Source organism: Clostridioides sp. ES-W-0016-02 (assembly GCF_020641035.1).
Taxonomy (GTDB): Bacteria; Bacillota; Clostridia; order Peptostreptococcales; family Peptostreptococcaceae; genus Clostridioides.
In genome coordinates this window covers 2151113-2266455 of sequence record NZ_CP061361.1, presented here as the reverse complement: position 1 = coordinate 2266455, position 115343 = coordinate 2151113, and the positions used below count along the sequence as shown (strand labels likewise).

The 115343-nt window shown below is 27.0% G+C and carries 109 protein-coding genes, 5 riboswitches and 2 other annotated features (2 of these 116 running past the window's edge); of the genes, 83 read left to right on the top strand and 26 right to left on the bottom strand.

Translation table 11 applies throughout. From position 1 onward, the window contains the following. The 20 genes from IC758_RS11020 to IC758_RS10925 form a co-directional block, all read left to right on the top strand. A protein-coding gene (locus IC758_RS11020) for a xanthine dehydrogenase family protein molybdopterin-binding subunit (protein ID WP_227434736.1) crosses the window boundary here: on the top strand, positions 1-1304 show its 3' portion. It extends 913 nt beyond the left edge of the window; the window shows 1304 of its 2217 coding nt (coding positions 914-2217); its start codon lies beyond the left edge, outside the window; the stop codon is at positions 1302-1304. Between the two features lie 81 nt (positions 1305-1385). Continuing rightward, the gene (locus IC758_RS11015; RefSeq protein WP_227434735.1) at positions 1386-2057 is read left to right on the top strand and encodes a flavodoxin family protein; all 672 of its coding nucleotides are present in this window, start codon (positions 1386-1388) and stop codon (positions 2055-2057) included. 595 nt (positions 2058-2652) lie between these two features. Further along, positions 2653-3867 (top strand): diaminopropionate ammonia-lyase, encoded by a 1215-nt coding sequence (gene dpaL / locus IC758_RS11010; RefSeq protein WP_227434734.1) that lies wholly within the window; start codon positions 2653-2655, stop codon positions 3865-3867. A 146-nt stretch (positions 3868-4013) separates the two neighbouring features. Continuing rightward, complete coding sequence (locus tag IC758_RS11005) at positions 4014-5201, top strand: YgeY family selenium metabolism-linked hydrolase (RefSeq protein WP_227482575.1); 1188 nt, start codon at positions 4014-4016, stop codon at positions 5199-5201. 125 nt (positions 5202-5326) lie between these two features. Continuing rightward, positions 5327-6697, top strand: coding sequence for a dihydropyrimidinase (gene hydA, locus IC758_RS11000; RefSeq protein ID WP_227482576.1), 1371 nt, complete (start codon positions 5327-5329; stop codon positions 6695-6697). 17 nt (positions 6698-6714) lie between these two features. Next, on the top strand, positions 6715-8121 hold the full coding sequence (locus tag IC758_RS10995) for an amidohydrolase family protein (protein ID WP_227434961.1): 1407 nt from the start codon (positions 6715-6717) through the stop codon (positions 8119-8121). 78 nt (positions 8122-8199) lie between these two features. Continuing rightward, positions 8200-8646 (top strand): (2Fe-2S)-binding protein, encoded by a 447-nt coding sequence (locus IC758_RS10990; RefSeq protein ID WP_227434963.1) that lies wholly within the window; start codon positions 8200-8202, stop codon positions 8644-8646. A gap of 40 nt (positions 8647-8686) precedes the next feature. Then, positions 8687-9481 carry an FAD binding domain-containing protein gene (locus IC758_RS10985; RefSeq protein ID WP_227434965.1) on the top strand — a complete coding sequence of 265 codons (795 nt, stop codon included), beginning with the start codon at positions 8687-8689 and terminating at the stop codon, positions 9479-9481. Continuing rightward, on the top strand, positions 9471-11762 hold the full coding sequence (locus IC758_RS10980) for a xanthine dehydrogenase family protein molybdopterin-binding subunit (protein WP_227823991.1): 2292 nt from the start codon (positions 9471-9473) through the stop codon (positions 11760-11762). Before IC758_RS10985 ends, IC758_RS10980 begins: the two co-directional genes overlap by 11 nt. After that, positions 11763-13076, top strand: a complete 1314-nt coding sequence (locus tag IC758_RS10975; protein ID WP_227860410.1) for an amidohydrolase family protein — start codon at positions 11763-11765, stop codon at positions 13074-13076. It abuts the gene before it with no gap. Positions 13077-13111: 35 nt separating this feature from the next. After that, positions 13112-14197: a dihydroorotate dehydrogenase gene (locus tag IC758_RS10970; RefSeq protein WP_227860409.1), complete on the top strand. Its 1086-nt coding sequence runs from the start codon at positions 13112-13114 to the stop codon at positions 14195-14197. 249 nt (positions 14198-14446) lie between these two features. Beyond that, a complete protein-coding gene (locus IC758_RS10965) occupies positions 14447-15337 on the top strand; it encodes a hypothetical protein (RefSeq protein ID WP_227482578.1) in 891 nt (296 codons plus the stop codon). Between the two features lie 1358 nt (positions 15338-16695). Next, positions 16696-18048: a uracil-xanthine permease family protein gene (locus IC758_RS10960; protein WP_227823988.1), complete on the top strand. Its 1353-nt coding sequence runs from the start codon at positions 16696-16698 to the stop codon at positions 18046-18048. A gap of 107 nt (positions 18049-18155) precedes the next feature. Continuing rightward, on the top strand, positions 18156-18944 hold the full coding sequence (locus tag IC758_RS10955) for an FAD binding domain-containing protein (protein ID WP_227860408.1): 789 nt from the start codon (positions 18156-18158) through the stop codon (positions 18942-18944). Beyond that, positions 18944-21244 (top strand): xanthine dehydrogenase family protein molybdopterin-binding subunit, encoded by a 2301-nt coding sequence (locus tag IC758_RS10950; protein ID WP_227482580.1) that lies wholly within the window; start codon positions 18944-18946, stop codon positions 21242-21244. The genes IC758_RS10955 and IC758_RS10950 overlap by 1 nt, the downstream gene beginning before the upstream one ends. Positions 21245-21384: 140 nt before the next feature. Next, positions 21385-22662, top strand: coding sequence for an RNA-guided endonuclease InsQ/TnpB family protein (locus IC758_RS10945; protein ID WP_227830592.1), 1278 nt, complete (start codon positions 21385-21387; stop codon positions 22660-22662). 201 nt (positions 22663-22863) lie between these two features. Then, a complete protein-coding gene (gene yqeC, locus IC758_RS10940) occupies positions 22864-23592 on the top strand; it encodes a selenium cofactor biosynthesis protein YqeC (RefSeq protein WP_227860407.1) in 729 nt (242 codons plus the stop codon). A 106-nt stretch (positions 23593-23698) separates the two neighbouring features. Continuing rightward, positions 23699-24268: a molybdenum cofactor cytidylyltransferase gene (gene mocA, locus IC758_RS10935; protein ID WP_227860406.1), complete on the top strand. Its 570-nt coding sequence runs from the start codon at positions 23699-23701 to the stop codon at positions 24266-24268. Next, positions 24265-25284 (top strand): molybdopterin-binding protein, encoded by a 1020-nt coding sequence (locus IC758_RS10930; RefSeq protein WP_227860405.1) that lies wholly within the window; start codon positions 24265-24267, stop codon positions 25282-25284. The genes mocA and IC758_RS10930 overlap by 4 nt, the downstream gene beginning before the upstream one ends. Positions 25285-25614: 330 nt before the next feature. After that, entirely contained in the window at positions 25615-27240 is a 1626-nt protein-coding gene (locus IC758_RS10925; protein ID WP_227434992.1) for an ABC-F family ATP-binding cassette domain-containing protein, read from the top strand. Positions 27241-27547: 307 nt separating this feature from the next. On the opposite strand, the gene IC758_RS10920 is transcribed toward IC758_RS10925, so the two are convergent. Beyond that, complete coding sequence (locus IC758_RS10920; RefSeq protein WP_227482586.1) at positions 27548-27688, bottom strand: hypothetical protein; 141 nt, start codon at positions 27686-27688, stop codon at positions 27548-27550. Between the two features lie 190 nt (positions 27689-27878). After that, positions 27879-28991, bottom strand: a complete 1113-nt coding sequence (locus tag IC758_RS10915) for a tyrosine-type recombinase/integrase (RefSeq protein WP_227482587.1) — start codon at positions 28989-28991, stop codon at positions 27879-27881. A gap of 347 nt (positions 28992-29338) precedes the next feature. On the opposite strand from IC758_RS10915, the gene IC758_RS10910 reads away from it, so the two are divergent. Continuing rightward, on the top strand, positions 29339-29716 hold the full coding sequence (locus tag IC758_RS10910) for a BlaI/MecI/CopY family transcriptional regulator (RefSeq protein ID WP_227434997.1): 378 nt from the start codon (positions 29339-29341) through the stop codon (positions 29714-29716). 581 nt (positions 29717-30297) lie between these two features. Here IC758_RS10910 and IC758_RS10905 read toward each other — a convergent pair. Continuing rightward, on the bottom strand, positions 30298-30561 hold the full coding sequence (locus tag IC758_RS10905) for a hypothetical protein (protein ID WP_227434999.1): 264 nt from the start codon (positions 30559-30561) through the stop codon (positions 30298-30300). Between the two features lie 321 nt (positions 30562-30882). Between IC758_RS10905 and IC758_RS10900 the strand changes: the two genes are divergently transcribed. The 4 genes from IC758_RS10900 (at position 30883) to IC758_RS10885 (ending at position 34471) form a co-directional block, all read left to right on the top strand. Continuing rightward, positions 30883-31455, top strand: coding sequence for a hypothetical protein (locus tag IC758_RS10900; RefSeq protein WP_227435000.1), 573 nt, complete (start codon positions 30883-30885; stop codon positions 31453-31455). Between the two features lie 101 nt (positions 31456-31556). Further along, positions 31557-32555: a DUF4003 domain-containing protein gene (locus tag IC758_RS10895; RefSeq protein WP_227435001.1), complete on the top strand. Its 999-nt coding sequence runs from the start codon at positions 31557-31559 to the stop codon at positions 32553-32555. Between the two features lie 351 nt (positions 32556-32906). Beyond that, positions 32907-33545 (top strand): lactate utilization protein, encoded by a 639-nt coding sequence (locus IC758_RS10890; RefSeq protein ID WP_227435003.1) that lies wholly within the window; start codon positions 32907-32909, stop codon positions 33543-33545. A 26-nt stretch (positions 33546-33571) separates the two neighbouring features. Then, positions 33572-34471, top strand: a complete 900-nt coding sequence (locus tag IC758_RS10885; RefSeq protein ID WP_227435009.1) for a YegS/Rv2252/BmrU family lipid kinase — start codon at positions 33572-33574, stop codon at positions 34469-34471. 107 nt (positions 34472-34578) lie between these two features. Here IC758_RS10885 and IC758_RS10880 read toward each other — a convergent pair whose 3' ends face one another. Further along, a complete protein-coding gene (locus tag IC758_RS10880; protein WP_227435015.1) occupies positions 34579-36243 on the bottom strand; it encodes a glutamine--tRNA ligase/YqeY domain fusion protein in 1665 nt (554 codons plus the stop codon). Positions 36244-36537: 294 nt separating this feature from the next. Here IC758_RS10880 and IC758_RS10875 point away from each other — a divergent pair, with 294 nt between their 5' ends. The 7 genes from IC758_RS10875 (at position 36538) to IC758_RS10845 (ending at position 44497) form a co-directional block, all read left to right on the top strand. Further along, complete coding sequence (locus tag IC758_RS10875) at positions 36538-37251, top strand: DUF2140 domain-containing protein (protein ID WP_227435017.1); 714 nt, start codon at positions 36538-36540, stop codon at positions 37249-37251. A gap of 160 nt (positions 37252-37411) precedes the next feature. Continuing rightward, the gene (locus IC758_RS10870) at positions 37412-37975 is read left to right on the top strand and encodes a hypothetical protein (protein ID WP_227435019.1); all 564 of its coding nucleotides are present in this window, start codon (positions 37412-37414) and stop codon (positions 37973-37975) included. Between the two features lie 301 nt (positions 37976-38276). Continuing rightward, the gene (locus IC758_RS10865; RefSeq protein ID WP_227435021.1) at positions 38277-39977 is read left to right on the top strand and encodes a hypothetical protein; all 1701 of its coding nucleotides are present in this window, start codon (positions 38277-38279) and stop codon (positions 39975-39977) included. 168 nt (positions 39978-40145) lie between these two features. Then, complete coding sequence (locus tag IC758_RS10860; protein ID WP_227435022.1) at positions 40146-40763, top strand: hypothetical protein; 618 nt, start codon at positions 40146-40148, stop codon at positions 40761-40763. Positions 40764-40873: 110 nt separating this feature from the next. Further along, positions 40874-41042: riboswitch (Lysine riboswitch) on the top strand. 81 nt (positions 41043-41123) lie between these two features. Then, positions 41124-42317, top strand: a complete 1194-nt coding sequence (locus IC758_RS10855) for an aspartate kinase (RefSeq protein ID WP_227435024.1) — start codon at positions 41124-41126, stop codon at positions 42315-42317. 17 nt (positions 42318-42334) lie between these two features. Then, positions 42335-43627, top strand: a complete 1293-nt coding sequence (gene lysA, locus IC758_RS10850; RefSeq protein ID WP_227860404.1) for a diaminopimelate decarboxylase — start codon at positions 42335-42337, stop codon at positions 43625-43627. A gap of 204 nt (positions 43628-43831) precedes the next feature. Beyond that, positions 43832-44497: a hypothetical protein gene (locus IC758_RS10845; RefSeq protein ID WP_227435027.1), complete on the top strand. Its 666-nt coding sequence runs from the start codon at positions 43832-43834 to the stop codon at positions 44495-44497. 148 nt (positions 44498-44645) lie between these two features. On the opposite strand, the gene IC758_RS10840 is transcribed toward IC758_RS10845, so the two are convergent. Continuing rightward, complete coding sequence (locus IC758_RS10840) at positions 44646-45731, bottom strand: AI-2E family transporter (protein WP_227435029.1); 1086 nt, start codon at positions 45729-45731, stop codon at positions 44646-44648. Positions 45732-45922: 191 nt separating this feature from the next. On the opposite strand from IC758_RS10840, the gene IC758_RS10835 reads away from it, so the two are divergent. From IC758_RS10835 to IC758_RS10825, 3 genes are all read left to right on the top strand, one after another. After that, the gene (locus tag IC758_RS10835; RefSeq protein ID WP_227435031.1) at positions 45923-46639 is read left to right on the top strand and encodes a pseudouridine synthase; all 717 of its coding nucleotides are present in this window, start codon (positions 45923-45925) and stop codon (positions 46637-46639) included. Between the two features lie 42 nt (positions 46640-46681). Continuing rightward, positions 46682-47263: a tRNA (mnm(5)s(2)U34)-methyltransferase gene (locus IC758_RS10830; RefSeq protein ID WP_227435032.1), complete on the top strand. Its 582-nt coding sequence runs from the start codon at positions 46682-46684 to the stop codon at positions 47261-47263. Positions 47264-47641: 378 nt separating this feature from the next. Then, entirely contained in the window at positions 47642-48514 is an 873-nt protein-coding gene (locus tag IC758_RS10825) for a MurR/RpiR family transcriptional regulator (RefSeq protein WP_227435034.1), read from the top strand. Positions 48515-48699: 185 nt separating this feature from the next. On the opposite strand, the gene IC758_RS10820 is transcribed toward IC758_RS10825, so the two are convergent. After that, positions 48700-48900: a cold-shock protein gene (locus tag IC758_RS10820; RefSeq protein WP_021384215.1), complete on the bottom strand. Its 201-nt coding sequence runs from the start codon at positions 48898-48900 to the stop codon at positions 48700-48702. A 149-nt stretch (positions 48901-49049) separates the two neighbouring features. After that, a riboswitch (cyclic di-GMP riboswitch) is annotated at positions 49050-49146 on the bottom strand. A 264-nt stretch (positions 49147-49410) separates the two neighbouring features. Here IC758_RS10820 and hcp point away from each other — a divergent pair. Then, a complete protein-coding gene (gene hcp / locus IC758_RS10815; protein ID WP_227435036.1) occupies positions 49411-51069 on the top strand; it encodes a hydroxylamine reductase in 1659 nt (552 codons plus the stop codon). Between the two features lie 48 nt (positions 51070-51117). Here hcp and IC758_RS10810 read toward each other — a convergent pair whose 3' ends face one another. The 3 genes from IC758_RS10810 to IC758_RS10800 all read right to left on the bottom strand — a co-directional run bounded on the left by IC758_RS10810 (position 51118) and on the right by IC758_RS10800 (position 52794). Then, the gene (locus IC758_RS10810) at positions 51118-51327 is read right to left on the bottom strand and encodes a helix-turn-helix domain-containing protein (protein ID WP_227435037.1); all 210 of its coding nucleotides are present in this window, start codon (positions 51325-51327) and stop codon (positions 51118-51120) included. A gap of 10 nt (positions 51328-51337) precedes the next feature. Then, positions 51338-51805, bottom strand: a complete 468-nt coding sequence (locus IC758_RS10805; RefSeq protein ID WP_227435040.1) for a DUF2975 domain-containing protein — start codon at positions 51803-51805, stop codon at positions 51338-51340. 290 nt (positions 51806-52095) lie between these two features. Then, positions 52096-52794 (bottom strand): alpha/beta hydrolase, encoded by a 699-nt coding sequence (locus IC758_RS10800; protein WP_227435042.1) that lies wholly within the window; start codon positions 52792-52794, stop codon positions 52096-52098. Positions 52795-53058: 264 nt separating this feature from the next. On the opposite strand from IC758_RS10800, the gene IC758_RS10795 reads away from it, so the two are divergent. After that, on the top strand, positions 53059-53616 hold the full coding sequence (locus IC758_RS10795) for a TetR/AcrR family transcriptional regulator (protein WP_227435043.1): 558 nt from the start codon (positions 53059-53061) through the stop codon (positions 53614-53616). Between the two features lie 269 nt (positions 53617-53885). Here IC758_RS10795 and IC758_RS10790 read toward each other — a convergent pair whose 3' ends face one another. Beyond that, a complete protein-coding gene (locus IC758_RS10790) occupies positions 53886-54365 on the bottom strand; it encodes a GNAT family N-acetyltransferase (RefSeq protein WP_227435044.1) in 480 nt (159 codons plus the stop codon). 304 nt (positions 54366-54669) lie between these two features. On the opposite strand from IC758_RS10790, the gene IC758_RS10785 reads away from it, so the two are divergent. The 9 genes from IC758_RS10785 (at position 54670) to IC758_RS10745 (ending at position 64221) form a co-directional block, all read left to right on the top strand. Beyond that, on the top strand, positions 54670-55428 hold the full coding sequence (locus IC758_RS10785; protein ID WP_227435049.1) for an N-acetyltransferase: 759 nt from the start codon (positions 54670-54672) through the stop codon (positions 55426-55428). A 639-nt stretch (positions 55429-56067) separates the two neighbouring features. Beyond that, complete coding sequence (locus tag IC758_RS10780) at positions 56068-56469, top strand: hypothetical protein (RefSeq protein WP_227435051.1); 402 nt, start codon at positions 56068-56070, stop codon at positions 56467-56469. A 420-nt stretch (positions 56470-56889) separates the two neighbouring features. Then, entirely contained in the window at positions 56890-57390 is a 501-nt protein-coding gene (locus tag IC758_RS10775; protein WP_227435052.1) for a GNAT family N-acetyltransferase, read from the top strand. Between the two features lie 80 nt (positions 57391-57470). Then, positions 57471-57684, top strand: a binding site (T-box leader). A 262-nt stretch (positions 57685-57946) separates the two neighbouring features. After that, positions 57947-58981 (top strand): N-acetyl-gamma-glutamyl-phosphate reductase, encoded by a 1035-nt coding sequence (gene argC / locus IC758_RS10770; RefSeq protein ID WP_227435054.1) that lies wholly within the window; start codon positions 57947-57949, stop codon positions 58979-58981. Between the two features lie 41 nt (positions 58982-59022). Beyond that, positions 59023-60240, top strand: coding sequence for a bifunctional glutamate N-acetyltransferase/amino-acid acetyltransferase ArgJ (gene argJ / locus IC758_RS10765; RefSeq protein ID WP_227435055.1), 1218 nt, complete (start codon positions 59023-59025; stop codon positions 60238-60240). Positions 60241-60253: 13 nt separating this feature from the next. Beyond that, positions 60254-61114, top strand: a complete 861-nt coding sequence (gene argB, locus IC758_RS10760) for an acetylglutamate kinase (protein ID WP_227435056.1) — start codon at positions 60254-60256, stop codon at positions 61112-61114. Between the two features lie 51 nt (positions 61115-61165). Next, on the top strand, positions 61166-62359 hold the full coding sequence (locus IC758_RS10755; RefSeq protein WP_255613184.1) for an aspartate aminotransferase family protein: 1194 nt from the start codon (positions 61166-61168) through the stop codon (positions 62357-62359). Positions 62360-62465: 106 nt separating this feature from the next. Beyond that, the gene (gene argF / locus IC758_RS10750) at positions 62466-63488 is read left to right on the top strand and encodes an ornithine carbamoyltransferase (protein WP_227435057.1); all 1023 of its coding nucleotides are present in this window, start codon (positions 62466-62468) and stop codon (positions 63486-63488) included. Between the two features lie 124 nt (positions 63489-63612). Then, complete coding sequence (locus IC758_RS10745) at positions 63613-64221, top strand: DUF4878 domain-containing protein (RefSeq protein ID WP_227435058.1); 609 nt, start codon at positions 63613-63615, stop codon at positions 64219-64221. Between the two features lie 377 nt (positions 64222-64598). Here the strand turns inward: IC758_RS10745 and IC758_RS10740 are convergent, their stop codons facing one another. The 4 genes from IC758_RS10740 to IC758_RS10725 form a co-directional block, all read right to left on the bottom strand. Continuing rightward, a complete protein-coding gene (locus IC758_RS10740) occupies positions 64599-65816 on the bottom strand; it encodes a M20 family metallo-hydrolase (protein WP_227435060.1) in 1218 nt (405 codons plus the stop codon). Positions 65817-66046: 230 nt separating this feature from the next. After that, positions 66047-66685 carry an ABC-2 transporter permease gene (locus IC758_RS10735; RefSeq protein ID WP_227435062.1) on the bottom strand — a complete coding sequence of 213 codons (639 nt, stop codon included), beginning with the start codon at positions 66683-66685 and terminating at the stop codon, positions 66047-66049. After that, positions 66685-67548 carry an ABC transporter ATP-binding protein gene (locus IC758_RS10730; RefSeq protein WP_227435063.1) on the bottom strand — a complete coding sequence of 288 codons (864 nt, stop codon included), beginning with the start codon at positions 67546-67548 and terminating at the stop codon, positions 66685-66687. Before IC758_RS10730 ends, IC758_RS10735 begins: the two co-directional genes overlap by 1 nt. Beyond that, complete coding sequence (locus IC758_RS10725) at positions 67545-67919, bottom strand: GntR family transcriptional regulator (RefSeq protein WP_227435065.1); 375 nt, start codon at positions 67917-67919, stop codon at positions 67545-67547. The genes IC758_RS10730 and IC758_RS10725 overlap by 4 nt, the downstream gene beginning before the upstream one ends. A gap of 423 nt (positions 67920-68342) precedes the next feature. Between IC758_RS10725 and IC758_RS10720 the strand changes: the two genes are divergently transcribed. The 5 genes from IC758_RS10720 to IC758_RS10700 all read left to right on the top strand — a co-directional run bounded on the left by IC758_RS10720 (position 68343) and on the right by IC758_RS10700 (position 73486). Continuing rightward, positions 68343-68687, top strand: coding sequence for a replication/maintenance protein RepL (locus IC758_RS10720; RefSeq protein WP_227435067.1), 345 nt, complete (start codon positions 68343-68345; stop codon positions 68685-68687). A gap of 16 nt (positions 68688-68703) precedes the next feature. Then, complete coding sequence (locus IC758_RS10715; protein WP_227435068.1) at positions 68704-69300, top strand: hypothetical protein; 597 nt, start codon at positions 68704-68706, stop codon at positions 69298-69300. Positions 69301-69336: 36 nt separating this feature from the next. After that, positions 69337-71931, top strand: a complete 2595-nt coding sequence (clpB, locus tag IC758_RS10710; protein WP_227435070.1) for an ATP-dependent chaperone ClpB — start codon at positions 69337-69339, stop codon at positions 71929-71931. A 283-nt stretch (positions 71932-72214) separates the two neighbouring features. Further along, a complete protein-coding gene (locus IC758_RS10705; protein WP_227435071.1) occupies positions 72215-72685 on the top strand; it encodes a methylated-DNA--[protein]-cysteine S-methyltransferase in 471 nt (156 codons plus the stop codon). Positions 72686-73345: 660 nt separating this feature from the next. Further along, on the top strand, positions 73346-73486 hold the full coding sequence (locus IC758_RS10700) for a hypothetical protein (RefSeq protein ID WP_227435245.1): 141 nt from the start codon (positions 73346-73348) through the stop codon (positions 73484-73486). Here the strand turns inward: IC758_RS10700 and IC758_RS10695 are convergent. Then, positions 73483-73854 carry a helix-turn-helix domain-containing protein gene (locus tag IC758_RS10695; protein ID WP_227435072.1) on the bottom strand — a complete coding sequence of 124 codons (372 nt, stop codon included), beginning with the start codon at positions 73852-73854 and terminating at the stop codon, positions 73483-73485. The genes IC758_RS10700 and IC758_RS10695 overlap by 4 nt on opposite strands. A 638-nt stretch (positions 73855-74492) precedes the next feature. Here IC758_RS10695 and IC758_RS10690 point away from each other — a divergent pair. Further along, positions 74493-74750: a hypothetical protein gene (locus IC758_RS10690; protein ID WP_227435074.1), complete on the top strand. Its 258-nt coding sequence runs from the start codon at positions 74493-74495 to the stop codon at positions 74748-74750. 260 nt (positions 74751-75010) lie between these two features. On the opposite strand, the gene IC758_RS10685 is transcribed toward IC758_RS10690, so the two are convergent. Then, positions 75011-75685, bottom strand: coding sequence for a VanZ family protein (locus tag IC758_RS10685; protein WP_227435075.1), 675 nt, complete (start codon positions 75683-75685; stop codon positions 75011-75013). A gap of 263 nt (positions 75686-75948) precedes the next feature. On the opposite strand from IC758_RS10685, the gene IC758_RS10680 reads away from it, so the two are divergent. The 7 genes from IC758_RS10680 (at position 75949) to IC758_RS10655 (ending at position 81955) form a co-directional block, all read left to right on the top strand. Next, positions 75949-76248 carry a hypothetical protein gene (locus IC758_RS10680; RefSeq protein WP_227435077.1) on the top strand — a complete coding sequence of 100 codons (300 nt, stop codon included), beginning with the start codon at positions 75949-75951 and terminating at the stop codon, positions 76246-76248. A gap of 145 nt (positions 76249-76393) precedes the next feature. Further along, positions 76394-76594 carry a DUF5071 domain-containing protein gene (locus IC758_RS21025; protein WP_255613183.1) on the top strand — a complete coding sequence of 67 codons (201 nt, stop codon included), beginning with the start codon at positions 76394-76396 and terminating at the stop codon, positions 76592-76594. Beyond that, positions 76507-76776 (top strand): DUF5071 domain-containing protein, encoded by a 270-nt coding sequence (locus IC758_RS10675; protein ID WP_255613182.1) that lies wholly within the window; start codon positions 76507-76509, stop codon positions 76774-76776. Before IC758_RS21025 ends, IC758_RS10675 begins: the two co-directional genes overlap by 88 nt. 763 nt (positions 76777-77539) lie before the next feature. Beyond that, a complete protein-coding gene (locus tag IC758_RS10670; protein ID WP_227435078.1) occupies positions 77540-78193 on the top strand; it encodes a TVP38/TMEM64 family protein in 654 nt (217 codons plus the stop codon). Positions 78194-78349: 156 nt separating this feature from the next. Continuing rightward, the gene (gene ilvD / locus IC758_RS10665; protein WP_227860403.1) at positions 78350-80005 is read left to right on the top strand and encodes a dihydroxy-acid dehydratase; all 1656 of its coding nucleotides are present in this window, start codon (positions 78350-78352) and stop codon (positions 80003-80005) included. Between the two features lie 358 nt (positions 80006-80363). Next, complete coding sequence (locus IC758_RS10660; protein ID WP_227834315.1) at positions 80364-81302, top strand: S8 family peptidase; 939 nt, start codon at positions 80364-80366, stop codon at positions 81300-81302. A gap of 224 nt (positions 81303-81526) precedes the next feature. Then, positions 81527-81955, top strand: coding sequence for a flavodoxin (locus tag IC758_RS10655; RefSeq protein WP_227834316.1), 429 nt, complete (start codon positions 81527-81529; stop codon positions 81953-81955). A gap of 192 nt (positions 81956-82147) precedes the next feature. Here the strand turns inward: IC758_RS10655 and IC758_RS10650 are convergent, their stop codons facing one another. Continuing rightward, positions 82148-82768 carry an HpcH/HpaI aldolase family protein gene (locus IC758_RS10650; protein WP_227834317.1) on the bottom strand — a complete coding sequence of 207 codons (621 nt, stop codon included), beginning with the start codon at positions 82766-82768 and terminating at the stop codon, positions 82148-82150. Between the two features lie 159 nt (positions 82769-82927). Between IC758_RS10650 and IC758_RS10645 the strand changes: the two genes are divergently transcribed. The 8 genes from IC758_RS10645 to IC758_RS10615 all read left to right on the top strand — a co-directional run bounded on the left by IC758_RS10645 (position 82928) and on the right by IC758_RS10615 (position 88896). Then, positions 82928-83296, top strand: a complete 369-nt coding sequence (locus IC758_RS10645) for a MerR family transcriptional regulator (RefSeq protein ID WP_227435089.1) — start codon at positions 82928-82930, stop codon at positions 83294-83296. Between the two features lie 464 nt (positions 83297-83760). Next, positions 83761-84123 carry a metal-dependent transcriptional regulator gene (locus tag IC758_RS10640; protein ID WP_227435091.1) on the top strand — a complete coding sequence of 121 codons (363 nt, stop codon included), beginning with the start codon at positions 83761-83763 and terminating at the stop codon, positions 84121-84123. Positions 84124-84134: 11 nt separating this feature from the next. Then, the gene (locus IC758_RS10635) at positions 84135-85799 is read left to right on the top strand and encodes a PocR ligand-binding domain-containing protein (RefSeq protein WP_227834318.1); all 1665 of its coding nucleotides are present in this window, start codon (positions 84135-84137) and stop codon (positions 85797-85799) included. A 62-nt stretch (positions 85800-85861) separates the two neighbouring features. Next, positions 85862-86614, top strand: coding sequence for a sulfite exporter TauE/SafE family protein (locus IC758_RS10630; protein ID WP_227435094.1), 753 nt, complete (start codon positions 85862-85864; stop codon positions 86612-86614). A 368-nt stretch (positions 86615-86982) separates the two neighbouring features. Next, a complete protein-coding gene (locus IC758_RS21020) occupies positions 86983-87117 on the top strand; it encodes a hypothetical protein (protein WP_255287792.1) in 135 nt (44 codons plus the stop codon). Positions 87118-87382: 265 nt separating this feature from the next. Beyond that, positions 87383-87676, top strand: coding sequence for an autorepressor SdpR family transcription factor (locus tag IC758_RS10625; RefSeq protein WP_227435096.1), 294 nt, complete (start codon positions 87383-87385; stop codon positions 87674-87676). Then, positions 87657-88298 carry an SdpI family protein gene (locus IC758_RS10620; protein ID WP_227823968.1) on the top strand — a complete coding sequence of 214 codons (642 nt, stop codon included), beginning with the start codon at positions 87657-87659 and terminating at the stop codon, positions 88296-88298. Before IC758_RS10625 ends, IC758_RS10620 begins: the two co-directional genes overlap by 20 nt. A 265-nt stretch (positions 88299-88563) precedes the next feature. Further along, positions 88564-88896 carry a carboxymuconolactone decarboxylase family protein gene (locus tag IC758_RS10615; protein ID WP_227435101.1) on the top strand — a complete coding sequence of 111 codons (333 nt, stop codon included), beginning with the start codon at positions 88564-88566 and terminating at the stop codon, positions 88894-88896. A gap of 421 nt (positions 88897-89317) precedes the next feature. Here IC758_RS10615 and IC758_RS10610 read toward each other — a convergent pair whose 3' ends face one another. Then, the gene (locus tag IC758_RS10610; RefSeq protein ID WP_227834319.1) at positions 89318-90298 is read right to left on the bottom strand and encodes a MerR family transcriptional regulator; all 981 of its coding nucleotides are present in this window, start codon (positions 90296-90298) and stop codon (positions 89318-89320) included. Positions 90299-90945: 647 nt separating this feature from the next. Between IC758_RS10610 and IC758_RS10605 the strand changes: the two genes are divergently transcribed. The 4 genes from IC758_RS10605 (at position 90946) to IC758_RS10590 (ending at position 94084) form a co-directional block, all read left to right on the top strand. Beyond that, positions 90946-91110, top strand: coding sequence for a hypothetical protein (locus tag IC758_RS10605; protein ID WP_227435106.1), 165 nt, complete (start codon positions 90946-90948; stop codon positions 91108-91110). A gap of 290 nt (positions 91111-91400) precedes the next feature. Continuing rightward, positions 91401-92783, top strand: a complete 1383-nt coding sequence (locus IC758_RS10600) for a PLP-dependent aminotransferase family protein (RefSeq protein WP_227482619.1) — start codon at positions 91401-91403, stop codon at positions 92781-92783. 280 nt (positions 92784-93063) lie between these two features. Then, positions 93064-93765, top strand: coding sequence for an AzlC family ABC transporter permease (locus tag IC758_RS10595; protein WP_227435109.1), 702 nt, complete (start codon positions 93064-93066; stop codon positions 93763-93765). After that, the gene (locus IC758_RS10590) at positions 93758-94084 is read left to right on the top strand and encodes an AzlD domain-containing protein (protein WP_227435111.1); all 327 of its coding nucleotides are present in this window, start codon (positions 93758-93760) and stop codon (positions 94082-94084) included. The genes IC758_RS10595 and IC758_RS10590 overlap by 8 nt, the downstream gene beginning before the upstream one ends. 522 nt (positions 94085-94606) lie before the next feature. Here the strand turns inward: IC758_RS10590 and IC758_RS10585 are convergent. The 3 genes from IC758_RS10585 to IC758_RS10575 all read right to left on the bottom strand — a co-directional run bounded on the left by IC758_RS10585 (position 94607) and on the right by IC758_RS10575 (position 98843). Then, a complete protein-coding gene (locus IC758_RS10585; RefSeq protein ID WP_227823965.1) occupies positions 94607-95452 on the bottom strand; it encodes a tetratricopeptide repeat protein in 846 nt (281 codons plus the stop codon). Between the two features lie 279 nt (positions 95453-95731). Further along, positions 95732-96499, bottom strand: coding sequence for an ABC transporter ATP-binding protein (locus tag IC758_RS10580; protein WP_227482621.1), 768 nt, complete (start codon positions 96497-96499; stop codon positions 95732-95734). A 10-nt stretch (positions 96500-96509) separates the two neighbouring features. Then, the gene (locus IC758_RS10575; RefSeq protein WP_227834321.1) at positions 96510-98843 is read right to left on the bottom strand and encodes an FtsX-like permease family protein; all 2334 of its coding nucleotides are present in this window, start codon (positions 98841-98843) and stop codon (positions 96510-96512) included. A gap of 682 nt (positions 98844-99525) precedes the next feature. Beyond that, a riboswitch (cyclic di-GMP riboswitch) is annotated at positions 99526-99619 on the top strand. An 85-nt stretch (positions 99620-99704) separates the two neighbouring features. Here IC758_RS10575 and IC758_RS10570 point away from each other — a divergent pair. Further along, complete coding sequence (locus tag IC758_RS10570) at positions 99705-100187, top strand: SH3 domain-containing protein (protein WP_227834322.1); 483 nt, start codon at positions 99705-99707, stop codon at positions 100185-100187. A 249-nt stretch (positions 100188-100436) separates the two neighbouring features. On the opposite strand, the gene IC758_RS10565 is transcribed toward IC758_RS10570, so the two are convergent. Further along, complete coding sequence (locus IC758_RS10565) at positions 100437-100964, bottom strand: PadR family transcriptional regulator (RefSeq protein ID WP_227823962.1); 528 nt, start codon at positions 100962-100964, stop codon at positions 100437-100439. Between the two features lie 376 nt (positions 100965-101340). Between IC758_RS10565 and IC758_RS10560 the strand changes: the two genes are divergently transcribed. The 4 genes from IC758_RS10560 to miaB all read left to right on the top strand — a co-directional run bounded on the left by IC758_RS10560 (position 101341) and on the right by miaB (position 105566). After that, on the top strand, positions 101341-101835 hold the full coding sequence (locus IC758_RS10560) for an AAA family ATPase (RefSeq protein ID WP_227482625.1): 495 nt from the start codon (positions 101341-101343) through the stop codon (positions 101833-101835). Positions 101836-102124: 289 nt separating this feature from the next. Beyond that, complete coding sequence (locus tag IC758_RS10555) at positions 102125-102523, top strand: hypothetical protein (protein ID WP_227435119.1); 399 nt, start codon at positions 102125-102127, stop codon at positions 102521-102523. Between the two features lie 281 nt (positions 102524-102804). Beyond that, positions 102805-103069 (top strand) — a binding site (T-box leader). Between the two features lie 150 nt (positions 103070-103219). Then, positions 103220-103771 carry a tryptophan transporter gene (locus IC758_RS10550; protein WP_227435120.1) on the top strand — a complete coding sequence of 184 codons (552 nt, stop codon included), beginning with the start codon at positions 103220-103222 and terminating at the stop codon, positions 103769-103771. A gap of 358 nt (positions 103772-104129) precedes the next feature. Next, the gene (gene miaB, locus IC758_RS10545) at positions 104130-105566 is read left to right on the top strand and encodes a tRNA (N6-isopentenyl adenosine(37)-C2)-methylthiotransferase MiaB (protein ID WP_227823960.1); all 1437 of its coding nucleotides are present in this window, start codon (positions 104130-104132) and stop codon (positions 105564-105566) included. A 292-nt stretch (positions 105567-105858) separates the two neighbouring features. Here the strand turns inward: miaB and IC758_RS10540 are convergent, their stop codons facing one another. From IC758_RS10540 to IC758_RS10530, 3 genes are all read right to left on the bottom strand, one after another. After that, positions 105859-106197 (bottom strand): DUF3784 domain-containing protein, encoded by a 339-nt coding sequence (locus IC758_RS10540; RefSeq protein WP_227435122.1) that lies wholly within the window; start codon positions 106195-106197, stop codon positions 105859-105861. Between the two features lie 320 nt (positions 106198-106517). Next, entirely contained in the window at positions 106518-107129 is a 612-nt protein-coding gene (locus tag IC758_RS10535; RefSeq protein WP_227435123.1) for an NUDIX hydrolase, read from the bottom strand. A gap of 421 nt (positions 107130-107550) precedes the next feature. Further along, complete coding sequence (locus IC758_RS10530; RefSeq protein WP_227834324.1) at positions 107551-108249, bottom strand: aspartate/glutamate racemase family protein; 699 nt, start codon at positions 108247-108249, stop codon at positions 107551-107553. A gap of 580 nt (positions 108250-108829) precedes the next feature. Between IC758_RS10530 and IC758_RS10525 the strand changes: the two genes are divergently transcribed. The 3 genes from IC758_RS10525 (at position 108830) to IC758_RS10515 (ending at position 111393) form a co-directional block, all read left to right on the top strand. Next, complete coding sequence (locus tag IC758_RS10525; protein ID WP_227834325.1) at positions 108830-109837, top strand: M56 family metallopeptidase; 1008 nt, start codon at positions 108830-108832, stop codon at positions 109835-109837. 140 nt (positions 109838-109977) lie between these two features. Further along, positions 109978-110544 carry a metallophosphoesterase gene (locus tag IC758_RS10520; protein ID WP_227834326.1) on the top strand — a complete coding sequence of 189 codons (567 nt, stop codon included), beginning with the start codon at positions 109978-109980 and terminating at the stop codon, positions 110542-110544. An 84-nt stretch (positions 110545-110628) separates the two neighbouring features. Continuing rightward, the gene (locus IC758_RS10515; RefSeq protein WP_227834327.1) at positions 110629-111393 is read left to right on the top strand and encodes a hypothetical protein; all 765 of its coding nucleotides are present in this window, start codon (positions 110629-110631) and stop codon (positions 111391-111393) included. A 413-nt stretch (positions 111394-111806) separates the two neighbouring features. Here IC758_RS10515 and IC758_RS10510 read toward each other — a convergent pair whose 3' ends face one another. Next, complete coding sequence (locus IC758_RS10510) at positions 111807-111983, bottom strand: hypothetical protein (RefSeq protein ID WP_227435127.1); 177 nt, start codon at positions 111981-111983, stop codon at positions 111807-111809. A gap of 53 nt (positions 111984-112036) precedes the next feature. Beyond that, positions 112037-112126, bottom strand: a riboswitch (cyclic di-GMP riboswitch). A 470-nt stretch (positions 112127-112596) separates the two neighbouring features. Then, a riboswitch (TPP riboswitch) is annotated at positions 112597-112696 on the top strand. 130 nt (positions 112697-112826) lie between these two features. Here IC758_RS10510 and IC758_RS10505 point away from each other — a divergent pair. The 4 genes in view from IC758_RS10505 to IC758_RS10490 are tightly spaced (at most 21 nt apart) and all read left to right on the top strand, a layout consistent with a single transcriptional unit that may run on beyond the window. Then, positions 112827-113117 (top strand): MTH1187 family thiamine-binding protein, encoded by a 291-nt coding sequence (locus IC758_RS10505; RefSeq protein WP_227435128.1) that lies wholly within the window; start codon positions 112827-112829, stop codon positions 113115-113117. Beyond that, positions 113092-113862 (top strand): ABC transporter permease, encoded by a 771-nt coding sequence (locus IC758_RS10500; protein ID WP_227435129.1) that lies wholly within the window; start codon positions 113092-113094, stop codon positions 113860-113862. The genes IC758_RS10505 and IC758_RS10500 overlap by 26 nt, the downstream gene beginning before the upstream one ends. A gap of 21 nt (positions 113863-113883) precedes the next feature. Beyond that, the gene (locus IC758_RS10495) at positions 113884-114903 is read left to right on the top strand and encodes an ABC transporter substrate-binding protein (RefSeq protein WP_227482632.1); all 1020 of its coding nucleotides are present in this window, start codon (positions 113884-113886) and stop codon (positions 114901-114903) included. Next, positions 114872-115343: the 5' portion of an ABC transporter ATP-binding protein gene (locus IC758_RS10490; RefSeq protein WP_227823955.1), read on the top strand. 263 nt of this gene lie beyond the right edge of the window; only the first 472 of its 735 coding nucleotides appear in the window; it begins with the start codon at positions 114872-114874; its stop codon lies off the right edge, out of view. Before IC758_RS10495 ends, IC758_RS10490 begins: the two co-directional genes overlap by 32 nt.

The window sequence follows — 115343 nt, the reverse complement described above, 5'->3', positions numbered from 1 at the left end:
TATACACAAATACAGGTGCATATGCATCAAGTGCTTTAAATGTTATAGGAGCACTTAGCCATAAAGTGTTTAAAGTCTATAAAATACCAAATATAAAATTTACTGGAATACCAGTATATACAAATACACCAATAGCAGGTGCCATGAGAGGTTATGGTTCACCTCAAATATTTATGGCTCAACAAGCTCAATTTGCAAAAATAGCTAAGAAAATAGGTATGGATTTAGTAGATTTTCAAAATAAGAATGCTGTAGAGCCAGATGATGTTGATATAATCTTCCACGGTTCTCTTGGCAATCCTAGAGTTCTTGATTGTATTGAACAAGGTAAAAAAATGTTTAAATGGGATGAGAAGAAAGCTCTTCCAAAAGAAGAAGGAAATTATTTAAGAGGTATAGGTATGGCAATAGGTGCACATGGTAATGGAGTTTTTGGTGCACATAGAGATGTTGTCACATTGACTCTTAAATTAAACGAAGATGGTACACTAACACTACTTACAGGAGCACATGATATGGGTAATGGTGTTGTAACTATGCAAACAATGATGGTAGCTGAAGTTTTGGGAATAACTCCTGATAAAGTTGATACTTTTGAAACTGATACTGATGCATGTACATTTAATCTTGGAGATTATGCAAGTAGAGGTGTATTTGTAGAAGGTGGAGGAGCTAAAAAGACAGCAGAAAAATTAAAGACTTTAATACTGGAAGAAGCAGAAAAGTTACTCGAAATTTCAAAAGAAGAGCTATATCTAGACAATGGATATGTAATCAGTAAACTTGATGAAAATATTAAAGCATCATTATCTGATGTTGCAGTATATAGTCAAAGTAAGTCTTTGAGAGAATTGACAGTTGTTGAAGATTACTCTTCTCCAGCAGGTATTACTTCTTATGGTGTACATTTTGCTGAAGTTTTAGTAGATAAAGAAACTAAAGATGTAAAAGTAGTTGATTTTGTAGCTGTACATGATGTTGGTAGAGTTATAAATCCTCTAAATTTAGAAGGTCAATTAGAAGGCGGAATTCATATGGGGTTAGGTTATGCGTTAAGTGAAGAGCTAGCCTTTGATGAGCAAGGAAGACCTAAAGCTACTGATTTTAAAAATTATAAATTATTTAGAACTGTCGATATGCCAAAGTGTCAAGTTGCATTTGTAAATAGTTATGAAAAAGCTGGACCTTTTGGTGGCAAGAGTATTGGTGAATGTGCAGTTGTACCAGTTGCACCTGCTGTAGCAAATGCAGTATATGATGCAACTAATGTAGAGATACATTCATTGCCAATAAAATTAAAATAATAATACTTAAACTTAAAATGAAACTTTATTAAAGTTATAGAAAGTAATAAAAATAGATTTATTTGATGAGGAGATATTGTTATGGCAAAGATATTAGGTATTTGTGGAAGTCCACGTAAAGGAGCAACAGAATATGCAGTATTAGAAGCTTTGAAAGAAGCTGAAACTATACCTGGTATAGAGACTGAGTATTGGTCAGTTAGAGGGAAAAAAATAAGTCCTTGTGTGCATTGTGATGCATGTATAAGAAAAGAGACTATGTGTATCATAAAAGATGACATACAAGAATTAGAGCAAAAAATATTAGAAGCAGATGGAATCATAGTGGGTTCTCCAGTGTATGATATGAATATAACTGCTCAACTTACAGCAGTATTTAATAGACTTCGTCCTATGTATTTAGTTCATCCAGGAAAACTTCAAAATAAAGTTGGAGCAGCTATAACTACTGGTGGAACTAGATATGGTGGTCAAGAATTAACAAAACTTCCTATAATAAATTTCTTCTTAATGCATGAAATGTTAGTATCTGGAGGATTAGGAGGATGCTACATAGGCGGTACAATATGGAGTAAAGATGGAAAAGCAAAAGGGGCTCAAGAAGACGAAACAGGTATGGACACAGTAAAAAGACTTGGAAAAGGTGCTGCAGAAGCAGTTATGGTTTCTAAGTTTGGTCTTGAAAAATGGAATCTTGTAAAAGAAGAATTAGATGTTAAAAAAGATGAAAAATCACCTCTTAGAGACCATTAAAAAGCAATTACTTCTTCAAAAAAAATAAAGACATATGGACATGTGAGATATAAAGTTGACACTCTAAGGGAAAAGGAAATATAGCATTTTACTTTAATCTGACAGATGATAATTACAAATCTGCAATTATTTATGTGAATGCCAAAAGTAGTATTGTTTGTTTCACTTTATCACAAAATTCCATAACTGAAAACTAAGTTGATACAGTTACAAACTTATATACATACGAGTTGAATTTTTACTATTCGCTCAATAAAAAATAGTGATGTAATAAAATATTACATCACTATTTTATGTATTTTATTAAATATTTTATAGATTTATATGTCAAAAAATACATAAGGAATACGTTTTAAGTATTAATTTTTAAATTTTAAAAATGAGAATTAAAAAGTGAGAAGATGAAAAAGGTTTTTTTATTATCAAATTCTATATACATTAGATAACCTAATAGATAAAAGTAAAAAAAGTTGAAAGTATTGCAAATTCTATGCTAAATAGCCACAGAAAAATATTTGATATATATTAAGTGTTGGCATGTTAATTGCTAATATATAGAGTATAAAAATTTAACAATAATTTGGAGGTATTTTAGATGCTAAAAGAAATTAAATGGAAAGTAAACAATCTGCCAAAGGGCGATAAAGAAAATTGTATCAAATTTTTAAATGAAGAAGAAATAACTAAGGTTAGAAACTTCCATAAAAGCTTTCCTCAATATAAAGAAACTCCATTAGCAAACCTAGAAGGTTTAGCAAAAAAATTAGGTGTTGCAGGAGTATATGTTAAGGATGAATCTTATAGATTTGGATTAAATGCATTTAAAGTTTTGGGTGGTTCTTACTCTATGGGTAAATACTTAGCTCAAAGATTAGATACAGATATATCAGAGTTAGGATATGAAAAATTAACTTCAGATGAAATAAAAGAAAAATTAGGAGAAATAACTTTCTTTACAGCTACAGATGGAAATCATGGTAGAGGAGTTGCTTGGACAGCTAATAAATTAGGTCAAAAATCTGTTGTATTAATGCCAAAAGGTTCTTCTGAATTTAGATTAAATAAAATCAAGGGAGAAGGTGCAGATGCTAGTATAACAGACTTAAATTATGATGACGCAGTAAGATTAGCTAATGATTATGCAGAAGCTGATGACCATGGAGTAATGGTTCAAGATACAGCATGGGATGGATATGAAGAAATACCAGCATGGATAATGCAAGGATATGGAACTATGGCTCAAGAAGCTATAGAACAATTAAAAGAATATGGAGTAGATAGACCAACACATGTATTTGTGCAAGCAGGAGTTGGTTCGCTTGCTGGTGCAGTTCAAGGATATGTTGCTTCAATATATGATGAATGCCCAATAACAGTAGTAGTAGAAGCTGATGAGGCAGATTGTTACTATAAATCAGCAGAAGCAGGAGATGGAAAACCAAGATTTGTAGGTGGAGATATGCCAACTATAATGGCAGGTCTTGCTTGTGGAGAACCAAATACTATAGGATTTGAAGTATTAAAAAATCATGCAGCAGCATTCGTTTCAGCACCAGACTGGGTTTCTGCTAAAGGTATGAGAACATTGGGGAATCCTTTAAATGGTGATGAAAAAGTAATCTCTGGAGAGTCTGGAGCGGTTACAACTGGTCTTTTAATAGCAGCTATGGAAAGAGAAGATTTAGCTGACTTAAGAAGAGATTTAAAGTTAGATGAAAATTCAAGAGTACTTTTAATAAGTACAGAAGGAGATACTGACCCTGATAAATACAGAAGTATAGTTTGGGATGGAGAGTATCCAAGCATATAGATAATTATTAAAATATTATCTTTATCAAATAATCATTTACATATTAAAAAGATTATAAGTTCTAAAATTTAGAAATTATATAAATTATATAAATTATAAAGGCTTAAATTAAAATATACATTTATAAAATCTAGGGGGATAACGAAATGCTAAACGAACAAAGAAAACAAGAAGTAACTGAGATATGTCAAAAACTAATCCAAAATCCTAGTTCTTCTGGAAATGAAGAAGGGGTTGTAAAAGCAATAGAAGAATCTTTTGAAAAATTGGGCTTTGATAGCTGGTCAAGAGATAGATATGGAAATATAGTAGGATGCATAAAGGGAAATAGACCAGGTAAAAAAATATTATTTGATGGTCATATAGATACAGTTCCAGTTCCAGATGCAAGTAAATGGAGTGTTCCTCCTTTTGAAGGAAAAATAGTAGATGGAAAGATATATGGTAGAGGAACTTCTGATATGAAAGGTCAGTATACTGCAATGATGTCTGCTGTAGCGTATTTTGCTAAAGATACTAATAAAGACTTTGCTGGTGAATTATATGTAGCAGGAGTTGTTCATGAAGAAATATTTGAAGGAGTTTCAGCTAGAGAAATAAGTAAAGCTGTTAAACCTGATTATGTTGTAATCGGAGAATCTTCAGAACTAAACTTAAAGATTGGTCAAAGAGGTAGAGGAGAAATAGTTGTAGAAACTTTTGGTAAACCAGCTCACTCTGCTAACCCAGAAAAAGGTGTAAATGCAGTTTATAAAATGGCTAATGTAATTCAAAGAATACAACAATTAGTACCTCCAACTCATCCAGTTTTAGGTGATGGAATATTAGTTTTAACAGATATAAAATCTTCTCCATATCCAGGTGCATCAGTGGTGCCAGATTATTGTAAAGCTACTTTTGATAGAAGATTATTAGTTGGAGAAACAAGAGAAGGAGTATTAGCTCCAATACAAGCATTATTAGATGAAATGATGAAAGAAGACTCAGAATTAAATGCAAAAGTTTCTTATGCATCTGAAAAAGCTGACTGTTATACAGGAAATACTATAGAAAGTGAAAGATTCTTCCCAGGTTGGTTATATGATGAAGATGATGAATTTGTTCAAGCAGCATATAAGGGATTAAAAGAAGCTGGAATAGATTCAGAAATAACTCAATATTCATTCTGTACAAATGGAAGTCACTATGCAGGTGAAGCTGGAATAAAAACAATAGGATTTGGTCCTTCTAAAGAAAATCTTGCTCATACAATAGATGAGTACATAGAACAAGAACAATTATTTATAGGAACAGAAGGTTACTATGGAATATTAAAATCTGTATATGGAAAATAATATTTAGTTCACAATAAATTATTTAAATATAGTCTAGAGGTGCTAAATTTAGCACCTTTGGCAAACATAAATTTATGTAAACATTCTAAAAGAATCTACTAGAGCTTAAAAGTTAGGAGGTATATATGGGAACAATACTAAGAGGTGGAACTATAATTACCTCTGATAAAACTTATATAAGTGATTTAAGAATAGAAGATGAAAAGATAACTGAAATAGGAAATGATTTAGAAATAAATAATGATAAAGTAATTGATGCTACAGGGAGACTTATAATTCCTGGAGGTATAGATACACATACTCACTTTGATATGAATGCAGGCTCTATAACTACTGCTGATAATTTTAAAACAGGAACAAGAGCGGCTATAGCTGGAGGAACTACCACTATACTAGACTTTGCAGAATCAAGTGAAGGAGAAAATCTAATACAAGGTGTAGAAACATATCATAAAAAAGCAAGTGGAAATTGTTATTGTGATTATGGATTTCACATGACAATCACATGCTTAGATAAAGATACATTTACGCACATGGAAAAGCTTATTTCAGATGGAATAGTATCCTTTAAAATGTATATGGCATATGAAGGTATGAAAGTAGATGATGGAACAATATACAAAGTACTAAAGGAAGCTAAAAGCCTAGGTTGTATAGTTGAATTTCATTGTGAGAATGGAGATTTATTGGATGCATTAATAGAAGAACGTTTACAAAATGGAGATTTAGAACCTAAATATCATCCACTTACAAGACCAAACATAGTTGAGAAAGAGGCTGTTTCAAGACTTGCTGATATAACTGAATTGTCAAACTCAAAATCATATGTAGTTCACCTAAGTTGTAAAGAGTCACTAGAAAGTATAAAGATAGCTAGACAAAAAAATGTAGATATGATAGTAGAAACATGTCCGCAATATCTATTATTAGAAGATAGTTTATATAATAAGGATGAATTTGAGGCAGCTAAATATGTAATGTCTCCTCCACTTAGAAAAAAAGAAGATATAGATTTTCTTTGGAAAGGTTTGTCTGAGGGCGATATTCAGACCGTAGGTACAGACCATTGTTCATTTAATTTTAAAGGTCAAAAAGATTTAGGAATTGATAATTTTAGTAAAATACCAAATGGAGCACCAGGTGTTGAACATAGATTATCTCTTTTATATACATATGGGGTTTTGGAAAATAGAATAAGTGTAAATAAATTTGTAGAAGTTACTTCCACAAATGCTGCTAAAATATTTGGGATGTATCCTAAAAAAGGTGAAATAGCTGTAGGAAGTGATGCAGATATAGTGATTTTAAATACAGATAAAGAAGAAATAATCAGTTATAAGAATCAAAAACAAAATGTAGATTATACTCCATATGAAGGAGTTAAAGTCAGATGTAAAGTTGAAGATGTTTTTTTAAGAGGAAAGCATGTAGTACAAAGTTGTAATATCATGGAGCAACCAGCAGGTCAATATATTAAAAGAAAAATTACTAAATAATGCAGGGGGAAATAAGAATGATGGATATACTTATTAAGAATGCCATAATAGTAACTGTAAACAAAGAGAGAGAAGTTATTTTTGATGGGGCATTAGTAGTAAAAGATAACAAGATTGCAGATATTGGGAATTCTAAAGAAATAGAAAGTAAGTACACTGATGTTAAAAAGGTAATAAATGCTAAGGGCAAAGTCCTATTCCCAGGTTTTATAAATACACATAATCATTTATTCCAAACTTTATTAAAAGGATTAGGAGATGATATGGTACTTAAAGATTGGCTAGAAACTATGACATTTCCAGCAGCCAATTATTTAGAGCCAAAGGACACTTATGATGCTGCAATGCTTGGCTGTGTGGAAGGTCTTAGAAGTGGTATAACAACAATGGTTGACTATATGTACCCTCACAGTAAACAAGGTCTTTGTGATGGAATAATAGATGCTTATAAAGAATTAGGAATAAGAGGAATACTTGGAAGAGGTTGTATGAACACAGGTGCTCAATTTGGAGTTCATCCTGGAATAATGCAAGATGTAGAAACGGTTGAAAAAGATGTAAGAAGATTGTTTGAAAAACACCACAATACAGAGAATGGAAGAATCAAAATAGGAGTAGCTCCAGCAGCAATATGGTCAAATTCTCAAGAAATGCTTGAGATGCTTTGGAGAGTAGTAAAAGAATATGATGATGCTTTATTTACAGTACATATATCAGAAACTCCTTTTGATAGAGAAGCAGCAAAAGAATTGCATGGGCAATATGACATAGATGTTTTAAAGAAATTGGGAATACTTGGACCAAATGTACTTATGGTACATTGTGTATATTTAACTGAAGAGGATATGGAACTTACTAAAAAATATGACATGAAGGTGTCTCATAACACAGCAAGTAATATGTATTTATCTTCAGGAGTTGCACCAGTACCAGAAATGCTTAAAAAAGGAATAACAGTTAGTTTAGGCGTAGATGGAGCTGCTAGCAATAACTCTCAAGATATGCTTGAACTTATGAAATTAACAGCACTTCAACATAAAGTTAATAAATGTGACCCATTAGCAATGTCAGCAGAAAAAGTTCTTGAACTAGCGACTATAGATGGAGCAAGAGCTATTGGAATGGAAGATGAGATAGGTTCACTAGAAATTGGTAAAAAAGCAGATTTACTAATATTTAATCCAATGCTTTCACCAAAAGCAATACCTATGCATAATCCAGTGTCTACATTAGTATATTCTTCTAGCATGAAAAATATAGAGAGTGTTATAGTGGATGGAAATATAATAATGGAAGATTCAAAAATATTAACAACTGATGAAGAAAAAGTATTAAAAGATGCTCAAGATACAGCTGAGAGACTTTGTGTAAGAGGGACTATAAAGAATAGAATGGAAGGCCATAAGTGGAATAGTCTTTATTAATAAATACAATATTATTCTTAAATAAATTAAATATAGTATAGACTTTGGCTTAAAAATATGAGTTTTGAGGTGATTTATTTGATTATCAAATGTACCATAAATAATAAAGAAAAAGAATTGAATGTAAGACCAGATGATTTTTTAGCAGATACATTAAGGGAAAATGGATATGTAAGTGTTAAAAAAGGTTGTGATACTGGCTCATGTGGTCTATGTACAGTAATGGTAAATAACAAAGCTGTGCTGTCTTGTAATTATCTTACTGCTAGAGTAGAGGGACAACACATTACAACACTTGAAGGCGTAGTAGATGAAGCTAAGAAATTTGGGGATTTTCTTGCGGATGAAGGCGCTGACCAATGTGGATTTTGTGCTCCTGGATTTATAATGATGGTTTTAGCAATGAAAAGAGAACTTCAAAATCCAACAGAAGAAGAAGTTATAGATTATGTAAATGGAAATCTTTGTAGATGTACAGGATATAAAGGTCAACTAAGAGCAATACATAAATATTTGAACACTTAAATTTTTTTAAGTGAAAATTAAATTGATATGGGGAGAGAATATGATAACTATAAAGGAATATGTAGTTCCAAAAAGTTTAGATGAAGCTTATGAACTGCTAATATCAAGAAAAAACAACATAATACTTGGAGGCTGCGGATTTTTAAAACTAGGTAGCAAAAATATTGGTTCAGCAATAGATTTAAAAGACCTAGGTTTAGATTATATAAATGAAACTGAGAATAGTATATTAATTGGAGCAGATACAAGTTTAAGAACTTTAGAATTAAATAAGGTTATTAAAAATTACTGTAGTGGAGTAATTTCAAACGCTGTTTCTAATATAGTAGGAGTTCAATTTAGAAGTGGAGCTAGAGTGGGAGCTAGCGTATTTGCTAAGTATGGATTTTCAGATTTAATACCTTCATTACTAGTAGTAGATGCAAAGGTTAAGTTATATAAAAAAGGGGTTATGAATTTAGCTGATTTTTTAGAAAGTGAGCTTGAAAAAGATATATTAATGGAAATTATATTACCTAAAAAAGATGCTATAGGTGTATTTGATTCAATAAGAAAATGTACAGGTGATTTTGCGGTATTAAATGGGGCAATGTTAAAAGAAGGAAATTCTTATAAAATTGCAATAGGAGCTAGACCAAGAAGAGCAAAGATTGCATACAAAGCAAGTGAAGTGCTAAGCTTAGAAAATGATGCAAACAAAGCTGGAGAGGTATCAAGTGAAGAACTTTCATTTGGAAGTAACATAAGAGGAAGTAAAGAGTATAGAAAAGATATGGCAAAAGCATTAGTTGTTAGAATGTATAATAGTATTGGGGGTGAGTTTAATGGTAAATAAAGAAGTAAGAAAAATAGATAGTGAAGCCATTGTTACTGGTAAACCAATATATACTGAAGATTTAATTTTTCATAGGGATGTTTTGACTATTAAACTTCTTAGAAGCCCACATGCTTTTGCAAAAATAAAAAATATTGATATAAAAAATGCATTAAAAGTAAAAGGTGTAGTAGATATATTTACTTACAAGGATGTACCAAATTATAGATATTCAATGGTTGGAGAATCATATCCAGAAGCATCACCTCATGACCAATTAATACTTGAAGATATAGTGAGATATGTAGGAGATGAAGTTGCTATAATAGCGGCTGAAGATGAAAGAGCAGCTATTAAAGCAATGAAACTTATAAAAGTTGAATATGAAGTAATGACACCAATATTAGATGCAAGAGAATCAGAAGGTAATAAAATTTTAATACATGAAGAAGATGATTTGTTTTGTCCGTTTGATTTTGGATTAGATGCTACAAAAAATATAGTATCAAGAGAAAAAATGGGTAAAGGTGATGTAGAAAAAGAGTTTAAAGAGTGTGATGTGATAGTAGAAGAATCTTATATGACTCAATCACAAGCACATTGTATGATGGAAACTCATAGAGCTTACACATATATAGATACTAATGGTAGACTAGTAGTAACTTCTGCAAATCAATCAGCTTATCATATGAGAAGACAGGTTTCAAGAGCATTGGGAATACCTCTTTCAAAGGTGAGAGTAATAAAGCCAAGGATAGGTGGAGGTTTTGGTGGAAAAAATATAGCTGTAACAGAGATATATGCGTCATTTGTAACTTGGATGACGAAAAGACCAGCAAAACTTATATATACTAGAGAAGAAACTTTTGCAATGACTAATACTAGACATCAGATGTTTTTTGACATAAAAGTTGGAGCAGATAAAGAAGGAAATATAAAAGCTATAGATATGAAAGCATTAAACAATACAGGTGCTTATGGTGACAATGGACCTTCAGTTTGTTCCGAGTCAGGGCATAATGTGCTTCCAACCTATAATAATGTACCTGCAATAAAGTTTGATGGAAGGACTGTATATACTAACTTAGTTCCAGGGGGAGCATTGAGAGGGTACGGAGCAACTCAAGGTACATTTGCACTTGATTGTGCAATAGACGAATTAGCACATAAACTTAATATGGACCCAACAGAAATAAAATTAAAAAACATTATAAAAAAGCAAACTGAAGGCGGAATAATGAATTTTCCAATAAGAAGTTGTGCACTTGATGAATGTATAATTAGAGGCAAAAAGCTAATTGGATGGGATGAAAAATATCCTGTTATAGATATTGGGAATAATAAAGTAAGAGCTGTTGGAATGTCAGTTGGAACTCATGGTTCTGGTATAGCTAACATAGATATGGCAATAGTAAATATGAGAATGGATGAGGATGGAACTTATAAGTTATTTTCTGGGTCTTCAGATTTAGGAACTGGTTCTGATACAATACTTGCACAAATTGCTGCCAAGACACTAAATACATCTATTGATAGAATTTCTGTTTATACAGGAGATACAGATATGTGTCCATATGATACTGGAGCATATGCTTCTTGTACTACTTATGTAACTGGAAATGCTACAATAAAGTCAGCTGAAAGTTTAAAACAAAAGATATTAAAAGTAGCACAGAAGAAATTAGACCTACCAATCGATGATTTAATGCTATATGAAGACAGAGTTTGTTATAGTGAGGATGTAGAAAAGTTTGTTTTATTAAGTGAATTAGGAAGAGAATCTGTTGGTGGTGGAAATCAAGATGTCTTATACTCATCTGAATCTTATGGGATAAAAGAGAGTGCAAAACCATTTTTAGCAGGTTTTGCAGAGATTGAACTAGATAAAACAACAGGTGAGTTTAAGGTGATAAACTATGCTTGTTCAACTGATTGTGGTACAGTTATGAATCCTGCACTTGCAAGAATACAAGTTGAAGGAGGAGTAACTCAAGGTATAGGGCTTGCAATGTATGAAGATCCTAGACATGGTTCTGATGGTAAACTTCAGACTTCTAATTTGTTACAGTATAAAGTTCCAACAAAAAAGGATATAGGAAATATATTAGTAGATTTTGTAGATAATTATGACCCAACAGGACCATATGGAGCAAAATCTTTAGGAGAGATAGTTATTCATACGCCAGCACCAGCAATAGCAAATGCAATTTTTAATGCAGTAGGTGTGAATATAAGAGAACTTCCTATAACTTCTGAAAAGGTTTATATGGCTATGAAAAAACTAAATCAGGGAGGTAAATAAATGGTTGCTATAAAAAGTAAATACTTAATATCTTCTGCTGATGAAATATATACAAATTATGCTGTTGTAATAGAAAATGACATTATAAAAGATATATTGCCAAATGAAGAAGTTGAATTAAAATATAAAGATATTTCAGAGATAATAAATAAATCAGATGCCATAGTAATGCCAGGCTTTATCAATGGGCATATGCATCAATATGGAGTGCTTTCTAGAGGAATACCAGCAAATGTACATTTTACTGATTTCGAAGGATTTTTAAATGACTATTGGTGGCCGTTTATAGAAAATAGAATAGGACTAAAGGAAGTAAAAGCCACAACTAAAGCATCTGCAATAGAACTTATAGAATCTGGTGTAGTAGCATTTTGTGACACATTAGAAGCTCCAAATACAGAAAAAGGAACTTTAATTGAGCAAGGGGAGATACTAGAAGAAATAGGAATGAAAGCAGTTTTATCTCTAGAAAGTTGTGAAAGAATAAGTTATGAAAATGGGTTAAGATGTTTAGATGAAAATTCTAATTTAATAAAATGGAGTAGAGAAAACAGTAAATTAATAAATGGAATAATGTGTACACATACTAGTTTCACATGTTCAGATAAATTTATCAAAAAAGCTAAAGAAGATGCAAGAAAATTAGAGGCACCAATGCAATTTCATTTATGTGAGAGTATATATGAACCAAACTACTCTAAAAAACACTTTAATAAAAAAGCAGTTGATTACTACAATGATTTAGATATATTAGATGAGACTGTATTAGCGTCTCAATGTGTAAAAGTAGATGATGAAGAGATAGACATATTAAAGGAGAAAGGTGTAAAGGTAGTTCACATGCCTCTTAGTAATTGTGAAGTAGGTGGCGGTTTTTCTCCAGTTCCACGAATGATTAAAAAAGGCATAAAAGTAGCATTAGGCACAGATGGATATATAAATGATTTTTTTGAAGTTATGAGAGGTGCATTTTTAATGCATAAATCAGTTGAAGAAGATGCATCTGTAATGCCCGCAAGTTTAGTATTTAAGATGGCAACAGAACATGGTGCTTATGCATTGGGACTTCAAAAATCAGGAAAAATAACAGTTGGTAATAAAGCAGATATAATAGTTATGGAAGATGAATTTAAAACTCCTGTAACACTTGATAATATATTTGACCAGATAGTAGTGCAAGGTAAAAAAGAATTTATATCAAATGTATACATAGATGGTAAACATATTTTAAAAGAAAAACAATTGGTTAACTTAGATAAAAAAGCTATTGTTAAAGAAATGAAAGATGTTGCCTGTGAATTCTGGAAGTTTTAATAAATGTAAATAAATATGAAAAGGGGAAGTAAATAATGTATAATTTTTTAGGGAAAGAATTAAAATCACCTTTTATAATAGGTTCAGGTCCGTTGACATATAGTGCAGCTGGATGTAAGATACTAAGTGATGCAGGAGCAGGAGCAGTTGTTACTAAGACAATAAGAAAAGAAAGAGCTATAAATCCAGCACCTCATATGGTGAGAAATACAGCTAATGCTCTTTTAAATAATGAGAAATGGACAGATTTTGAACCAGAGCAATGGATAGATTTTGAAATACCACAAATGAAAAAAGATGGAACTGTATGTATAGCTTCAGTAGGTCATACAATAGAAGAAAGTAGTGAACTAGTAGAAAAGATTGCAAATGCAGGAGCTGATTTTATAGAGCTGGTATCTTATGACTATAGAGATTTAATACCAATGCTTAAGGATGCGAAAGAAAGAGTGAATATACCAGTAATAGTTAAACTTCCTCCTATGATAGATGAAATAGGGGCTTTTGCTAAAAAATTAGAAGAAGCAGGAGCAGATGCAATAACTGCTTGTGATTCTGTAGGACCAGCACTTAGAATAGATATAGAAACTGGCCAACCTTTATTAGGTGGAAATGGAATTGGATATTTAAGTGGAGAAACTATTAAACCAATAACTCTACAAAGAATATATGAAATAAAAAAAGAGGTAAATATACCTATAATTGGATTAGGTGGATGTGTAAGTGGAGATGATGCTTTAGAGATGATTATGGCAGGTGCTGACTTCGTTGGTATATGTTCAGTAGTAATATTAAAAGGAGCTCAAGTAATAGCTAAAACACACAATGACCTAAATTCTAATCTTGACAGACTAGGATATAAAACTATAGAAAATGCTTGTGGGGTAGTACATAAGCATATGGGAGAGGTAAATGAAAGACTTAGTTTTGAATTTACTTATGATGAAGAAAAGTGTACTAAATGTAAGATGTGCGAGAGAGTGTGTGCATATCAAGCTAGAAAATTAAATGACAAGATGGAATTAAATGAAGGTGAATGTAGATATTGTGGTCTTTGTATATCAGTATGTAAACCAAAGGCACTTGGAAGAAAGATTTCATGTCCAGAATTAAATGCATAAGATGTTTTATAAAAAATATAACTTCAAAAGATAAAAATTTATATACAGATAAAGGATACCATATTAAAATGGTATCCTTTTGTTTGTAATTATTATTTTTAGATTTATATCTATATTAATTATTTTTTGTAGTAATTATACATAATAATTTTAATAATTAAATTTATAACAACTATTTTAGAGATATATGTTAACATTGTATAGCATTTGTATAAGATGTTATAATAATTAATAGGGATGGTGATGTAAGTGGAAGATAAAATTTTAGAATTATTACATATTATAAATAAAGATGTGGTTAGCATGAAAAATGACATGTCAGAAGTAAAACAAGAAATAAGTGTAATGAAAGAAGAAATAAGCGAAGTGAAACAAGAAATATGCATAATAAAAAATGACATGTCAGAAGTAAGACAAGAAGTAAGTGTGATGAAAAAAGAAATGAATGAAGTAAAACAAGAAGTAAGTGTAATGAAGAAGGAAATGAGTGAAGTAAAGCAAGAAGTAAGTGTAATGAAGAAGGAAATGAGTGAAGTAAAGCAAGAAGTAAGTGTAATGAAAAAAGAAATGAATGAAGTAAAACAAGAAGTAAGTGTAATGAAAGAAGAAATGAATGAAGTAAAACAAGAAGTAAGTATAATGAAGAAAGAAATGAGCGAAGTAAAACAAAAAATAAGTGTAATGAAAGAAGAAATGAATGAAGTAAAACAAGAAGTAAGTATGATGAAGAAAGAAATAAATGTAGTGAAAGAGAATTTACATGAAGTTAAATTAGAAATGAACTCTATGCAAAATCAAATAAGTAGTGCAAGTAAAGATATAAGTGAAATTAAAGCAGAAAGTATTGTAGTTAATGAAAAACTATATGAAATAGATGTTAAAGTAGATGCCTTAGAATCTGAAGGAAAATCAATTAAAGAACAACAAATTGAACAAAATAGTATTTTAGGAAGTTTATTACATAACTCTGAAATAAATAAAGCTACTCATGATAATATGGAACATAGTATAGCACATATAAAAGGTGATACAAACTCCATAAAAGAAGATGTTTCAGAAATAAGAAGAGATTTAAATTTAGTAGAATTAGCTACAAGCAAAAATTGGAGCGATATTGTAAAATTAAAATCAGCTAGATAATCTTTTAATTACATTAACTTATCATCCATAAAAGTATAAACTTTCATATAAAAATAGATGCTTATAATAGTCTTACTATTTATTATAAATTTTAGAAATTAAAATAAAAATTTGAGAAAAGATCATTTGAAAAATACTTTTGGTCTTTTTTTTTATGTAATTATAAAAATATCATAAAAATAAAATTTAAAATTTGCTTAATAAAAAATTACAGAACAGTTGGAATAAGTAAATTTTTATCAAGGAAAGTATAAAAAAATTATTCTATGCAAATGTATGCAAATATTGGCATTAAAATTGCTGTATAGAAATAATAAATAGTAATGTACATAAAGATTGTATTATACAATAGTATTACTATTTTTAATTATAGATATTGGTTTATATCTATATGCTAGATAGAAACTTGTATGTTTTATGTTGCAGATACAAATATAGTAAAGGAGAGTACATGGGTACAACTGAGATACATAGCTTATTAAGTTTTTCTGTCTTATGATAATTATATTATAAAATATTCATAAATATTTTGATTTTCAATTTGAAAATTATTTTATGCTTAAATTAATTATTATGTAATTAATTTAATAACAAAAACAGTGAAAGAGTAAATAATATTATTTACAGGGGGTAATAAAAAAGTATATTAAATAAGTTGTACTTTTAGCCCCGTACATAAAGAAATTTATGTAGGACACAACTTTAAAACCAGTAAATCCTAAAGCCTTGCAACTACAATAAAAGATAGAAAGAAACTTTTATGAATGTGGTGAAAACCAGAAATAATAGCAAGGATGGTATATGGTGAGAGCCTAAGTACTTTACAATGGACATTTGGTCGCCAAGCCTAGAAATAGGAAGGTCAAACGACTATCTCGAAAGAGAGTACACTATAAGCTATTGATAGTGGAAACGGGTTGCTCTTAACAGGTAATGCTGAAGATGAAGAAATAGTCTACGCTCATATGAAAGTATGAGGTCACTTAAGATTAAAGTGGCATCTATAAAGTAGCGTTTATAGGTAAATGTTTAAAACTTACAAGATATAAATACTTATGAAAACTTATAACTTATAATGATTAAGATTGAAAGATTTAGATTGGATTAGAATTGTTGTAAAAAATTTTAAAGTCCATAGCTACAATACTCTTATATTTGTAAAGCACTATAGAACATATACAAAATAATAGAATAAATTTAATTGTTAATAATTAAATTTGTTGTACGTGATTTTTAAGTATAAAAACTTAAATGTATTACTGAGTATAGTAAGATTTATAAAAGTCATTTAATTTAATATATTAAATTTTTAAGTATTTATATAATTCAATAAGTTTTATGTAACGGGAGTTTTTATTATGAAAGCAAAAAGTACATCAAAATTTGAATTAGACGGAATACCACCACTAAAGGAAGCAATACCTTTGGGGTTACAACACTTAATGGCAATGGTAATAGGTAGCTGTTTACCAGCGATACTAGTTGCAAATGCGGCTGGACTTAATCATAAAATGTCTACACTATTAATTCAAGCTGCTTTAATTTTTGCAGGATTATCAACTTTGTTACAATTATATCCAATACCACTATTTAAAGGTTTTAAATTGGGAGGAGGAATACCAGTTATAATGGGAGCTACAGCAATGTTTATAGGAGCTGGAGTTTCTGTTGCAGGCAAGTATGGATTACCTGTCTTATTTGGCTCTCAAATAGTCGCTGGTATAGTGATAATCATAATTGGTTTTGGTCTTAAAAAAATAAGGTTTATATTTACCCCAGTCGTATCTGGTACTATAGTTGCATGTATGGGTCTTGGACTTTTTCCAATAGCTATAAAAAACTTAGCTGGAGGTATGGGTAATGAGACATTTGGACAACCAATTAATTTTATAGTTGGAATAGCTGTATCACTTATGATATTAGGATTAAATAAATATGGAAAAGGATTGTTTAAAGATGCATCAATATTAGTTAGCATAGTTTTTGGATATATTTTATCACTAATTTTGGGAATAGTAAATTTTTCTTCAATTCAAGAGTTTACTTTGGTTGCACTTCCAAAACCACTTGCTTTTGGATTGGATATAAAGCTTGAGGTTGTAGTAATGTTTTCAATAATATATTTGGTTGAAATAGCTGATATTATGGGAGCATGTACACTTTCTACAGTAGGAGGACTTAATAGACAAGTTACAGATGAAGAACTTTCTTCTGCTGTTTTAGGAAATGGAGTATTATCTACAATAGGAGCATTATTTTCTGCTACTCCAATGGGAATGTTTGGTCAGAATTCTGCAATCGTTTCTAATACAAAAATTATAAGTAAATTTGTACTAGCTATTGGAGGCATTGGATTATTTCTGGCGGGAGTATCACCTTTATTAGCTAATTTAATCAGAACAATACCTCCTTGTGTGGTTGGAGGAGCAACACTCGTAATATTTTCAACTCTTACAACATCTGGATTAAGACTTGTTAGTATGGATGGTTTTAATCAAGAAAATAGTATGATATTAGGTCTTTCTATGGCAACTGGGATAGGATTTATGGTAGTTCCTCAGGTTCTTGAAAAATCTCCAAAATTTATAGAAACACTACTTGCAGATTCAAGTGTAGTTTCAGGAGCTATGGTTGCTATAATAGTTCAAGGTTTATATATGATAAAATTTTCAAAAGGTAAGGACAATAAAAATAAAAAGGAAAATATATAGAGTAAAAAACTAATAGAATTAAATTAAGTTTACTATATATTTATAAAAATAAAGCAAAGTACTTAGTAGGTTTCAAGTTTTAATAAATATAATATAAGGGGGATAAGATGGTTACTATAAAAGAATATTCTGTTCCACAAAGCCTAGAAGAAGCATATAAAATTTTGATTTCTAAAAAAAATAATGTTATTTTAGGTGGTTGCGGATTTATAAAATTAAGCAATAAAAACATAGGAACAGCCATAGATTTAAAGGATGTAAATCTAGACTATATAAAAGAGGATGAAAAAAATATACTAATAGGAGCAGATACATCTTTGAGAAGTTTAGAAATAAACAAAACTATTAAAAATTATTGTAGTGGAATAGTCTCAAGTGCTGTTTCTAATATAGTTGGTGTTCAATTTAGACAAGGTGCAAGAATTGGAGCTAGTGTATTTTCAAAGTATGGTTTTTCTGACTTGATTACAGCACTTTTAGTTGTTGGTGCGAAGGTAAGGTTATACAATAGTGGAATATTAGAGTTAAATGAGTTTTTGGATAGTGAATTAAATAAAGATATATTAATTGAGGTAATACTTCCTAAGAAAGATGCAGTAGCTGTATTTGATTCAATAAGAAAGTGTACAGGAGATTTTGCTATATTAAATTCAGCTATGTTAAAAGAAAATGATACTTATAAAATAGCAATTGGAGCAAGGCCTCAAAGAGCTAAATTAGCACTTGAAGCAAGTCAAATATTGAGCAAAAAAAAGGATATAGATAAAGCATCTATTATTGTAGGTAAAGAATTAATTTATGGAAGTAATATGAGGGCAAGTAAAGAATATAGAATAGATATGGCAAGTGCACTGCTTAAGAGGATGTATAGTGCTATTGAGGGAGGTAATAAATAATGATTAATAAGGGGATAAGAAAGATAGATAGTACAGCAATTGTGACAGGAAAGCCACTATATACTGAAGACCTTATTATGCATAAAGATGTTTTGACTCTTAAACTTCTTAGAAGTCCACATGCACATGCCAAAATAAAGAATATAGACACGTCAAAAGCTGAAAAAATTCCAGGAGTTGTAGGAATTTATACCTATAAAGATGTACCACAAGTTAGATATTGTGTTCCAGGTCAAACAGAACCAGAAGCATCTCCTTATGATAGAGTTTTACTTGAGGATACAGTTAGATTTGTTGGAGATGAGGTAGCATTAGTAGCAGCAGAAGATGAAAAAACTGCACTTAAAGCTTTAAAAATGATAAAAGTAGAGTATGAGATTTTAAAGCCTGTATTTAATGCAAAAGAAGCAGAAGGAAATGAAGTTATTATACATCCAGAACAAGATATAGTAGAACCGTATCCTTTTGGATTAGATGCAAAAAATAATATAGTATCAAAAGAGTTTTTCGAGTTTGGTGATGTTGAGGCTAAGCTTAAAGAAAGTGAATTTGTGGTAGAAGCATCATATAAGACTCAAAGTCAATCACATTGTATGATGGAAACTCATAGGTCATATGCATATAAAGATATAAATGATAGGATTGTTGTTGTGTCATCATTACAATCACCACACAATGTAAAGAGAATACTTAGAAAAGTATTGGGGATTCCTTCTTCTAAAATAAGGGTGATAAAGCCTAGAATAGGTGGTGGATTTGGAGGAAAGAATATAGCAGCAACCGATATATTTACTGCATTTGTGACTATGAAAACTGGAAGACCAGCAAAATTTGTCTTTACAAGAAGTGAAACCTTTGTAGGTTCTAATAGTAGGCATGAAATGTTTTTTGATGTTAGAGTAGGTGCAGACAAAGAAGGAAATTTAAAGGCGATAGAATTAAAGTCACTAAATAATACAGGTGCCTATGGTGGTAATGGAGTTTCTGTTTCTTCAGAATCAGGTCATAATACATTACCAATATATAATGATATTGATGCTGTTAGATTTGATGCTAGAACAGTATATACTAATAGATTACCAGCAGGTGCACTTAGAGGTTATGGAGCTACACAAGGCATATTTGCAATAGATAGTGCTATTGATGAATTAGCCAATAAGATTGGTATAGATCCTCTTGAATTTAGAGTTAAAAACATAATAGATAGGTACACTAATGGAAAAGCAGCAGAAGAAGAAATTCTAAGCTGTGAATTAAAACAGTGTATAGAAAAAGGGAAAAAATTAATTAATTGGGATGATAAATACCCATGTAAAGATATAGGTAATAACAAGGTAAGAGCAGTAGGAATGGCAGTGGCAAATCATGGTTCTGGTATACCACGTGTAGATATGGCAACAGTGACTATACGAATGGACGAAGATGGGACATATAAGTTATTATCTGGTCTTGCTGATTTAGGTCAAGGTGCTGATACAATTCAAGCACAAATTGCTGCAGAGACTTTAAATACGACTGTAGATAGAATATCTGTTTATACAGGTGATTCAGACCTATGTCCATATGATACAGGTGCGTTTGCTTCTTGTACTACAACAGTTACAGGAAATGCAACAATAAAAACAGCAAATAAATTAAAAGAAATAATACTTTCAGTAGCAGAATCAAAACTAGAGTCTAAAAAAGAGGATTTAGAGTTAAGTAAAGATAGAGTTTTTGTTAAGAATGATGAGAGTAAATTTGTGTTATTAGAGGAATTAGGAAGAGAGTCAGTTGGAGGTATAGGGTTTTCAAGTGACGATGTACCAGTTGTTTTAGAAGCAACAGAATCATTTGGTATGTTAAAAAGAATAAAACCATTTATAGCAGGATTTGCTGAAATAGAACTAGATAAAAATACAGGAGAATATAAGGTAATAAATTTTGCATGTGTACCTGACTGTGGTACGGTTATAAATCCAACATTAGCGAGAATACAAGTAGAAGGTGGAGTAATGATGGGGATAGGGTTTGCAATGTATGAAGACCCTAAATTTGATAAAGATGGAAAGTTATTGACAGACAGTTTCTTGCAGTATAAGGTTCCTACAAAAAAAGAAGTAGGAAATATATTAGTAGATTTTGCTGATAATTTTGACCCAGGAGGGCCTTATGGAGCTAAATCTTTAGGAGAAATAGTTATACATACGCCAGCACCAGCAATTGCAAATGCAATTTTTAATGCTACTGGAGTTCGTATAAGAGAGCTTCCTATAACTTTTGAAAAAGTGTACATGGGGATGAAAAACAACAACAAATAAATTTAATAAATGATATACTATAAAAGTATAAATTTAAGTTATTTTGCAAAATAAAGTAATTTAATAGACATTATATATGGTGCTTTATAAAAATACCATATATAATGTCTAATAGAGTAGGAGTTAAAGGAGGTGAGTTTATGCCAAATAGAACAAAAAACATACATTATGGGACTCAGAGACAACAATTAAAAAATTTAACTAAGAAAGAATATCAGGCTTTGCGAGAGATGTGCTTTTTAGCAAAGAACTTGTATAATGTTGGTACATATAATGTCAGACAACACTACTTTAATCAAGGGGAGCATCTTAATTATGAAGCCAATTATCACGTATGTAAAGAAAATGAAAACTATAAACTACTCAATAGTAATGTAGCACAACAAATACTAAAAGAAGTTGATAGTTCATTTAGGTCATTTTTTGGTTTAATTAAATTAGCTAAAGAAGGCAAGTATGATTTTAGAGGAATAAAATCACCTAAGTATTTAGATAAAGAAGGATTTTTTAGTATAATAATAGGACAAATAAGAATTAAAGAGGATGGAATTTTAAATGTGCCTATGTCTCCCGTATTTAAAAAAATGTATGGAAAGGTGAGTATAAAAGTTCCAAATAATATATTAGACAAAAAAGTTAAGGAAATAAGAATAATACCTAAACATAAGGCTAGGTTCTTTGAAATTCAGTATTGTTATGAAATACCGAAATCAGAGGAAGTTTCAAATAAAAAAAATGCACTGGCAATAGATTTAGGTTTAGAAAACTTATGTACTTGTACTACCAACTTAGGTGATAGTTTTATTATAGATGGAAGAAGGCTTAAGTCTGTGAACCAATGGGCAAATAAGCAAAATGATAAAATAGAGGCTTTAAAATTAAAAAAGAATATAAGTTTAATTACAAGAAAACAATTTAAAGTATGGAATAAAAGAAATAATCAGGTTAAAGACTATGTAAATAAAACTTGCTTTTACATAATTGACTACTGTGTAAAAAATAATATTGGCAATTTGATTGTAGGATATAATGCTAAGTTAGAAAAAAGTGATAATATGGAAAAGAAAATATATAGAAATTTTATAAGAATTCCTTTTGGAGAGATAAAAGGAAAACTAGAGTATCTATGTAAAATAAAAAATATTAATTTCATTAGACAAGAAGAAAGTTATACTAGTAAATCAGATTTTTTTGCCAATGATTACCTTCCTGATATTAATTTGGATGATGTACAGAAACACAAATTTAAGGGAGAAAGAATAACACGTGGTCAATATAAATCTAGTGTGGGTATGATTATAAATGCGGATGTAAATGCAAGTCTTAATATATTAAAAAAATCACAAATAGTTGATTTATCTTACTTGCAGAATAATCCTCAGATGTTAAAGCAACCACAAAGAATAAGAATATCTTAATAATAATTAAAAGATAAACTGATAGCGTATAAGCTTACAGCTTAGCGGCGAATTGGATCCGCCTTGTTGTTTACAACAGAATCTATTTACTTTTTAGTTTATAGAATTTCAAAAATCACTTTTACTAAAACAGTTAAATTATAAATTTCAAATAAATCAAATTTAGGATATTTAAAAGAAATATTTATGAGAGGTGAAAGTGTGAAATTATCAGATATGATAGGAGCAAATGAAATAATAACTGTAGTTGGAGCAGGAGGAAAAACTTCATTTATAAAATACTTTGCGAATTTTTATAGAGATAAGCTAAAAGTTTTACTTACAACAACTACTAAAATATATTTACCTGATGAAAAAGACTATGACAATATATTTATGACAATAGATGGAACTTCTATTCCATCTATTTGTCATGGAGTAACAGTATGTGGAAGCTGTATAAATAATGAAAATAAAATAGTAGGAATCAAGTTATCTGATTTAGAAAAAATGATAGACAAATTTGATTTGGTATTGATAGAAGGTGATGGTTCAAAGAGAAAAAAACTTAAAGGTTGGAATGATGGAGAACCAGTAGTATATTGTAAAACTACAAAAACTATAGGTATATTAGATATAACTTCACTTGGAATGGATATTAATGAAGAAAATATACATAGGTTAGATGAATTTAAAAAAATAACTAATTTAAATATGCGTAGTATAAATGATAATTCTACAGTAAATCTTGATAATTTAAAAAATGTAGTATTAAATCCAAAAGGATTGTTTAAAAATTATCATGGTAAAAAAATATTATTTATTAATAAAGTCGAAAATGAAATGTATGAAAGTTTAGCTATAAATTTAATTAAAATTATTAAAGAGCATGAAAGTGAAATAGACATATTTTATGGAAGTATAAAACAAAATTTTTGTATAAGATATTGAAGTATTAAAATAATTTATGTGATATTATATATATAGATAATATAAATAAAGATACTATAAAATCATAACAATATCAATACATTATAAATGTTAAGGAATGATATATATGATAAATGCAGTAATAATGGCGTCAGGATTTGCCAGAAGAATGGGAGAAAATAAACTTTTACTGGAATATGATGGATGTTCCATAATAGAACATGTACTTAAAGCAGTTAGTAAAATTAATTTTCATCAAGTTGTAGTTGTAAGTCAATATAAAGAAGTTTTAGCATTGTGCAATAAATATGGCTTTAAATATGTAGATAATAAAGATGCAAATATAGGTCAGAGTGAATCCATAAAATTGGGCATTTTAAATAGCTCAAAATGTGATGGATATATGTTTTTTGTGGGAGACCAACCATTTATTGATGATTTATATATAGATAAAATTATAAATACTTTTAAATTAGATAGAGATTTTATAGTAATTCCAAGATGCAAAGATGTATGTGGAAATCCAGTTGTATTTCCATTTAGCAAAAAAAAGGAATTGTTGGCACTTAAAGAAGATGAAAAAGGGAAAACTATTTTAAAAAATTCATCAAAAATAAAATACGTAGAAGTTCCCGAAAAAATGTTATTAGATATTGATACAAAAGTGGATTATGAAAGAATAGGGGGCAAATTATGAAATTAATAAAAACTATAGATGCTGTTGGACAAGTTTTATGTCATGACATTACTCAAATAATACCAGGAGAATTTAAAGGAAGAAAATTTAAAAAGGGACATGTAGTAAAAGAAGAAGACATTCCAGTTTTATTATCTCTTGGTAAAGACAACTTATATGTATGGGAAAAATCAGAGGGAATGATTCATGAAAATGAAGGAGCTTTATTTTTAAAAGAATTAACTGCTGGAGAAAATTTAGATTTCAGTGAAATAAAAGAAGGAAAGATAGATTTTATAGCAGCATGTGATGGGCTTTTAAAAATAGATGTCGATGCACTTTTTGATTTAAATTGTGTTGGCGAAATAATGATGGCAACTCTTCATAATAATTTTGTAGTAAATAAAGGGTTGAAAGTAGCTGGAACAAGAGTCATACCTTTAATTATAGATGAGAAAAAACTAGAAGAGGCAAAAAAAGTAGTTGATAACAGAAAGATAGTCAATGTGATACCTTTTAAACCTAAAAAAGTAGGAATTGTTACCACTGGTAATGAAGTGTTTTACAGTAGAATTGTTGATAAATTTGGACCAGTAATAGAAGAAAAAGTAAAGGGGTTTGGATGTGAAGTTATAGGTCAAACTATATGTCCAGATGATAAGGATATCATAAAAAATGCAATAAAAGAATTTATAAGTCAAGGAGCAGAACTTATCTGTTGTACTGGTGGAATGAGTGTAGACCCAGATGATGTCACACCAACAGCTATAAAAGAGACTGGAGCTGATTTAGTTACATATGGGTCACCAATATTACCAGGAGCAATGTTTTTACTTGCTTACTATGGAGAAGTTCCAATTATGGGTATACCAGGGTGTGCAATGTATCATAAAACTACAGTGTTTGATATAGTTCTATCTAGGATTTTAATAGATGAAAAACTTGACAAATATGATATAGCTAAATATGGTCATGGTGGTCTTTGTATGAACTGTGATGTATGTACTTACCCTGCATGTAATTTTGCTAAAATATAAAACCATAAAAATAGAGTACTTACAAACTTAGGTACTCTTTTTAAGTATTAATTATACAGAAAATATATTTTTACTAATAGCTAAAACAGTTTAAAGATTCAAATAAAGTATTTAGAGTGTGTAAAAGAATTAATAAAGTTGCAATTTGATTTTTTTATAAGTATAATATAATAGATTGTTAATTTTTATGAAACTTACAATCTTTAGTACAATTTTAATAAATATTTCACGAATTTGGTATAAAAAATATGCTGTTTACGTGATAATAAAAATGTTATCAAAATTTTATGATAAAATAAATTATGAACAAAAAGAAAGGAAAATACATTAATGTTACAAGTTACAGGTGTTGGACTTAGATTTGGTGATAAGGAACTATTTAAAGATGTTAACTTAAAATTCACTAAAGGAAATTGCTATGGAATAATAGGAGCTAATGGTGCGGGAAAATCTACTTTTTTAAAAATATTATCAGGAGAAATAGAACCAAATACAGGGAATGTGTCTATAACTGATAAAGAAAGAATGTCAGTTTTAAAACAGGACCACTTCGAATATGAGGAAGAAACTGTTTTAAATGTTGTTATAAGAGGTCATGAAAGACTTTGGAGTATAATGCATGAAAAAGATGCTTTATATATGAAAGAAGATTTTAGCGAAGAAGATGGAATAAAAGCTGCTGAACTTGAAGGTGAGTTTGCAGAACTTGATGGATGGGATGCAGAAACTAACGCTGAAAAAATACTTATGGGTCTTGGTATAACTAAGGATATGCATTACAAACAAATGAAAGAATTAGTTGGTGGAGAGAAGGTTAAAGTGTTATTAGCACAATCACTTTTTGGAAAACCTGAAATACTATTAATGGATGAGCCTACAAACCACTTGGATTTTAAATCAATAAATTGGTTAAATAATTTTATAATGGATTTAGAAGAGTCTATAGTTATAATAGTATCACATGATAGACATTTCTTAAATCAAATATGTACTAATATAGTTGATGTTGACTTTGGTAAAATACAGATGTATGTTGGAAACTACGACTTCTGGTATGAATCAAGTCAATTAGCATTACAACTTGCTAAAGACCAAAACAAAAAGACTGAGGAAAAGATAGCTCAATTAAAGGAATTCATAGCTAGATTTAGTTCTAATGCTTCAAAAGCTAAACAAGCTACATCTAGAAAGAAACAATTAGACAAATTAGAAATTGAAGATATACAACCATCAAGAAGAAGATATCCATATGTAGGATTTACACCTGCTAGGGAAATTGGTAATGAAGTTTTAGAAGTACACAATTTAACTAAAACTATAGATGGAGTTAAAGTACTTGATAATGTTTCATTTAGATTGGATAGAGATGACAAAGTAGTATTTATGGGTGATGAAATAGCTACTACTGCACTTTTAAATATAGTTATGGGAGAACTTGAACCAGATAGTGGAGAATATAAATGGGGAGTAACTACTTCTCAAGATTATCTTCCAAAAAACCATAATAAGTTTTTTGATGGAGTAGAGTATTCTCTAGTTGACTGGCTTAGACAGTTTTCTGAAGAAAAAAGTGAGAGTTTTATAAGAGGATTTTTAGGTAGAATGTTATTCTCTGGAGAAGAAGCTTTAAAAGAAGCTCAAGTTATATCTGGAGGAGAAAAAGTTAGATGTATGCTTAGTAAGCTAATGCTTTCAAATGCAAATGTACTTGTGCTAGATGACCCTACTAACCACTTAGACTTAGAAAGTATAACTTCTGTTAACAAAGGACTTGAAAAATTCCCTGGGGTGCTTTTATTTACTTCTCATGACCATGAGTTTATATCTACTATAGCAAATAGAATTATAGAGATAACTCCAAATGGAATAATGGATAGAAAGATGGATTTTGATGAGTATTTAGAAAGTAAAGAGATACAAGACCAATTAGCTAAAATGTATGGGAAAGATAAATAATTGTTAGTTTAAATATTATTTTTAATAATTATAATTATTAGAATAAAAACCTTTTAATGTTTGAGAATACGCCATAGAAGTATGTAGGTATTTAATCAAGTATTAGGAGGTTTTTTATTTAGTATATATATTGTAGTAAATAGGGTTGTAGAGATAACTCAAACAGAACTACGGATAGAAAGATGTATGGATTTTTATTATAAAAAGTACATGTCTCCAAATCAAAATTGATTGTTTACATTGTGTCAAATTACAATAATGTTTGGAGACATAATAAGAAGAAGTTATATAATATAATTTCATAAGTCTATAGACATTCTCTTTTATGATAATGTATTTTTTGTAAGGTTATAGGCGTTACTTTTTCATCATAAAAATCTTCTGCTTTACTAGTAACAATACCACCTAAGCTACAAATGATTTTAACTGTTGTGTTACGTGCTTCCATAAAAATTTCATCAACATCTTGAGAAAATAAATTAAGTTTATAACGCTAAAACTATTTTGTAATAAATATATTTTAACTCTTCTATTATAAAATTAAATTTGAATATTAATTTAACTTTAATTTTATTAGTAGTAAAAATTAATTTTATAGATGATAAAGGCTAGAGTAGTTATAATTAAAAAATGTAATATTAGTTGGCATTAAATAAGTTCTCAGAAATTTTGTCAGATGCTTCTTTATCCATTTCTTTTAGAACATGGGAATAAACATTTAAGGTTGTATTTATATTTGAATGACCAACTCTTTCTGAGATAACTTTTATAGGTACCTTAGAATTTATAAGTAAAGTAACATGTGAATGTCTTAAATCATGAAATCTAATGTGTGGCAAGTCATTCTTTTCTAAAAATCTTTTGAATTTTTTACTCATAACATCTTCAGCAATAGGTTCACATTTTTTATTGAAAAATAACAAGTCATGACTATTTCTAATAGAAGACTTTAATAAGTTTTTATTTTGTTTTATCTTATATTCCTTTAGTAAAAAGATTAATTCCTTTGGAGCAGATATTTTTCTAATAGAGCTTTCAGTCTTTGGTTCTTTAAGAATTACAGAGCCATTAATTCGAGCTGTTATCTTATTTACAGTTATTGTATTCTCTTCAAAATCAATATTATCCCAAGTCAAACCTAAAACTTCTGAAATTCTAAGACCTAAACCAACTGCTAAATTAATAGGTAATTCCATATATGTATTTTTTGACAATTTCAACAATTTTATCATTTGTTCTTTGTCATAAATTTCATTTTTAAATTTTTTATATCTTGGAGCTTCTATATTATCCATAATATTTTCTTTTACTAATTTGAGTCTATATGCTCTTTTTATTGCAAGTTTCAATATATTTATATGAATCTTAATTGATTGAGGATTCAATTTATGAGATAGTTTATCAATGTAGTTCTGTATATGAATTGGATGTAAATCCTGTATTTTATATTTACCAATAGAGGGATTAATATAATTCTTACAAATACTAACATAATTGTTGTATGTAGCTAATGATATATTTTCACTGTACTTTTTTAAAAAATCTAATAGAAATTCTGAGACAGTGATTTCGTTTGGAATTAAAAAGCCATCTTTATACAGACTTTCCTTTACTTCATTTAACCTTTTGCTCGCATCTCTTTTTTTATCAAAAATACCCATGTTCTTTTGTTTTCTTTTTCCAGTATCTTCATCTGTAAATTCAAGATAAACTACATAATTCTTGTTTCGTTTTCTAATAAATGCATTCATATATAACCCACCAATCAAAATTTTATACATTTATTATAACATATGGATAAACTCAAAAATAGTTTTTGAAATAAATTTATGGCTATTTCAAATATTGATATTTATTGATTATAAAATGAGTATATTATCTTAAATATTAGAATTTTAATTTAATAATCTGTTATACTTATATATATAAATAAAATTTATTATTTACTTTTGGGTTTTTTATGTTTGATTGGTACTGAAAATATAAGTTTTTTATATTAATAAATTTGAATTGTATATTTTGAATAAAACCTTTGACTGGGAAAGTTTATTAATATAGTATTTAATTATGTATAAGTTTGAGAGGAGTGTAAAATCATATGACTATTACTAAAATACCACCAGCGGAATTAAAGGTCATGAAATTTATTTGGGGATCAGATTTTACAGTAACATCAAAAGATGTCATTGAAGCTATGGAAAAACTATATGATTGGAAGCAAACTACAACACTAACACTTTTATCAAGATTAGTAAATAAGAAGTTCTTGGATGCTAAAAAGATAGATAGACATACACATTATACAGTTATTATTGGAGAAGCTGAATATTTACATTTTGAAACAAAAACTTTTCTAGATAATATGCATGGAAGTTCTATTGAAAGCTTTATGAAAGCATTGTTCAAAAAGGGGGTAAATGAGGAGGAATTAAATTCTGTTGAAAAATGGGTAAAAGACATTAAGAAAGATGAATAGTTTGTTTGAGATCAATAGCAAGAATAACTTTAAACATATATTTTTTGTAGTAATTGTATGTTTAAATGTATGAACATTTAAGCATTTAATAGTATATAAAAACTAAGGCTTATTAGTTATTTTTAAGATGAATTTAATTATCATAAAATAAATAGTTTTTACAATAATTAGTAAAATGAATTAAAAGTGAAGTAAACTGTAAAATACATAGATTTATTTATTAAGTATCCCTAGTTTTCTAATGCATTTTAATACTATAAGTCTAATATAAAATCAAATTTATTGATATTTAATTTTATATTAGACTTATAGCTAATCGGAGCTTAGCTAAATATCGATTATTAAAATAGAAAACTAAAATTTTTTTATTATTTATACAAATTGATTATTTTTTAGGTATATTAAAAGTTGTAATTTTATTTTTATATTGATTATTTATAGTATATTAAATGACAATGTATTAGATTGTCTTGTTGTTTAAATGAGTATTTATAAGTATAAAATAAATATTACTAAAATAGATATTAATAGCCATTAAAATAAAAAGAAAAGTTCCTAATTTTTAGGAACTTTTTATTTGTTTAGTATAATGTATGAGTTTTTGCTTCAGCAATAGCTCTTGCTGCACTTTTAGGATTTTCTATATTCTCTTTTTTATAGAAATTAATTACTTCTTCTAAATCTTTATTTTCAATGTCATCTTTTCTATTTTCAAGAATATAATTTATGATTGATTCGTTTATAAAGTTTGATAAATCTGTATTTTCATTATTAGTCATTTTGTATACTTCTTGTAATAAAATTTCATTAACTTCAACTGTAATTTGTTTTGTATTTTTTATCATATTAATCACCTCTTAAAAAAATTATAGCATTTCAAAAAAATAAAATCAATATGTTTTAAAATTATAGAATTTTAATTCTTAAATTCTTAAAAATAGAAAAATTAAATAGAAGTAGTTTTGAGCTATTAAAAAGATTAATAAAAAAAATATTTAGTCATAAAAGCCTTATACTATATGATTCTAAGATGAAGGATTTATAAAGGTTTAGGGTGAATTAAGTATAAGACAACTTCTTAAAGCAAATGAGTATGGCATTTAAATCTAAATGTAGACATATAATATTAAATATGCTAATATATCAAAATAATAAGGGGGGAATTTATGAAGCTTAAAGAAGCATTGATTACATGTGTTGTATGTAGTGTATGTTTAACTCCATTATTGGTAAATGGAGAAACAAAAATAGATGCAGAGCATTGTAAAGAATCTATAGTAAATATAGATACTATAGTAACTTCAGGTAAAAACTTTAATTCTAAATATAATCAAGGTATGGAAGACTATAAAAGCAGTGATGAGTATAAATTGAAAGTGCAAAAAGAGAGACTAGAAAACCAGCTAGGAATCAAAATAAAGGATTTAATTCCTATAACATTTGAAGTGAGTTATTATACCAGCCTTAACCAAGAAAATGGATATGGAGCTATAACTGCTACAGGAGATGATTTAGAAGATGGTTTTGTGGCAAACAATCACTTAAGTTTTGGAACTAAGATTATTGTAGATGGTAAAGTAAAAACCGTTATGGATAGGGGGTCTAGTAAGTATTTTAGTAATTCTAATGCGATAGATGTATTTGTACCCAAATGGAGTAACGAAAGTGAATCAGAGTATTATGACAGGGTTAATAATATGGGAAGGCACTATAAAAAAGGATACATCATTATGGAATAATAGTTCTTCTTCAAGTAATATGTATTGATTGCAATATTTATTACATATATAATAGATATTAAGTTAATTAATACAACAATGTATATTACTGGGAGGGCAATATGGAACAAACTTTTATAAATGGGAAAATAAACTTATTAATGGAAAATTATAAAGCATTAAATGAAGTTAAAGGTTCTTGGCAAATGGGATTAATTCAACATAGTTGTGCACTTGCATTTACGCTTAAGAACAAGAGGATAAGCCCTAGATTAGTAGAAGAGCGAATAGAGCTTATTAAAAAAAATACTGGATTATTCTCTAACTTTAGAGGATATAACATATTTTATATTGCAACACTACTTTCATTTGAATCAAATCCAGAAAGTAGTTTTAAGATGATTTTAGAGATATATAAAAATCTTAAAAATGAAAAGTTTTGGGGAGATACATATTTACCACTTACAGCATCAATAGTCTATGAAAATAGAGATAAAATGGATTATATTACATGTATATCAAAAATGAAAACAGTATACGAATATATGAGGAAAAAACATCCATTTTTAACATCTAGTGATGACTATTGTAATATAGCACTTATTGCAATTCATTCAAAAAATTTAGAAGAAGATTTAGAATACATAGAAAAATGCTATGAATTTCTAAATAAAAATGGTTTTTATAAAGGAAATGACTTACAAGCACTATCTCAAATTCTTTTATTTAGCGAAGATAGAACAATGGGTAAATGCAAAAAAACTATTGAACTTAAAAAAGCATTTAAAGAGAATGATTGTAAGTTAAATTATTATGGGTATCCAATAATAGGAGCAATTTCGTTATTAGATTATAAAGAAAATGAAATAATAGAAAATATAAAAAATGTTTCAAATAGACTTAAAGAAGAAAAAGGTTTTGGGAATTGGTCTTTAGGAAAAAGCAATAGAGTAATGATTAGTTCTGCTGTTGTGGCTTCTATTTATGCAGATTCAATACAAAAAGAAAATAATATAGATTCTATAGCTAATAATATATTTTTAAATATTATTATTGCTATTCAAGTTGCTTGTGTAATGGCAGCTACAAGTGCAGCTATAGCATCTTCTTCATCAAATTAGTGACATTATTTATTAAAATTGGATATAATAAACTTAATAATACAATTTATATGTTTAAAAAAGAATATGATATTACACTTAAATTAATTGTGATATTTAATAAAATAAAGCATATAATTAATATATAGATTTCAGAAAATATATAATACTACATACAATATAGGGAAAGTAGAAAAATACATCTACTTTCCTTTTTAATTATAAATTATGAGTTAGTCTTATAAAAAAATTTATGGAAAATTTATTTAAAGTTTTATATTGTATTTTTTCTTAGATGTACTAAAATAAAACTATAAAGAAAATAAAATTTATAACAAACTAATACATATTGAAAATAAGGGGGAAGTTGAGATGGATCAAAATCTAAATTGGCTTAAAGAAAAAAGAATAGAAAAAACAATAAAATCTCTAGAAAGTAATAACATGAAAGGGTATCTAGTAAATAATAAAGAAGAGCTTCTTAAAAAAATTGAAGAAATAGTAGAAGTAGGTTCTTTAGTAGGTTGTGGTGGCTCTATGACTTTATTTGAGACAGGAGTTATTGACTTTATAAGAGAAAAATATGATTTTCTTGATAGATATGCAAAAGATATTAAACCAGAAGAAATGAAAGAAATATACAGAAAATCATTTTGTGCAGATGCTTATTTTACAAGTACTAATGCAATAACAGAAAATGGAGAGCTCTATAATTTAGATGGAAATGGAAATAGAGTAGCTGCTATGATATATGGACCAGACAAAGTAATAGTTGTAGCAGGTGTAAATAAAATAGTTAAAGATGTAGATGAAGCTATAAAAAGAACTAAAACAATAGCCGCTCCAGCAAATTGCAAGAGACTGAATACAAATACTGGATGTAAGACTACTGGCATATGTATAGATTGTTCAAGTCCAGGAAGAATTTGCTGTAGCTATACACTTATAAAAAGACAATTAGCACCAGAAAGAATACATGTAATTTTCTTAAACGAGGACTTTGGATATTAAAAGAATAAAATAAGTAAGGAGAAATAATGAAAAAAGTAAAACTTATATACAATCCTAATTCAGGTGAAAAAAAAATATTATCAAATTTAGATACTATTATAGAATTATATCAAAAACAAAATTATTTATTGATACCCTATAGATTGAATATTAAAGAGCCTGTAAATAATGCATTTAAAGAAGTAGATAGTTCCTATGACCATATACTAATAGCAGGTGGCGATGGAACTATAGATTTAGTTGTAAATTCAATGAAAGAGTTAGATATAAAGATTCCAATCGGAATTTTACCTACAGGAACTGCAAATGATTTTTCAAATGCTCTTCAAATTCCATTTGATATAAAAGAAGCTATAAAGGAAATCATAAATTCAAAGCCAAAGAAAATAGACATAGGGAAGGTAAATAATAAATACTTTATAAATGTCGCAAGTGCAGGTATGTTTACTGATGTATCACAAAGAATAAGCACAGACTTAAAGAATTCGTTTGGAAGAATTTCTTATTATATAAAGGGAATAGAAGAAGCATTGTATATGAGGAAGTTTAAGATAAAAGTATATTCCAAAGAGATGAATTATGATGGAGATATGTATCTTATGCTGATTTTTAATGGAAAAACAGCAGGAAATATAAATTTAGCATATAAAGCTGAAATAGATGATGGATATTTAGATGTAATTATTTTTAAAGGAATGCCAATTCCAAAATCAATACCAGTTTTGATAAGTGTGCTTAGAGGTGATTACTTAGATCAATATAATGGAAATGAAATATTGTATTTTAAAACTAAAAAAGTAGATATAGAATGTAAAGATTCTCTTATAACAGACATTGATGGGGAAAAAGGTCCAGATTTTCCTCTCAATATAGAATGTATAAAAGATGGAATAGAGGTTATGGGAATCTGTAGTGGAAAAAGTTAATTATTTAAAATAAATGATGAAGACTAAAATAAAAAATTACTTCTAACTAAATTTATTTATAGTAGAAGTAATTTATATCTTAAGTCTTCATTTTTTAGTTATAACAATTATTTAGCAGGTTTAAAAGAACTTTTTAAAGGAACTATTCTATTGAACACAAGTTTTTCCTTAGTTGTATATTTATTATCTATACTAAAGAACCCATTTCTAACAAATTGGAATTTATCAAAAGGTTTAGCATCTTTTACTTGTGTAGGCTCAACAAAACCTTGTAATATTTCTAATGAATTAGGATTTATCTGTTCTAAGAAATGCTTTCCTTCATTTTCAGGTAAATCATCAAGAATCAATGGCTCAAACAATCTAAATTCACATGGTATAGCTGATTTAGCATCAACCCAATGTATTGTAGATTTTACTTTACGACCTGTAAATCCAGAACCACTCTTAGTTTCAGGGTCATAAGTACCATGTATTTCGACTACATTTCCATTTTCATCCTTAATTACATCCGTACATTTTACGAAATAAGCTCCTTTTAAACGAACTTCATTTCCTGGGAAAAATCTGAAATATTTTTTAATAGGTTCTTCCATAAAATCATCTTGTTCTATATATAATTCTCTAGAAAAAGGAACTAATCTTTTACCTTGAGATTCATCTTTAGCATTGTTTTCTATTTCAAGCATTTCAACCTTATCTTCTGGGTAGTTGGTTATAACTAGCTTTAAAGGTCTTAAAACTCCCATAGCAAGTGGAGCCTTTGGCTGTAAGTTTTCTCTTAGGAAATAATCAAGCATTTGACTGTCTACTGTAGAGTTAACTTTCGATACTCCTATTTCACTACAAAAATTACGTAAAGCTTCAGCAGTATATCCCTTACGTCTAATTCCAGATATAGTAGGAACACGAGGGTCATCCCAACCATCAACAATTCCTTCGTCTACAAGTTGTTTTAATTTTCTTTTACTCATAACAGTATTGTTTATGTTAAGTCTAGCAAATTCTATTTGTCTAGGTACATTTTCCATTTCACATTCTCTGACAAACCAATCATAAAGAGGTCTTTGGTCTTCAAACTCCAAAGTACATATAGAGTGAGTTATTCCTTCAATTGCATCTTCAATTGGATGGGCAAAAGCATACATAGGATATATACACCATTTATCTCCTGTATTATGATGTGTTGAATGAGCTATTCTGTATATAATTGGGTCTCTAAGGTTTATATTTGGAGAAGACATATCTATTTTAGCTCTTAATGTTTTTTCTCCATCTTTAAATTCACCATTTTTCATTCTTTCAAATAAATCTAGGTTTTCTTCAATAGTTCTATTTCTATAAGGGCTTTCTTTACCAGGTTCAGTAAGAGTGCCACGATACTCCCTCATTTCATCTTGTGTTAATTCACACACATAAGCTTTACCTTTTTTTATTAGGATTAAAGCTCTTTTGTACATTTCATCAAAGTAGTTAGATGCAAAATTTAATTCATTCCAATCAAATCCTAACCACTTAACATCTTCTTTTATGGATTCTACATATTCAACATCTTCTTTTAATGGATTTGTATCATCAAATCTTAAATTAGCCTTTCCATTAAATTCTTTAGCTAGTCCAAAGTTAAGACATATACTTTTTGCATGACCAATATGTAAATATCCGTTTGGTTCAGGTGGAAAACGAGTTATTATACTGTCATGTTTTCCTGTTTCTAGGTCATTTATAATAATATTTTTTATAAAGTTAGATGAGTTCGTTTCATTTGACATATTTTCATACCTCCTATTTAATTTGCTTATAATACAGAACACTACACTGTATTGCATAATATTAATTTTAATCCAAGATTAGAAAAAAATAAAGGTGTAATTAAGAGTATTATGCAAAATATTAACTTTTATACTAAAAACATGTTTTTTTACAGTTTATTTACAAAAAAGCATATTAGTTGAATTAATCTTTAAAAGACTGTATTATAATATGTATATTGTTAAGAATATTATGTGAAGTTAGTTATCTAAATTTATTTTAAATCTGTTGACAGATTTGTAAAGGAGACGATTATGGGAAGGATTGCAAAGATTATATTAAGCTTAATTGTTATTATTTTAGTGTTAACAGGTATTGTTGTATACACATTAACACCAAAAGAGAGATATGATGTTAGTTCACAAAATAATAAAATCATAGACGAAGAGTATTTATCAAAAGGTTCATATATAAATTCTATGGAAATAGTAAAAAATCCACTTAGAATGGTTGGAAAAGTATCTGTTTCCGAAGAAGAGTTTAGAAATCTAATATATACATTAATGAATAAACATGGAATTAAAGAATTTGAAAATAATTTTGTTGAGATGAAGGATGGAAAAATAAAAGTGGCAGGTCCATATAAGGTCTTTGGTCTAATCAATAGCCAATATGAGCTTGAACTAAAACCCACTTTAAAAAATGAAGATTTGGTTGTAAGTCTTGAAAATGTAAAGATTGGAAAATTTAAAATAAGTGATAAAATGCTAGAAAAAATACTAAGTAATTACAATAAAAAGGTTCCATTTGAGGTTAATGGAAATAAAATTACTTTAGAAAAAAGTTATCTTTATCCAGTAACACTTAAAAATATATCTATAAAAAAAGGAAATGTTGATTTGGATATGGAAGTAGAAATAGATTTAAAATCACAAATAAATGGAGCATTAGGTTATCTAAAGGATTCTGGAAAAGCTCAGTATATACTAAATCATTTGATTAATTTAAAGAAAACATCTGTTGGTTAAAAATATAGAAAATTTATATTTATATTTTTATTATATTTTATATAATATTAAAGCACTTTAAAATCAAAATTTGTAAAATAGCCTTTATTATGTTAGAATATTTTATGACATTAAGTTGTAAGTGTATAATATTATTTAATTACTAGATTGGGGGGAAATGATGAATAAAATTTATATTGTAACAACATATACAGGAACTGTATTATCTTATTTAATAAGAAATATAAGTAAAAAACTGTATACACATGTGTCAATATCATTAAATGAAAATTTAAAGCCAATGTATTCTTTTGGGAGATTAAATCCAAGAAATCCATTTATTGGAGGCTTTGTTGAAGAAAATATAAATCAAGGCTTATATGCTATAAGAAAAAATACTGTATGTAGAGTATATTCATTAGAAGTAGATAATTCACAATATGAAAATCTATTTAAAAATATAAAATTAATTAGTGATTATAGAGAAGATTACTATTATGATATAATGGCATTGATATATTTGTCTATGAATATTCACAGAAAAGTTGAATATAAATACGTATGTTCAAACTTTGTTGCTGATATGTTAGAAAAAAGTGAAATAGATATTTTGAATAAAGAAGCATTTGAAGTAACACCAAATGATTTCTATAATTTAAATGGTTTAACTTTAGAGTATGAAGGTTTATTGTCAGAATATAATTCTAAACAGCATTCTTATGTATCCAAAATGGCAAACATATAAAAAATTTATTTTAAAATTTATCATATAAAAATATTGCTAAATAATTAGGCTGAAGATGGTAGTTTAACTTCGAGAGGATTAAGAATTCGTAAATCTTAGTTAGAACACTTTCTTCAGTTTTTGATTTTCTGTAGTTATTTACATGATTATAATATTTTTTTGAGATATAAATCAAATATAAATAAATAGTGGTACAAAAGTATAAAGATATCTTAATACATAATAAATATGATAAATATTTATTTTTTGTAAATATATGGATATAATAGTAATAATAATATTTTATAGAGAGGAGTATTAAATGAAACGATATCTTAAAACATATGGAGTTTCACTCATAATTGTAGCAATTTATGCATTTATTAAATTACCTGTACTTAGACTGGACTTCACATCTTTATTTTCAGTAGGAATAATATTTTTTGTTGTAGCAGGAATATTAGATATGATGCTAGATAGAAATGAAAGAACATCTAAACTTGCTAAATATAATTTCTCAATAGCAATAGCTTTACTTGTATATGTTGTAGTTGTACCTTTTATAGCCTCTACACCTGTACTTCATGCAAAAGCCTATAAAGACTTATTAGGAAAGGTGACTGAGAGTAAATTTACTGATGATATGAGTCCTGTCAGTGTAAATGACATTCGTCTTGTAGATGAAGACATGGCAATGAAATTAGGTGATAAAAAACTTGGAGAAGTTCCAGCTATAGGTAGTGTATCAAAATTAGGAAAGTTTCATATACAAAATGTAGATGGAGAGTTGTACTGGGTAGCACCTCTTGTGCATAGAGATATAATTAAATGGGTTACATCTTTAAGTGGTACAAGTGGATATGTAAAGGTATCAGCAAGTAATCCTCAAGATGTTCAACTAGTTCAAGAAATAGATGGAAAACCAATAAAGATAGTATATCAACCAGAAGCTTATTTACATCAAGATTTACAAAGACATTTATACATACATGGTATTGTAAATGTTGGTATGACAGATTTTACTCTTGAAATAAATGATGAAGGAAGACCTTATTGGGTTGTAAGTTTATATGAACATAAAATTGGTTACGGAGGAGCAAATGCTACAGGCATAGCTACCGTTGATGCAGAAACTGGAAAAATAAATGTCTATAATGTTAAAAATACACCTAAATGGGTAGATAGAATACAACCACAAAAATTTGTAACAGACCAAATTCAAGACTGGGGTGTTTATGTCAATGGATTTTTAAATTCTGTTATATCAGAAAAGGGAGTACTAGTGCCAACAGAAGGGACATCGCTAGTCTATGGAAATGACAATAGGTCATATTGGTATACAGGTATAACATCGTCTGGTGGAGATGAATCTACAATTGGATTTATGCTTGTTGACTCTAGAACTAAAGAAGCTAAACTGTATAAGCAGCCAGGAGCAACTGAGACAGCTGCGATGAAATCAGCTGAAGGTAATGTTCAAGAAAAGAATTATGAAGCTACATTCCCTGTTATGTACAATATATTAGGTCAGCCAACATATGTATCATCTTTAAAAGATAAAGCTGGTCTTGTAAAGAGAGTAGCCTTTGTATCTGTTGAAGATTATAATGTACTTGGTCTAGGGGAAGATAAAAATGAAGCTTTAAGAAATTATAAAGATTCATTAGAATCTAAAGGCAATGACTTAAAGCTTGATAATGATATGAAAGATGAAGTTATAGAAGGTGTAGTAACTAGAATAAGTCCTGATGTGCGAGGAGGAAATACTAATTACTATGTAACTTTAGATTCTAATAAAGAGATAATATTTAAAGCTACCTCAAAAGTATCTAGCGAATTACCATTGACTCAAGTTGGAGACAAAGTTAAAATATCATATTCAAAAGAAGATTCTGGTGTAATTGAAATGTCAGAATTTGATAACTTAAATATTGCAAATTTTGATGATAAAAAAGCAAAACAAGAGACAGGAACTAATGAAGATACAAATTCACAAGATTCTGAAAGTCAAAGCAATGTGTAACTTAGTAAAAAAACTGTAGATAGTGTTTAGTGCATTAATAGCTAGTTTTTATAGAAATAAATTCTATAAAAACTAGCTATTTTATTTTAATTCTTTGTAAATTTAATGTCATAAATTTAATATAATATTAGTACAACTTTGCAAATAATACTTCAAGGAGAATGTACTATGACGAATATGGAAAAAGAGATATTGCTTTTAATTAGCAGGGTTAGATGTGTTACAGAAGCTCAATTTAGAAAGATTTATGGAGACCAAAAAAGATACAATAAAAAAAATTTCAAAAAAACATTGAGAAAAATGTGTAGTGAGTATACACTAAAAAAATATCCATGTGATGTGGATTATCGTAACTATAAGGACCTCTCATATGTTTACTATTTGAATGGTAGTAAGCTTTTTAAGGGAGATGATTTAATAAAGGCTCTAGTAGGGTCAGAACTAGTTGTTAGAATTAATACTGCAGGTTGTGATGTAAAAAGATTTTATCGAAATGTTAGTGTAGATGATGTTAAATATGATTTATTTATTGAATATACAGATCAATTTGGCAATATAAAGCAGGTTTTAGTAGATGTTGATTTAAATAATGAAATAGATGTTTCTAAATATGAGAATCTCTCTAGAAAAATAGATAAATCTACAATTCCATTTTTTAGAGTACCAAATATTTTGGTGGTTACACCAGATAATTTATCTGAATTAAATGACTTAGAGAAAGAAGATAATGAATATAGTATAAATTTTATAGATTTAGGATTAAATAAACTATTTAATTGTATATAAGATATTTTTAGAAAATAAAGTTTTTGATTTGCCACATTTTGTAAAAAAATTGTTGCAATATTATATAGAATATGATAAAACTATATTAATAAATTAATTAATAATAATGAGCCTAGGGTAGAGGTAGCTATATTCAAGAGTAATCAATAGTAGCTGGTAAGTGTTGATGATTGATGAAAGGGTCTATAGCCGAAGAAAAGTTGTTGACAAACAGATTTTCTGGACTTATGCAGAATATGCATAAGGCTGTCACTTTTAAAGTGGTGAGCTACAAGGTTACTTGGTCTATGAAGTTCACACGTCCAAAGTATACCTTTGGGCGTTTTTATTTATCAAAATTTAGCTTGAGGGGGAAAAAGCATGAGTATAATTGTCCAAAAATATGGAGGAAGTTCAGTTGCAGATACTGACAAAATAAAGTCAATTGCAGAAAATATAATAGAAAGAAGAAAAGAAAATCCACAAATGGTAATAGTTGTATCTGCTATGGGAAAATCAACAGATGAATATATAAACTTGGCAAAAGAATTGAGTAATGAACCTAGTAAAAGAGAGCTAGATGCTTTAATGTCTACTGGAGAAATGATTTCAGCATCTTTATTATCAATAGCATTAAATGCACTTGGTTGTAAAGCCATAAGCTATAATGCTTATCAATTAAATATAAAAACAAGCGGACTTCATGGAAAATCTCAAATTGACGATATAAATGTAAATAGAATAAAGAATAGTTTAGATGAAGGGAATGTTGTAATAGTAACTGGATTTCAAGGAATCAATGAAGATGGTGATGTAACTACTCTTGGAAGAGGTGGTTCAGACACATCTGCTGTAGCTCTTGCAGTTAAATTAAATGGCAAATGTGAGATATATACAGATGTTGATGGAATTTATTTTACAGACCCAAGAAAATATGCAAAGGCAAATAAACTTGATGAGATTGAATATGAAGAGATGCTTGAATTAGCAAGTTTAGGAGCACAAGTAATGCATTCAAGAAGTATAGAACTTGCACAAAAATATGGTGTTGAAATTTATGTTGGACGTACATGTAGTACAGTAAAAGGAACATATATAAGAGGGGGAAAAGACATGAAATTAGAGGATAAAGTAATAACAGGATTAGCTACTAGTGATGATGATAGTTCTATAACAATAAAAGATTTTAAAGTAGAAAATATATCTAGTTTATTTGAAGATATAGCAACTATGGGAATAAGTGTGGATATGATAAGTCAAACTGCACCTATTTTAGATAAAATAAGTGTGTCATTTACAGTTCCAAAAGAAGAATTAGGAGAGTGCAAAAAGATAGTGTCTAAATATACAAATGAAGAACATGTAGTAATTGATAATAACATCACTAAATTCTCTTTAGTAGGTCTTGGTATGAAAAATACTTCTGGAGTTGCTGCTAAAGTATTTAAGATATTTAATGAAAATGGTATAATGGTAAAACTTATAACTACATCAGAAATTCGTATAACTTGTGCCATAAATTCTGATGATAAACAAGTAGCTATTGAGAAAATAGCAGAAGTATTTAATATATAAAACTTAGGGAGGATATTATGAAACTTCATGGAACTATGACTGTAAAAGACAATGAATTATATATTGGAGGTGTAAGCTGTCTAGAGCTTAGTAAAAAATATCAAACTCCATTATATGTATTTGACGAAGACTTAGTAAGACAAAACTGTAGAGAATATATAAAATATTTTAAGGCTAAAGATGGAAAAAATAAAGTTGCTTATGCAGGTAAGGCATTTTTACCTCTTTATATGTGTAATCTTATAAATGAAGAAGAGATGTGTTTGGATGTAGTTTCAGGAGGGGAACTATATACAGCTTATAAATCAAATTTTCCTATGGAAAAAGTTTTCTTTCATGGAAACAATAAAACTGAAGAAGAAATAAATATGGGATTAGATTTGGGAGTAGGTAAGTTTGTAGTAGATAATTTCTATGAGTTAGATTTAATTGAAAAATTATGTGAAGAGAAGAAGAAAACTCAAGAAATATATTTTAGAATAACACCTGGTATAGAAGCTCACACACACGATTATATAAAAACAGGTCAAATAGATTCTAAATTTGGTTTTGCTTTAGTAAATGGAGATTTGTTTAGAGCAATAGAAAAATTGAATGATTATACAAATATTAAATTGGTAGGTCTTCATGCTCATATCGGTTCACAAATATTTGATGTAGAACCATACATAGATACAGTAGATATAATGATGAACTTAGTAAAAGAAATAAAAGAAAAATTTAATATACAGCTGACAGAAATTGACTTAGGCGGAGGTGTAGGTGTTTATTATAGTAAAGGTGATAAACCTAAAACTATAAGAGAATTCTGTGAAACTATAATCACTAAAGCAGAAAATTCTTGTAAAGAACTTGGAATAGAAGTACCTACATTGGTAATAGAACCAGGAAGGTCAATAGTTGCAAATGCAGGAAGTACATTGTATACAGTAGGTTCAATAAAAGATATAAAAGATGTTAGAGTTTATGTAAGTGTAGATGGAGGTATGACAGACAATGTAAGACCTTCACTATATCAAGCTAATTATGAATGCAGTATTGTAAATAAGATTAACCATGAAACCATGAACCATGTAACAATAGCTGGTAAATGTTGTGAAAGTGGAGATATATTAATTGGAGATATAGATATAATGGATATAAAAAGTGGAGATGTACTTATAACAACATCAACAGGTGCATATGGATATTCAATGTCTTCAAATTATAATAAAATACCAAGAGCAGCAGTAGTGTCAGTATTTGATGGAGATGACAAGATAATTTGTAAAAGACAAAGTTATGAAGACTTATTATCTTTAGAAGTATAGAAGAAGAATTAAATATTAAATTTTAAAATAAGTAGATTAGACGATATATCTATAGATTTAAACTAATTTTTAGTTTGTTATAGTTATTCAAGTCATATCTACTTATTTTCTGTTTTATTAACAATTTTCCTGTAATAAATATAAAATATTTTAAAAACTTCCTGATTATGATAAAATTTAAAGTATATGACAAGGAGGGATTTAATGAGAGGAAGAGTAATTTTATTGATATCGATATTATCTATATTTCTTGTAGGATGTTCATTTAATAAAAAAGATGAAATAAGTTCAACTGAGCAAGGAAAAATATATTTAGAGAAACATGACTATAAAAAAGCTATGGAAGCATTATCCTCTGCATTAGAAGAAGATAGCGCTAATGAAAATGCAAGAGCTATGTATATGCAATCTATGAGAATGCTAAATGTGGATGAATTTGAAAAAGCTACAAATTATACGGATGCAATTAAAGAGCTTAAGCTTATAGAGAAAATTAAAAACGGCTCATCTGTTATTAAAAATGAAGCATCTAAAAAGAAAGAGGAATTGACTAAATTAGAAAAAGAACAGAATGAAGCAGAGGAAGAACGAAAGAAAAAGGCAAAAGACACAGCTGGAGAAGATAGGTATAGAGTGGAATCAGAAGCAAAGAAATCTTCCTATAGTGAAAAGAGTAAAAATAATAAATCTAATTCCAAAAACAAAAATACAACTTCAAACAATAACAAAGATGTAACTAACAATGATTCTTCTCAAAATCAAGAAAAACCAAATACGAGCAATCCAACACCGACACCAACTCCACCTTCATCAGAAAATAGTGGAGGGTCAGATAGTAGTGGAAATTCTCAGAACTCAAATAATCAGTAAATGTAAAGTATTACATATAAACAATTAAGACTTTGTATCAGAAAATGAAATTAACTTTTAGCATATATTCTTTGCCAAGAGTTAATTTCATTTTTTTATAGTAATGTAATAGATAATAATTAATTTTTAAAATTATAAAAGATAAAGCTTATTGCAATCTCTTGTCAATATATTTGTCAATAGAAGTTTTTACAACAGCAGCTACAGGTACTGAAAGAAAAACACCTATAAAGCCAAAAAGAGACTGTCCTATTAAAATCGCAGAAATTATCCATATAGCTCCTATTCCAACTTGCTTGCCCATAACCTTTGGCTCTATGAAATTTCCATCTAGTTGTTGTAATATAAATATAAATACGATAACCCATATGGTTTTTTGTGGGCTGTATAAAATTGTCATAGCTACTGGAGGTATAGCTCCAATAAATGGCCCTAGATAAGGTATTATGTTTGCTAAAAATATTATTGAAGCTAAAAATAAAGCATTTTCTATTCGAATGATAAATTGAAATCCTATAAATGCAATTATACCAATAATGAGAGAGTCTAAAATTCTACCAATTAAATAATCATAAAAAATATCATGGGTAGTTCTAAAAAATTCTATAATGTCATCAGCTTTGTTTCTAGCAGTAGAAGAATATAGCAATCTTTTAAATCCTAATGCAATTTTTTCCTTATCATATATAATATATATAGATAATATAAAGCCCATTACCATACTAAATAGCATAGATGATATGCTAAGTGTATAGATTAAAAAGTTTTTAGGAATTCTACTAATAAAATTACTAGCTTCTTTTAATGCATTATCTAAGCTGTGTTGTATATGAGGAATTAGAGCTTTTAAAAAATCTATGTTTGACATATTTTTTTCTATAAAATTATCTATATAATCACTGTAGATAGGCATTTCATTTATTAATCTATTTAATGTATTGGCTATTGAAGGAATTAGTAATCTAATACCAAAAGCTAAAATAATACCTATCAATATATAAGATAAAAAAATGGATAAAAGCCTATGTGTTTTAAATTTTATTTCAAAAAGCATTACAAGAGGATTTAAAAGCAAAGCGAGTAAAATAGCTAGTAAAAATGGACTAAAAAAACTTAATAATCCTTCAATGCTAGATATAAAATCTGCTGGAGTATTAATAAATTTAAAAAATAAAATTCCAATAAACACGACTATTAAATAATATTTTACATTTTCTTTTGAAATAATAATCACTTCCTTAAAATAGTGTTTAATCAGCTATTACATATTAATAGTATGTGAAAAGAAATTACAATTATTTAGGAAAATTAAATAATTTTTTGGCTTGTTTTTAATTAAGGTCTAGTATAGTATAATAATGTAACAAAATTAATGTTGATAAAAATATTAAATAACATATAATTTAAGATAAGAAAGGATTATGTATGAGAATTAATAAATATATAGCTTCTTGTGGAATTGCATCTAGAAGAAAAGCAGAAGAAATCATTCTTGAAGGAAGAATAAAGGTAAATGGAAATATAATAAAAGAGCTATCTTTTAATATTGATGAAGAAAAAGATATAGTAGAATTTGATAATAAAGCAGTAAAGCCAAGCGAAAATTATGTCTATATAGTATTGAATAAGCCAGAAGGTTATATAACTACTGTAAAAGATCAGTTTAATAGAGCAAGTGTAATAGATATATTAAAAGATGTAAAGGAAAGAGTATATCCAATAGGGAGGTTAGATTATGAAACAAGTGGGCTTTTGATACTTACTAATGATGGAGATTTAACATATAAACTTACTCATCCAAAACATGAAATTAATAAAACTTATGTGGCAAGTGTAAAAGGAATTATAAATAAGGATGAAATAAAAAATTTTGAAAAAGGACTAAAAATAGAAGATTATACAACAGCACCTGCTAAAATCAGAGTAACTAAGGAAAATAAAGAAAAGAATTATTCAGTATGCGAAATAACTATACATGAAGGAAGAAATAGACAAGTAAGAAAAATGTGTAAGGCTATAAATCATCCAGTTTTAAACTTAAGAAGAATTTCTGTAGGGAAAATAGTATTAAAAGATATAAAAGTTGGTGAATATAGATACTTAACAGAAGATGAAATAAAATATTTAAAATCAATAAAATAACATGAAAATGAAATGAAGTTAATAGTAGGGAGAAATAATATTATGGCATATGCAAAACATTTAACTAAAATTACAGATATAAATAAATTTTATTTAGAAAATATTATTAATAAAGGTGATGTAACAATAGATGCTACCATGGGAAATGGTTATGATACAAAGTATTTGGCTGAAAAGGTTGGAGAAAAAGGCTTTGTATATGCTTTTGATATACAAGAAGAAGCTCTAAAATCTACAAGAAAAAAATTAGAAAAAGAAGGATATATAGATAGAGTAAAATTAATACTTGATGGTCATGAAAATATCGATAAATATGTAAAAGAAGAAGTTTCATGTGTTTTATTTAATTTAGGATATCTTCCAAGAGCAAAACATCTAATTATAACTAAACCAGATACAACTTTAAAAGCTATAAAGTCTAGCTTAGAAATATTAAAAGAAAATGGAATAATAAGTATTGCTATATATACAGGACATGATGGAGGGCAAGAAGAAAAAGATAGTATATATAATTTTGTAAATAATTTAAATCAAGATGAATTTAATGTTTTAGAATCTAAATTTTTAAATCAAGTCAATAACCCACCACAATTGATTTTAATTGAAAAGAAAAAATCACAATAAACACTAAAAAAAACTTGACAAGATTCTATTAAGAGTTAATATATATATTGTAACCTTTTAAAAACACTTTAAATAATAAGTATATGATAATTTACTTTTGAAGTAAGTAATGTACTTAAATATGCAAAATAAAATATTTAACTTTTAAATGAGTAAAAATTGAAAATTTTAAAAGAAATATTGAATAAATCTTAAAAAATGCAAGGAAAGATGGTATAATAAATTTAATCGAAAATACTATGTGAAGTATAAGGTACAGAAAAGTTAGAATTTTATGAGTTTAAGAAGCTGAGATAAAAACTAAAATAATAAAATTTTTAGAAAAAATATTAGTAGTGATAAAAAGAAAATAGTTTATATAACTAAAAGGAGAAAAAAATGGAAGAAACAAATGAAATGAAAGATAGTAAACATTTGATATCAAATATACAATCTCAATACACGAGGTTAAGTAAGGGGCAAAAACTTATAGCACAATATATTTTGAATAATTATGATAAAGTTGCATTCATGACTGCATGCAAATTAGGTGAAACTGTAGGAGTGAGTGAATCTACTGTTGTAAGGTTTGCAAATGCTCTAGGCTATAGTGGGTATCCAAAATTACAAGCTGCACTTCAAGAACTCATAAAAAATAAATTAACTACAGTACAAAGAGTTGAAATGGCACATGATTATTCTGATGATTTTGCAATATTGAACAAAGTTTTAAAGAGTGATATAGATAATATAAGATCAACATTAGAAGAAATTGATGAAAAAGCATTTAAGGAAGCTTCTAATAAACTTTTAAAGGCAAGAAAAATATATATACTTGGTATGAGAAGTTCTTTTGTAGTAGCTCAATACCTAGGTTTTTACTTAGATATAATACTTGATAATGTCCATATAATTAGAATGGATATGGGAGATGCATTTGAACAGATTGTAAGAATAAACGAAGAAGATGTTATAGTTGCAATTAGTTTCCCACGTTATTCAAAAAAATCTTATCAAATTGTCAATTATGCTAAGGAAAAAGGAGCACATGTAATTTCATTAACAGATAGTTTATTTGCACCAGTAGCAGCACTTGCAGACAATACTCTTTTGGTTAAGAGTAATATGGCTTCATTTGTAGATTCACTAGTTCCAGCACTTAGTATTTCAAATGCTCTTGCAATCTCTGTTGGTATGAAAGAAAAAGAAGATATTAAACAGCACTTCGATGACTTAGAGCAAATCTGGAAGAGATATTCTGTATACGAGTAAAGTTTATATATTAATAAGTATGATTAATTATTAAAAATCTCAAATCCATCAGTTTTTGAGTAAAAATACTATAAAAAACTGACTGACATTTAACTGACAGTCAGTTTTTTTATTTAAATAAGATTTTGCTTAAATTATCAATAAAAAAAGACCCTCAAAAGAGTCTTTCCCGAAAAATCTATATATTATAATATAGTTATATTTTCTGCTTGAGGACCTCTAGCGCCTTTAACTATATCAAAGCTTACTTGTTGACCTTCTTCTAATGATTTAAATCCTGAAGTTTGTATAGCTGAGAAATGAGCAAATACATCATCTCCACCTTCTATTGATATAAACCCAAATCCTTTTTCATTATTAAACCATTTCACTATTCCATTATTCATTAAAAATACTCCTATTAACCTATATCAAGATATACTTGATTTAATTGTGTATTACCACAAATATTATTATATCATAGATTAATAGGAATGTCTATTCAATTATATTTTTTAGTTAACATTTTTGGTTATTATTAGTCTTAAAAATATATTTTTAAGACTGTCTGACATAACTCATAAATTAATTTATAAGTCTTAGTCCCTATAGCTTTGCGTCACTAAATTTCTCTAGTTTTGCCGATTTAGTTTTATTCTACAACTACAATAATACATTAGAATGAGTTATTATTCAACATTCTTGTTTTAAAATCAAATAAATTTAAAAATAGTTTACTTAAATTTTTAAATCATATCTAAAATAATTTAGGAGTACCTTTAAATTTACTTACTTGCATTATAGAGAATACTTATCATAGTATGTACATTTGAAGATGCAATTTTAATTTACTATTTTTATAATATATAACATATATGGGTAAACTATGTAACAAGGTAAAGAGGAGGTATAAATATATGGAAAATTCAATGTTCTGTTATCAATGCGAGCAAACTGTTGGTGGAAAAGGATGTACAAAAATAGGGGTTTGTGGTAAAACGCCAGAAATAGCAGCACTTCAAGACTTATTAATCTATCAATTAAAAGGTATAAGTTGTTATGCTAAAGTTTTGTTAGATAATGGAGAAAAAATAGATAAAGATATAGTTTCTTTTGTAGAAAATAGTTTATTTACGACTTTAACAAATGTAAATTTTGATGGTGATGTACATGAAAATATGCTAAGAAAATCACAAGAAATAAAGCAGAGATTAAGAAAAAAAATTAAAGAACCTATTGTAAACAATGAGTATGCTGAATATAATTTAAGTGAAACAAGAAGTCAAATGATAGAAGATGCTAAAAGAGCTGGAATAATGTTTGATGAAAGTTTAAACCCTGATATACGTTCACTAAGAATGACAATACTTTATGGATTAAAAGGAATAAGTGCTTATGGGCATCAGGCTAGAGAGCTTGGATATTATAATAATCAGGTAGATGAATTTTATTTTAGAGCATTATCAGCAATTACAGATGATGATATTTCTTTAGAAAACTTAATAACATTAACTCTTAAGACGGGTGATATGAGTGTTGCTGTAATGCAAAAACTAGATGAAGCTAATACTACCATTTATAAAAATCCAGAACCTCATAAGGTAAATGTAAAAATAAAAAAAGGACCTTTTATAATAGTTTCAGGACATGATTTAAAAGATTTGGAAATGTTACTTAAACAAACAGAAGGAAAAGGGATAAATATATATACTCATGGAGAAATGATTCCTTGTCATGGATATCCAGAATTAAATAAATATACTCATTTAGTAGGGAACTTTGGAGGAGCATGGCAAGATCAACAGAAGGAATTTGATTCTATACCAGGATGTATACTGATGACAACAAATTGCTTAATGAAACCAAGAGATTCTTATAAAGATAGAATTTTTACAACTAGTGTCGTCGGATGGGATGGTGTAAAATATATAGGTAAAAGTGAAAATGGAGAAAAAGATTTTAGTGAAATAATAAATAAAGCACTAGAACTTGGTGGGTTTGAAGAAAGTGAAGAACCATATGAAATATTAGTAGGATTTGGACATAATGCTACATTAAGTAATGCACCAGCAATAGTAGATGCAGTTAAATCTGGAAATATAAGACATTTCTTCCTTATTGGAGGATGCGATGGTGCAAGACCTGGAAGAAACTATTATACTGAGTTTGCTAAACAAGTTCCTAAAGATTGTATAATTCTTACACTTGCATGTGGAAAGTATAGATTTAATAAATTAAACTTTGGTGAAGTAGCGGGGTTTCCTAGGTTGTTAGATGTTGGTCAATGTAATGATGCTTATTCAGCAGTAAGAATAGCCTTAGCTTTAGCTGATGCATTTGATACAGATGTGAATAGTCTTCCTCTCTCAATAATATTATCATGGTATGAGCAAAAAGCTGTGGCAGATTTATTAGCATTATTATCACTAGATATAAAAAATATTTATTTAGGGCCAAGTTTACCAGCCTTTATAAGTCCAAATGTACTACAATACTTAGTTGATACATTTAATTTAATACCTATTAGTACACCTGAAAAAGATTTGGCAACATGTCTAAATGTTCCACTAAAATAATAAAAGCTATAGGTGATAATCAAAAAGAGTGTTTTAGACACTCTTTTCTTAATCATCTTCTACATATTCAAGTATATCACCTGGTTGGCAGTCTAAAGCTTTACAAATTTCATTTAGAGTGGTGAATCTAATAGCTTTTGCTTTGCCAGTCTTTAAAATTGATAAATTAGCATTTGTAATATCTATTTTTTCAGCCAAATCTTTAAGTGATATTTTTCTTTTTGCCATCATTACATCTAGATTAACTATAATTGCCATAATATCACCTCTATATCGTTAAATCGTTATCTTCTTTTATTTTTATAGCTTTATTAAATGTTTCAGCAATTACAAAACACATTAGTGAAAAGATAAAAGAGATGACCATAAGTGGTGAAATTCCTCCATTATCAGTTCCAAATATTTTTATAGGACCAGCATTTACACTATAACCATTGATACATTCAATTATAGTATTTATCAATAAGCAATATCCCATTATTTTAAATCTCTTAACATTTTCAAGTATAAAAGGTGAGTATTTAGTGCTATTAATTATAAAAGTTAGGAATAAAATAACTATATAATAGTCAGAAAAATAAACAATTCTAACAATTGTAATAATCAATTTTTCAAAGCTAAAATTATACAAAGATATGGGTATCATACATAAGAATATTATACCTGTTGCAGCCATACTTACTAACATAATGTACAAAAACACTGTTAGAATATTTCTAAAAAATTTTGTACTCATAAATACCATCTCCTTAATATAGGTTATATTATTGATTATAATATATAATTTATTGTTTTTCAATAAAAAAATATTGATTAAAATATAAAAATATTATTGTATATATAAATAAGAATATTAAGGTGGTAAGTTTATATGAAAAAGAATATAAGTTCTAAAATGTTGAATAATATTGTGCTAGTTGGAATAATTTTAACTTTATTATCGCTTATTTTAATGATATTAAGATAAAGTGAATTGATAGAATAATTATTCTAATTTATAGATAAATAGTAATAATGAAATTATCTTCACTCAAATAAAGTATTTGTCCATTTATTTAATACTTTTAATTGCTCTGGTGTATTAAACCAATGCTCCCCGTTTGCTATAACTGTTAAATTACAATTAAAATGGCGTGTAAATTTCTCTACCACACTTAGTTCTGTAAGTTCGTCATGTTTACCATATAGTATTCTTGTTGTAGTGTTCCATTTAGTAATAGGATGTTTTTTGACATATTGCAGATATTCCCATGAAAGTGTATGACCAAATGAAGTTGGAATAATTAGTTCATGTTTAAGTTGTTCTTCTGATACATTTGCCCAAAGCATCATATTAGAAATAAGTTGTTGCATATCGAGAATTGGAGATACAAAAACACACTCTTCCAGATTCTCATTTTCAAAACTTAACATACTAAACCATGCACCAATACTATTTGCATATAATGCAATTTGATTCCAATTAGATTTTGCATATTTCATTATAGCTAATAACTCTGGAACAACATTCCATGGGTCAAACGAAATGTTTTCTTCTTTACGTTCTCCATGTTTAGGTAAATCAATGCTTAAAACCTGCCATCCATGATTAACAGCGATATTAGCAAAAATTTCGGCTTCTTCTTTATAACCACATTGTCCGTGTATATAAATATACAATTTGTTTGAAGGATTTCCCCAAAGAATTGAAGGAATTCCATGAATTTGAAAATATTTCTTTTCCATAAAAATCTCCCTTCAGTTTAATATATAGTATCTATTGATATATCTATTAAACTATAAAATTATACTGTAATATTCTAATTTAATTATCTATAATACTAATTTAATTAGTTATAATACTAATATAGTTAGTATTATATTAAACTAAAATTAAATTGTCAACATTGCACTCAATATAAAGTTTTTTATAAGTCTTAATTGTTGACGAAGCTAATTAGATTAGTTAAACTAATAAAGTAATTAATTTTAGTTGAGAGAGGTATAATCATGCGTGTTAGTAGAGATATAGTAATACAGGTAGCATCTGATATAGCTGATAAAGATGGGCTTAACAAGCTTTCTTTAAAAGTTGTTGCAGAAAAACTAAGTATACGTACACCTTCTTTATATAATCATATAGAAAGCTTAGATGATTTGTTGAGAGAGGTTGCTCATAATGGTATGAGGAAAATGAATAAACAGATGGAGAAAGTTGCTATTGGTGATTCTGGAGATACAGCTATAAAGTCTGTAAGTATTGCATATTTTAATTTTATAATTGCTCATCCTGGGGTTTATGAAACAATTCAATGGGCTATTTGGCATGGGAACAAAGAAACATCAGAGATATTTGAAGAATATAAATCGCTATTAGAAAAACTTATTCTTTCTTGTAATTTAAGAACAAAGAATATAGATGAAGTATTAAATTTGTTGATGAGTGTGATTCATGGATATTCAACTTTGCAACTTGGAAAAGCTCTTTTAGATTCAGAAGAAGCCATAAAAAGTCTATCTGACACTGTTGATACTGTACTATTAGGTATTCATAAAAAGTATGACTAAATATATCGCTAAATATTAATGTAAATGATAGAATTAATAATCAACATTACATATATATCAATAAATTATAATATAGTTGATTTAATTAATAGATTGGATTAGAAAATAAGAAGTAAAAAAATAAATATTAATGTCTTTGCTAGAAGATTCTTTCAAAGTATATTACTTAAAACTTAAAGAAAAATAGTGTACTTTAAAAATTTAATCTAAAAGCAAATCAACTTTAAAAACTTTAAGTGGATTTGCTTTTGATATATTTCTTTGTTAAATTAATTTGATATTGATAGTTTCATTGGAGTAAAACGTATACCATTGACAATCTGTTCAGCATTAGTATTTTTAAATCCTAATTTATGGTAAACTTCAACAGCATAAGGGGATGAATTTACAGTTACTTCAGTTAAATCATCTCTGTTTTCAGTACAATACTTTACACCTATAGCCATTAATTTTTTTGCAACACCACATTTGTGATAATTTTTATCTACAAATAACATACATATATGATTTAGGTCTCTGATAGCTAAAACCCCAATTAACTTTTCACAATCAAAACAGCCCCAAAAGAAAATAGATTTTTCTTTGACTTTTTCAATAATAGAGTTATATTCTATAAATTCATGGAATGACTTAATTCCTTCAGCACAATAATCTGGAGACTCAAATTCTTCAAATACATTCCAAATTAAATTCAATGCACTTCTAATATCAGGTTCTTTTAATTCTCTTATTAGGTACTTTTCACACATTATAAACAACACCTCTATTATTAAAAATTTTTCTTATAATTATATACCTTAAATATATTTATTTCAATATAAATTGTTTTATTAAATTTGAATTTAAAGGTGATTAATAAAACAATCCATATATAATATAGTTAGAACATAAAAATTTATTTAATTTTACATATAATTTAATAATGATAAATTTGAAATAATTTAATATAAAATGAAAATATATATGACATATAAGTGTCATATATATAATAGTACAATTAAAGATATAGTATATATATGAAAACTATTTTGTAAAGAGAGAAGGAGAGGTAATATGCAGATTATAGATATAAATTCAAATAATATTGATAATGAACATGTATGTTGTGCAATTACTGAAAAAAAGGGAGAAAACTGTGTTTCTTCTAAAAAATATTGGATGAAAAGTAATTTTGACAAAGGTCTTGTATTTAAAAGATTAGATGAAAGAGGTAAAGTTTTTATAGAATATATACCAGCAGAAAATGCATGGTGTCCTATTACTGCAGATAATTATATGTATATTAATTGTTTCTGGGTATCTGGAAAATTTAAAGGACAAGGATACTCTAATTTATTACTACAAAAATGCATTGATGATGCAAAGTCAAAAGGAAAATATGGGTTAGTTGTACTTTCATCTGAAAAAAAGCTACCATTTTTATCTGATTCTAAGTATTTAAAATATAAAGGATTTTATCTGGCAGATACATCAGAACCAAGTTATGAGTTATTGTATTTTCCATTTACTGATAATGCACCTATTCCATGCTTTAAAGATTGTGTAAAACAAAGTAAATCAAAGGAGAATGGGATAGTTTTATATTACAGTAATCAGTGTCCATATACTGCAAAATATACTCCTATTTTAAAAAAAATTGCGAATGCTAGAGGTGTTGAAGTAAATCTTATAAAATTTGAAACAGCAAAAGAAGCACAAAATGCTCCTGCACCATTTACTACATATAGTCTTTTTTTCAATGGAGAATTTATAACTAATGAGATACTTTCTGAAAAAAAAATTGAAAAATTTTTAGATAGTAAAGGTTTTTAAAACTTAATTAAAATAAGATATAAATTTAAATCTTCTAGTTTTTGTGCAATTTTTAGGTGTTTGTTTGGACATAAATGAGAATATACATTCCATGTTGTTTCAATTTTTTCATGTCATAAATGTTCTGCTATTGTTAGTATATTTATTCACTAGTCAAATTATAATATTTTACAGAATAACTAAACATTGCAACAAGATGGTTGTGTATTGTTTTTAGATATGTTTGACTGTAATTAACTTTTAATAATTAGTTTTGTCACTTTCTTACATGGGAAGGAATAATTTCATTTATTTGAAAATTTCAAAAGAAAGGAAGTAATTTTAAATCTATTGTAAGCTTTTCATTAATAGTAGTATCCTTTGCTGTTGTTTGAGTTCTTCTATATTTATTCTCCATATACTTATATTAACATTATATGTGTATGTATCAATGTTTTTTATATACTATTTGTGCTATCCATTCAACCTAAATGAGTGTGATTTCCACTCTAAATTGTAAAAGCTTCATATAAATCCTATGATATATTTAAGATATTTTTATAATAATTATAAATTTATATTAATAAACAACTGTAAAGGTGAACTTGCTTATAGTATAATAAATTAATATATTATGCAAAGAGTTAAGGAGAGATACTTATGCAGACTTTAGATGTATACATGAAAAAATTATGTCCACAATATCTAATAAAACATAGTGAAATCGTTGATGAAGTAACTGTTGATGTACGTACATCGATAGAATATGGTAGTATAGCCAAATTAGAACATAATATCTCTGTTATTAATGAAAAAGAATATGACTTCCTGCACAGGAATAAACCCATCGCAGGAATTGTTGTCTTATATGGTTTAATAAAAAATCGTAAAAAAATAAAAGATAGGCTTCTATCTATTAGCGATAACAATAGTAAAAAGATAATAATTGTTTGCTCTAGAGGTAGGCTTCGTAGTCCAATTGTTTGGATGTATTCTAGATATTTAAAAATAGATTCTAAAGTATTAATAAATGGAATACACTCTCTAAAAAATAATTCTTAAACTTATAAAAATATAGATCATTCTCGATATTATGCAACTAATTATCACATATATAGTATCAAGCTAGAATGTATATATATTTACACAAATCTATATGTATTCTCACTTGTTGTTCAACTGTGTTGAATTAATAATGATACTTTTATCAGTTAATTTCCATCAATTTTATTTTCAATAATTACAATTGTAAAATTGAGGATGTTGTAGAAATAAAAAAAGATATTGAGTAGTAAAATTTATGATACTAATATACTTTATAGCCTGTTAGAAAATATAGAACTAATAGTACTAATAAATGAAATTTCATGTGATAGATGAGCTTTTATCAGATTAAAAAGAAAATCAGCAGAAAGACGATTGTTGTGTATGATTAAGAATTCTTTGATAACAATTTTAGTCTTTCTCTTAAAAGGAGAAAAAATGATATTAAAAACAGAAAGATTAACTCTAATTCCACTATCACTTCGTCAACTTGAACTTTGGACTTCCAATAATTCAGAATTAGAAAAGGAATTAGAATGCATTTATTGTGCAGAACCAATGACTGGTTTTTTTTATGATATTGTAAAAGGACAATTAAATATTGCTAAAAAAGATGAAAAAAATATATTGTTTTATACATTTTGGTTTATTATGTTAAATGAAAACCGTACAATTATAGGATTAGCCGATTTTAAAGATGTGCCAAATTCTTATGGTGAAATTGAGATTGGTTATGGATTAGGTGAGGATTATAAAAAACAAGGATATATGACAGAAGCTATTAAAAAGATATGTAGCTGGGGATTAAGTCAACCAAATGTTTCTTCTGTGATAGCTGAAACTGATGCTTACAATACAGATTCACAAAATGTTTTATTAAGATGTGGTTTTAAGTTATATCGTAACTCGGATACAAAATGGTGGAAATTAACAACCTAGAAAAAATTTCCAAAAATTTATAAATAATATTGACAAACTACTAAAAATAAATTATTATATAAAACAACAAGAAAAGAAATTGAAATCCTATGAAAAAGAAAGTAGCATAAAAGGATTTGATAGAGAGCTAGGGATGGTGGAAGCCTAGTAATGAATTTTATTGTGAATAGAGCTTTGGAGGAAGTTACCAGAATTAGTAGTATGGTAATTGGTGAGTCTCGCCTTAAGAGATTAGAGTGGGTAAGATTATCTTATCAATTAGAGTGGTAACGCGGGTGTATATTCGTCTCTTGGTCTTTGACCAAGAGGCTTTTTTAATTTTAAATATACATTTGCAAATACTTTTTAATTCATAAGAATTATTATAATTGTAATTTTACCAATAAGAGTGGTACCGCGGAAATTCGCCTCTTAGCATTATAATGCTAAGGGGCTTTTTATTGTTAGTTAGATAGTTTTAAACTTATATATTATCAAATGATTATTAAATAATAATATTAATTTAAAAAAATAATTCGAAATATTCTTAAAATAATTATAAAACGGAGGAAATAAAATGAGCAAAATAAAAGCTGGAATTATTGGAGCAACTGGATATGTTGGTGTAGAATTACTAAGATTACTAATAAATCATGAAGGAGTAGAAGTTACAGCTATAGGTTCAAATTCATACATTGGCAAAAACATAGTTGATATATACCCAAGTATAGGTTATGAAAACAGTATGACATGTATAGAAAACGAAAAAGTAATTGATATGTGTGATGTTGTATTTACTGCTCTTCCACATGGTGTAAGTGAAAAGTTTGCAATAAAAGCAATTGAATCTAAAAAGAAAGTCATAGATTTAGGTGCTGATTTCAGAATAAAAGATGAAAAAATATATAGTAAATGGTATGGAGTATCTTTTATAGATACAATTTTGCACAAAAAAGCTGTATATGGATTAAGTGAGATATATCAAGAAGATATAAAAAGTGCTGATATAGTTGCAAATCCAGGATGTTATCCTACTAGTATTTCTTTACCATTGATGCCATTATTAAGTTCTAAATTAATAAAAAATAATAATATAATAATTGATTCTAAATCAGGTCTTACAGGAGCTGGTAGAGAGTTATCAACAAGTAGTCATTTTACAGAAGTTAATGAGAATATAACTGCATATAAAATAGGAAAACATAGACATACTCCAGAAATAGAACAAAATCTAAGTGAAGCGTATAAAGAAGATGTAGATGTAGTTTTTACACCAAATCTAATTCCAGTAAATAGAGGGATACTATCAACTATATACTGCATAAAAGAAGATAATGTATCTATAGGTGATATACATAAAAAATTAACTGATTATTATGAATATAAAAAATTTGTAGAAATACTCCCATTAGATAAGATAACCTCTTTAAAAAATGTTGTATATTCAAATAAATGTGTAATATCAGTACATGAAAATAAAGATACATTAATAATCTGTTCAACTATAGACAACATGATTAAAGGGGCAGCAGGGCAAGCCGTACAAAATATGAATATAATGTTTGGAATTGAGGAGACTACAGGCTTAAAGCATATTGCACCAGCATTTTAGGAATAGAAAAATACTAAACTCATATAATTAGGAGGATAAAAATGGAGATTATAAAAGGTGGAGTTACAGTTCCAGAAGGGTTTGTTGCTTCAGGAATTCACTGTGGCTTAAGAAAAAATAAAGAAAAGAGGGACTTAGCTTTAGTTTATTCAGATATTTTATGTGATGCAGCAGCAGTAGTTACTCAAAATAAAGTTAAAGGAAATCCAGTTTATGTAACACAGGAGCATATTAAAAATGGAAAAGCACAAGCGATTATAGTCAATAGTGCTAATGCTAACACATTTAATGGAAAAGAAGGTCTTATAAACGCATATAAAATGGCTAAATTTACTAGTGAAAAATTAAATATTAAAGAAGATGATGTTTTGGTTGCATCTACTGGTGTTATAGGAAAACCACTAAATATAGATTTAATAGAAAAAAATATGGATGAGTTAGTAAGTAATCTCAGTAAACAAGGTCATATTGGAGCAAGAGAAGCAATTATGACAACTGACATTATAAAGAAAGAAATAGCAGTAGCAATAATGTATGGAGATAAAAAAATAACTATTGGAGGTATGGCAAAAGGTTCAGGAATGATACATCCTAATATGGCAACAACATTGGGATTTATAACGACAGATGCAAATATCGATAGCGTTCTCTTAAAAGAAGCTCTAAAAAGTGCAGTTGATAAAAGTTTTAATAGAGTTAGTGTAGATGGAGATACAAGTACTAATGATATGGTAATGATTTTGGCAAATGGAAAAGCGAAAAATGAGAGAATGGATGAAAAAGATGAACATTATCAAGTATTTTTAAGTGCGCTTACATATGTTTGTATAGAACTTGCTAAACTTGTTGCTAAAGATGGAGAAGGATGTACAAAATTAATTGAATGCTATATAAATGGAGCACTAAGTGAAGAACATGCAGTAAAGTTAGCAAAAACAGTTATATCTTCTTCCTTGGTAAAGACAGCTGTATTTGGAGCTGATGCAAATTGGGGAAGAATATTGTGTGCTTTAGGATATGCGGGTGAAGAAATAGATATGGAAAAAGTAGATATTATTTTTGAAAGCATGAAAGGATATATAGAAGTATGTAAACAGGGAAATGGGTTGGATTTTAATGAAGAAAAAGCGAAAAAAATTCTTGAAGATGATGAAATAAGTATATTAGTAGATTTGAACATGGGAAATGCTAGAGGAAATGCATGGGGATGTGATTTAAGTTATGATTATGTAAGAATAAATGGAAGTTATAGAAACTAGGAGGAAATGCTTAATGATTGATATAGAAAAAGCAAATACACTGATAGAAGCTTTACCATATATAGAAAAGCATCAAGGCAAAACTATTGTAGTTAAGTATGGTGGAAGTGCAATGAAAAAAGATGGTTTAAAAGAGTCTGTTATGGAAGACCTTGTACTTATGAGTTATGTTGGAATAAATATAGTTTTAGTACATGGTGGAGGAGCAGAAATCAATAAAATGCTTGCTAAAGTAGATATAGAAAGTAAATTTGTAAATGGGCTTAGATATACAGATGAAGAAACTATGGAAATTGTAAAAATGGTCTTAGCTGGAAAGGTAAATAAAGACTTAGTAAACAAGATACATACAAAAGGCGGAAGAGCAGTAGGGCTTTGTGGGATAGATAATAATATGATTTTATGTGACCCATATAAAAATTATGAACTAGGATTTGTTGGAGAAATAAAGAAAGTAAATGTTGAACTTATAGAATCTTGCTTGAAATCAGGCTATATTTCAGTAATTGCAACTATTGGAGTAGGAGAAGATGGTGAGACCTATAATATAAATGGAGATACAGCAGCATCAGCTATAGCTAAAGAATTAAATGCAGATAAGCTGATACTTCTTACTGATGTGCCAGGTCTTTTAAGAGATCCAGATGAAGAAAAGTCATTGATAACAGAAGTTATACTAGATGATGTTGATAAGCTATTTGATGAAGGTATAATTACTGGTGGCATGATACCTAAGATACATGGATGTGTAGACGCTTTGAATAATGGGGTAAATAGAGTTCATATTTTAGATGGAAGAGTTCCTCATTCTATAATAACAGAGTTATTTACTGATAGTGGAATAGGCACATTAATAAGAAAAGAAAATGAATAAGAAAATAAGTTAAATATAAAAAAGATTATAACTTAAGTGAGGATGATAAAAATGAAGATAAATAACAATAATATAGTTTCAAAATGGGAGGAATATTTCATAAATACATATAGCCAACCTGATTTTATTATAGATTATGGCGAAGGTAGTTGCTTTTTTGATACTAAAGGCAATAAATATATAGATTTTACAAGCGGATACGGAGTGTCTTCTCTTGGATATAGTAATAATAATTTAAAAACTGCTTTAAAGGAGCAAGTGGATAAATTATTACATACATCAAACTTATATTTCAATGGTCCAGTATTGTCTGTAGGAGAAAAAATAATTAATATAAGTGGATTGGATAAAGTATATTTTTGTAACTCTGGAACAGAAGCAAATGAAACTGCTTTTAAAATAGCAAGAAAGTACAGTAGTGATAAATATGGTGAAGGAAGAGGGACAATCATAAGTTTAAAGGATTCTTTTCATGGTAGAACAATGATGTCTTTGATGGCAACTGGTATGGATAAGTACCATAAATATTTTTATCCACTTCCCGAAGGATTTAAATATGTAGAAAAAAACGATATTGAAGATTTTAAAAATAATATTGATTCAACTGTTTGTGCAGTAATTCTTGAAGCAGTTCAAGGTGAAGGTGGAGTTAATGTTCTTGAAAAAGATTATATTTTAGAACTTGTAAAAATATGTAAAGAAAAAGACATAGCAGTAATATTTGATGAAGTTCAATGTGGCATAGCAAGAACGGGGAAACTTTTTGGATATGAATATTTTGATGTAAAACCAGATATTGTTACAATTGCAAAAGGTTTAGGCGCAGGGATACCAATAGGAGGAGTATTAGTAAATGAAAAATTTTCAAAAGTTTTAGGAAAAGGAGACCAAGGTACAACATTTGGAGGGAATTTATTAGCTATGGTGGCAACTTCTGTTGTGTTAGATGAAATATCTAAAGAAGGATTTTATGAAGATGTGTTAGAAAAAGGAGATTATATAAGAAAATCTATTGAAAATTTTAATAGTACAATCGTAGTAAAGACAAAAGGTATGGGCTTGATGATAGGAATCGAAACTACTATTGAATCTAGCACTATAGAAGAAAAAGCTAGAAAAAAAGGATTACTTATTTTGACTGCTGGAAAGAATGTACTTAGATTTTTACCACCTTTAACTATTAGCTACAAGGAGATAAATGAAGCTCTTGAAATTTTAAAAGATATATTACTAGAAGATAATTAAGTTATTAAAAGATTCATTGTTAGGGTGAGAATTAGAGTAGATAAAAATATATGAAACTAAAAATTTTATAGCATTTAAATAAATTTACAAAAAGGGGAAAATCAATATGAATAATATAAGTTTAAAAGGAAAGAGTTTTTTAACATTAAAGGATTTTACAAAAGAGGAAATTAGATATTTATTAACTTTATCTAGTTATTTAAAAACTAAGAAGAAGGTTGGTATAAAAGGAGATTTATTGCAAGGTAAAAATATAGCATTATTGTTTGAGAAGACATCAACAAGAACTAGATGTTCGTTTGAGGTGGCTGCTCATGATGAAGGTGCTCATGTAACTTATCTAGGACCCAATGACTGCCATATGGGTAAAAAAGAATCTGTATCCGATACAGCAAAAGTTTTAGGAAGATTTTATGATGGTATAGAATTTAGAGGATTTAAACAGGAAACAGTTGAAAGTTTAGCAAAATACTCTGGAGTACCTGTTTGGAATGGCCTTACAGATGAATATCACCCAACTCAAATACTTGCAGATTTTCTAACAGTAATTGAAAATGTAGATAAAGATTTAAATAAAGTTAAATTTGTTTATGTTGGGGATGCTAGAAATAATATGGGTAACTCATTGATGATAGGATGTGCTAAAATGGGAATTCATTTTGTAGCGCTTGCTCCTAAAGAACTTTGGCCAAATGAAAAGTTAGTTGAAGATATGAAAGAAATAGCTAAAAAGTCTAAAGGAGATATATTGTTAACTGAAAATATTGATGATGTAAAGGGTGCTGATGTTATATATACAGATGTATGGGTTTCTATGGGAGAAGAAGAACAATATGAAGCGAGAATAAATCAACTTAAAGATTATCAAGTGAATATGGATATGATAAAGAAAACTGAAAATGAAAATGTTATATTTTTACATTGTCTTCCAGCTTTTCATGATTTAGAAACTAAAGTTGGTCAAGAAATTTATGAAAAGTTTGGATTATCAGAATTAGAGGTTACTGACGAGGTATTTAATTCCAAGTATTCAAAAGTATTTGAAGAGGCAGAAAATAGAATGCATACTATAAAGGCTGTTATGGTTTCTACTATGACTGATGTAAATATGAATAATAATTTAATATAAATATTTTTTAATCTAGATTTATGTTTTGATAAAAGTCATAAATATTCTAAATATATTATTAAAAATCCTCATTATATGTTAAAATAATTTATGTATCAACAAATTAAGAGGGAGGATTTGAGATATGAAAAAAATCATATTACTTTTAACAACTTTTTTATTAGCAATATCTTTGACAGCATGTTCAAGTGCAAAACCAGAAGATACAATCAATAATTTTTTTAGTAGTGCAAAGAAATTTGACTTTGAAGGTATGAACAAAGCTATGGAAAATAATGATGAAAAATATAAGGATATACTAAAAGAATTAGAAACAGAAGACCCAAGTACACAGTATGTTTTAGATTATCTAAAACATAATGCATCTAAAATAACATACACAATAAAAGACAGTGAGATTAAAGATAATAATGCAAAAATTCAAGTAGAGTGTAAGTTTGTAGATTCAACACCATTACTTAAAGAAATAGTGGCTGAAGCATTTACAAAGATGCTTGGCATGAGTTTTTCAGGTCAAGATTTAACAGATGAGAAAACAACTGAAATGTTAGTGTCAATTATGAAAGAAAAGCAAAAAAGTGTTGAAGAAACTTTTGTAACAAAAACTGTAGAGTTTGAATGTACTAAGAAAGATAATAAATGGATAATAAGTTCAGCTAATGATGCACTGGCTGATGTATTATTATCTAATCTTGTTACAGCAGGAGAGGAATTTTCTAACTCTATGAGTTAAGTTGAATATTAAATTGGAACTATAATAAAAAATGAATATATAACATTTATAAGGGATATCAGCTTTGGTATCCTTTATATTTTTAAGGTAAATAGATAAAAATCAATGGAGATATTAAAAATAATTTGAATATTTATTGTCATTATTAGAAAAATATTTACTGTATAATATATATTATTTAAAATGAGATAATTACGAATAGAATGTATAATTATAAGTAAGACATATATCTAATGGAAATGATAGATGTGATATTATTGATGAGAAATCAACTTTTATATAAATAGAATTAGAAGGTAGCAATTAGAGTTAGTTGCTACCTTTTTCATGTTTATTTTCTTTTTTTATACATCAGAATGAAGAGTATTATTGTAAAATTATTTTAGATTAAGATTATCTAGTATTTTTAAAAATATTTTTACTGCAATATCTAAATCATTCACAGTAACATTTTCATTAGGATTATGACTTATGCCTTCAGTACATCTTATAAATACCATGCCTATATCAGTTATATTATCCATTTCTTGAGCATCATGACCAGCGCCACTATAAATATAAAATGGGTTGAGATTTAAATCCACAAAACTTTTTTCTATAACTTTTGTCATTTTATCAGAACATGGTACAGGAACATTTTCAAAAGAGAGTTCACTTGTATAATTAAGTTTTCTATTTTGACATATGCGAGTTATTTCATCAAATATTTTTATTACTGAAGTATCAAGAGTTTCTTGTGAACATGAGCGGACGTCAAGAGTAAAATCAACCCTTTCAGGAACTACATTTGATGATGATGGATAGAAATTCATCTTTCCAACTGTAGCAACTAAATCAGGCGTTATCTTAGCTATATTTTCAATTGATAATACACATTCACAAGCACAACATCCAGCATCAAATCGCATATCCATTGGGAGTGTTCCAGCATGGCCAGATTTGCCATTTACTGATATTTTAAAACTCTTAAATCCTGTAATACTTGAAACAATACCAGCAGGAAGAGCATTGTTTTCTAAGACAGGTCCCTGTTCGATATGGAATTCTAAATAAGCATCAATATCTTTTCTAGGGTGTAAATTTATTAAATTTTTAGTATCAAATCCAAATTTTGTTACAGCTTCTTCAAGCGTGATTCCATTTTCATCAACAGATTTGAGTAGTTCCTCTTTAAAAGTACCAGCAAAAACTTTACTTCCCATTAGAGATGTTTCAAATCTTGTTCCTTCTTCCTCAGCGAATGCAACTAATTTAATATTAAATGGATAAGACTTATTATTATTTATAGATTCTTCAAGTCCAATTAGAGGAACAATTATTCCTAGCATTCCATCAAATATACCTCCACATTTTACACTATCTTGATGAGATGCAACTACTAATGTAGGTGCGTTTAAGAAATTAGATTTATATGTACCTATAATATTTCCAATATCGTCAATTTCAATATCAAGATTCAAATTTTTCATCCAAGAACTTATTAATTCAATCGATTTTTTATGCTCATCAGTTAATATAAGTCTTGTAAGTCCTGTTGTTGTTGAACTTATTTTTCCTAATGTTTGTAAATAATCCATACATCTTTGTCCTAACATGTGTACCCTCCTAAAAATATAATTGTCAACTAAATTTATCAGATAATTATATTATATCAGTATATTTAGAAAATAATAGGATGTTACTGAATAAATAAATAATAAAAAAATAAAAATCCTAGTAGAAATAAATTCATAAAAAACAAAAATACTATCAAATTTTACCCTGATAGTATTTTTATAAAATCTTTTATAAAACCACTTAAATATAAAACTAGTGTTAATATCTTTTACACTTCTTTTTTACAATAAATTTTTGTAGAAATAAAATATGAAATTACAAATAATAAAATCGCAATAAATGGAAGAGAATAAACTAAAGTATTAAGTATAATTTCAATAGAAATACTTGAATTAAATCTTTCCAAAAGACTTTTAAATCCTAATATTGCAGCAGTAGGAAGTAAAAAGCATGCAATCATTAATAAACGAGCTTTTTCTGTACCAAATTTATAAATAAGTGGTAAAATAAGGCTAGCAAAACATACTGAAATTGATAAAATTAATCCTGTAATAACTAAAGTATCATCTAAAACAAGTGTATTTTTAAAATATCCATTAACAATGCTAATAATAAGTGAAAAAAATACACCTATAAAGCTAAATATTAACATAGTTAAATATTTACTTAATACAATAGTGTCACGTTTGATAGGCATTGTAAGTACATAGCTATCCCATTTATTTAAATCATCATATGAAAATGTTGAAACAATCATTGTTGTACATAAAACTATAATAACACCTATAAAACTACTGTTATTTCCATCTCCAACAGAAGAGATATATCCAAATACAATCATAAATAAAATTAGAAATTTTATATTGCTTTTTAAATTAAGTAAGTCTTTTAAAATTAGTCCCTTCATTATTTATCACCTCTTACATAAAATAACATAATTTCTTCAATTGATGTATTATCAACTATAAGGTTTGGATGTTTTGTAATAAATTTATACTTATCTTTAAGTAGTACTTCATATCCAAACTGGCTTTTACGATAATATAAATAATCTTCATTTGTAAGTTTAGCAAAATCATTAGAATTACATTTTAAGATACCCATAGTATCGATTAATTCATCTTTGCTTTCGCTAAATACAATTTTCCCCTTATGTATAAATGTAATATAATCTGCTATTTTGTCTAAATCACTTGTAATATGTGAAGATAAAATAATAGAATGTTCTTCATCTTGTATAAAATCTAAGAATATATCCAATATTTCTTCTCTTACAATAGGGTCAAGTGAACTAGTTGCTTCATCTAATATTAATAACTTTGGTTTATGAGATAAAGCTACAGCAATACTAAGTTTCATTTTATTACCTTTTGAAAATTCTTTAATTAGTTTATTATTTGGAACTCTTAGTTGTTTTAAATATTCTTTAAATAGTCTATCATCCCAGTTTTTATAGATATGGCTCATAATTTTTGAGATATTATTTGTATTTAAATTCTCATGAAAGTTGCTTCCTTCAAATACGACACCAATTTGTTCTTTGATTTCTTTTTCATTTTTTATGTTATCAAGGCCAAAGATTTCAATATTTCCACTATCATAAGATATTAAATTTAAAATTGATTTTAGTGTAGTAGTTTTTCCTGCACCATTTTCACCTACAAATCCCATTATAGAGCCTTTTGGTACTGAAAAAGATACATCTTGTAATGCAAAATTTTTGTAAACTTTGTTTAGGTTTTTTATAGTTATTGCGTCCATAATTATCATTCTCCCTTATATAATAAAAGTAAAATATCTTGTAACTCATTATATGTAATGCCACTACTTTGAGCTGTATCAACTGCTTTTTGTAGGTATTCTTCGATTAAACGAAGTTGTTCTTCTTTAACAAAATCCATATTTTTTCCAGATACGAAACTACCTTTACCAGTAACTGTTTCAATAAATCCATCATGTTCTAAATCACTATATGCTCGTTTTGTAGTAATTACACTTATTCTAAGTTCTTTTGCTAATAATCTCATACTTGGAAGAGCAGTACCTTCTGGCAACTCTCCACTTATAATCATACTTTTAATTTGTGTAGTAATTTGTTCGTATATTGGCTTGCCACTTGAATTACTAATAACTATATTCAATTAAACACCTCCTTAAATTGTATATATAGTATATATACATTATATAAATATATATATACTATGTCAAGTAAACTTACAAAAAAATAATTGGAAATATTATGTGTTTAGTGGTTTTACTCTGTAGAAAAGATTATTTTACTGAGCATATTAAAATTTTTAAAAAAAATTTACAAATATTATTCAAAAATCTTACCAATAAATTGAAAATACTGATTTTAAAAAACAATAAAGTTTAGCTTATAGATAAACAAAAGTTTAGTTTATAGATAAACTTTTGTTATTTTTGTTTTTGACATACATATTTTTTTGTAATATATTTATATTATCAATTAGAGATAAGGAGAGTGAGAAGAGATATTTAATTTAGATAAGGCATTAAAAAAAGATTTAAATCAAGAATACACAGAAAGTAGAAATTTGGTTATGAACAAAAGTAAATATATGAATGTTTGCTTTAAAAATTATATCAAAGTGGCAGAAGGAATGTATACTAAAAGAGATTTAATTCCAATAAAATTAATAAATTCTATGGATAAAAATAATAAGATTAGGAAAACACTACATGAATTATCTTGCGAATTTGAATATCCAAAGACTTCCTTGTCTTCATTGTTTACAGAACTAAAAAAATTAGATTTTTTACAGAAAGTAAAAAATGGTGAGTATATGATAAATCCACATATAGCATATAAAGGAAATAAAGCTGATAAAGAAAGTTTACTAGAAGAATATAATCAGATAAAAAGACCTAATAAGGTTAGTAAATAAGGAAGAAGGTTTTTATATGAGTTTAAAACTTGATAGAAATGTTCTACAGTGGTTTGATTATGTATTTGAAAATGAAGAAACTAGTTTGAGATATTATAATTTTGAATGTACATTAAAAGAGATTAGCCCCACTAGTTTAAACAGAGTAGCATTTATATTAGAAAAAAATAATTCTGAATACTGGAAGTTGTATTTTGAAATACCAGCTGAAGTTACTTTGAAACTTAAACAAAACATTCATCCTTTATTTAGAGAGTATATATATGAACAAATATCACTGTATAACGATAATCAAATTTACAATTTTGTAAATTCAAATTTATTAAAAGTGTTTAATAATATTGCAATTTACCAATATAATCTTTTAGAAAATCTATATACTATTGATTTTAGAAAGAGTTTTATAGATAAGTGCCAATATTTGTTAATAGGTGAAAAAAGACTTATAGATGAAGATTTATATCTAAGAGCAAAATCAAAAGAAGTGTTTGATTTTTTTAATTCAGATGGAACCTTTAATCTGACATTAAGTTTTGACATACAAAAAAATGAAAGTTTGCTTGATAGTCTTTTAGAGCTTAGAAAATCAATAATCATAAATGAGAGAATTTAATTTATTTGGATATAATATTAAAATGGAGGGATTTATATGGACGTAGAAAAAATGACTTTAAGAGTTCAAAAAAGTTTAAATGAGGCTTATAATGAAGCAGTAAAAAATCATAACCAACAAGTAGATGTAATTCATCTTTTTTCAGCACTTATTAATCAAGAAGATGGATTAATACCAAATATAGTAGAAAAGATGAATATATCAATAGATTCTTTAAGAAATACTGTAAACTTTGAAATGGATAAACTTCCAAAAGTATATGGAGAAGGAGCAGATTCACAAGGAGTGTCAGCTACTAGAAAAATAAATGAAGTACTTATAAAAGCAGAAAGTATTTCTAAAGAATTTAAAGATTCATATATAAGTGTTGAACATGTTATGCTTGCAATGATGGAAACAGAATCAAAATCAGTTGTTGGTAAAATATTGAAACAATATAATATAAATAAAAATGATTTTTTAAATGTTTTATCACAAGTTAGAGGTAGTCAAAGGGTAGAAACACAAGACCCAGAAGGAACATATGATGCACTTGCTAGATATGGAACAAATTTAGTAGATTTAGCTAAAAAAAATAAATTAGATCCTGTAATTGGAAGAGATGAAGAAATAAGAAGAATTATAAGAATTTTATCAAGAAGAACAAAAAATAACCCTGTATTAATTGGTGAACCAGGTGTAGGTAAAACTGCGATAGTTGAAGGCTTAGCAGAGAGAATAGTAAGAGGAGATGTACCAGAAGGATTAAAAGATAAAATAGTATTTTCTCTTGATATGGGCGCATTGATTGCTGGTGCAAAATATAGAGGAGAATTTGAAGAAAGATTAAAGGCTGTCTTAAAAGAAGTTCAAAGTTCTGATGGAAAAATCATTCTATTTATAGATGAGATTCATACTATAGTTGGTGCTGGTAAAACAGAAGGCTCAATGGATGCAGGTAACCTGATTAAGCCTATGCTTGCAAGAGGAGAGTTAAATTGTATTGGTGCAACTACTTTTGATGAGTACAGAAAATATATAGAAAAAGATAAAGCCCTTGAAAGACGTTTCCAACCTGTAATTGCAGAAGAACCTACTGTTGAAGATACAATATCTATACTTAGAGGACTTAAAGAAAGATTTGAGATACATCATGGAGTAAGAATTCATGATAATGCTATTGTAGCAGCAGCAAAACTTTCTCATAGATATATACAAGATAGATTTTTACCAGATAAAGCAATAGATTTAATAGATGAAGCTGGAGCTATGATTCGTAGTGAAATAGATTCATTGCCAACAGAATTAGATGTGGTTAGAAGAAAATTATTTACACTAGAAACTGAGAGAGAAGCTTTGCTTAAAGAAAATGATGATAAGAGTAAGACAAGATTAGAAGATATTCAAAAGGAAATAGCAGAGTTAAAATCTAAAAATGATGAAATGACTGCTAAATATGAAAAAGAGAAGAGTCAAATACTAGATATCAAAAATTTAAAATCTCAATTAGATGAAGCTAAAGGAAAAGCTGAAAAGTACGAAAGAGAATATGATTTTAACAAAGCAGCAGAGGTTAAATATGGTGAAATACCTAAATTAGAAGAGCAAATAAAGAAATATGAAGAAAGTATGAATGATGGTTCTGAAAACTCACTTTTAAAAGAAGAAGTTACAGAAGAAGAAATATCTAATATTGTATCAAAGTGGACAGGTATACCAGTAACTAAATTAGTCGAAGGTGAAAGAGAAAAGCTACTTAAGCTAGAAGATGAACTTCATGAGAGAGTTATTGGACAGAATGAAGCTGTTACAGCAGTTTCAAATGCAGTAATACGTGCAAGAGCTGGCCTAAAAGATGAAAGAAAACCAATTGGTTCATTTATATTCTTAGGGCCTACAGGAGTTGGAAAAACTGAACTTGCAAAAACTCTTGCTAGAAATTTATTTGATAGTGAAGACAATATAATTAGAATTGACATGTCTGAATATATGGAAAAACATGCTGTATCAAGATTAGTAGGACCTCCTCCAGGATATGTAGGATATGAAGAGGGCGGACAACTTACAGAAGCAGTTAGACGTGCACCTTATTCTGTAATATTATTTGATGAGATAGAAAAAGCACATGAAGATGTATTTAATATGTTTTTACAAATATTAGATGATGGTAGACTTACTGATAATAAAGGTAAGACTGTAGACTTCAAAAATACTCTTATAATAATGACCTCTAATATAGGAAGTAATTATTTATTAGAAGCAGGTGGAAATATAACAGATACTACTAACAGTCTTGTAATGAATGAGATGAAGCATAGATTTAAACCTGAATTTCTAAATAGAGTAGATGATATTATAATGTTTAAACCTTTAGACCAAGATAATATCAAGAAAATTATAGACATATTTATGGAAGATTTAAAAAATAGATTAAAAGAAAAAGATATTTCTATTGAGGTTACAGATTCAGCTAAAGATGTAATGGTGAGAGAAGGTTATGACCCTGTGTATGGTGCAAGACCTCTTAAGAGATATATAGGAAATACATTAGAAACTATAATTGCAAGAAAACTTATTGCTGGAGATATATATAATGGATGTACTATAGTTATAGATGGGCAAGATGAAAATATTGAAGTTTTAGTTAAGTAATAAAAAGTCAGTAGAGCAAAATGTATGGTTTGATACATCATGCTCTACTGACTTTCTTGTTCATTAATGTTAATTAATTTATATATTTATGATTTTAATAAGGAAGATATAATTAGTTTTATTATTTATATAATATAGGGTATTAATTGATTTTATATAAAACAAATATTTTTAAACAGAGTAAAGTTTTTTTATTAAAAGTTGATAAAATATATGATATAAATAAGTAAAACTATTAATCATAACTGAAGATAAAAATAAATATGGAAGGATATAGTGCTCAATGAAAAATATATTTTACTATGAAACTAAAATTGGGAAAATAGGAATATCAGAAGAAAATAATTACATTACAGATTTATTCTTTGGGATACAAGAATTATCTTGTGAAAAATATACAGTTAAAGAGACTAAAATTATAAAAGATGCAAATAAACAACTAAGTGAATATCTAAATGGTGATAGAAAAAAATTTGATTTACCATTACATCCATCAGGAAGTGAGTTTAGTAAACAAGTGTGGAGTGAACTTTGTAAAATTCCATATGGAGAAACAAGAACTTATCTAGAATTAGCGAATACAATCAATAGACCTAAATCATATAGAGCAGTGGGGTTGGCCAATAGTAAAAATCCTATTTCTATTTTTATACCTTGCCATAGGCTTATTGGTTCTAATGGAAGTTTAAGAGGTTATTTGGGCGGAATAAAAACAAAGGATTATTTATTAAAACTGGAAAGTGAAAATAAATAATAGAATTATATAGTAAGTACATATTGAAAAGATAATACTTATAATGAAAATTAACTTTATTTTCATTAATAATTAAGTTCCAATAATTAAGTTATGAAAACTTAAACTCTCAATAATAAAAATAGTTTCAAGCTAAATAAATTTTACTACACAAATATAAAGTGAATAACATAAATAAAAGATAAATAGTATTTTGTGAGAAAAATTTGAAGTGTAGTCAGGTAAATCTAGCCTCTTTAGAAAGTGGATTTTAATTATGTTTATAAATGGTAAAAAAATACTGATAATGATAGTTAGTAAACTATAATTATCAGTATTTTTTATACTTTATCAAGTACTAAAAAGTAGATTAAATAAACATAAAAATTTATATATTTATACAAAATTTTATAATAAGAATTATCTTAAAAAATATATAAAAACATAAAAAATATACAAAATTCTACAATAATAGATTTTTTTGTTATAATTACGAGTTTTTTATTGCATCTGTAGAATAAAAGTATTATTATATAGTTAAGATAATTATCCAAGAAAATTTTGGATAAGAGAAAAATATTTTATGAAATGAAAAAATCATAATTACATAATTTTTATTAAAAATTTGTTGGGAATCTTTGAATAAAATTAAGAACATAGGTTCGCTGGGGGATGGTGTATGTGGAAAAATCAAATACTACTATTATAAGAAAGGAAAAAATTAAAGACACAGGAATTAAATTAGATTTTTTATTGAGTGTAGATATTGATTTTTATGAACTGTTATTAGAAATATTGGAAAAAGTAAAAGAAGAGAACTAATTCTCTTCTTTTAAAAATCTCTTTATATAAGCATTATCAATCATTTTTTCTATAGCCTCTCTATCTTCTTCTTCAAGTGAATATATCTTTTCTAAAAGCTGCTTTGTTTTTTCACTAACTGATAAACTTTCTATTATTAATTTGTCTTCTCTATTTATTTTTGTATTTTCATTTATACCTAATAAATAATCTGTAGATGTCTTCAGTGATTTTGCTAATCTTACTATTATTTCACTTTTAGGTTCTCGCAGATTATTTTCATAACGTGATAAACTAGCTTCAGTTATACCAACTTTAGTAGCAAGTTCCTTTTGATTTATATTCAACTCTTTTCTTAGCTTTGCTATTCTATCTCCTAAACTTTCCATATGTACATCACTCCTTACCGAAATTATAAGTTATTTTGCTGAAAAGTAAAATAAAATTACCAAAAATATATAAAAAAAGAAAAAAGATAAGAAAAAAGATTGATAATTACCGTTTGTATATATATAATATAAATTATACAAATGGTAATTTATGGAAGGGTGATATGTTGAATGGAAGCAAATCAAAATTAAAAATGATGCTATAAAAAAAATAATGAAATTATTAAAAATAAATCCTATAATACATTTATTTGAAGAAAATATAAAAATAAGTTTATAGAAAAGAGATATATATGTTGCAAAATATTGAGTTTTGATATAAATGATTTAATATACAAATGATTTGAATAAAAATTTTTATTAATACAATTACCAAATGTATAAATCAACATGGAAAGGGTGGTAAGGATAAGTTTTACTAAGTGAAATAGATTGTATAATGATGTTGGAATAATCAACAAATGATTTATTATGGAAATAAAAAAGAGAACTAATTAGCAAGGCTTTTAGGATTAAAGAAACTCTCAAAAGAGAAAGATGGTATATAAATATGTAATGGTAAAAGTTTTAATTATGTCAAAATAGTATATAACAAGGAAATGACTTAAAAATAAATTAAATATATTGGAGAATTTGAAATGATAATAATTAGAAGCCAGGATAAAACTAATTTAATGAAAGTTAGTAAAATTGAAATAAATGATAATCAAATATATGTAACATTTGAAGATATGTATAATACTAGGAAGATAGGATGTTATGAAAGTAAAGAGAGAGCAATACAAGTATTAGATAAGATACAAAATTTTATTGAGAATGGCACTGAATATGATTATATAACTGCTAATAAAGTTAGATGTAATGTAAATCGAATATTTCAAATGCCAATTAAGTAAGGTTATTATATTAGGCTATTCAGATTTGAAAATTATTCTAATAATTTTGTTGAAAGTGATTATAATTAAAATTTATTTTAAATATTGTTTTTGCTATAATCAAGCAGAAAAGTGAAAATAGGTATTATCAATAAGATAAAAAGTTATTGTTAAATATATTAAAGAATAAAATACCCTGTTCTTAAGGTAGTAAGAATGGGTATTTTATTTGTACATAAATATTAAGATAAAATGTAAAGCTAATAGATACATTAAATTATCTAATAAGTGATATAAAAATTATACAATAGAAATTCTCCTAAAACAGCTAATATTAAGTACATAATAGCTTCATTTTTAGGTAGGTTAATAGTTTTTCTATTTGTATCATCATCAGCTTCAACAGCAATTTCATCTTGAAGAATCTGTTCATATCGATGTGCAAAGACAGTCTTTTTACTTATATAATTAAATAAATTATCTATACATATCCATATGAAGTATCCCAAAATAGCACCTAGAGTATTCATCATCAAATCATCAATATCTGTGGTTCTATGATTAAATAATTGACAAATCTCAATTGCCAATGAAAAGCTTAGTCCAGTACATAATATGCTAATAAAATTTCTAAATCTTTTCCAAATCAAAGGAAGTAAAAATCCTAAAGGCATAAACATGATGATATTTAGAATGTAGGTTAAAGCACCACTTGAACTAAATGGAATTAAATTTATTTCATCTAGTCTAATAATTTCACCATATCTACCTATATCCCATATACTTCCAATACCTGCTTTGCTAAGTGCTAAGTAAATATAAAACAAAAAAACATAGACCCATATTAGATGTGTTACTAAATTCCTTTTTTCTTTTAAATTTACTCTTCTTATAACAATTATTTGGTATATTAAACAAGGTAATATTGCACAAAATAACGGATAAAGTGTACACATAATTTTAATTTATCTCCCTCCAAAATTTATATTTTTGACCTTATAAATACTATCTTTATTGTAATCTTTAAAAATAAACTTTTCTTTAATAAAACCTTAAAAATTTATTAACTTATAAAAATAAACTATGTATCCTTATAAGACTTAGAAAATTGAATCTTCTACACTTAATATGTAAGTATTTAAAAATTTTATCATATGTATAAATATTATAAATATATGGAAATAATAATAGTATATATTGGTAAAATAGGAGGAATTGTATGAAATGGATTAAATGGTATAGTATTACATGTATATGTATTTTTGCTCTTATAACTTTTTTTATGTTGATGTTTCCTAATAAAGTAAAAATACTTGATGCTTCATCTGCATATAGTTTTATTGAAAAAAAAGTGCCAAATAATGCTAGCTATCAAGGATATAAGAGGAATCAAATTGATGGTACTACTACAATTTATTATAATTATAATAATTCAACTCATGTAGTAAAATTATCACACCCTGAATATAATTCGAGAGCGATTAACTGGGATAAAGTTTCAAATATTATATTTGATTAACTTAAAATTAGTACTTATATACAAGTATATTAAGTTATAATTTGTTTTACATTTGTAAATGTAGATATTAGAATCTAAACATAAACGATTTTTGTCTATCTTGAAGATAAGGCAATTATTGTGTGTTAGACTGGAGAAATAGATTATGAAAAATGTCGAAGAACTACTTCCAAAAGATAAGTTTGATAACTGTAATATTGAAAAATTAAAATTATTATCTGATGAAGAGATAAAACCTATTTGCCTTAAGCTTTTAGAATGGATACAAGATTACAATTGGCCTGTTGCAAAATATATATTGCCTGTATTGGCATTACATCAAGAAATTATTACTCCATTGATATAGATATTCTTACCCCAGAGGAACAAGATGATGATTGGAAATATTGGATAATCGTATGTCTATTACCAATGTTCACAGATAAAAAACTTGAACCAATTATACCTTTTATAAAGAGAATTGCAGAAAAGCCAACAAAATGGGAAAATACTTCAGAAGTAGATGAGGTTGCGAGAAAATTATTATAATTAAGGTTATGAGTATTTTTGGAGTGTGCTTTATTAGATAAGATATGTATAATAGTTCAACTTTACAAAACTATGCTATTATGTGATATGCAGTTAAAAATATGGGATTTTAGAAAATAATTATTTTATGAAGGTTTATGGATTTATATATGAATATATGAAGATATTTTAGACTTATATTCTCCAAAAAATATTGTTGATAGAATACAAATAGCAGTGTATTTCTAATATACTTATATACCTAAAAACATTCTCTTAATGGGAATGTTTTTTATTTATTAAAAAATCAATATTTATTAATGCATGAAATAATAAAGCTCATATTTTCTATAAATAATACTATCTTACATCTTATTAAAAAAATTTTCTAAGGAATACAATAAAAAATAATTATTTAGTTTAATTGTGTAATTTATTGATATTTTTTAGATTTTTTGTAATTAGTTAATATAAAAATGTATTATAATGATATTATTGAAACTTGAAAATCTGATAAAGAGATAATATCATAAGAAGTGATTACTATTAACTTTCATCTAATAAGTCTAAATCATATAGAATCTGAATTAATTAATATTAAAAATCTTATTTTAATTTTTGATGTAGGATTATTAACTTTGATGAAATTTTAAAAAGTCATGAAGAAGTTATTTAGATGGAATATAAATAAAGGGTTATTTATTGAAACTTAAAAAAGAAGATAAACAATAGAGATATACAATAAATACACATAGAAAGGATGATATTTATTATAAAAAGGAATTTGAAAGGAATTGTTACAGCACTTATCATTGTTATTTTTATACTCATTTATTATGCATTTTTTAGGGGTATTACAGCAGAGCAAATACGTCAATATGTGCAATCATATGGAAACTATGCACCCTTTGTATATATATTGATTTTCTCAATTTTGCCAATTACTTTTTTTCCCGTTCCAGTATTAGCATTGGCTGGAGGATTAGCATTTGGATTGTGGAAAGGGACACTTTATACGATAATAGGTGCAGGTGTTAATAGTGCAATTATGTTTATGATGGCAAAGGTATTAGCTAAGGATGCCATAACTAAGTTTTTAAAAAATAGATTATCACCATCTTTATGGAAACTTTTTATGGAGGCAGATGAGAAGAGAGGATTTTTTATTATATTTGTATTAAGATTGATACCAATTACTCCATATAATCTTATAAACTATGGAGCAGGGCTTACTAATATAAGATTTAGTAGCTATATGTTTGCAACACTTATTGGTATTTTACCAGGAACATTAGTGTTCTTAAATATAGGAGATAAAGCTATTGATATCACTAATCCTTCTTTTATAATTTCTATAGTGTTGTTGTTTTTATTAATAATAACATCTTTAATATTGGCAAAAAAGATTTCTCCAACTAGTATATCTAAGAGAGAATAACTATTTAATTTATTTGTGTAAGATATTAATATAAAATAGTAATATTTTTATATTAATATTTTTTAATATTTTTTGGGTTTTTTGTAATTAATTGATATAAAAATATATTATAATAATATTATGAAAATTTTAAAAATATAAGAAAGAGGTAATACCATGAGAAGCGATATAAAAAAAGGAATAGAGGGAGCTCCAAAGAGAGCATTAATGTATGGAATGGGTCTTACTAGAGAAGAAATTGAAAGACCATTAATAGGTATAGTAAATGCACAAAATGAAGTGATTCCTGGTCATCTTCATCTTGATGAAATAGCAGAAGCAGCAAAAAATGGAGTGAGAATGAGTGGTGGATTACCATTAGAATTTCCAGCTATAGGAGTTTGTGATGGTATAGCTATGGGGCATGTTGGAATGAATTATTCACTTGCTTCAAGAGAATTAATAGCCGATTCTATAGAGGCAATGGCAATGGCACATGGTTTTGATGCTTTAGTACTTATACCTAATTGTGATAAAATAGTCCCAGGAATGTTAATGGCGGCTGCAAGACTTAATATACCAAGTGTTGTTGTAAGTGGAGGTCCTATGCTTCCAGGAAAAGCAAATGGAAAAGTATATGACTTTAACTCTGCAATGGAAGGTGTTGGAGCTTGTAAGGATGGGACAATGAGTGAAGAAGAACTAGAAGTGTTGGCAATGAATTCTTGTCCTGGATGTGGTTCATGTTCTGGGCTTTTTACAGCTAATAGTATGAATTGTTTAACAGAGGCACTAGGTATGGGTATTCCATATAATGGTACTGCTGCTTCACATTCAGGAGAAAGAAAAAGAATAGCAAAGTATGCAGGTATGTATGTTATGGAACTTCTTAAGAATAATATAAAGCCTAGAGATATTTTGACAATAGACGCTTTTAAAAATGCAATAACTGTAGATATGGCAATGGCTGGTTCTACAAATACAGTGCTTCATTTACCTGCAATAGCCTATGAAGCAGGAATAGAACTTAATTTAGATTTATTTGATGAAATAAGTGAAAAAACTCCTTGTTTAACAAAATTAAGTCCAAGTGGTAAGCATCATATCGAAGATTTACATATGGCAGGAGGAATACCAGCTATAATGAATGAACTTTCAAAGATAAAAGGAATAAATTTAGATTGTAAAACAGTAACAGGCGAGTCTATAGGAGAAAACATAAAAAATTGTGAGATAAAGAATGAAGAAGTAATACATACATTAGAAAATACATATAGTAGTCAAGGTGGCCTATCAATTTTAAGAGGTAATCTTGCTGTAAATGGAGCAGTTGTAAAAAAATCAGCAGTAGCAGAGGAAATGTTGATTCATGAAGGTCCAGCAAGAGTTTTTAATTCAGAAGAAGAAGCTGTTAGTGCTATATTTGACAAAAAAATAAACAAAGGTGATGTTATAGTTATAAGATATGAAGGTCCAAAAGGAGGGCCAGGAATGAAAGAAATGTTATCTCCCACATCAGCAGTTGCGGGAATGGGGCTTGATAAGCATGTAGCACTTCTTACTGATGGGCGTTTTTCAGGAGCTACCAGAGGGGCATCTATAGGGCATATTTCTCCAGAAGCTATGGAAGGTGGTTTAATAGGAATAGTTGAAGAAGGAGATATAATTTCTATAAATATACCAGATAAAAAATTAGAACTAAAAGTAAGTGAAGTAGAAATAGAAAATAGAAAATCAAAATTTAAGCCTTTAGAAGCAAAAATAAAGCATGGATATTTAAGTAGATATGCTAAGCTGGTTACATCAGCAAATACAGGGGCAGTTTTGAAATAGTAAATATATTAAAAAAGTAGAGAATATTAAATACTAACAGGATATCTTAAAAAGTTTTTACCATAAATAAGATATCCTATTTTATTGTTTTAAATGTATAAAATATTTTATATCCTACAAAAAAGTAAATTATCTATAAAAGTAAATCTGTATATGTAAGCAAATCTTTATTTTGATATAACATATAAATTTTATTTTGTAGACAATAAAATATGACTCCTAAAAATAAAAAACATATCATAAATATAAATAGATGAGTATAAGCATGTAACTATAAATTAATAATTTAATTTATAGTTTATCACTTTAACTTGTTTATAATTTTTTATATGCAATAAAATTTTTAGGGGGATACATTATGAATAAAAAAATGAAGTTAATTCCATATGAGATAAATGAAAATCTAAGAGGAACAAAGAATAAATTTCCATATGGTATAAAACAAATGAATGCTAAAGGAATGTGGGAAGAGGGTTACACTGGTAAAAATGTTGTAGTTGGTATAATAGATACAGGTTGCGATACATCTCACCCTCTATTAAAAGGAAAAATCATTGGAGGTGCAAATTTCAGTGATGATAGTAATGGAAATAAAAATATATATGAGGATTTTAATGGACATGGAACACATGTAGCAGGCATTATAGCAGCATCTAATTATAATAATGAAGTTATGGGAGTAGCACCAGATTGTAAATTATTAATAGCAAAAGCATTAAATAAAGATGGTATTGGGACATATCAGGGTATAATTAATGCTATCAACTTTGCTGTAAGTAGCAAGGTAGATATTATATCTATGTCTCTAGGAGGGAATAAAGATGATAAAAATCTAAAAAATGCTGTTTTACAAGCAGTAAAAAATAATATTCCTGTAGTGTGTGCAGCTGGTAATAATGGAGATGGGGATTCTAGTACAAGTGAATATAGTTATCCAGCAAGTTATCCTGAAGTAATAGAAGTAGGTGCAATAAATGAAAATTATTTAGTTGAGAAATTTAGCAATTCAAATAGTACAATAGATTTAGTTGCACCAGGAAGAAATATTTTATCCACTTATATGGATAATAAACTTGCTATTATGAGTGGTACTAGTATGAGTGCACCCTATGTAACAGGTTCAATGGCATTGATTAAAGAGTGGGCAAGAGAAGAGTTTGAACGAAATTTTGATGAAGCTGAGTTGTATGCACAGTTGATAAAGTGTACAAGAGCACTTGGTTTGCCTAGAACAGAACAAGGAAATGGTTACTTATATTTAAATCTTTATAAATACAAGGGAAATACTAAAAGATAATCTTTGTTTGCTAATGAAAGATAAGGACTATATATTTACGAAATAAATGATAAAAATTGTTTAATGAGAAATATTATCAATAAGTATTGATTTTTAAAACTGTGCATGATATTATATATTTAGAAAAAATAAAGAGATTTCAAATAAAGAAATCTTTTATTTTTTAAATTCTAGTTAGCTATAGCTAACTAAAAGAATGATTAAAAATATCGTAGGAGGTAAAAATGAATAAAATATATATTGTTTATTGGAGTGGAACAGGAAATACTGAAAAAATGGCAAATTTTGTAGCTGAAGGTGTAAAGTCAAAAGGTAAAATAGCAGAGGTTTTAGATGTAAATTTATTGAAACCAAGCGATTTAAAAGGAGAAAATAAATTTGCACTAGGTTGCCCATCTATGGGAGCAGAACAATTGGAAGAAGGTTATATGGAACCATTTGTATCAGAATTAGAAGCAATGGTATCAGGTAAACAGATTGGATTATTTGGTTCATATGGTTGGGGAAATTGTGAATGGATGAGAGATTGGGAAGAACGTATGCAAAATGCTGGTGCTACAATTATAGGTGGTGAAGGAATCACAGCAATGGAAGATCCAGATGGAGAGGCAGAGGCTAATTGTATTGAATTAGGTAAAATGTTGGCTGAATAAATTTGTATGCTATAAAAATCTAATTTTTAAAAACTAATGATAATATTAGTATACATAACACTAAAAAATATTAATAGCATGATATATGTAATGAATATTTTATAAAAGATAAAATATTTAATATTTTGACTTCAATATACATTCAGTACTGCCAGATAACGATTTTTTATTTGTTATCTGGCAGTATGTTTATTAAGTATAAACTGAATAATCTGAGCTATTTAATCTTATGAAAGTTTTAATAAGTGTTGTAGAAAAATGTAAGGAAAAGGAGTAATAATGTGCTCCATTTATTGTAAAAGAAATATAACCATCAACCTGTACTATCTCTTCAAGATTGTCATAGCCTGATTTTTGTTCAATTAACATCATTTTCAATGTTTCTTTATCTGCATTTTTAATATAGTTTAAATAATTCATACGTCCATAATACGAAGCACGTTGAGGGTTGCATCCTCTTATGCCTTTTGGTGGATAGGTACAAACTGATACTGCTTTTTGTGCGTCTTGTACTGTATTAATAAATGGAAAGCCTATAATATCTGTTCCCATATCCATTATAGCTCTAACAAGAGTAGGGTCACTATTTCCCAATCTAACCAAAGAAGCAGCACCACCAGCATGTGCTGCTATCATATGTTGCTGAATGTCTTTACGGTCTAAAGTTCCATGTTCTCCCTCAATCCATACAAAATCATATCCAGATAATCCTACTAATTCACTTACAGCTGAATCAGACAGTGAAACTGCAATCCCACAAAGTACTTTTCCTGCATTTAAATTTTCTTTAATCATAGTTGCATATTTTTCCATTTATATAATCCTTTCTTTTACAAATTGATTTTTACACTTCAAACTATACAACTTCAACCTAACTTGAAGTCAATACTTTTTATTGAATACTGATTGACTATTATGAAAGGAATTTTTATAATGTTATTATTCATTTAAAAGTTTAGGGAGGTAAAGAACATGCAATATTCCATGACTGAGGTATCAAAAATAACTGAAATTTCTCCATCAGCAATCCGTTTTTATGAAGAAAAAGGTTTACTACTTCCCATCAATAGAAAACCAAGCGGTGTTCGTTACTTTTCAGAAAAGGATGTAGAACGCTTGATATTTATTACAGAACTTAAAATGGCAGGTTTATCTATAAAGAATATATATGAATGTTTTCATTTCTGTGATATGGGAGATGACACAATAGATAAAAGAATTTGCCTATTTGAGCAATATAAACAGAATATTCAAAATAAAATACATGTGTTGGAACATTGTATGGAGCAAATAGATGAAAAAGTAGCTTATCTAAATGAAAAAAAGGCAGTTAAGAAATAATTTTTTGTGCTCTTTTTATAACTATTTCTATTGAGGATAAGTAAATATAGAAAAAGGATACTAGTTTTTGATATTAACTTCTTAGAATTAATGGGTTGATAATAATTAAAATAGTGTGTAGAAAATGAATTAGTATTCCTGTCATTTATACCTGATTTTATGAAGGTTTTTCAACTATGTTGTCTATTTATTTATGTAAAGTCTCGTTTTTAATGATTTTTACACTATATATCAAAATCTAAAATGGGTTTTATTTTATATGATATTTCTCTATGTAATAAAAAAGAAAATTATGATAAGATATATTAATGTAAGTGATAAAAATACTTATGAGTATAAAAGTGAGTATTTTTTTATTATATATGAACAATCTAGATTATGATGTTAAAACATACAGTTATACTTTTTTAATTAGTATGATAAAAATATTAGAATTGAATTGTTATTGCTTGGGGGAAGTAAAAATGTATGAATCAAGAGAAAATTATTTAGAGACAATATTGATTTTGGAGAAGAAAAATGGAGTTGTAAAGTCTATTGATATAGCAAAAGAATTAAATTATAGTAAAGCAAGTGTAAGTAGAGCTGTAGGGATTTTAAAAGAAAGTAGTCTTATTATAATGATGCTTGATGGTGAAATTATTTTAACTGAGAATGGTAGAAAAAAAGCAGAAGAAATTTATGAAAAACATATTTTAATTACTAGATTTCTAATAAATACATTGGGAGTTTCATTCAATATAGCTGAAAAGGATGCATGTAGAATAGAGCATGTGATAAGCAATGAGACATTTGAAAGAATAAAAAAATATTTAGACAAAAACTAAGAGGTGAGCTTATGGAGTATTTTAGTGAGTCGAGTAAATATGAAGTGCAAAAATTTAATTGGGGAGAAGTTACATGGATACATGAGCCATCAAAAACACAATCTAATAGACTTAGTGCTGGAGTTGTAAAATTTTTTCCAGGAAATTGTCAAGAAAAACATTTTCATTTAAGTGAAGAACAACTTTTATACGTGATTCAAGGAGAAGGAATACAAATAATTGATGGTAGAAAGATTAATATAAAGAAATCATCAATAATCTATTGCCCACCATATTCAGAACATGAAATTATAAATACTGGTAAAAATGATTTGATAATATTAATCGCCTATGTTCCCTATAAATTTTCGAGCTTAAAACAATTACCAATCATGTTTTCTGAGAATAATATACAAGAATTAGTTAATATAAATATACTTGAAAATATTGCAAATCAAATATCTAATATATTGAAGCTTAAAATATCTATTTATGATTCAAAACACGAAAAAATATTTGAAACTAATGGAGAAGTTAAATTTTGCGTTACTTGCAAAAATATAAGAACCTGTAATAGAAAACTTAATAAAAATATAAATAACGACAATTTTACTAAAATATATAATTGTGATTATGATGTTTCTAGTCTAGAGATACCTATAGTATTAGAAGAAAATATAATTGGATATATAGAATGTGGAAATTTTATAATATATAAATCTATTGATATAGATAAAAAGTTGTCTATATTATCAAATAACTCAAATATAGATACAAAATATATAAATAAAATTTACAATGAAATTCCATTAAATCCTAAAAGTAGATTATATGTATTAAAAGAAAATTTACTAATGGTAACTGATTTTATTCAGGAAATAGCGAAAAGAAAATTCTTTGAAAACCAACTTAGCATAAAGGATGAGGAAATATTAAAAAATAGAAAAGACAATATAAGGCTTGAAGATGCACTTAAAAAGGCTAATACTAGGCTGTTAGAAGAAAAATGTATTATAAGCCCTATAGAAATTAGTATACTTAATACTGCTGGTGGAGAGTATCCTTATGAATTAGAATTTTCTCTTGAGAAAGAAATTAAAAATATGAATTTAGAAGGTATTTGTAAATTAATAGAGGTAAATAAGAAAATACATAATAATATTAAGAGTATTGTTCAAGAGATGACGCTCATATTATCTAGAACAGTACTTAGAGATTTAGAAGATTTAAATCTTATTTATTATGTAAAAAATAAATATACTAAAAAAATATCACTTGTAAGTAGTGATGAAGACTTATGGAATATATTACTTGAATTTTCTAAAGAATGTATTGATATTAATAGAGACTTTTGGATAAAAGATAAAGTAAATTTAATTGAAAAGATAAACGAATATATACAAAAACATTATAAAGAAAATATAAATTTAAATAGCATATCTGATGTATTTTTTATAAGTCCAAATTATTTAAGTTCTATTTTTAATGAAAAGAATAAAATTTCAATAACTGAGTATATAAATATTCTTAGAATAGAAGAATCTAAAAAATATTTAAAAAATGAAAATATGAGTATAGCAGATATTTGTAAGAAAGTAGGATTTAATAATAGCAGTTATTTTTCACAAATATTTAAAAAATTTAATAATAGTACTCCAAATGAATATAGAAAAAATATATTGGACAATAAAAATTAAAAAGAAATTGTATAGAGTATATATTATAAAGGAGATTGAAATAGAATGTATGGAGGAATTTTATGTTTGTAATTACTTTTTTATGTATAGGGGGTTTTATAGCTGCTTTTGTAGATTCTATAGCAGGTGGAGGTGGGCTTATCAGTATGCCTGTTCTTATGGCTATTGGAGTACCAATACATCTTGCTATTGGTACAAATAAATTTGCAGCATCAGCAGGTTGTATAAGTAGTGCTTATAGATATGCAAAATCTGGCAAAACTAATAATGAACTTTTAAAAAAGCTAGTTCCTTTTACTATTATAGGTAGTATTTTAGGAGTAAAATGTGTATTATCAATAAATGAAAATATACTAAATGTTTTAGTTGTATTAATGATTTTAATAGTGGCAATTTATACTTTTGTTTCTAAAAATTTAGGTCAAGAAGATAGATTTGAAGGTATTAATAAGAAAAATTTGAGATTAGGAATGCTTATGGCATTTATAATGGGATTTTATGATGGTTTTTTTGGACCTGGAACAGGAACATTTCTAACTTTCGGATTTATAAAAATATATGGATATGATTTCTTGCATGCTTCAGCAAATACAAAAATATTAAACTTGACAAGCAATGTAACTTCGTTATTATTATTTATGATAAATGGTCAAGTATATTATAAAATTGCTGTATTGTTTGCATTAGTGATGATAATAGGAGCCTATGTGGGTGCTAAAGTTGCAATAAAAAATGGTTCAAAAATGATAAAACCAATATTTTTAGTAATGGCATTGTTTATGGTCACAAAGCTAATGTACCAGACATTGTTTTAATTAGATAGTTTTAATTCCTATAATTATTTATATATTATATAAAAATCTATAACCATTGTAGTTATATTAGTTATGGCTTTTTTATAGGATACTGATAATTAAAAACTTCAAGTGTTTTGTAGTTTCTAAATGCTCATTATAGTATATATGAGAACATATATTTCACGTTATTTTAAGATTTTTATGAGGTTAATGTTGTATAAATATGAATATATACAAATTTTACAAAAATTCTAATTATCTTCTAATACAGTTCATATATAATACATATGGAAATTGTAATATTATAATAGAAAAGTTATATAGTATAAAAATATAACTTTAATCTATGTATATGAAATATATAATAATTTGTAGGAGGAATATATATGAACATATCAAGAAGAGCTATGAAAATAATTGAACTGGCACAGAGAATTGCTAATAAAAGAGGTGTAACAGTACAAGAAGCTTGGAATGATGCCGTAAGAGAATACAGAGAAAAGTATGAATATGTTGCATAAATAGTGCGCATTATATTTTAAATATAAGAAAGTTTATAAAATAAAAGGACTTAGAGTTTTATTTCTAAGTCCTTTATTTTTTTGAAAGTAAAGTATTTAAATAAAACAATCTATGATTGAGATTGTTTTATTTAAAGCTAGTTTTAGAAATTTATATAATAATTTTCAATAACTATTTAGAAAAAAATCTAAATAGTTATTGAAATGAATAATTAATTATGCTATATTGTATTTAGATGAAATTCTAAATAGAGAGGTGATATTGTTGGGTTTTCCAGAAACGTTTAAAGCTCTTTCTGACCCTGTAAGAAGAGAAATCTTACTTATGCTAAAGAATAACAAGATGTCAGCAGGAGAAATTAGTGAAAAATTTAATATGACAAATGCCACAATCTCTTATCATCTATCTCAATTAAAAAAGGCAGGGCTCATATTTGAAACCAAGTATAAAAACTTCATTTTCTATGAAATAAATACTTCAGTTTTTGAGGAAGTTATGCTTTGGTTTTCACAATTTATGGAGAAGGGAGAAAAAGATAATGAAAAAAATGATAAATAAACAATTTGTTTTATCAACTTTAGTATGTTTTATACCATTTATTGTATCAGTTTATTTTTATAATAGATTGCCAGATCAGGTTGCAATTCATTTTGACAATTATGGAAATCCAGATAATTATGCTCCAAAAGTTATAGCGGCTTTTGGTGTACCATTATTAATGCTATGTATTCATTTATATACATGGTTTAGAATTGAAAATGAACCAAAGAAAATAGGATTTTCAAAAATACTTCAAGGTTTTTCAAAATGGGGAGTTGCTATACTTTCAGTTATTTTGCAAGTAATGATGACTGTGTATTCAATAGGAATTACTTTAGAGACAAATTTTTATATAGGATTATTTTCAGGAATATTGATTTTCTTTATTGGAAACTATATTCCTAAATGTAAACAAAACTATACATTAGGAATAAAATTACCATGGACTCTTAATGATGAAGAAAATTGGAATAAAACACATCATTTAGCTGGATGGATTTGGATTATTGGTGGAATATTGTTAATTATTAATGCATTTATTAATATTCCTTTTTATAATACTTTTGTAATAATTATGATTGTAGTGATACCATTTATTTATTCTTATTTTATATATAAAAGTTCAGCTAAAAATAACTAGGATAGTTATATATTTTTATAAAACTTAGCTAAATCTTATATATTTCAGAGCTAAAACAGACAATTAAAAACTTATTAAGATATTTATCTTAGCTCTGAAATTAATTAACATTAAAAGTAAAAAGTCATCAGTAACTATATATTCTAAGGTCATTTACCAATCAGGATATGCATTATAAATTGAAAATTCATATTTAATATTGAAAATATAAGTATGATGTTATATCATACTCTATAAAAATTATTTATGAACACAGGAGGTAGACATGAATCTTGAAGAAATGAAAGAATATAGAAAATTATATAATAATAAACTAAGTGAAACAGATGAATTTTTTAGAGCCTTTGGAAGTCTTGATGATAAGACTTATTCTGAGGGAGCTATAAGTAAAAAAAATAAAGAGTTGATGGGATTAGCAATTTCTATTTTAAGTCGTTGTGATGAATGCATTTGCTATCATATAGAGGGGTGTGTAAACTCTGAAGCAAGTAAGGCTGAAATTATAGAAGCAATAAAAATAGGTGTAATTGGTGGTGGCTCTATTACATATCCAAATGCAAGATTTGCAATAAAAATCTTAGAAGAACTTAATATATAATTATAGATTTGTTTTTGTAATTAATATTTAATATCTAAGATATATTCTAAGACAGTTTTTTTAATACTGATATAATAAAACCTCTTAGAAAATCAAGTATATCAGAGGATGTATGAGATAAGATTGACGATTAAAAAAAGGAAGTGGTTCTTGGTACTTCATTTATCTTTTTCAACTTTAAGACTTTAGATAAATTTTATTAGATTTAAATATATTGATTGCTTAAAGTTATAATAAAAAATAGATAAACTATATAGTTTATCTATTTTTTATTATAATCTTGTTTAATTGTCAATAGTTAGAATGTTAAATAGAAAGATATATTTCTTCTTTTCAAAAATAATCTTCCTCTATCATAATTGCTATCTCACAGTCATATAATCTTTTTGACAAACTAGTATTATTATGCTGATATTTTTTCTTATTTTTCCTTAATAGGTATTAGTAAATCAAGTTGTATATCTTTTACCTCAAGGTCTGTCTTTTCTATATGGCTAAAATAGTTTAAATGTTCTTCTAAAAGACCACACATATGTTCTTGGTCTTGTAAATCACCTGCAAATTCATATTTCTCACTGTTATTCACCCATTCAAGAAGTGCATCCCATTCAGCAAAATTGCCAAAAGCAATCATATGTGCACCATATAACCCTCCTGCAAATTGCTTTCTTTTAAGTGGTGCCGAAATATCCATATTATCTGGAATTGTCACCCATGCCTCATAACCATGATAGCCTGTTTCATCTATTGGATTAGGATGATTGAAACCATAACGTCTTAAATCTGGTTTAATTTTATTCAAATTGTTTTTACACACGAATTCATCAAGCATTGTATTTGCATGAAGTTCTGGGTCATCACCAATATAATGAGCGGAAGCAATAGTAGTTGGTGGTAGGTATACTATACGTATATCATTGATTTTTGATAGTCTTTCATCTGCTTTATTTAACTTATTCATACCTTGCTCCTCCTTAAAATTAATACTAACAATATTGAGTGATTCAATAGCTGATAACAATGTGTCATTTTCAGAAATAATATTTTTGAATGGTAGTTCTGTAACTTTAATTAATTCTTTGATAAAACAAAAGAGAATATCCTTGATTGTTGAAAGAGCAGTAATTTCCTCGTCTAATTCATTTATATTTTGACGAAAGATGTTAATAGCAGTAACTGCATTTTTATTTTCTAGAATTGTTTGAATTTGACGTAAAGGAATTCGCAATTTACGCAAAAGCATAATCTGCTCAATTCTAGAAATTGCTTCATCATCATAAACTCTGTAAGCATAACCTTCACGACGAAAACTTTTAATTAATCCAATTTGTTCATAATAGCGTAGCATTCTAGTGGATATCCCCATATTTTTAGATACTTGGCTTATAGTGATTGTCTTCATTATACTTCCTCCTTACAGTTTCAGTATAAACTACGACACGGTGTCAAAGTCAATAATTAGACATTATAATTATTTATAACCTTAATTTAATCAGTTTAAATATCTCCTATTACACTTAGCTCTTTGTGAAATTAAATAAGTCTATATAATAACATAAAAGTTTTTGAAATATTATATATCAAAGGCATACAGGCTATTTATTTCAAGCTGTATAATCATCTGTCATTATACTAGATACTGTATTTTACAGGAAAATCAAATATTTGATATGTTTTTTTAGAAAAATTCTACTAATAGCATATAAGTTTGAAACTTTTCTGTTATTAAATATTTTACCTTTTATTTACTTTTAGAAATAAAATAGTTAAGGAATCTTACTTATATATTAAATCTGCTACACAATAAATAATTTTTGTTATTTTTACTGTAAAACTTTTGGAAAGAGAAGTACTGATTTTATTACAGAGTTTTTTACAAATTAAATTGCATATTTTTATTTATAGGGTAGAATAAACTAGTTTTGTTAAGTATTTTGAAGGTAAAATAAAGTCAAAAAAATAAAGGAACTAATTTGTCTAACGTTTATTGGTGAAAAATAAACATATAGAAGTTATAATAAATATATAAAAATGTATGAGAGGTGTTGTATGTTTGGCAAACAAAAGGAAAGTGTTAGATTTCTAGAGTTTAATGATGTAGCAGAGAAGTTTGGAGAGAAAAAAGCTGTTGCAATTTTTGATGCAATAGCTGGAAAAAAATCTAAAGAACATATTATCAAAGACATAGAGAAATTAGTCAAAAACGAAGTGTAGATATTTATAAGGTATATTGAGCTTGAGGGTAGCTCTTTATACCTTCTTTTTTATTGTATAAAAATAATTAAATATTCTAGTATTCATTTAATTATGATTGCATTACTTTTATGTTGACAAGAAAGCGCTTTAAATATATGGTGTATATATTAAAATAAATTTAAATGTAATTATGAAATACAGCTATTGATTCATTTGTTTAGGTTAGGGATTTGTATAATCACTTTCCTAATGAATTTATTGTTCTAAATAAACAAAATAGTCAAATTAGTAATGTGAGGTGAAACTTTATGCCAATTAATTCTTTTGAAAATTATCCTATGAATTGGAAACCAAAACGGCCATTAAGAGGACAAATATTATATAAAGCTATTGCAGAACAATTAGAACAAGATATTGATAATGGAACTTTGTTGCCTGGTACCAAATTGCCACCACAACGTGAATTGGCAGACTTCCTAGATGTAAATGTAAGTACTATTTCTAGAGCCTTTAAAATTTGTGAAAAGAAAGGATTAATAAGTGGGGTGACAGGAAGTGGAACTTTTGTAGCTTATGATATACGGTCAAATTTATTTTTGATGTCAAGTAATAAAATTACATTCATTGAAATGGGTACAATGAATCCTGATTTTGCATTAGAAGAAATGAGTACTTTATTTAAACAAATAACTAAAGAATTGGATTTTAAAACTATATTTCAATATGGACAGAGAGATGGCGCTGATTGGCAAAAAGAAGCTATAGCTAAATTGATTTCCCAAACTGGATTTAAAACCTCAGCTGATAGCTTACTTCCTGCAAGTGGAGGACAAAATGCAATTGTAGCCATTTTGGCAGGGCTATTTCAACATGGAGATAGAATAGGTGTAGACCCATTAACTTACCCTGGAATAAAGACAGCAGCCAAAATGCTTGGAATACAATTAATTCCAATTAAACAAGAAAATGGGGAGATTAGTGAAGAAGGTTTATTATATGCATGCAAGAATGAAAATATCAAGGGAATATATATAATACCAGATTATCAAAATCCCACTACACATATAATGTCAGAGGATGGACGAAAAATGATTGCACATATTGCATCCAAATATAACCTAATTGTTATTGAGGATGCTATTCATGGTTTACTTAATGAAATACATTTGAATCCAGTTGCTAATTATATACCTAATCAGACAATTTATATTACAAGTTTATCAAAAATTCTTGCACCTAGCTTGCGTCTTGCATACATTGCTACACCTAAAAAGTATAGAGAAGCCTTATCAAGTGCTTTGTATAATATTAATCTCTCTCAATCATATTTTTTAACAGAAATAGCTTATCGTATGATTGCATCAGGAGAAGCAGATAAATTAATTGAGGCACGCCGTAAGTCTGCTAGAAAGAGAAATGAGATTGTCAATCAATATTTATCTGAGTATAATATTTTAGGAAATAATGAATGTATATTTAGATGGTTAATACTACCTGATGATATAATGGCTGAAAAACTTGAGTTACAAGCACTCAAAGAAGGTGTACAGGTTTATGCATCTGAGCGCTTTGCAGTTGGAAAAGAAAAACCTATTTCTGCAATAAGAATAGCTGTATGTGCTACAGAAAATATAGAAGAACTTAAATCTGGTTTAAGTGTATTAAAACGATTACTAAAAGAAAAAAGATAATTGTATTGCACACAATATTTTAATTGTGTGTAATTTTTTTTGCTGTTACAATGAAAATATGATAGATAATGGATTTATAAGAATTGACATATATTATTGCCTCACAACAAAAAGTAATTATAAATTAATAGTATTTCAAAATTAATTTATTTTTATTTATATAGTAAAGCTTATATAGTTAATTCAAATCTATTTTTAAGTATAATTGCAATTATATGATTAATCTATTTTATATTTTAATAATACTCAGTGTATTAAAGGTTAAAAGGAGTGATTTATCATGGAAAGAACTCAGCAACTAAGAGAAAGTTTTATTGCTTCTATACCCATATTTTTGGGCTATATACCAATAGGAATAGTAGGAGGAATACTATTGCAGAAATCTGGTCTTTCACCTTTCCAAATAGCATTAATGGTAACTTTGGTATTTGGAGGAAGTTCTCAATTTATTGCAGCTTCAATGATTTCAGCTGGTGCAAGTGTAACGTCTATTGTATTAACCACATTTATTGTTAATTTGAGACATTTTTTAATGAGTTCCAATTTAAATATGTATATAAAAAATAAAAGTCCAAAGTTTATATTGCCATTTTGCCATACCATAACTGATGAAACTTTTGCAGTTAATTATGAAAAATTTACTACTGGAAATTGGACTGATAAAAATGCAATCTATCTCAATTTTTTTTGCCTAGTTTCATCAGTCTTAGCTAATTTTATTGGGGCATTTTTAGGAGAAACAATATCTATAGATAGTTCTATTTCTGGATTTATACTGACCTCTATGTTTATAGCATTAATAGTTTCTCAAATAAAAAACAAGATTTATGTTTTAGTATTTATATCGTCAATTATTATTTCAATTATTTTATATGTATTGTTTAAGAGTAATTTAGTAATTATAGTTGCATCAATTTTAGCCTCTTTAATTGGGTTCTTTGCAGAAGAGGTACATTCGAAAAAGGAGGAATCTTATGAATAATAGTAATTATATATTTTTTATTATAATAGGAATGTACATTGTTACATACCTTCCAAGAGTTCTTCCAATGTTAATTTTTTCGAAAAAGGATATGCCTGAGTCTTTGAAAAAAATAATGAAATTTATACCTGTAGCAATCCTTACTTCTTTAACAGCGAAAGATGTATTTTTTAATGGAGATAATTTATATTTGTCTGTAGTAAATCCTAAAATTATATCTTTTCTAATTGTGCTTCTTGTTGCATATAAATTTAAATCTATTGGAATTTCTATTGTTACAGGTGTGATATCTATATATTTATTTGGATTTATTATGTAATATTTAACTACTGTCATATACAAATTTAAAAATTATAAATATTTATAAATACCTATTGCTTTAGATTTTATTATCTAACATAATTATATATTTTTAGTATTATCTTGTTATGTATTTTAAATTTAATTGATTAATGTTTTACGTACAAATATAAAGAACTTATTGCTCATATATTAACTTTCATATAGTAATAAGTTCTTTTTTATAATTTAAGTTTGTAATTAATTTATAGGTATTTTAATTTAATAGAGAATATTGTATAAATACATAATAAATATAAATGAATTTATTTTATATTTATATAAAGTCATATAGATTCAGTTACTAAGTAAACTTTAGAATAAGGTAATAATAAATTTAACTGGATTATAAATAAAAGTCTAAAACATGTTAATTTTAATCTATAAAAAATTAAATTATTATATAATAATTTTACATAAGTACTGTGATTTATATATGGAAGTAAAAAAATATTACTTGCACCAATTTATATGTATTTGTTGAATATAATAAATTAGGCATTTACTCTAATTGATTTTTTATTACTTTTAAGTTAAACTTTGCATCATTGTTATCCTTATTAGCATACAATGATTTATTTAAAAATTTTTTTGCTTCATCATATTTTTTATTACCCATACACATAACGGCCTTTAAATTATATGCATCACTTAAATCTTTTTTATAATTAGAATTTTTTTTATCTAAATATTTTAAGCAGTTATTAATTGAAATCAGACCATTATCATATTCGTCTAAATTCATATAGTGACATGTTTGTGCATAATAAGCATCTGAATTAGTAGGATCAATGTCAACTGCTTTTTTCAGTAGTAGAGTAGTATCTTTAAGTGCTTTTTTAAGTGTTTTATCTGAAACTATCTCATGTTTTCTAAATTTTAGATATACAACATCAAGGTATCTAGAACTAAGATTTCGTTTGAAATTTTCATGCCATAATAACTTATACTGATTATTTTCAACTATAAGGTACCTATTAATTTTTAAAGACTCACATTTTTTTAAGTAAATATTTTTTATATCATAAGTTTCTTCTAGTTTAACAAGATTTTTATATTCTTTTTTATCATATTTATATTTTTCTATATTTTCTTCTTTTATTAATTTATAACCAATTACTTTTTTTGTCTCAAGTAATACACTTTGATACTCTTTAAACCTTTCAAGGCTAACTTTTTTCTTGGTGTCTTTGCTTAGTAAATCATATGCTGTTTCATAATCTCCAGAATTTACTCTATCACTGTACTTTTTTGCTACTTCACTAGCACTTTCTCTTGGAGAACATCCTGTTAGTAATATTGCAATTAATACTATTAATATTAAGGGTACTCTTTTAATAATGTTCATAATATAATCCTCTATAATTAAATATTTATTAATTTTATTTTATCATCAAACATTAGATAAGTCATCAGCTTTAATATATATGTGAAGTAGATAGTTTAATAAAATGTTGTATATCTTAATTTAGATATATGAAAAATTTCTTATAAACAATTATTGCTTTAAGAAGTTGTACTTATATTACTTTATAGATTTCCTAATAATAGATTTACTTATTTCTTTACTTATAACTATTTTGATTTTATAATATTAGTAATATCTGTTTTATTTATACTAATATTTCTAAAAACCTAATTCTAATAACCAGTTTGTAAGTTTATTTTCTCTTTCCTTTAAATTGTTATTATATTCATTAAACTTTCCTAATATAATTTCTCCAATGATTACACCATCAGACATAAATACTACTCGTTCTGTTTTTGCTGCAACTTTGGCATCATGAGTTACAAGCATAATGGTTGTACCAGAGTTGTTGATATCTAAAAGAATGTCCATCACTTCATTTGTTACTTTAGAATTAAGTGCACCTGTTGGTTCATCTCCAAATAAGATTTCTGGAGTATTAATTAATGCACGACATATAGCTGCTCTTTGAAGTTGACCACCAGAAACCTGAGTAATATCTTTATCTTTGATTTCTGAAATATTTGTTTTCTCCATAAGTGTTTTTGCTCGTTCATTAATTATTTGGCGGCTTTCTTCCTTTCTCAAATAGGCGGAAAGGACTATATTGTCAAAAATATTTAAATTTTTTAGTAAATTGCTTTGTTGAAAGATAAATCCCATTTTTTCTAATCGTATCTTCGATAATTCTTCCTCAGACATACTAGAAATCATTTCTCCGCAGAATGTAATATTTCCAGATGTGAGTTTATCCATACCACTTAAGTTATAAAGTAGAGTTGTTTTTCCTGAGCCAGAAGCTCCCATAACAGATACAAACTCTCCATGTTGAATGGTTAAATCAATTCCTTTTAAAACTTGATGTATATTCTCTTTGCTGATGACATATTCTTTACTAATTTTTCTAGCTTCTATAATATTATTCATAATATACCTCTTATTCTATGATAGACATAATTTTTATTTTTTTGATTGTCATACTAATTGCTGTAATAGTAACAGATACAGTTATAATTAAAGTTATTGGACAAACTATATATACAATTAGTGGATTTGTTATAAATTGTAAATTGGATATACCAGAAAGAAGTAGCCCTGCTATTTTCTGACCAATTGTATTTGATGCAATAATTCCTAAAATAATTCCAATTGTAAGCACTAATAATGCTCTTGCAGTATATTGAGTTCGTATATTTTTAGTAGAAAATCCTAAACTAAGCATAATTGCAATTTGTGATGTATCTTTAGCAATCAGCATTTTGAAAAACATTGCTGTAATAAATCCAGAAATCGAAACAGATAGAATAATAGCTAACTTTATAACAAGTCTTAATTGGCTAATAACAGAGCCTAATGTCTGACTTACATAATCATCCATATTTGTAACTTTTGCAGGATAACAATCCATTCTATACTGATCTAATTTATCTGTTAAATTAACTCCAGGTTTCATATTTAAATTTATGATATACCATAAAATTGTATCTTTTTTGTAAGGTAGCATCGCTTTTGCAGTCTTACCACCATATGTAACATCTTGATAAATGCCACTAACAGTGAGAATTAGTTCATTATCTTCTTCTGAAAAAATGGATAAATTATCTCCAACACTTTTCCCTAGTTCATCAGCATTTATAACAGATAGAGCAATCTCATTTTCATTTGTTGGTGCAGAACCATTTACATATTCAAGTGGAAAAGTTGAAAAATCTCCATTTTCTATTTTCATGTTTTCTATCGCACCATCCTGATTCACTACCTTATAAGAACTCGTTATAAAGGAATCATATTTTTCAACATCATCATCACTTTCAATCACATTCAATATAGAATTAAGATGGTTTTGAGTTTCATTTGTCTGTTGCAAATCAATGCGAATATCGCTTTGACCAGCTCCCATATAAGTAATAAATTCTGGAGACTGAATAGTATTTAGAAAATTAAGTGGTACAATCATGAGGAAGGTGCAGACAGCATAAACAAAGCAGAGTAAGCTATAAATGGTAAATCTTCCAGTTACTTCATTTAATCCTAAAAAGAGATTAACATTTGTTATTTTGCTTTTGTACAGTTTTATATTATATCTGTTTTGTTTAGTGGTCATTGAAGTACCTGTTTTTAATGCTTCTACTGCTGATATTTTATTAAATCTTTTGAGTATTAGATTACAAAAGAATATAACTGCTATAAATACAATAACTGCACCAATTAATGGGATAAAGACACTAAAAGTATTTTTTTCTACTGTACCCATATAAAGATTGATATTCTCTGTAAAAAAAGTTCCAATAAATAATGAGGTTATATAACCAAAAAAACTTGCTAAAGATGCAATCAATAGATATTTTGCAAGATACAACTTTCGGATATTAACACTTTGGATACCAATTGCTTTCATAACACCAATTTCACGATAATCTTCTTCAATAGTTGTAATTAGTGTAAATCGTAAGCATAAAGTAGAAATTATAATAAGTAGAATACTAATTAATATAATAATTGCAACTAAAATTCCATCAGATAATGCATTTAGTACTTGATAAAGAGAATAAGTTATTGATGTTCCTGTTTGTGGAAGATTAGTTGATTGATATAACGTTTCAAATTCACTAATTTTATTTATATCATTTAATAGAAATTCAATAAGGTACTCACTTTCACCTAAGTTAGCATGTAAAGTATTCCAATCATCATTACTGATTAAGAAACGCTTTGAAGTAACAAGGGAAGGGTTCATTTGTACATCACGCACAAAGTCTTTTATTGTAAATTCCATGAAGAAATCACCATTGGCTATTTGTATCTTATCTCCAATATTTAAATTATTTTGTTTCATGTAATAGACAGGAACCCCTATTTCTCCATTTTCTACTTTTAATATAGCATTATTCATGTCTAACAAAAAATCGAACTTACTATTTTGCCTCACAAAACTATTTTCTAAAACACTGTCAGATTGGCTTTTTTTCTCATTTCCTAGAAAAATATTTCTTCCATTGATATTTAGAAGTTCAACCGTTTGTTGTTCTTTTACAGACGGAGTTGAAGATGTAAATTCATTGATTAATTTTTGGTTTAATTCTCCAGAATACATTTGAACATAGTGAGGTGCATGAGATTGTCTAAACAAGGAAGACATAGAACTAGTAAGTTCTATAATGATATTTGTAGCACTAGATACCAACATAGCTGCCAGGAAAATAAATATGAATAATGTGGCTGTTACTACTTTATTTCTTGCTAAATCTTTTTGTAATATTCTTTTTAACATATTTCATCCTCGTTTCTTAAAAATTTTAAAAAATTAAAAATAGCATAAGTATAGCAATGTAAATAACTAAAGTAAGTGAACTGAGTTGAATATAAAAAAACTCAAGAAAGTGTATCATAAGTGATTTTTTTATTAATGTTATATATTGATAAGAGATAACAATAGTTACCACTATTTTCATTAAAATTTTTATTAGTTAGTCTTTATGTACTTTCATAATCATACAAATATATGTAGATTTTATACTTATATCTATTCTATAGACTGACCGTCGGTTTATATTAATGATACAGTGATATACCTTTTTTGTCAAGTAAGCTTTAAAAAATTATGATACCTAAATAGTGTTCAATAATCAAAAAAGAGATATAAGGTATAAGAACCTGTATGAATACACACAAACTTTTTTGTTAATATATATTTATAAAAGTTCCTGTATTAAAGATATAAGAAATTATGAATTTGTCTTTATATCTTCATATTCTTAATATAGAAAAAAGTTTGTTATAAAAAATTATATGTTAGGTAAATTACTATTTTATAGATGATTCATAGAGAATAATACTTTATTTAGTAATATAAAGATATTTTTTATTTATTATTAATTAAAAATTGAATTTATATTTAATTAATATAAAATTTGAGGGAATATTATTTTGTAAATATTTAATTTGTGTTATTATTCAGATATAGGCAATATTAGATAAATCTAATGACGCAAAGCTATAGGGACTAAAATCTTTATATAATAAAGGTCATGTCAGCCAGTTGCCAAAAAGATAATAATTCTTTTTGTTAAATTTATTTTTTAAGAGTTAGGTATTTTTAATAACTTAAAATTTGGCAAGAGGAGGATTTTAAATGATATCTGAATTAATGTTAAAAAACTTTGATGAATCTAACATCAATTTTAAGACTAAGATTAAATTGAATTTAAGAGAGAAACCAGATATAAACAGTATGAAATTAAAAAGCATACCAGAAGGAAAAATGGTTAAGTTAAATTGTGTAAATGGAAAATGGGCAGAAGTTGAAAGTAATTATGACAAAGGTTGGTTACTATATAAATATTTAGAGAAATTGAGCAATGCTAAAAGTAATAATATTCTAGAAAACAGAAAAAGAAATTACATAGGAAATATAAAAACTAATGGTTTAAATCTAGAATTAAGAAATGACAGAACAACAGATTCAAAAATAATAACTACAATTCCTGATGGTTTTAAAGTTGAAGTCTGTTATAGTGTTGGAAAATGGACAAGAATCAATATTCACAAAAATGGGAAAAGATATTCTGGATATGTATATAGTCAGTATGTAGAAGAATATTCGACTTTGACATAATCATATATAATAAACTTTATAAAAAAGAATCCTAATAAATGCAAGATGTCATTCATAAGGGTATATGAAAATATATTGAGAAAAAAGTTTTATACAATAGTTAAAGGTAATAACTAAAAATGAATATAATATAGATAGGCACTTCATATGAGGTGCCCTTTCTATATCTATGAAAGAAGAGTAAATAAAATAAATACAAAACAGTAAACTATGAATTATATGTGGAAAGCCATTATCTACAGTTTTTGCTTAACCCTTACAAACAGTTAATAATTTTTTTGTTCCAGAAATTTCTGCTAATACTATATCTATCATACGTTTTACATTAGCAACATGAAATTCACTAACTTCTTTTTCCCAATCATCATCTTTTTGCTTAATCCCTGTTAGATATTGATTTAAAACTTCTAATCGTTTTTCTAAAAGCTTCTTTCTTTCTTCTTTTCCTAGGCATTCAATAAAGAATGCTGTAATAGAAAAAATATTAGTGTCATAATCGAATTTTAAAATAGAACTTCTCAAAGTATCGTGAAATTCTATACTTCCTTTTTCTGTGATTGTGTAAACCGTTTTGTCTGGCATATTACCATCCTTTTTAACAGTACCTAAAATCAATCCTCTTTTTTCTAAAGTCTTAATTGTAGTATATACGGTTGAGTCTGCGATATTAAACCAGTACTTTACATTCATGTATTCTAGCACTTTTATAATTTCATAGGCATTAAGAGGCTTTTCATTTATTAGACCTAAAAGCATTGTTGCTGGTTTTGATAACATTATAATTCACTCTCCTTTGTAATATTTATTATTACATAATTATATATATATTAGTTTTATATTAAACTACTACTATTATCTAGCAGTATTATTGTATCATGGAATTTTAATGAAAGAAAGTATGAATATAGATTATGTTACAAATTAATAAATGTATAAAGTTTAAATTAATTATTTCAAAAATTTAAGTAATAAAAACTGATTTATAAGTTTAATTTTCTACTTAATCCATTTAGGAAGGAATATAAGAGACCTAAAGATAACAAAGCAATTGTATATGGTATGAATAATATGATAGATGTTAAAGTATGATTTTTATATGTTGATGTGATAAAATATGACTAACAAATAAATTGAACTTTGAAAGGAAAAATGAATGAAAAATATTTATATTATTGGTGGGACAATGGGAGTAGGCAAAACAACAGTATGCCAATCTCTAAAATTAATCTTGAAAAATAGTGTTTTTCTTGATGGTGATTGGTGTTGGGATATGCATCCATTTCAAATTACTGTTGAAACGAAAAAAATGGTTCTTTCAAATATTTGTTCATTGTTGAATAACTTTATAAAGTGTAGTACTTTTGAAAATATTATTTTTTGTTGGGTAATGCATGAACAAAGTATTATTGATACTATTATATCTTGCCTAGATATATCTGATTGTAGAGTAATAAATATTTCCTTAATTTGTGATGAAACTGTATTGAGAAAAAGGTTGAAGACCGATGTAGAGGAAGGTTTGCGTTTTACTGATGTAATAGAAAGAAGTGTTAACTATTTACCCATGTATGAAATATTAGCAACAACGAAAATTAATGTTTCTAATAAATCTGTCAAAGAGATTGTTGAAGAGATATCTAAATTGTAAAATTTTAGTTTTTAATTTAAAGTTAATGACATTATAGTATTGTTGAACATTCCACTGTTGATTGATAAATATAAAAAAGGAATGCATTGCTTAATTCTATTTGTGTAATTCCTATTGTTCCAGTTAGATTAAGAATAAGGACGAAAAAATATAGTCAAATTTTAATATTCTTCTGATATTATAAAAAATATCTAATATAAAAAAATTAGAAATTTGAAAAAATTTGTAGTTTTTGAGTGAGTATATATTATAATAAAATAGATATAAATTTTTTATGAGGGGAAAGTAAATGAAAAAAAAGAAAAAATTGATTAGGATAATTATATGTTTTTTGCTAGTAATCAGTATTGTAAATCCGCTACAAGTAGAAGCTGAAATTATTAACGATTTTAGTACATCTGTTTACTCAACACAAACGAACTATACATCTACTAATGCTAAGTTTAAGACTATTAAATCTAGAAAAAGACATAGAGGTAGTAGGTCAAATAAAAGTAAAATAAAACTAAAAAAACGAAGTACAAGTAATAAAAGGTATAGAAATGGAATTATAAATAGACATAGTAACAGAAGTATAAAAAAACACAATATAATATCAAAGTTGATATTGTTAGTAATAGTGATATTTATCATTATAGCTATAGTAATAGTAATATTAATTAAAAGAAATAAGAAAAGATTTTATTAGAATATAAAAATAGAATTATTAAAGCCTTATTAAGACTAATTCAAAAATTACATAAAATAGCTAGATAAATAATAAGAAAATAAATTAAATTATTGAAAATAAAATTTAAAAAGTTTGAATTAGGTATAAAATTTTAAGAAAGAAATTAGTATTGATTTTTATTAGTATTATTTTAAAAAAATAGTTTTAAAAGAAGTATATTTAAAAAGCTATAAAAATATATTGACATTTTTTAGAAAAAGTAATATGATTATTTCAATGGCAAAACAATATATAATAAATTAAATCCTATGACAAGGAAGAGTAGTTAAATTTAGGTTCAATATAGAGAGCCAAGGATGGTGGAATCTTGGTAAGAAAAAATTTGATGAATGGGCCTTAGAGGAGTAAATCGAAATCATATTTTTGAGAGTAGACTTTATCGTTAGTCGTACGTTATAGCGAATAGGGTATGTAAGTACCTGATAATGAGATATATAAAAATTGAGTTTTATATTAAGTTTTTATATAATTTAGGTGGCAACGCGGATAATCTCCGTCCTATTAATTTAGGACGGAGTTTTTTATTTTACGAAAAATTCGATATGTAGAAGGTGGTGAAATAGATGTTATGAATTTCTAAAGCTAAAGATGATGATTTAGAAAACTGGCAAAAAAATAAATTGAAAATTAAAAAAATTAGGAGGAAATACAAAAATGAAAACAAATACAAAAAAACTAACTTTAAATGCAATACTTTTAGCAATGGGATTATTAATACATCAAATTACACCTGCTATAGGATTACCAATGAAACCAGATGTACCACTAGCAATGCTGTTTGTGATATTAGTTTTAAATAGAGATGACTATAAAACTTGCTTAATAGCAGGAATAGTGACAGGTATATTTACAGCACTTACATCAAGCTTCCCAGGAGGTCAAGTTCCTAATATAATAGATAAAACTCTTACAGCCAATATAGTATTTTTATTAATATATGTTAGCTATAAAATGCCTTTTATAAAAAACTTATCTAAAAAAACACAGGATACTATAGTAGTTGCAATTATAATGCCAATAGGAACACTTGTAAGTGGAACAATATTTTTGTTAGCTGCTCAAGCTATAGTTGGTCTTCCAGGAGCTTCTTTTACAGCGTTATTCTTAACAGTAGTATTACCAGCTGTTTTAATAAATTTAGTTGCAGGAATATTTTTATTCAAGATTGTTAATTTATCAATAAGAAGGGTTAGTTACCAAAGTTAAAATTTGATTAGATATATGGCTTATAATATTTAATTTGAGATATACTTGATATAATAAAAAGTTTATTTTATAAAGATATTATGATTATTTTATTTTCTTAAATAAGATTAATTTAATGTACTTGTATAGTATAAACTTAGTAAATTATTAGATATCAATAGAAATATATTTTGTAGAATTGTAAATGGATTGATTTAAAATCTATTTTTATATAAAAGTAAAGTATAATATAATAAAGGACAGCGATTTGGCTGTCTTTTATTATAGTTAAAACTTTAATAATACCTTTAAAAGATTTTTCTTATTTGATATAATTAAGGTTATGTGTAATATAAGAAATTAACTAGGAGGAATAGAAGTGAGCAAAAGAAAACAAGTAACAATACCTATAGAGAAAATACAAGAACAAGATAAATATATAGAACAAATACACAGACAAAATGAAGAGTACTTCAACAGAACTGGAAAGAGAAAACTCGTGTTTACTCAAACCTTTGGATGTCAAATGAATGAACATGATTCAGAAAAACTTTGTTCAATGTTAGAAGAAATGGGATACCAAATGTCAATGATAGTTGAAGAAAGTGACCTAATAATATATAATACATGTGCAGTAAGAGAAAATGCAGAACTAAAGGTGTATGGAAATTTAGGTCAGTTAAAGCATCTAAAAGGAAAAAATCCAAACATGAAAATAGCTGTGTGTGGATGTATGATGCAACAACCACATGTTGTAGAGGAACTAAGAAAAAAATACAAACATGTAGACCTTGTATTTGGAACACATAATCTATATAAATTTCCACAATTACTTACAGAATCAATAAATTCTGACAAAATGTTAGTAGATGTATGGGATGTAGATGGAGAAGTAATAGAAGGCCTTAGAAGTAATAGAAAATTTGAATTAAAAGCATTTGTAAATATAATGTATGGATGCAATAATTTCTGTACCTATTGTATAGTTCCATATACAAGAGGAAGAGAAAGAAGCAGAACACCTGAAGATATAATTAATGAGATAAAAGAGCTTGTTTCAAATGGAACAAAAGAAATAACTTTGCTTGGACAAAATGTAGATTCGTATGGCAAAACACTTGAAAATCCAGTTGCATTCTCAGAACTTTTAAGAAAAGTTAATGATATAGAAGGAATTGAAAGAGTTAGATTTATGACATCTCATCCTAAAGACATATCTGATGAGGTGATATATGCAATTAGAGATTGTGATAAGGTGTGTGAATTTTTACATTTACCAATACAATGTGGAAGTAGTAGTCTTCTGAAAAAAATGAATAGACATTATACAAAGGAATATTATCTAGACATAATAGAGAAAGCTAAAAAAGAAGTGCCAGATATTGCTTTTTCAACGGACTTAATGATAGGTTTTCCAGGAGAAACAGAAGAAGATTTAGAAGATACTCTAGATGTGGTTGAAAAAGTTAGATATGATTCAGCATTTACATTTATTTATTCTAAAAGACAGGGAACTCCTGCTGCTAAAATGGAAAATCAAATACCAGAAGAAATAAAACATGAAAGATTTAATAGAGTATTAGAAGCAGTAAATAGAATCTCAGCAGAGATAAATAATGAATATAAAAATAGAGTAGTTGAAGTTTTGGTCGAAGGAAGAAGCAAAAATAATGAAAATAAATTTGCTGGTAGAACTAGACAAAATAAACTTGTAAATTTTGAAGGTGGAAGTGATGATTTAATTGGAAAATTAGTTATGGTTAAAATCACTGAACCTAGAACATTTTCATTGAATGGTGTACTAGTAAATGATTAGAACTGTATAAAATAATAAAATTATGTAAACTGATTGGAATAGATGTACTATAAAACAAAATATATTAAATTTTTAAATTTTAAGAACATATCATATATATTATGATAATTTCAGTTTCTATTATAAATAAAAATAAATTTGATATAGGATGTAAATTAATTGTACATCTATTTTTTATTCTATTTTATCAAAGCTTACTTAACTATATTTAGTATTTATTATATATTAAAATATCTAATAGACATAAAAAAGCAGTCAATCTTTCATAATTAACTGCTTAACTTACTAATTTTTATTTTTTACATTTCTTGTTAGAGTAATAGATATTGAAAAACACGCTAGCAAGTATAACTATTATAAATATTACAGCAAACGGAAGCATTTTTTTTTCATCCATTTGTCCACTCTCTATTCTATATCCCAAAAATGACATGATAAATAACATTATAGATACGATAAAAGTAACAATGCTAGAACTTCTACATAGTTTTTTTACATCATATCGAGCTTTTTCTTTATCACTCATAGTATTATAACCTGCTAATAGCATACTTGCTTTTCCATTAAATAACAATATACTTAAAATGAAAGAGGCAATTGCAATTATAACTGTGAATCCTACTGCAAACATTATAAGCACCTCCAGATACTCTGATTTATCAGTTTACTTAATTATTAATATTTTACCATAAACATACATTAAAATCATTTATTTCATAGATTAATCTTATTAGATATATTATCATATTATAATTTATTTATAATGTGGTGTTAATACATAGTGCTTAGCTTGAAATTGTATTAAAAATTGTGTAACAATAATTGAACAATAATCAAGCATAAAAAATATTATAAAACATAATTTACTATCTTTTTTAGAATTATAACATTTTAAAGTTAGAAAATTTTAAAAACTTCTTATATAAAAATTTGAATATTTGATTACAAGTATTATTCTGATAAGAAGTTTAAAAAATTTTCTAATATTTTTGCTGTTATTCCCCAAATTACATAATCTTTATATTTATAAAATAGAACAGGGTAACTTCCACTTTCAAATTTATAATCTTTTTGATTTGGAATTGAACCATATGGAAGATTTTCATCAGGAAAAACTTTGACTGTATTATTATAGGTATTTGGAGGATTTTCTAAAAGATATTTTATAGGTACCAAAAAAGTATGGTCAACTTCATCTTTATTTATATTTAAATTATTGATGTTTTTTATATATCCTAAGTAGGGATGTATTATAAATTTTACAGGAGTTATAAGTAAGTCAAGACTTGCTATAACTTCTATATTGTCATTAAAAGTTCCAAGTTCCTCACATGTTTCTCTAATAACGGCTTCATAAGGAGTTTCGTTAGACTCTATTTTTCCACCTGGAAAAGAAATTTCATTGGGTTGATGCTTTAAATTTTTTGAGCGAACTTCAAATAATATATGATGTATGTTATTTATTTCTACTATTGGAATTAATACAGATGCTCTTTTCATATTTTCATAACCGTTTATATATGGTTTGTAATCTTTAAATTTATTTTTAATATTGTTTATCATTTTTTCCTCCTAAAATAATATTATTAAAAAAATGTAGAATTAAATTTTGACAATAACAATATATACGTAATTATATTTATCTAATTCAAGATATAGTAATATCTATATTATTATATAATAAATCAATAAATATATATTAACAAGTATTAACAAATACTAAAGTATTTAAGTTTAGTAATGTTTAAACTAAAGTATTATAAAATAATTTTGTGACCTTTAATTGAAAAATATATTTCTATTTTAACTGACATTCATTTTTTTATTTTTACAATCTCATTAAGGTGAATTTTATTTTAGAATCATCATCAAAAATAAAAAAGTGAGTATTTATAAAAAAGTAAAGTGGTAAGATAATCTTACTGCTTTACTTTTTTATGAATAATTTATCTAAAATATTTATAAATTAAAAATAGAGTAAATTCTATTTTTCTAACTCTAAATATTTCTTAATAACTGACTCTGCTAAACATTTTGACGAATCAATAATGTTAATTGATGGTTGTATATTTTCCAAGACAACATTTAAATCAGTGCAAGCAATCACTATGTTTTCAATAGATTCAAATTTTATACTTTCTAGAAGTTCATTCCAAATATTGATATTTTGTGGATTATTCTTATCTGTTTTTATGTTTTGTATAAGAGCATTTATCTTTTTTTGCCATTCTTCTTTAAATATAAATTCATGACCAGCTTTTGTTATACCTTTTTGATAAATTGTAGATTCAAATGTTGAACTTGTTGAAAGTAGAGTTACTTTTTGTGGCGTAGCAGGTAAATATTTAATAGTTTCTTCTACAATATTTAATAATGGAATACCTATTGATTCTTTCAATTCTTCAAAATATATATGAGCTGAATTGCACGGCATCGCAATAAAGTTTGTTCCAATTGATTCAAGTTTTTTTAGACCCTTAATGATAGTTTTTTTCATAAGTTCATGATTTATTGCGCGGTCAATATAAAATGGAGTAGGTAAGGAATATATCATAATTTCAGGAAACTCTTCATCGTATCTCGCTCCATACTGAGACTGACATTCATCAATAATTAAATCAACAAATGGCGCTGTTGACCTTGGGCCCATCCCAGCCAAAATTCCAATTAATTTTTTATTCATTTAAATAATCTCCTTAGATTCTGTATAGTTTATTTTGTATAGGCTTTATCCGCCAAAAATGAAGAAATCATATGTTTCTTTAATTCTAATATTTGGGTGTCTTTCTGTCAAATGTAGAATAAATCTTTGTAACAATCCTTATAGTCTTTTATACTATTTTTGTATCATTTAACAATTGTAGCGTAATTATGAAAAATATTTGAGTATTCTTTATTTATATAATAGCTCTTGTGGTATTATGTCATGCTCTATGTTACAATCAAAATTATATAAAAGAAGTATTTAAATTTTTATAAAAAAAGATTCGGATGGAATAAAATTAAAACCAACTATGCTTTTTGATAATAGAGGATGACTCGATTATGTCTTAAAAGAGATAAAAGAAAAGCTATACCTAAAAGTCATTATCCTATTTAATTAAATTTAAGTATGTCAACTGTCAAAAGATATTGGAATTTTTAACTGGTGTCATGAAGGAATTCTTTGTATTAAGAAAGACATAGTCCTGTTGCTATTTTTATATTGGTGCTTGTTTTTTAAATATTCCACAATTCACTCTAGAATAAGGGGGTGAAAATTTATGATTTCAATTTTAAACGATTTTTTTAGAACCGTTTTAGTAAGTAGTTTATTTATAGTTCTCTTATTAGTTTTTAGAATGACTATTTTTAAAACTTTCAGTAGAAAATTTAACTATTATATATGGTTTATTGTCATTATAAAACTATTATTACCATTTACATATTATACTTTTGCATTTAATGAATTGAAATATCAACACAATATTAATAAGGTAAATTTAGAAGGTTTTAACAATATTTCTACTTTGTGTACTATTATTTTAGTGTCTATTTGGATTACTGTTACGATATTTTATTTGATTTCTACTTTATGGAAATATATTAAGCTTAAAAATCTGATAGAGGATTTGTCCTATGATGTTGATGATGAAGACATAAACAATCTTTATGATAGTTTATTAAAAGAGCTTAATATAAATAAAAATGTAAAGATTAAATATTCTCATGAAGTTGAAACTCCGTCATTTTTTAATTCCTGTGTTCTTTTACCACCATATGATTATAAATTAAAAGAACTTGAATGGATATTTAGACATGAACTTATGCATTTTAAGAGTAAAGACATTTATATTAAATATTTAGTATTATTCTTAAAAATAGTATATTGGTTTAATCCTTTTATGTACATTATGGATAAAGTTATAGATTTAGATTGTGAACTTTATTGTGATGAAAGAGTTTTAAAAAATCGTAGTATAGAAGATAAAAAAGAGTATGCTTTGACTATTATAGGTGCAATGAAAAAAGATTTAAATTCTTCAAATAAATTTGTAGCTGGACTGCATAAGAAATCAGATATAAAAAAAAGAGTATCTAATATGTTTAATGAAAAAAATAGAACAGGAAATTTAATGGCATTAATTTTATGTTTATTATCATTGATTACATATTTTAAAATAGATGTAATTGATTCTAAATCATTAATTTATTCATTACCAAAACAATTAACTATTGAAAATAAGAATTCTAATTTTAAATACTTAGGACAGGTTAATACAGATGAGTAATGTAAATTTTAAATAATACATTTAGAGATTTATTGTGAATAAATTAGATTATTAATTACGCTAATATATATTTTAGTGTAAATTAGTTTGTTAGTTCAACTGTTATACTTTATGTATATTAAGTTTTATAGGGGGATAAAATGAATTTTAAAAGTAAAGCCAAAGTATTAAGTTTATGTTTAATCTCAATTCTAATGATATTGACAGGTTGCACTAATTCTAAAAATGATAAAATCACTGAAATCAATATATTAGCAACTACAGACTTACATGGAGAAGTTACCTATAATGTAGCTGAAAAAATAAACGAAGAAAGAAAAAAAGACTCTAATATAACATTAGTAGATGCAGGAGATTTTTATGATTCGGATGGTTTAGGAGCAATGGAGCAATATCTTAGTGAGGCTCGAGATGCTTACGAAAAAGATGAAGTAATTAAAAAAGAAGTACCTATAGTTAGACAAATGAGTGAAGTTAAATATGATGCAGTAGTGCTTGGTAATCATGAGTTTGTTTCTAGCTCTAAAAAAAATTTAGATAAAATGATAAATGAATTTAATAGTGAAAATATAGAAGTTTTATCTGCGAATACATATAATAGTAACAGTTCAAGTTATGTTAAACCTTACACAATAAATACAATTGAAACAAAATATGGTGAAGTTAAGCTTGGTATACTTGGTCTTACAATCAAAGAAGTCAGATAAGGATGGGATTTTGATGAAAACGAAAATAAAATTAAGGCTAAGTCCAGAGATTTAAAAGATATGGCTACATACCAGGATTTATATATGAATGATATGATAGATGATGCTAAAAAATGGGTGAAGGAAATAAAAGAAAAAGAAAATCCAGATATACTATTAGCCATAGTACATAGTGGAGAAAAACCTAAAAAGCCTAAAAAGCCTAAAAATCCAGGTAATAGAATACAAGAACTAGCTAAAGAAGTTGATGGAATTGATGCGATAGTAGCAGGGCATACTCATAAGGAAATTGAACAACATGATTATACAAATAATAAAGGTGAAAATGTGATAGTTACACAACCAGGCAGTCATAACTCTTGTATATCAAAAATAACATTTGAATTAGAAAAAGGTAATAATACTTGGAAAGTACAAGATAAATATTCAAAGTTAACTAAGATAGAAGAAGATAAAAGCTTAGAAAATTTTGGTGATTTGATAACAAATTTATCTGAGCTAAATGATAAAAAGAGCGAAGTGAATTTGTCGTCATTAAGTAAATTCAAATGGGACAGAGCTTATTTATTTAGCAATGATATTAGTGTTGAAAAGATGTACAATATAGTTGGTTATAAATGGAAAAATCTTGCAGATATAGAAAATGATAATAGAATTAAGATGGTATTTATGAATGGTAAAAAGGTTTCCTCATATGCTTGTTTTAAGGGAAAAGACTTTGGGATAGGTTTAAAAGTAGATAAATCTAAATATCAAGATGGTGTACTAGAGATACTACCTAAAAAGAATGACAAATTTGAAGTAAAGAAAAATAGTGAAGGATATGACATTCAATTAGTATATAAATAACAATCAGTAGTTAAATTTAGTTTTATGGACTGTTGTTACATATTTAGAACAAAAGAAAAGCCCTTAGAATCCAAATAAATACGTTCTAAGGGCTTTTTACTAGATATTTTTAAATAAGTTAAATAAATTTTTAGAAACTAGTTCAAGTTTCTCTTTTAAAAACGGCTAAACCTTCAATCAAATGTATATGAACTAATTACCAATCTTTTCTACCTAATGAATTGAAAAGTTTTTCTAGTGGTTCTACTTTATTTTTATTTGCTGATTTTTTATCAACGTCATTTTGAACATATAACTGTATAAAGTTATATTAGAATTTTTTCATTTGCTATCTTTTTTTATCAATTTTATATCAATAATACATTTAAAATGTAGATAAAACTAAAAAGGGTTTTCTAGAAAATAAAATCCATTTAATTATACTTACTTACCAATACCATCACTTGATGTAAACAAGATTCCACAACATTTTCACCATACTCTAGTATAAAATCGTTTAACTGCGTATCTATAAAATTACAGTAGTCATATGAACTACATATATAGGCAGTTAGTATATGTGTACATCTATCTATTTTATTCATAAACATATATTATTTATCCCCCTAAAAAACTTTCATAAAAAACAAAAAGAAAATATCTTTTTGGCAACTGGCTGACATAACTTATTTTATAAGTGTTAGTCCCTATAGCTTTGCGTCACTAAATTTCTCTAGTTTTGCCTAGTTAGTTTTATTCTACGATTATAATATTACAGGAAAACGTTTTATTTTTCAATATATAAACTAAAAAAATTAAATATAAAAGTTATTTTGTCCTTTAAAAATAAAACATACAAGTAAATTATGTAATAAAGCTTGTTGTGTAAAAGGAACTGTAAAGTTATATTATTAATTTATTTGAATTATATTGATGAAGTATCACAAAATTAATCAACAGGAAGTGTTCAATATATTAAAAAGAGTATAGATAATAAATATATGTGTATAAAAATCTATTATATCAAAAATAATAGCATTAACAGAATAAAGCTATAGTAAATAAAAGATGGTTATTGAAATTTTAAAAAATTAGTGGGAATAAAGACAATAAATCATAAACTACTATAATAGTTTTGTAAATTTTAATACAAATAAAATATATGATATAAATAAAAAATTTGTTAAAATATGATAAGTGTAGTATAATCAAGTAGAAAAGATATAATATATTTCGGGGAGCTAATATGCTGAGAGGAGATTTTATCTCGACCCTTTGAACCTGTTTGGATAATGCCAGTGTAGGGAGACCAGTAAAGATAAAAATAAGTCTTATCCTATTTTGGATAAGACTTTTATTTTATTTAAATATACTATGTTTTTATCTATAAAATATTTTAATAAAAAACAAAATATACCTAGTAGGTATTAATTATTTTAAAAGGAGTGATTTAAATGGTAATTGCAGACATAGCAGTAATGCCACTAAGACCTTACAAAGGTGAAGAAGAAATGTATAAAGTAGTAGATGCTTGTATAGCAGAAATTGAAAACAGTGGTCTTAAATGTGAAATAGGAGCAATGAGTACTACTGTTGAAGGTGATTTTGATGAAGTTTTTGAACTGCTAAAAAAAGTACATAAAATCCCTTTTAATCTTGGATGTGAAAGAGTTATAACAGTAGCTAGAGTAGATGAAAAAGCTGGAGGTTTAACTATAGATGATAAACTTAGAAATCATAGATAAAGTCAAAAATAGTATATATCCAATAGCAACATTTTTGTTTATACTTATTTTTTGGCAATCTGTGGTAGAAGTTTTAAGAGTTCCTCAATATATACTGCCTACACCAATAGATATAATTAATGTATTTTTTAAAGATTATCAAAATTTATCCATGCATGCCATGGTTACTATAGGAGAAGCAATATTTGGCTTTATAGTTGCAATAATAATATCTTTAATAATTGGAATATTAATGGATTTTGTATTGATAATAAAAAAATGTCTTTATCCTATTATGTTAGTGACTCAAATGATACCTACAATAATAATAGCTCCACTTTTTATGATTTGGTTTGGCTTTGGAACAATGCCAAAAATATTGATGGTAACACTTACGTGTTTTTTCCCTATATTAATAAGTTTTGTAGATGGTATTGAGAATATTGATAAAGATTATTTAAATTTGTTTAAGACTATGAATTCAAATAAGATTAATACTTTTATTCATCTCAAATTTCCTATGTCAATGGATAAATTTTTTTCTGGACTTAAAATATCTTCTACTTATGCTGTAATGGCAGCAACTGTTGCAGAGTGGTTAGGTGGAACTAAAGGTCTTGGTGTTTATATGCTAAGGTCAAAAAGTGCATATGCACTTGATAAAGTATTTGCATCTACTATATTAGTAGTTATATTTAGCTTAATATTTGTAGGAATTGTACAAGCTATAAAAAAAGTTGTTATAAAACATAGATTAGAAGATTAAATGTACTTGAGGGAGGATATTATGAATTTCAAAAAATTAGGAATATTAGGTTTAGTAAGTGCTCTTACATTAGCAACAATAACTGGATGTTCTTCTGGAAATAATAGTGATAAAGACAAAAAAAATAGTAAAGATACTTCTTCTAAAAAAGTGACTGTTGTACTTGATTGGACACCAAATACTAATCATACTGGATTATTTGTGGCGCTTGATAAAGGTTATTATAAAGAAGAAGGCTTGGATGTTGAAATAGTACAACCACCTGAAAGTGGAGCTGAGACTTTAGTAGCAACAGGAAAGGCTGACTTTGGTATAAGTTATCAAGAGCAAGTTACTTACGCAAAAACTAGTGAAGACCCACTTCCAATAAAAGCTGTAGCTACTGTTATACAACACAATACTTCTGGATTTGCATCTCCAAAAGAAAAAAACATAACTACAGCAAAAGATTTTGAAGGAAAAACTTATGGAGGTTGGGGTTCTCCATCAGAAGAAGCTGTTTTTAAAGCAGTTATGAATAAAAATGGAGCTGACTTTAATAAATTAAAGATAGTTAATACTGGTCAAGATGATTTCTTTGCAGCTATGAAAACTGTAGATTTTGCATGGATATTTGAAGGTTGGGATGTAGTTAAAGCTAATTTAATTGATTATGATTTAAACTTTATACCAGTAAAAGACCTAGATGAAAGATTAGATTATTATACACCACTTATAATTTCTAATGAGACTGTACTTAAAGACAACCCAGAACTTGCTAAGAAATTCTTAAAAGCTACAACAAAAGGTTATGAGTATGCAATAAAAAATCCTGAAGATGCTGCAAAAATTTTAGTAAAGCATGCTCCTGAGGTAGATGAAAAACTAGCAATAAAGAGTCAAGAATATTTAGCAAGTAAATATAAAGATGATGCACCAAGATGGGGAGAAATGAAAGATAGTGTATGGAATAACTATACATCATTCTTAAAAGAATATAAATTAATAGATAAGGATATGAAGGCAAGTGATGCTTACACAAATGAATTCTTACCACAATAAAAAGGCAAAAATATCTATAAAAAATGTATCAAAGACATATAAAGATGTAGATGTTTTAAAAGATATAAGTATTGATGTTTATGAAGGCGAATTTGTTTCTATATTGGGACCAAGCGGATGTGGAAAAAGTACTATCTTTAATATTATAACTCAATTGACAGACTATAATAGTGGTATGGTAAACATAAACGGTAATTATAGCTACATGTATCAAAAAGATTTACTTTTACCATATAAAACTATAATAGATAATGTGTCTCTTCCATTGGTACTAAAAAAAGAAAAAAAGAGCAAAGCTAGGTCTATGGTAAAACACTACTTTGAGGTTTTTGGTTTGGAAGGGTATGAGTATAAATATCCATCAGAGCTTTCTGGAGGTATGAGACAAAGAGCTAATTTTTTGAGAACTTTTATAAATTCTAATGACATAATGCTTTTAG

Coding starts and splice junctions, on each gene's coding strand:
- IC758_RS10875 (WP_227435017.1), top strand. CDS start 36,538: ATGGGAAGGATTGCAAAGATTATATTAAGCTTAATTGTTATTATTTTA.
- IC758_RS10785 (WP_227435049.1), top strand. CDS start 54,670: ATGCAGATTATAGATATAAATTCAAATAATATTGATAATGAACATGTA.
- IC758_RS10795 (WP_227435043.1), top strand. CDS start 53,059: ATGCGTGTTAGTAGAGATATAGTAATACAGGTAGCATCTGATATAGCT.
- IC758_RS10900 (WP_227435000.1), top strand. CDS start 30,883: ATGAAGCTTAAAGAAGCATTGATTACATGTGTTGTATGTAGTGTATGT.
- IC758_RS10865 (WP_227435021.1), top strand. CDS start 38,277: ATGAAACGATATCTTAAAACATATGGAGTTTCACTCATAATTGTAGCA.
- IC758_RS10820 (WP_021384215.1), bottom strand. CDS start 48,900: ATGAATAATGGAATAGTGAAATGGTTTAATAATGAAAAAGGATTTGGG.
- IC758_RS10945 (WP_227830592.1), top strand. CDS start 21,385: ATGCCAAATAGAACAAAAAACATACATTATGGGACTCAGAGACAACAA.
- IC758_RS10720 (WP_227435067.1), top strand. CDS start 68,343: ATGAACAAAAGTAAATATATGAATGTTTGCTTTAAAAATTATATCAAA.
- IC758_RS10890 (WP_227435003.1), top strand. CDS start 32,907: ATGGATCAAAATCTAAATTGGCTTAAAGAAAAAAGAATAGAAAAAACA.
- IC758_RS11005 (WP_227482575.1), top strand. CDS start 4,014: ATGCTAAACGAACAAAGAAAACAAGAAGTAACTGAGATATGTCAAAAA.
- IC758_RS10985 (WP_227434965.1), top strand. CDS start 8,687: ATGATAACTATAAAGGAATATGTAGTTCCAAAAAGTTTAGATGAAGCT.
- IC758_RS10740 (WP_227435060.1), bottom strand. CDS start 65,816: ATGTTAGGACAAAGATGTATGGATTATTTACAAACATTAGGAAAAATA.
- IC758_RS10915 (WP_227482587.1), bottom strand. CDS start 28,991: ATGAATGCATTTATTAGAAAACGAAACAAGAATTATGTAGTTTATCTT.
- argC (WP_227435054.1), top strand. CDS start 57,947: ATGAGCAAAATAAAAGCTGGAATTATTGGAGCAACTGGATATGTTGGT.
- IC758_RS10775 (WP_227435052.1), top strand. CDS start 56,890: ATGATATTAAAAACAGAAAGATTAACTCTAATTCCACTATCACTTCGT.
- IC758_RS10615 (WP_227435101.1), top strand. CDS start 88,564: ATGAATCTTGAAGAAATGAAAGAATATAGAAAATTATATAATAATAAA.
- hcp (WP_227435036.1), top strand. CDS start 49,411: ATGGAAAATTCAATGTTCTGTTATCAATGCGAGCAAACTGTTGGTGGA.
- IC758_RS10655 (WP_227834316.1), top strand. CDS start 81,527: ATGAATAAAATATATATTGTTTATTGGAGTGGAACAGGAAATACTGAA.
- IC758_RS10790 (WP_227435044.1), bottom strand. CDS start 54,365: ATGTGTGAAAAGTACCTAATAAGAGAATTAAAAGAACCTGATATTAGA.
- IC758_RS10520 (WP_227834326.1), top strand. CDS start 109,978: ATGAATTTTAAAAGTAAAGCCAAAGTATTAAGTTTATGTTTAATCTCA.
- IC758_RS10505 (WP_227435128.1), top strand. CDS start 112,827: ATGGTAATTGCAGACATAGCAGTAATGCCACTAAGACCTTACAAAGGT.
- IC758_RS10555 (WP_227435119.1), top strand. CDS start 102,125: ATGAAAAAAAAGAAAAAATTGATTAGGATAATTATATGTTTTTTGCTA.
- IC758_RS10830 (WP_227435032.1), top strand. CDS start 46,682: ATGGCATATGCAAAACATTTAACTAAAATTACAGATATAAATAAATTT.
- IC758_RS10550 (WP_227435120.1), top strand. CDS start 103,220: ATGAAAACAAATACAAAAAAACTAACTTTAAATGCAATACTTTTAGCA.
- IC758_RS10575 (WP_227834321.1), bottom strand. CDS start 98,843: ATGTTAAAAAGAATATTACAAAAAGATTTAGCAAGAAATAAAGTAGTA.
- IC758_RS10895 (WP_227435001.1), top strand. CDS start 31,557: ATGGAACAAACTTTTATAAATGGGAAAATAAACTTATTAATGGAAAAT.
- IC758_RS10510 (WP_227435127.1), bottom strand. CDS start 111,983: ATGTTTATGAATAAAATAGATAGATGTACACATATACTAACTGCCTAT.
- ilvD (WP_227860403.1), top strand. CDS start 78,350: ATGAGAAGCGATATAAAAAAAGGAATAGAGGGAGCTCCAAAGAGAGCA.
- IC758_RS10500 (WP_227435129.1), top strand. CDS start 113,092: ATGATAAACTTAGAAATCATAGATAAAGTCAAAAATAGTATATATCCA.
- IC758_RS10845 (WP_227435027.1), top strand. CDS start 43,832: ATGAGAGGAAGAGTAATTTTATTGATATCGATATTATCTATATTTCTT.
- IC758_RS10685 (WP_227435075.1), bottom strand. CDS start 75,685: ATGTGTACACTTTATCCGTTATTTTGTGCAATATTACCTTGTTTAATA.
- argB (WP_227435056.1), top strand. CDS start 60,254: ATGATTGATATAGAAAAAGCAAATACACTGATAGAAGCTTTACCATAT.
- IC758_RS10660 (WP_227834315.1), top strand. CDS start 80,364: ATGAATAAAAAAATGAAGTTAATTCCATATGAGATAAATGAAAATCTA.
- IC758_RS10540 (WP_227435122.1), bottom strand. CDS start 106,197: ATGTTTGCAGTAGGATTCACAGTTATAATTGCAATTGCCTCTTTCATT.
- argJ (WP_227435055.1), top strand. CDS start 59,023: ATGGAGATTATAAAAGGTGGAGTTACAGTTCCAGAAGGGTTTGTTGCT.
- IC758_RS10905 (WP_227434999.1), bottom strand. CDS start 30,561: ATGATAAAAAATACAAAACAAATTACAGTTGAAGTTAATGAAATTTTA.
- IC758_RS10515 (WP_227834327.1), top strand. CDS start 110,629: ATGAATGATATGATAGATGATGCTAAAAAATGGGTGAAGGAAATAAAA.
- clpB (WP_227435070.1), top strand. CDS start 69,337: ATGGACGTAGAAAAAATGACTTTAAGAGTTCAAAAAAGTTTAAATGAG.
- IC758_RS10805 (WP_227435040.1), bottom strand. CDS start 51,805: ATGAGTACAAAATTTTTTAGAAATATTCTAACAGTGTTTTTGTACATT.
- IC758_RS10730 (WP_227435063.1), bottom strand. CDS start 67,548: ATGATAATTATGGACGCAATAACTATAAAAAACCTAAACAAAGTTTAC.
- IC758_RS10630 (WP_227435094.1), top strand. CDS start 85,862: ATGTTTGTAATTACTTTTTTATGTATAGGGGGTTTTATAGCTGCTTTT.
- mocA (WP_227860406.1), top strand. CDS start 23,699: ATGATAAATGCAGTAATAATGGCGTCAGGATTTGCCAGAAGAATGGGA.
- IC758_RS10870 (WP_227435019.1), top strand. CDS start 37,412: ATGAATAAAATTTATATTGTAACAACATATACAGGAACTGTATTATCT.
- IC758_RS10535 (WP_227435123.1), bottom strand. CDS start 107,129: ATGATAAACAATATTAAAAATAAATTTAAAGATTACAAACCATATATA.
- IC758_RS10645 (WP_227435089.1), top strand. CDS start 82,928: ATGCAATATTCCATGACTGAGGTATCAAAAATAACTGAAATTTCTCCA.
- IC758_RS10635 (WP_227834318.1), top strand. CDS start 84,135: ATGGAGTATTTTAGTGAGTCGAGTAAATATGAAGTGCAAAAATTTAAT.
- IC758_RS10745 (WP_227435058.1), top strand. CDS start 63,613: ATGAAAAAAATCATATTACTTTTAACAACTTTTTTATTAGCAATATCT.
- IC758_RS10705 (WP_227435071.1), top strand. CDS start 72,215: ATGAAAAATATATTTTACTATGAAACTAAAATTGGGAAAATAGGAATA.
- IC758_RS10590 (WP_227435111.1), top strand. CDS start 93,758: ATGAATAATAGTAATTATATATTTTTTATTATAATAGGAATGTACATT.
- IC758_RS10530 (WP_227834324.1), bottom strand. CDS start 108,249: ATGAATAAAAAATTAATTGGAATTTTGGCTGGGATGGGCCCAAGGTCA.
- IC758_RS10980 (WP_227823991.1), top strand. CDS start 9,471: ATGGTAAATAAAGAAGTAAGAAAAATAGATAGTGAAGCCATTGTTACT.
- IC758_RS10570 (WP_227834322.1), top strand. CDS start 99,705: ATGATATCTGAATTAATGTTAAAAAACTTTGATGAATCTAACATCAAT.
- IC758_RS10680 (WP_227435077.1), top strand. CDS start 75,949: ATGAAATGGATTAAATGGTATAGTATTACATGTATATGTATTTTTGCT.
- IC758_RS10600 (WP_227482619.1), top strand. CDS start 91,401: ATGCCAATTAATTCTTTTGAAAATTATCCTATGAATTGGAAACCAAAA.
- IC758_RS10975 (WP_227860410.1), top strand. CDS start 11,763: ATGGTTGCTATAAAAAGTAAATACTTAATATCTTCTGCTGATGAAATA.
- IC758_RS10610 (WP_227834319.1), bottom strand. CDS start 90,298: ATGAAGACAATCACTATAAGCCAAGTATCTAAAAATATGGGGATATCC.
- IC758_RS10950 (WP_227482580.1), top strand. CDS start 18,944: ATGATTAATAAGGGGATAAGAAAGATAGATAGTACAGCAATTGTGACA.
- IC758_RS10585 (WP_227823965.1), bottom strand. CDS start 95,452: ATGAACATTATTAAAAGAGTACCCTTAATATTAATAGTATTAATTGCA.
- IC758_RS11015 (WP_227434735.1), top strand. CDS start 1,386: ATGGCAAAGATATTAGGTATTTGTGGAAGTCCACGTAAAGGAGCAACA.
- lysA (WP_227860404.1), top strand. CDS start 42,335: ATGAAACTTCATGGAACTATGACTGTAAAAGACAATGAATTATATATT.
- IC758_RS10640 (WP_227435091.1), top strand. CDS start 83,761: ATGTATGAATCAAGAGAAAATTATTTAGAGACAATATTGATTTTGGAG.
- IC758_RS10930 (WP_227860405.1), top strand. CDS start 24,265: ATGAAATTAATAAAAACTATAGATGCTGTTGGACAAGTTTTATGTCAT.
- IC758_RS10580 (WP_227482621.1), bottom strand. CDS start 96,499: ATGAATAATATTATAGAAGCTAGAAAAATTAGTAAAGAATATGTCATC.
- IC758_RS10595 (WP_227435109.1), top strand. CDS start 93,064: ATGGAAAGAACTCAGCAACTAAGAGAAAGTTTTATTGCTTCTATACCC.
- IC758_RS10885 (WP_227435009.1), top strand. CDS start 33,572: ATGAAAAAAGTAAAACTTATATACAATCCTAATTCAGGTGAAAAAAAA.
- IC758_RS10495 (WP_227482632.1), top strand. CDS start 113,884: ATGAATTTCAAAAAATTAGGAATATTAGGTTTAGTAAGTGCTCTTACA.
- IC758_RS10695 (WP_227435072.1), bottom strand. CDS start 73,854: ATGGAAAGTTTAGGAGATAGAATAGCAAAGCTAAGAAAAGAGTTGAAT.
- argF (WP_227435057.1), top strand. CDS start 62,466: ATGAATAATATAAGTTTAAAAGGAAAGAGTTTTTTAACATTAAAGGAT.
- IC758_RS10970 (WP_227860409.1), top strand. CDS start 13,112: ATGTATAATTTTTTAGGGAAAGAATTAAAATCACCTTTTATAATAGGT.
- IC758_RS10560 (WP_227482625.1), top strand. CDS start 101,341: ATGAAAAATATTTATATTATTGGTGGGACAATGGGAGTAGGCAAAACA.
- IC758_RS10735 (WP_227435062.1), bottom strand. CDS start 66,685: ATGAAGGGACTAATTTTAAAAGACTTACTTAATTTAAAAAGCAATATA.
- IC758_RS10880 (WP_227435015.1), bottom strand. CDS start 36,243: ATGTCAAATGAAACGAACTCATCTAACTTTATAAAAAATATTATTATA.
- IC758_RS10955 (WP_227860408.1), top strand. CDS start 18,156: ATGGTTACTATAAAAGAATATTCTGTTCCACAAAGCCTAGAAGAAGCA.
- IC758_RS10675 (WP_255613182.1), top strand. CDS start 76,507: ATGGATACAAGATTACAATTGGCCTGTTGCAAAATATATATTGCCTGT.
- IC758_RS10825 (WP_227435034.1), top strand. CDS start 47,642: ATGGAAGAAACAAATGAAATGAAAGATAGTAAACATTTGATATCAAAT.
- IC758_RS10855 (WP_227435024.1), top strand. CDS start 41,124: ATGAGTATAATTGTCCAAAAATATGGAGGAAGTTCAGTTGCAGATACT.
- IC758_RS10910 (WP_227434997.1), top strand. CDS start 29,339: ATGACTATTACTAAAATACCACCAGCGGAATTAAAGGTCATGAAATTT.
- IC758_RS10620 (WP_227823968.1), top strand. CDS start 87,657: ATGAAAAAAATGATAAATAAACAATTTGTTTTATCAACTTTAGTATGT.
- dpaL (WP_227434734.1), top strand. CDS start 2,653: ATGCTAAAAGAAATTAAATGGAAAGTAAACAATCTGCCAAAGGGCGAT.
- IC758_RS21025 (WP_255613183.1), top strand. CDS start 76,394: ATGAAAAATGTCGAAGAACTACTTCCAAAAGATAAGTTTGATAACTGT.
- IC758_RS10690 (WP_227435074.1), top strand. CDS start 74,493: ATGATAATAATTAGAAGCCAGGATAAAACTAATTTAATGAAAGTTAGT.
- IC758_RS10755 (WP_255613184.1), top strand. CDS start 61,166: ATGAAGATAAATAACAATAATATAGTTTCAAAATGGGAGGAATATTTC.
- IC758_RS10650 (WP_227834317.1), bottom strand. CDS start 82,768: ATGGAAAAATATGCAACTATGATTAAAGAAAATTTAAATGCAGGAAAA.
- IC758_RS10835 (WP_227435031.1), top strand. CDS start 45,923: ATGAGAATTAATAAATATATAGCTTCTTGTGGAATTGCATCTAGAAGA.
- IC758_RS10780 (WP_227435051.1), top strand. CDS start 56,068: ATGCAGACTTTAGATGTATACATGAAAAAATTATGTCCACAATATCTA.
- IC758_RS10715 (WP_227435068.1), top strand. CDS start 68,704: ATGAGTTTAAAACTTGATAGAAATGTTCTACAGTGGTTTGATTATGTA.
- hydA (WP_227482576.1), top strand. CDS start 5,327: ATGGGAACAATACTAAGAGGTGGAACTATAATTACCTCTGATAAAACT.
- IC758_RS10810 (WP_227435037.1), bottom strand. CDS start 51,327: ATGGCAATTATAGTTAATCTAGATGTAATGATGGCAAAAAGAAAAATA.
- IC758_RS21020 (WP_255287792.1), top strand. CDS start 86,983: ATGAACATATCAAGAAGAGCTATGAAAATAATTGAACTGGCACAGAGA.
- IC758_RS10925 (WP_227434992.1), top strand. CDS start 25,615: ATGTTACAAGTTACAGGTGTTGGACTTAGATTTGGTGATAAGGAACTA.
- IC758_RS10565 (WP_227823962.1), bottom strand. CDS start 100,964: ATGTTATCAAAACCAGCAACAATGCTTTTAGGTCTAATAAATGAAAAG.
- IC758_RS10800 (WP_227435042.1), bottom strand. CDS start 52,794: ATGGAAAAGAAATATTTTCAAATTCATGGAATTCCTTCAATTCTTTGG.
- IC758_RS10605 (WP_227435106.1), top strand. CDS start 90,946: ATGTTTGGCAAACAAAAGGAAAGTGTTAGATTTCTAGAGTTTAATGAT.
- IC758_RS10525 (WP_227834325.1), top strand. CDS start 108,830: ATGATTTCAATTTTAAACGATTTTTTTAGAACCGTTTTAGTAAGTAGT.
- IC758_RS10960 (WP_227823988.1), top strand. CDS start 16,696: ATGAAAGCAAAAAGTACATCAAAATTTGAATTAGACGGAATACCACCA.
- IC758_RS10995 (WP_227434961.1), top strand. CDS start 6,715: ATGATGGATATACTTATTAAGAATGCCATAATAGTAACTGTAAACAAA.
- IC758_RS10860 (WP_227435022.1), top strand. CDS start 40,146: ATGACGAATATGGAAAAAGAGATATTGCTTTTAATTAGCAGGGTTAGA.
- IC758_RS10920 (WP_227482586.1), bottom strand. CDS start 27,688: ATGGAAGCACGTAACACAACAGTTAAAATCATTTGTAGCTTAGGTGGT.